This window comes from Candidatus Pristimantibacillus lignocellulolyticus (assembly GCA_023639215.1).
In the GTDB taxonomy this organism is placed as follows: Bacteria; Bacillota; Bacilli; order Paenibacillales; family Paenibacillaceae; genus Pristimantibacillus; species Pristimantibacillus lignocellulolyticus.
On record CP097899.1, the window covers coordinates 2,792,401 to 2,905,000 of the forward strand.

Sequence of the window (112,600 nt, forward strand, 5' to 3'; positions counted from 1 at the left end):
AGGTTACGCTTCGGAAATGAACAGTATTCGAGGAACGTATATCAATGCATTCCATGATGTCATTACAATCCCTTATGGGGAAAAATTACACGCTTTTCCAAGCACACAACAAAAATTAGTGAATGGTATAGATGGTCAAAGTGTGAATATTTTGATTGGTGACCAGCAAGAGACATTTAGCTTATTTAGCGGAAAAGTATTAGATTTTGACCGTCAACTTAAGTTTGATGATGGATATGCTATTCGTTCTATTCATTGGGTTTCACCATTGGGACAAGAATTGAAAATTACCTTTAAGCGCCTAGTATCATTTTATGTACGTGAGTTATTTGCTATTGATATCCAAATTACACCTATTTCTGTTAAAGGTAAAATTACGATCACTTCAAGTATTAATGGAAACGTAGAAAATTATACGGCAGTTAATGATCCGCGCGTTGCATCTGGACATGCCAAGTTGTTACATACGGTAGCAACAGGCAGTGACCAACAATTGGACTATATCGTTAATGAAACTTCAGCTTCTCAGTTGAAAATGAGTTGTTCTACTGCATATACACATTCAACTGCACTTACATCCGAGCATACTGCTTATGAACAAAGCGTTACTTATAAGGCTGATTTTGACTCTAGTAACGATATTTCTTTTACAAAGTGGAATGTTTATACGGATACGTTGCGACATGGAGCAGAGCCACATGCGGTTGGTAAAAATATTATGTCAGAAGTGATGAGCACAACTTTTGAGCAGCAGCTTCAACATCAACGTGATTATATGGATGATTTCTGGAAAAGATCTGATATTGTTATTAGCAATGACGATCGATTACAAGAAGGTATCCGATTTAATGTTTATCAATTACTACAATCTGCAGGACAAGATGAATACAGTAACATTGCTGCAAAAGGATTAACAGGTGAAGGTTATGAGGGGCACTATTTCTGGGATACGGAAATCTATATGTTCCCTGTATTTTTAATGACGCAGCCTCAAATTGCTAAGCGGCTATTAATTTATCGACATCATATTTTGGATTTTGCTAGAGAACGAGCGAAAGAAATGGGCCATCGTAAGGGTGCGCTCTATCCATGGCGGACAATTTCAGGTTCGGAATGTTCTTCTTTCTTCCCTTCTGGAACGGCTCAATATCATATTAGCGCAGACGTTGCCTATAGCTACTCTCAATATTATATGGCAACTGAAGATAATGATTTCTTATGGAAGTACGGAGCAGAAGTATTAATTGAGACAGCTCGTCTTTGGATTGAAGTCGGTCACTATTATAATGGGAAGTTTCATATTGATGAAGTAACTGGACCAGATGAATATACATGTTGTGTTGATAATAACTATTACACAAATGCTATGGCAAAAAGTAATTTATATTGGGCAGCAAAGAGTTGTAAGATTTTATCAACGCTAGATTCCGAGCAATTTGCTACATTAGCACAGCAATTAGATGTGTCTGAACAAGAAATTGCTGCATGGGATGCAGCTGCTGAAGCGATGTTGTTACTTCATGATGAACAATTAAACATCAACCCGCAGGATGACACGTTCTTACGTAAACAAGTGTGGAATTTCGAAGAAACACCTGAAGATAAATACCCATTATTACTACATTATCATCCATTAACGATCTATCGTTATCAAGTATGCAAACAAGCGGATACCGTTCTAGCTCATTTCCTGCTGGAAGATGATCAAAGTATGGAAACGATTCGTAGCTCTTATGATTATTATGAGAAGATAACCACTCATGATTCATCGCTATCCTCTTGTATTTTTAGCATCATGGCATCTAAAGTAGGCTATGCGAATAAAGCATATGATTATTTCTCTGAAACAGCTCGTCTTGATCTAGATAATACACATGGAAATACTAAAGATGGTTTGCATTTGGCTAATATGGGCGGTACGTGGATGGCTATTGTATTTGGCTTTGCAGGCGTACGTATTAAAGAAACGCATTTAGCGCTTGCTCCTATGATTCCTGCAGGCTGGGAACAATACCAATTCAAAATTCAGTACAAAGGAAGAACGATTGATGTTCATATTACTTCCTCTCATGTACAACTAAATGTTATAGATGGCCAAGCATTGCAACTTCGATTGTATGATCAAGACATTTCATTAGAGCCCAATGTTTCTTACAGAGGTAGTTTAAAAAGCGGACTTTGATAACGAATTCATGAATGTAGCATAGTCGACATCGAATACGAAACGAACTTGGGAAGTTTTACAATAATAAATGATCTTGCATACAAAGGAGTGATACACAATGGTTCAAACTGTGAGAGCGGTTATTTTTGATTTGGATGGTGTAATTACTGATACAGCAGAACATCATTATCTTGCTTGGAAAGCTATCGCAGACGAGTTAGGCTTACCTTTTACAAGAGAATTTAATGAAAAGCTTAAAGGTGTTTCGCGTATGGAATCACTTCGTTTACTATTAAGCTTATCAAAAGAACCTCTAAGTTTTACAGATGAGGAGCTTGATAATCTAGCCACTCGTAAAAATGAAATTTATAAACAATTGATCTTGGAAATTAAGCCGGAGGATGTATTGCCTGGTATTCCTGAACTACTAATTGAGCTCAAACAAAATGGAATAAAAACAGCGATAGCTTCTGCTAGCAAAAATGCATTCACAGTCATTGATAATTTACAAATGAATGATCAATTTGATGTGATTGTTGATGCAGCAACTATTATTAATTCTAAACCAGATCCTGAAGTGTTTTTGAGAGCTGCACAATTGCTTGAAGTAGAACCAATACAATGTGTGGGAGTAGAGGATGCAGTTGCAGGGGTAGAAGCTATTAAATCGGCTCATATGGCTGCTATTGCAATTGGTCCAGCTGAGTCATTCCCACATGCTGATCTCGTATTATCTTCGACTAAGTCATTAGAATTGCAGCAAGTAATAAATGCACAAAAATTAAAATCGAAATAATATTAATATAATAAAATCTTAAATAGCCAGTTGCCCGAGAAAATCTCAGGTAGCTGGCTATTTTTTGTCTAAATCGTTAGGAGTCGGAAAATAAGTGGAAAAATCTTCTGTGGATGCAGATATCGTACATGAAAGCTTAAAGTTTGAATATAACGCTTCTAACGAAGAGTTACAGCAAGTTTGAAACGTCTAATATTCAAGTAAGTGTTAGCATATTATATAAGGTTATTTAAAAATAGGTAATTAGGAGTAATTATGAAAAATTATACCAAAGAACTATTGTTACTGGTAAACAATTGATTTAGAGTAGTCCATGATGTGTATTATACTTTTCATTAGGAGTGTGAATTGATTGAAGAAAAAAGCATTTGTAGCTATTATAAGCGTGTCAATGCTTGCTAGCATGGGAACTGGTGCATTAGCAGCAACTAAGCTACAAGAAATTAAAGCATATCTTAATCCTGGGATAAAGGTACAAGTAGATGGAACTTTTGTTGAATTGCGCGATGTTAAAGGCAATGCTATTGCACCGATCAGTTATCAAAATGCCAATTATTTTTCGATTCGTGCGATCTCAGATGCCCTTGATGTAGCAGTTGATTATGATGTGGATACTCAAACCATAATTTTAGGCGAGAAAGTAGAAGGAGTCTCCATTGCTGGAGGATTCAATGATATGTATCATACGAAAGATCCAGCTCAAACAACCTACAAAGGCAAAGATTATAAAGAGGCTTACTTTAACAATTATGAAAATAACCGTAGCGCAAGCTTTATGCTCTATCCAAATAAAGAATATCAAGCACTAAACCTTCAAATTGCAGCTGTTGATGGTGATATTTCAAACTTTGTTATTAAAGACGCTGATAACGATATTATTCTGAAAAAGGTAGACGTCATTAAATCTGCAGAAGGTTTGGTTACTGTCCAAGCTGATATCGGCGGTGTGAAATCATTATACATTTACGGTGATGTCAAGAAAGATACAGCTGTCTTTATACCATTGACGACTTCTTATTATAAATAGTCCTATTAAAAACGCATTCGAGCATAGTAATCGAATGCGTTTTTAAGTTTAAATAAGACTTAGAGATTCAACACTAATTTAACCAAACGGAATCAATGTAAATCGATCCTTTATTTTTCTGATCAAAAACAAAAGATACAGATTCAATATTTGTTAGATCAATGTTTTTAAAATCACTAAGCGGTAGGTTTATGCTTGCAAGTGGCGTACTCCTTGACCAATAAAAGATATCTAGATCTTCTAGAGAGGTACTGTCTATATTCCCAGCACTATAGGTTAGTGCATTTAAATTTGGTGGTAGCGTCAAGGAAGAAGTATTTCCTTTTGTATCTCTAAGTAAAATAGTAAAGCTTTGTGAAGAGTCTTTTGAATTTATTTCGTCTGCTGAGTCAATTACCGAATTTATCGTTAGTCCGGCATATTCACTGAAATCTGAAATGCTTGGAACAAACTTTAATACAGCGTTAGATTGTTCCCATTTAACATTGATGAGCTCTCTCGTCATTAGATCTCCATCTCCAGAAGTAATCGTATCTATGAGTACTTCATCATTTTTATAAAACCATGAGTCAATACTCTGCTTTATTTCCGCGCCTTCGGTAGAATAACCATTGATTTCAGAAGCATCTGCAATGCGTTTTGCTTTCTTTGTCTGATACATAACAGTAACATCAAAATCATACATGGTGTTTGGTTGAGCAACGGATGGTAGTATAAAAGCTTCTTTTTGACCTTTAAGCGATGCATGATAGAAATCAGTAGCAAAGTCCATTAAAAAGCTTTCTTGCTGTTCACGAGATAGTTGATCAACGGAAGTATTTTTAACTAAAGAAAACGAAGCATCATTTCGTGTTACTTTTCTGTTGAAATAGTTATGATTTGCCTTCATTAACTGGGTAACAGAATAATCGTGATTGACTTCTTTACTAAGAGATCTATACGTAATAAACCCATCTAGAGAAATGACATCACCGTCATATTCAGGGACTAGTATGGCAACATCAGCATCTGGCCAATTATGTTCAAAAAAATAAGTAGGGGCTATTGATAATATTGCTTGAATCGATCTACCACGACTTTCTTGATCCTTTGCGATTTCAAAAACAGTTTCTCCACCTCTAGAATGCCCCATAAGTGCAATTTGATTTGGGTCAATTTTACCTTTTAAATCAATGGGAAAACCGCCATTATTTCCTTCATTCGCATTAAGTAACCCCTCAATGTGATCATTTGCCACAGGAATAGATTTTTCTTGATCATCATTGTCACCGTATTTCCATATATAAGGCTTACTCATATCCATAGAGACAGCAATATAACCGTTTTCAGCGAGATGCTGTACTAGGTATTCAAATCCAGTATCGAAGCGTAAGTTCTCCTTCTCATTTTCATGAGAGCCATGACTAATCAAAATTAAAGGGAATGGTCCCTGACCTTCAGGTACTCCGATAATTCCGCGAACTTCATAAGGCATAATCTTATTACTTGTTGACATATATTCCTTTTTCCCTAGATTATATTCCGTAGTGGTAGCTTCATTTGTCCCTTTGGATAAAGGAGGTTTCTCATAAACCGATAGTTCCCTTGTAGTTATGGAAAGTGAGGAGTCATTTGTTCCTTCGGGTGATGTCTTCCCGTTGCAACTAGATAGTAATAATGCTGCAATTATTATAGAGCAAAAATATATATAATTTTTCATAGTATCCTTTCATTGTCCATACATAGTGTATTAATTTTTGATTCTCATTTTATTATTTCATCTTCTCAGTTTATTATCCTCTAACTATACAATTATTGATATAGTTATAAAGTATGTGAACTTGCTGCAACTGGGAAATTTAGTTTACACAGGAGCACTATATGGAGAATGCTCTAATAGCCGACTATGACGATAATAGCGGTTCTGATTGTAACGTATGAGAATCATTTGGAGTAATAAATGAGTTGTTTATGCATCTTCTGAATTTTTATACAGTTTATTTTACAATAAATATTGCCAATTAATAATTATTGTATTATTATTTAGTTGATAATGAATATCATTCTTATTTAGGGGAGAGAGACAAATTGAAAAAGAGAATGTCACTTGTTTTATTTGTAATGCTATCAGTAGTTATGGTTTTGTCAGCTTGTGGTAACGCTGGAAATGGAGCAACTGAACCAGCGAATTCCGGCACTCAAACTGAGCAATCTACTAACCAAAATGGTGGGAATTCTACAGAACAGACTTCTGAAGAGCCTACTAAGAGAGAAATAACTCACGCTCTAGGAACAACAACTATCGAAGGAAAGCCTCAACGTATTGTAACTTTATTCCAAGGTGCAACAGATACATTAGTGCAGTTTGATATAACTCCTGTGGGAGTAGTAGAATCATGGGCACAACAACCGATGTATGATTATCTAAAAGATGATCTGCAGGATGTAACTTATGTTGGACTTGAAACACAGCCTAACCTAGAAGAAATTTCTGCATTAAAACCTGACTTAATTATTGCTACACAAGTACGTCATGAGGAAATTTATGAGCAACTTACTCAAATTGCACCAACTGTAGTAACTTCTATTCTTTATGACTTCCGTGAAACAGCTAATATTATTGGTCAATCAATTGGTGATGAAGATACAGCAAAAACATTAATCGCAGATTGGGATACACGAGTTGCTGACTTTAAGTCAAAAGTGTCTGGTGTGGAAGGATGGCCATTAAGTGCTTCTGTAGTAAACTTCCGTGACGATCATGCTCGAATTTATGTTACAGGTTTTGCGGGTTCTATTCTAACAGAGCTTGGCTTCAACGGTCCGAAGGATTTAACTGGAGATGATCACGAAATTGTACGTCTAATGGACAAAGAAAGTATTCCTAATATGAACGCAGATGTTACATTTGAATTTTTCGAAGATACTGAAATCATTAAGAAAACTCATGCTGAGTGGACAAGTCACCCGCTTTATCAAAACCTAGATTCTGCTAAAAATAATCAGGTGTATAAAGTAGATGATATCACTTGGAACTTTGCTGGTGGATTAAAATCAGCTCATCTAATGCTAGATAGTCTTTACACTCATTTTGGATTTGAACAGTAGATTGGATAAGGGGGACACCTACGCTCCCCCTTTTTCTATGGAAGAAGAGGATACGCTATGCTACAAACATCATTTTCTAGAGCTGTTGGATTAATAGGACTTGTCATTGCAGTCATATTATTAATATATTGCAGTCTAGCTATGGGACAACTATCGATCTCATTTCGCGCGGTATGGCAAGTTGTAACGAATTATGATTCTAGCAACACTGAGCATATTGTCATTGCTACAAGTAGATTATCTAGAGCTATTATTGCTCTAGTCGTTGGAATGACCTTTGCCGTTGCCGGTATATTAGTACAAGCATTAACAAGAAACCCTTTAGCTGCTCCAGATTTAATCGGAGTCAACTCTGGGGCGATTTTTTTTATAGTACTCGCGATTACGTGGCTCAATCTTCAATCCTTAAGCCACTACATGTGGTTTGCTTTCTTGGGTGCAGCGATTTCAGGACTAGCTGTATTCTTCCTTAGCAGTATTGGTCGGGATGGTCTTACTCCTATTAAAATCATAATAGCAGGAACAGCCCTTTCTGCACTTTTCATTTCCTTTACGCAAGGTTTACTTGTTATTGATGAACAATCTATACAAACTGTGTTATTTTGGATCGCTGGCTCCATAGCGGGTAGAGATATAAGCTTGTTACTATCTGTATTGCCTATATTACTAGGTGCTTTATTAGTAAGCTTGTTTATTGGTAAATCTATGAATATATTTAGCTCTGGTGATGATGTAGCCAAGAGTCTTGGACTTAATGTTGGTCTACTTAAAATTGTTATGGGTATATTAATTATTGTATTAGCTGGGGGATCCGTAGCCATTGTGGGTTCCATTGGCTTTGTAGGTCTGATCGTACCTCATATCGCTAAGCGTTTAGTCGGTACCGACTATCGTTGGATATTACCTTATGGTGCTTTAATCGGTTCTTTGCTACTATTAGCAGCTGATATATCTGCTAGGTTTATTATAATTCCTCAAGAGGCACCTATCGGTGTGATGACTGCAATAATTGGTGGTCCATTCTTTATTTATTTAGCCAAAAAAGGGGTGTCTAAACAATGAGGTCTTGGACATTTCGAATGTTTAGCGGCAAAATATCATTTCAAATTTCTATTAAATGGCTACTTATGACATTGAGTTTGTCTTTATTATTAGTATTACTAATTCTGTTAGGTTTATCAGCAGGGAGTAAATGGATTCCATTGCCTGAGGTTGCACAACAGCTAATAGGTCACATCGACACTCATAGTTTTACAATTGAAACCTTACGCTTACCTCGAGTTTTATTAGCGGTACTTGTAGGTGCTAGCTTAGGAGTTGCTGGGCTAATTTTGCAAACGATCGTAAGAAACCCACTTGCCTCTCCTGATATAATAGGCATTACAAGCGGAGCTTCACTTGGAGCCGTTTCCTTCATAACGTTTGGAACTGGTATTATTAGTATGCAATTCTTGCCTTTCGCTGCAATAGCTGGAGGATTAGTTACTTCATTGCTTATATATATCATTTCCTGGAATAAAGGTGTAACACCTATTCGGCTAGTATTAATAGGGATTGGAATATCTGCGATATTAAAGTCCGGTATTACGTTTATGCTAGTATTCAGCAATGCTGTCGTTACAACAAAAGCTTATATATGGCTCACGGGAAGCTTATACGCAGCGAATTGGAGTGACGTTTCCGCAATGTCCTTATGGGTTTTGATTCCATTACCGATTTTACTTATTTGGGGAAGAAGCATGAATGTAACAGAACTTGGTGACGAGGTAGCTATTAATGCTGGGATTCGCGTACAGCTTCAGCGCTTTGTCTTTTTAATGTGTAGCGTAGTGTTAGCCGGAACAGCCGCGGCATATGCTGGAGGTATTGAGTTTGTTGGACTAATGGCCCCTCATATTGCCAGACGACTTGCTACAAGATCTTTTATTGGACTTATTCCTCTTACTGCTCTCATAGGAGCTAGTTTAGTATTAGTAGCAGATATCATTGCTCGAACGATGTTCTTGCCTTTAGATATTCCTGCAGGGGTATTCACCGCAGCCATTGGTGCACCATTCTTTATCTATATGTTGTTTCACAATAGAAATCGCTAGGAGAGATATTCATGAGTGGATTACAAACACAACATTTGACGCTAAATTATGGCGAGCAATCTATTATTCATAATTTAAGCTTCGAAATCCCTCTTCATAAAATAACAGTGCTAGTTGGTGCCAACGGAAGTGGCAAATCTACCTTATTGCGATCAATGGCACGTCTATTAAAACCTGCTTCAGGACATGTATTGCTGGACGATCAGGAGTTGCAAAACGTACCTACCAAAGAGATTGCAAAGCGAATATCTATTCTTCCACAAGGACCAGTAGCTCCAGAAGGTATAACTGTTGAGCAACTAGTAAAGCAAGGTCGTTATCCCTATCAGCGTTGGTATCAACAATGGTCTGAAGAGGATGAGAAGTTAGTTGAACAAGCTCTTGCTGCAACTCAGTTGCTTCAATTCAAAGATAAGCAACTTGATGCACTATCTGGTGGACAAAGACAACGCGCTTGGATTGCAATGACGTTAGCACAAGAAACACCTATTATCCTTTTGGACGAGCCAACAACCTATCTGGATATGTCTCATCAAATTGAGCTACTTGATTTCCTGTTCGACTTGAACAGGGAAAAGAAACGTACCATTGTTATGGTGCTCCATGATTTGAATTTAGCTTGTCGTTATGCTGATAACTTAGTAGCCATTCACAATCAAACCGTTGCTGTTCAAGGAGCACCTGAATCGATTGTTACGAAGGAGATGGTGCAAGAAATCTTTGGCATGGAAGCTATTATTGAAAAAGACCCACTATTTGGTACGCCCTTATGTATTCCAAAAGGAAAGGGAAGACAGATCAAATGACCTTAGACCTTTACGGGATAAGACAAAAGCAGGGGAATGAGGGGATCCCAGTAGCAAATCTATTGGACAAGGACGTTTTGCTCCCCTTAGTAAAAGATTATGGGATTTATCTGGAAACGACATCACTTGCAATAGCAGGATCTCTATTTATAAAGCGTTATGCGGTTATTACTGCGGCGGTTTCTCTCGATTATTTTGGGTTTTTACAGCAGAAAGCAGATTGGTGGTCTAACGCTCACTTTGATGCAAAAACCTTTACAATGCTTATAGATGAAAGTCCTGTCGGTTTGCTTGATGAAAACTGGAAGGATGAGCTTTTCATCAATCATCTTACTCCAATAATTCAAATGATAGCTAAAGAATGTAAAATAAACGAAAGAATTTTATGGGAAAACGTTGCGGTACGATTAAATTCTGTATTTCGTGAATATGAGCATAGTTATTCTTCTGAGCAAATTGATGCTCAGTATAATGATATAACTAGCCCCAATTGCTCTTGGCTTGGTAAAGATACAAATCCTTTGCAGCTATATGTGCATAAGCAGTTTATTGACGCAGAAAATCCTAAACGTAAAACTTGCTGTCGTTATTATGAAGTAAGTAAGGCTGGTGAACTTCCGTACTGCAACGTTTGCCCCTTGAAAAAGAAGGTTTAAGTACCGCATCAGTCACATTAGTTGAGATAAACTAGAATAATACTATTTTGAGTTATTATATAAATTTTAGTAATTTGATATACTTAATCAAGTAACCATGTTGTTATTATAAATAATCCATTTAATAAGAAAACTGACCATGTCTGTGGTTAATAATAAGGTGATGAAAAATGAAAAAAACAATTGTTTGCTTTGGAGATTCCAATACATGGGGCTTTGACGCACAATCAGGTGGTAGATTTGATGAAAAAACGAGATGGACGGGCTTACTAAGCGAGCGATTAGGTGATCAGTTTCGTGTTGTGGAAGAGGGGCTAAGCGGTAGAACAAGTGTATGTGAGGATCCTTTGTTTGAAGGTCTACAAGGTATTTCTTATATTTATCCGTGTCTTATGTCACATTCACCGCTAGAGCTTGTAGTCATCATGCTTGGGACGAATGATACTAAAGAAAGATTTGGTCTGACCTCATATAACATTGCGCAAGGAATTGTTAGATTGGCTCTAAAGGCAAAAGGGTCGGCGGTAGGCGTTGGTGGAAGGACTCCGGAAGTTCTCGTTGTGGCACCACCGCCCATTAGACCAGAATATATTAGTACCGATGTCGGAAAATCAATGGGAAAAATGTGTGACGAGAAAGCAATGGAGCTTTCGGAACACCTTCAACATCTTCTAGCGAATACCGGCATTCATTTCGCCGATGCAAAGCAGCAAATTATGATGAATGAAGTTGATTATATGCACCTTGATGCTGAGGGACATCATAAGATGTCAGACTTTATGTGGAAGAAAATCACTGATATCATTTGACATGAAGTGAATAGATAGCATAGATAAATCCCTGTTCAGAATAAATGAATAGGGATTTTTTTGTTAACAGAGGGTTAAGGAACATTTATCGAATGCTTATACAGCTGCTGATTAGAGTAAGTTTATCTTCTACCTACAACGATCTGTTCAGTAAAAACTTGTACTTGATTTCGACCAGATCTTTTGGCAACGTAAAGTGCTTCATCAGCTTTTTGAATAAGCTGATAGATAGATTCATCCTTATCTTCTGTCGTTACGGATACCCCAAAACTGGAGGTAACCGATACAACTCGTTTATTTTCAACTAGAGGATTTTGTTCAATGCACAATCTAAGGTGATTAGCGAATTTTTCACCTTCAACTAATGTATAGCCGGCTATCGCGAGTACAAATTCTTCACCACCATATCTAGCAAATAGCATATTTTCTCCTAGCTCAGCTTTACATATTTGAGCCACATGCACTAGTATTTGATCTCCAGTTTGATGTCCAAAAGTATCGTTCACTTTTTTGAAAAAATCAATATCAAATAAAATAAGCGTATAAGATGACAAATCATCCTTTACTTTTATTAAACTTTGCTCACTTTGATTGAAAAAGGCACGACGATTGAATATTTGCGTTAGCTCATCATAATAGGCTTGATGCTCTAACTTTTGTTGTAATGTATGTAACTCTGTTATATCCGTAAATATAATTAGTAAGCCAGAGTTATTATTAGATTGCTGAAGATTAGAAATACGTAGCTGATAAATATAATTAGCTTGATGAATCGTAACATTTAAATTATTTGATATTGTATCTAATTCAACGGGGAATGATTGATCCGTTAGCATATACCAAACTTGATCAAATGGCTGCCCTAATGTTGAACGATCCAAAGTAGTAAACATATTTTTACAAGCATGGTTATATTCGATTAATTGATAGCTATTATTTAGCACAATTACACCATCATTCATACTATTAAAAATTGTTTCCTTAGCAATTGGCATAATTGATAACATTCGAGAGTTAGTAATAGACCAGAGGTACAAAACAGAAGAAATCCAAATAACCATTGGTACAGGATCGATACCATCGGGTGTCAATCCTATGAATAATAAAAATGCAGTCACTATTGGAAGCAATTGACCACAAATGAGTGCAAATAATTGAGGTTTATAAGCACGAACGGTTTCCTTCCAGCGTGAAAGTAGCAATAAGAACGCAGCTAACAAACAGCTGAAAATGTAAATATTATGTACAACAAACCATACCCCATACTCAATCTCACTATATGGAGGCCCAAGCACCGAATTTATATCATATATTCTATAGAATATATGATGAGATTCATTAGTTACATTAATGAGAAAGGTGAGACAAGGCATTATTAGTAAAGCAATAATTCTTTTTCTCGTTAATTTGTATCCCAAATATTGCAAAACAAACAATAATCCTAACGGAGGGAAAAATGGTAACCCTACATACTGTACAATATTCCAAAATCTAAGTTGTTCGAATGAAGTGGATGTTAAGCTAAAGGCATAACCAAAGCAATAAATCAAGGAAGATAATGTATTCCACATAAATAATTTGAATATATTTGTATAATGATGCCGCTTCCAATATGTATAGACTAGTATAGACATATTGAATACAACCGAAGTGCAAACTAATGTTATATATGCCTCTAGCGTCGATATCAATAGTTTTACCCTCTTTCAAATATTATGTCTATATCATGTTATCATGATTAACATAAATTGTTAATGAATTCCTTGATCCATGTACAGGATTGGGTCCACATTACATCATCGTAAATAATATAAAAAATCTCTCTCTTATTTGATTGTTAGTCAAATAAAAGAAAGATTTTTTAGTAGTAGTAAACTGTAAATCGTATCTACATTAGAGTTCTTGTCAATTAACCTTATGTAAGATTGATTCTGTTATATTAACTGCTTATACTGTAACAAGCGATATAAAATATCAGCCAACAAAGCTCTTGTTACTGGTTTATTTACACCATTTTCTATATCCTCTTCTTTTATAATCTCTAATTCTGATAGAGTCTGAGTATAGAGATAACTCCAATGTGGATTTTCTCCTGTAATATTAGCCTGCTCTATATTAAAAGCATTTACTAATATTTTCGCAAGCTCACCTAGTGTTAACTGTCCTGATGGATGAAATGAATTTTTATAACCATCTATAACTCCACCTTGCTGTAGGTTTAATATTGCACTATAGCTCGGATGATTAGCCGGCACATCTTCAAAGCTTACAGCTTCCCTTATTGCATCAAATTTTATTAAACGATTAATCAACAATGCAAGATGATGTCTTTGGATAAAGTCATTCGGACCGTATCGACCATTTTCATAACCATGTAATATCCCTTTTTGTGCTAATCTATTTATAATATTTTCAGCCCAATGTCCATCTATATCAGTAAAATATTTTTCTACGGGTGCTTCAGGTTCATTTTCTGATTTAATATCTTCTGTATCTTCTACTTCTTGTTCCACAACTGGTGGCACATATGGCGGCACAAATGGTGGATTATAAAGAGACCACTTAGCAAATAATGTTTTATCTTCTGTTACTATGTCAGTATTGAAATTCCAAGTTGTTGTAAGTTCTTGATCTACATACCAGCCTCCGAATACATAACCTGATTTTGTTGGGGCGACTGGTTCTGTAATCGTCGTATTATAGTTTATATCAGTTAGATCAATCACCTGACTACCACCATTACTATTAAAGGAAATCGTATATGTATTGGGAGTATATTGTGCATATAATGTTGTATTCGCATCTATTGCACTAGTAAAATCCCAAGCTGCTTGCAACAATTCATCGCTATACCAATTTTCAAATGTATATTCTTGTTTTGTTTGAGAAGCAATAACTGACGCATCCAATGATGTTAAGCTACCTTCAAACGTAATCGTATTAAGACTGTTATAAGTAAAAGCGTTTAAACCAATACTTGTGACGCTAGCAGGGATAGTTACATTGCTTAGTTTATTGTAAGAAAACGTATTGTACCCTATCTGAGTTAAGCTATTTGGAAGAGTAATACTAGTTAATTCATTGTTACTAAAAACACTGTTTGCGAGAGATGTTACGCTATTTGGAATCGTTACATTAACTAGTTTATTATTAGAAAAAGCATCTCTTTCAATCGTGGTCACACTATTTGGAATAGTCACATCCACTAGGTTATTAATTGAAAAAGCATTTTCTTCAATAGTAGTTACATTATCAGGAATGGTCACACTTATTAATTCATTACTATGAAAGGCACCATTTCCAATACTTGTAACACTATCAGGAATGACTACATTTGTTAATTTATTACTCATAAATACCGAAGGGCTTAGACTCGTCAAGCTACTAGGTAAAATTATAGTTGTTAAATTATTCATAAAAAAAGCACCAGTACCAATAAACGTAATATTGTTTGAAAGTGTAACATTACTTAAGTTATTTGAGGAGAATGCATAATCTCCTATACTTGTCACACTATTAGGAATAACAAGATCAACTATATTATTCCAAGCAAAAACACGGTCTGAAATAGAAGTGACACTTTCAGGAATTATTACACTTGTTAAAAAGTTACTATGAAATGCGCTACTACCAATTGACAGTACACCTTCGGGAATTATTACACTTGTTAATCTTTTAGAAATAAACGCTTCATTTCCTATGCCAGTTACGGGATACCCATCTATTTCATCAGGGATAATAATATCGCTTGAACTACCCGTATATCCAGTTATTATCGCTGTTGAATTAGACACTGTATAGGTAAATTCACTTGACATATCAGCATACACCTTATTAAAACTGATTGGTAAAACTAACATTGCTATTACTAATATTACTCCTACTATTTTTTTCATAATCATTCTCCTTTTACTTGTTGATATAGTCCGTCTATAATCTGTAACTACTTTCACTACACTGTAACGTCTTTATTCAGAGTTGCTTTCAAAGTGTAGTTTTATTTGCGATGGTTGTGTCTTGTTTCAATCAGTTTTAATATAACATATCCTAAATGATCCGAGTTTAAAGAAATCTTTAAGTTAATAATCTGAAAAAGTCTTGCATTTACAACTGTTTTTAGAATACCTCCCTTTAATTTATATAATGCTACATACCGCTTAAATCAATATTTAGTACATTTGAATCTGATGAAGGAAACTCGGTGAATTCACGTATGGGATTTGTATCGGGCTATACCGAGGCTACATTGAACTCTCTCTATTACAATTCAAATAATTTCCTCATTAAAATTATTTTCCAGCTCGTCAACGTTGTCCGCATAAATGTCCAAGTCCCCTCATAGTATGTATAAGCCAGTTAAAAAACCAAGGTGTGAGGGGATGATTTCATGCGTCGCATGACATGGATCGCGGCAATTATACTAAGTATGGCACTAGTGTTATCTGCTTGCGGGACGAAAGACGCCGAATCCGTGGTAAAGGATTTGGACAAATTCTTGAATAGTATGGAAGGTTACAGTGGCACAGGCACGATGACCTTACATAACGGTCAGCAGCCTCAAGTGTATCAGGTGGAAGTTTCGTATTCGAAGCCAGAGGCTTATCGCATTAAGCTGACAAATGCAGAGAAGGACATTTCTCAAATTGTTCTTCGCAATGATGAAGGTGTGTTTGTACTAACTCCAAAGCAAAATAAAGTGTTCCGTTTCCAAAGCGATTGGCCGCAAAAACAAGGTCAAGTATACTTGTACCAAACATTAATTCAAAGCATTTTACTTGATGGCTCTCGTCAATTTACAACGACAGATGATGCTTATGTATTTGATGTTATGGCAAAATACAATAGTACATCGCTTGCTAGACAGAAAATTTGGCTAAGCCAAGACGACTATAAACCGATGCAAGTAGAAGTTAGCGACACTAACGCAACTGTACTTGTAGACGTTAAATTCGATACATTCGAATTCAATCCATCTTTTGCTGAAAGTTTCTTTGAGACAGAATCCAATATGCAGACGAGTTCTGATAATGTAGATACACTTGCTCCTGGTGATGAGGGCGTAGGTGCTGAGGAAGGCAACGTGGACAGTGACACTAGCACTGATCCAGATGCTGGTACTTCAGTTGAACAACCTACAGCTGGTGAAGAAGGTCAAGAAACTGAACAGATCGAAGAAGACGACGCAACGAGTATCGCTCCAACAACTCCACTAGTATTCACAGCTATGGAAGCTTTACATGTGCCATCAGGAGTTACTTTTAAGGATATGACAGATATTGAATACGCTGGAGATCAAGGTGTTATGACGCGCTATCAAGGTGCTTACAATTACACGTTGATTCAAACGGAAGCGAAAGAACTTGCAACAACATTGGTGCCAGGAGATTTTGTTGATCTAGGTTTCACTATTGCTCAACTTACATCTGGCGATGATGTTCATACATTAACTTGGACATATTATGGTAATCAATTCCGTCTAAGTAGTGCAGATCTACCAGAAGTTGAAATGATTAAAATTGCTCAATCTGTTCTTGCTGAAGTATCCAAATAAGTTAGATATCATCACTTGGTAACAAGTAAGCAATGTTATGAAGTATGATATTGATGTAATAAAGCTAGCTCAATGGTCGAGGTAATCCTTCGATTCAATGAGCTAGCTTTTTGCTATAATTATATGAAGAATAATAGGTTGAGATTAACATTGACACACCACATAACTAGGGGTAACATAACAACTATTAGATATAAAGTAACGGAAATTTTGAGCAAGAATTAAAGTAAAGTTCTAAAAGTGGGCTTTCAGAATCGAGAAGATACTATGAAGCTAAGGAAGTGAAGAGTACAACGTACGTTTGGTACGTGAGCACTTACAATGTTTCTGAAAGAAACATACTTCGAAAGCATCTGTTTACAACTGATGAATGGTATCTTAGATGCCGATTAAGCTTCCCGTATCACTTCGTTATCAAAGTCTGCTTTTTGATCTACTGTTTAGAGGAGCAGGTGGAGCAATTGAGTACATTTTATCGACCAACTTGGGCAGATATTTCATTAGATGCATTGCATCATAATATAGAAGCAGTAAAATCTGGGTTAAAAGAAGGTACACGATTATTAGCATCGGTTAAAGCGAATGCATATGGTCACGGCTTAGTAGAAATTTCAAGAGCAGTAGAACGCTATGGTGTAGATTATTTAGGGGTAGCATTTCTTGATGAAGCATTGCAACTCCGTAAAGAAGGTATTCAATTACCGATTCTTGTTCTTGGTTTTGTAGCACCAGAACATTTGCATATTGCTAGAGAATACGATGTTACGATTGCCTTGTATCGTGAAGATCAATTACAGGCTGCCGCATCTATGGAGGAGACTGCTAACAAGCGTCTTAAGGTCCACGTGAAAATAGATACCGGTATGGGAAGACTAGGGATATTAGGGCACGCGGAAGCTATTGCTTTTATCGAGAAGGCAATGGCTATTCCTGAGCTTTATGTTGAAGGTGTTTTCACTCATTATTCCAAGGCTGATGAAGCAGACAAAACCTATACATCTCTTCAATATGATCGATTCCATGCTATTGAATGCCATATTAGACAAGAAGGCTGGGATATTCCGATCATTCATGCCGCGAATAGTGCGGGTGGAATGGACACTCCACAGTGGTCAGGTGATATGGTTCGTCTAGGAATTGCGATGTACGGCATGTATCCATCAGAAGAAGTGAATAAAGATAATATAGAATTAAAGCCTGTACTAAGCTTGAAGACTAAAGTTGTCCATGTCAAAGAAACCCCTTCAGATTGGGGGATTAGTTATGGTGCAAGATATGTAACGAATGAACCAGAATGGATCGGAACATTACCAATCGGTTATGCGGATGGTTATAGTCGTATGTTGTCTGGTAAAATAGAAGTTTTACTGCAAGGTGAGCGAATTCCTGTGTTAGGTACCATATGCATGGATCAATGCATGGTATCATTAGATAAGCTAAAAAATTATTCGATGGATTCATTACTGGATGAAGAAGTGGTACTGATTGGTCAGCAAGGTGAGCACACGATCACTACTGAACAGATTGCTGGTTTATTAGGCACGATTAATTATGAATTAACTTGTATGATCGCTAGTCGTGTACCTCGTCGTTATATTGAGAATAATCAAATAATTGCAGTCTCTAACGGAATGTAAAATCGCTCCAAGAACAAATTCTGTTCCAATCTGGGGACCGCTCCAAGAACAAATCACTGTTCCAATCGCCGTTGTCCTCGGATTTATTGAAAAGGTAATAGTGGTATAAATCCGAGGACAAAAACGACCGCTATCGCTTTTCCACTAGTGATTAGTTCTCTCCGCTACTAGCATGGAGCATGTATGAAAAAAGTGAATTTTTTCCTTATGCTGCATAGATGATAGATCATTGTAAGCAACTTTTTGCAGTATTATTAAATTTGGATAATTTTATCAGTAATTATTTATAGCTTCTAAGTGCCATTGTGGTGTAATATGATAGTACAATGGGAAAATAAATCAAAAATATATGTAAAGTGGAAGTTTTTACATGTGTTTTTTCATGCAAACATAACATGTTGAGTATTATCGCGATCACATCCATATATCGTTGGATATAGCATACTTGATATATTCATTACATATATATGATCAAGTATAGAAAAGTTATATTTATGTCATAATGTGTAGTAAAGTGTTGGAAAAGTTTTGGAGGTGCGAATTCTGTGGCCAATATTCATAATACGAAGCGAATAATGATCAGTCTGCCCGATCAATTGCTAGAAGAAGTTGATGGAATTGTCGCAACTGAAAAATCAAATCGCAGTGAGTTCATTCGCCAAGCAATGAAGCTGTATTTGATCGAGCGCAAGAAAAGACAAATACGTGAAAAAATGCAGCGTGGCTATATGGAAATGGCAAGAATTAACTTAAATATTGCCTCAGAAGCTTTTCAAGCGGAGGAAGAAGCAGACCATACTTTAGGTCGTCTTGTTAGCGGGGTGTAGGGATTGATCGTAAAACGCGGAGATGTGTTTTTTGCTGATTTATCACCAGTTGTAGGCTCAGAGCAGGGTGGAGTTAGGCCTGTTCTAGTCATACAAAATGATATTGGTAATCGCTTCAGCCCTACAGTTATTGTAGCGGCTATTACTGCACAGATTCAAAAAGCAAAATTGCCTACTCATGTTGAGATGGATGCAGAAAAACATGGGTTCGATCGTGATTCAGTTGTTCTTCTTGAACAAATTCGTACGATTGATAAACAACGTCTAACAGATAAAATTACACATTTGGATGATGAAACGATGCGCAAGGTTGATGATGCACTTTTGATAAGTGTAGGATTAATTGATTTTTAAAATAGACATATTTAGGAAAATTAGCTATAATTAAAATAAAACCTGATAAAATATGTGAAGAACGCATACCGAACTATCGATACCGATAGTGGCATGCGTTCTTTTTTGCTATTTGCAGGTTCATTTTGATCTAACAGGTCAATAAGAAAGGCGTGATGTCCCAATTAGACTAAAGTCGCAAGATGTTAAAGTGTCATGCGAATGAAGGAGGGAAGAGTAATATGTTAAGAAGTAGAAAGATGTTAATTACTTTACTATCAGCTATACTCTCGGCAGTCTTAGTATATGGACTATATCTGATGCAATCAGAGCGCATTCAAGCAGAGGAACAAGTTCAAGTGGTTGTACCAAGTCAATGGATTGAAGCGGGACAAATGATTACGATGGATCAATTGAAGTTGTTGCCCATGCCGAATTCATTAGCTACAGCTGAAATGGTTTTCGACATAGCCGATGTCATTGGGCAAGAATCAGTAGTTCCATTAGGCAGTAATGAACCAATATTACAATGGAAACTTAATCGCTACGCACTTCATCCGAATGAACAAGAAGCGACCTTTCAGATTCCTAGAGATTATATTAAATCTATATCTAATGGTATTCGTGCTGGAGATGCAGTCTGGATCTACAGTTCTGGTGAACAATCTGCACCAACAAAAATATTCCAACAAGATATTATCGTGGCATCAGTGAAAACTGGATCGAATCTTGAAGTTGATGCTCCAGAAGAGGACGGTAAAAATGCAATTGTACGCAGTAACGCAGAGCAAATGTATGCCTCTCGGCGTATTGCTAATGGCATGATCGAGTATATCAATGTCAATCTTACTGAAGAACAATGGTTGTATATTGATAATCTTTGTAGAACAGGTGAGGTTAAGCTCGTTATTGCTTATCATTCTTTACCGAAGTTAGTGAAAGGACAGGTTAATGATGAATAGTGGTAGTACTAATTATCATCCCCACAAGCAGTTATTAACGTTCATAGGAACGACTCCCAACATTGGTACAACAATCTGTGCGATCGCTACAGCATATCGTATTGTTGAAGTTACAGAGTGTAAAGTAGCATTTCTTTGTATGAATTTCAAATCTTCGAAGTTACACCGATACTTCAAAATCCCCGCTGCGCAGGCAACTGTCGACGAACTACTTCCACATTTACGTTCAGGTTCACTTACATCAACGATGTTCATGAACGCGATGACCATATCACCATCACATCCTCAATTACATGTATTGCTTGGCAATCGATATCGAGAAATGGCAGAGTATTTCAGCGATGAAGATATAGAGCAGTTAATTACTATCGCTAGAAATCACTATGATTATGTCATTATCGATTGCAATGCTTATTGGGACAATGCAGGAAGTTTATGTAGTATGCAACAAGCAGATGAAATTGTGGTAGTTACAACCAATGCGCTATCTCATTTCCAAGAAGATGCAAAAAGTTGGTACGGTACGATGTCTCATTCGCTAGGGTTAAATGATAAGAATGTACATGCTCTTATCATCAGACAAAGTAAACATTACTCAGGATTTACGGTACAAGAAATTGAGAAGGAGTTGCAATTGAAGGTCATTGGTGATGTACAGTTTCCTACTTCCTTATTTGCTAGCTTAGATGAGGGTGAACTAGACTATTGGCTAACTGAAACATCTGAAGGGCGTAACTGGTTAATTGGATTGTCGATTAATTTACTTCCTGAGCAATACACGATTAAAAAGCCACGAATATGGAAAAATATGCATGCAATATGGCAACGTAAGGTGAAGCAATCATTAACGAAAGCCGTCGGAGATCACGATAACTAAATGCTTACGATGTAACTTTTTATAAGCAAGAAGCTATATTCTGAGGATAATAAAAAGTTTTAGGAGTTGAACTGTTCAATATGACGGACAAAGAGATTAAACGATTTTCGGCAATTGAATTTATGTCCCGACACAAAGTGAAAAATGATGATATTCAAGCTGATAACGGATCTTTCCTTCAATTTCAGAACCTATGCAATGAGATGCGGAGTTTTTTGAGTACACCGAGAGGTTTGAATGAGGAAGAACGAAAGGAATACAGCGAGTCACTCAATCAAGCGGTTTTGGGTTTCCCAGATGCAAGACAGTATATATTAAATATTATTGCTGACCGATTATTGAAGCTACATATTAATGAGATAGAACAATATGAACATCCCTACGCCTCGCTTGCGGAAGCGATATTTTCTGAAGTAGTCGGCATGCATGTGCTGGAAGTTATCATTCGAGATACGGATGGACTTGAGGAAATTCAAGTAGTTGGAACAAATATATATACGATAATACGCGGCGAAGTAAGTCTCTCTCCTTATCGTTTCGAACAATTGAAAGAGGTAGAACGTATTCAACAAAATTTGGTGTTATTCAATAACGATCAAATTAATATGCGTAAACGTTGGGCGGAAGTTATGCTTCGAGATGGTTCTCGTGTAACCATAACAGGACTTGGATATACTGCACTTCCAACGTTGACGATTCGTTTTTATACACTTCGTAATATTCCTCTCTCACAATTAGCAAATGCCCCTTATAGAATGATGTCTCCCAGTATGCTTACTGTCTTCCATTTGATCCTTCAAAATCGGTATAATCTCGTTCTTATTGGCCCAACAAATACAGGGAAAACAAACCTATTGAAAGCTTGTATAGCTGAGCTACCAGCAGAAGAAAGATTGGTAACCATTGAAGGACGATATGAGATGATGATTAGTAGAGATTATCCTAATCGCAATATTATAGAGTATGAAATTAATGAGGATGATTATTTGCATAGCTCTAACCAAGCATTTAAACTCGCTCTTCGCCAATCACCTCAGCGTATTATTCATGCTGAGATCCGTGATGATGATGCAAACATTTATGTGAGAGCTTGTACACGAGGACATCATGGAAGTATGACGACAGTACATGCCAATCAGCTTGAAGATGTCCCAGAAGCTATCGTAGACATGTGTATGCTTGATGGCAGGGGCATGGATGCTAATCGTCTAGCAAAACGAATAACACAATTTGTGACCGAGATTGGTATTCAGCTTCAGCTTGTAAATGGTCGGCGTATTATTACAAGAATCGGAAGATTACAGTGGGATAATGATGAAGTTCGCGTTACCGATTGGGTTACTTATCATCCGGAAACGGATCAATGGACAATACATTGGCATTATATACGCCAGGAGTTACCTCATATTGAGGAAGGAGTTTCCTAATGATTTTTCAGGTAATGACCTTATTCATTGTTGGTGTATTGTTTCTTGTACTTATGTATATCATTGAGAATTTAATCATTACAGTGTTCACAAGGCAACGACGTAAAAGTCGTCTAACAACAATAGTGACAACTCAAACATTACGTCGGAAGTCATGGATACAAAGGTTTGTGTTGAAGGTAATAACTCATCTAAATCATCTGCTACAAACATTACGATTTTCTGCTAGTGGAGAACGTTTATTTCATTGGTTATTAAGTATTGCGCTTGTAGGTGGAGTGCTAGGATATTACATGTTCGGATCAATGAAGGGGGCTATTCTTTGTTCAGCTATGGTAGCAGGGATACCTTATATTTGTCTCAAAATGCTACTTATCCATCGACAATTAGAAGCGCAGATTGATTTCCTACCTGCAGTTGAACTGTTCTATCAATGCTATCTTATAACTGGCGAACGTCAGATTAAAATCGCTTTAGCAAAGGTTATCGAAGAGAATAGAATAGCAGGGCCAATGAAAGGGATATTTGAGCAACTATATCGTAATTTATGTGTGCGCGATAATGATGATGAAAGCTTAGATATATTCGCAAATTCGCTCGGACATATATGGGCTGACTATTTTGTGCAAATGGTAAAAGTAGCTTTGCATGAGGGGGTTACGATTTCGAGCAGCTTAAAACAATTAATTCATGATATGAGAGCTGCAAGGCGTGCGAATGAGCAGGAAAGACATCAACTATTAGAGATAAGAATTGCTAATTTTACTCCTTTAATATTTCTACTCTTATTTGTTGTTATTAATTTCAAGTACAATCGTGAGCAATCGTTACATTACTACTTCTATGACCAGTCAGGTCGTGAAATGATACTGCATATGATTACGATGATTTTTTTATCTTTCCTTATGGGGATCTATTTATCGCGCAAGAAAATGACCTAATCTACAATCCATAATTTGAACTTTCAAAAATATCTTAATTTGAATCGCGAGAGGTGTATGATGGTTGAATTTCAGTGGTACAACTGGATCTTATTTGGCGCTCAAATTGTATTTGGAACTATCGGGATTGGGGCAATTTTACATAGCATTCCTTCATCATCTCGAAGTCATTCGATCCAGCGTAAGCTATGGGGATGGCGTAAAAGAGAACCCTCTCCAAAGTTGCTTAGATTGTTTGGGATAGAGGCTCAAAACGTACTTCAAAGTAATCATGCCATATTGTGGGCTGGATGTGGCTTCAATGATTCGATTCTAGCTTATATGCTACTGAGACAAGTATTACTATGGGGAGGTTATACAAGTACGATTCTATTAATGCTATTTATACAATTACTTTCGCTTCGATGGAGCATGAATCTAGTAATCATCTTGTCGATTCTTTTAGGTGTAATTACTGCCTTGCATTTGGATCAATACTGGCTTCGAGTCTACCGTCAATTACGAGCGAACTACATCACAAAGGAAATTTACGCTATTAGCGGGCAACTTCTCTATTTTGCAGATTCTAAGCTACATATTCATACGAAGCTGCGTAAATGCATACCTTATAGTCGGTTACTGCGCAAAGACATGGAAATATTGCTTGCTGATTGGTATCATGACCCAACTATAGCACTACAAAGGTTCAAACAAGCAATAGGTACCGAAGAGGGAATTAGTTTTGTAGATACAATTGATGCACTTAGACAGCATGATAATGAGGATTTTTACATATTGCTAAGGACGAGACTCCTAGATTATAAAGACACGATTGAATTAGCGAAGGAAGGAAGAAAAGAAACAGCATCCTACGTTCTATTCGTCATTGCTGGTATTCCCATTCTCTATACATTTCAAGTATTTATCTATCCATGGGTTCAAGAGGTTAATAAACTATTATCGCTCATGAATTAAATCTGAGAAAGGAGGTGATGAGATGAAAAATATATTAATGACGGTAATGATGTTGATTGTTGTCGTTCTTCTGTTCAATAATATTATCTCGAAAGATGGAACAGGAACGAAAGCTCAAATTCAATCACAAGGTGATGCTGCTAATTTGAAGATTAGTACTGTAACACCTTAAAAGTGTTAGGACATCATTCAATGAAACGACAGGCTACTCCGGAATTGCCTCTACCTATCTCCGAACGTTACCCCTTATTCAATAAGAAAAAGAGGGATGTGCATGAAAGAACTTATAGTTACTTGCGCCTTGCTCCTAACAATGGTAATCATTTATTTATCGGTTATTCAAGCTCAGGATGGAGTGAAGGATCAGATTGATATGTCTAACTCGCATCTGACCAATTATGTGAAAGGGATTGACGCATGAAGCAAATATTAGCGTTCATTATGTTCTCAACCATTATTTGCTGGATGATGTTCGCACCTATTTACAAACATGTACTTATTACAAGACAAGCGATTTTACAGCAGGAGGTAGATTATTTATTAGAGATTGGTGCTAGTGGTCAATATGGGTATATTAGCGCTAATATGATCGATCAATCGAAGATCAGACTAGCAAAATTCGGCCTTTCAACTGGAAGGTTACAATACACAGTGTCAAGTACGGAAGGTCAACTAGTTGTCAATGATAGTTACCGAGTAGGTCGAGGTAATGGGATAGCTCTTTCTTTAGCCTATCCATATGAGCGACTAACAGCTATTGATGCGTTAATTGGCATTGAACCAGTGCCCGAAGGTCAATTAATGAGAGTATATGGTGTTCGGATGAGTGAGTATGTCGAATAGAGGTGAGTGCTCATCTATAAAATGCTAATTATTCCATTGATGTTAGTGATCTGGCTCATGATGTATACAGAGCAATTAGATCATGAACTATCAATGAAGGCATATTACAAAGGTAAGCAGGCTGTTAATCGCGGCGCCCATGCAGGAGCATTGCAGCTTGAGGAACAGCAATTGAGTGAAGGTATATTCGCAATTGATCCCGAGATGGCCTATCAAATGGCTACGGAGTACTTGTACGCTAATTTACAATTAGATCAAAGTGGTAATCCTACCTCGCAGTCCTATCTAAGAGAGAGGGTAGAGATACTGCATTTTGAAGTTTTAGATGCCTCTCTGACGTATCCCTTTGAATATAGTCTTAGTGAGTACGGCTACAGTACGACGTTTGATCGACCTGCAGTTGTCATTGTCATTAGAATGAAATATCCACGTATATTTTCGAGTAATAATCCTGTAGAATGGAATATAATTGGGAACTCTCAACTTGTATTCCAATAATAATTTACAGGAGGCAATCGATAGATGAATCGTGAACTTACTCAGAAATTACATAAAGACTACATTAAAGCATCTAAGCTCACAAGCTACATTACTCACGGAATATTTCTATTACTAATCATTGCTGCTTTGATCGTTATTATTATGAACGATTGGACTATGATACCGATTTATATTGCAGGGGCAGTGTGGATACTATCATTCGTAATATTTACGTATATCGTTCCAGCTTATGAATACCGAAGCTTATCATTCGAAGTCTTTAATGAAGAACTTGAAATCCAATCTGGCATATGGTTTCGCTCTAATGTACTCATACCGATGAATCGCGTACAACATGTTGAAGTTGGAAGTGGTCCGATTATGCGGAAATATAAGCTTGCTAGCTTAAAGGTAGTAACGGCGGCAAAGCAACATGAGATTAGCGGCTTACATCAGTCGGATGCAGAGACATTGAAGGTTCAGATTGGGGAATTAGCGAAGGTGGATGAGCTACATGACTAATCCACGTAAACTATCACGCCTAGATATTCTTTTTGGATTTCTGCAGACGCTTAAAGTATTCATTCCAATGATTTTTGTTCTTTCTATTAATATTGGTGAGACGAAGTGGATATTTACGTTATGGGGGCTACTAGGTACTTTCATTATTATAGTTCTTACATTATTGTTTGGATGGATAACATGGAAGAAGTTCAGTTTCAGCTTAGAACTGGACCGTATTGTTATCATACAAGGAGTATTCAATAAGGAAGAAAAAGTTATCTATTATAACAGAATTCATTCTGTAAATGTACAGCAACCACTCCTTCATCGGGTGTTCAGTGTTGCAAAATTGCAGATTGAGACCCCTGGTGGCAAGGCTGGTAAAGCAGAAGGTGAGTTAAGGGTACTACCGATTGCACATGCTATCGAGCTACAACAGCAGTTGAAACATTATGCCACAATCATTCGCGAAGGTGGCGTAATAACTACTATGCCTACCAACGTATACAGTAGTAGTAACACTGAGAAAGAAGTATTGAATACCGCTCAAACGAATAATTCATTGCTTGATGGAAATGAACCGGAAAATGCTACGCATCACCAACAGGTAAATGAAACAGTCGAAGTTCCTTCTTCTAATCAACAATATATGATGGAAGAGCAATTGGACTACGATATGAAGTTATCTGTCGGTCAATTATTCAAAGCTGCACTCACCTCTCTGAATCTGAATTACGCGATCATTTTCATCGTAGGTATTTTCTCCTTTGCCGATGATTTTATTAGATTCGTAGTGCCAGAGTTTAATTACAATCAGTACTTGGATGATTATAATGGTGTGTCTTTTAGTATTATTATCGTTCTTGTCGCAGTAATTATGCTATTCGTGTGGCTGTTGTCTATGGTTTTGTATGTGATAAAATTTGGAGACTATCATATCTCGCGCAGTAAAGAGCAGTTATCGATTAAGTATGGTCTACTAGAGAAGAAAAGTTATGTTTTCAATGAAGCTAAAGTTCAAGCGATTATTATGGATGAAAATCCTATTCGTCAATTATTGGGCTTTACAGAGTTAAAAGTTCAAGTTATTACATCTGATGCAAATAAGGAACAGCTTGTTATTCATCCTTTTCTTCGTAAGAAGGATATGTCTGATATCGTTGAGAGGTTAATTCCTAGTCGCAATATCATAATCCAAGAGAAGATGAAGGGTGTTCCTATTCAAGGACTGATGATATATGCTTTGTTACCAATGTTACTCGTAACTGTCATATGTAGTATCAGTATTTGGTTATGGCAATTCAATGGTTTGTGGATGTTATTGTTGTATCCAGTTATGATGTTGTGGGTTAATAGTTGTAGAGTTTCTGCTGGGTTATGGCTTGAAGGCAATGAATTGGTACTACGTAATAGATTTATTAATCGAAGGACCTATTTCATAGCTAGAAAACATATAGTAACGCTTAAGGTAAAGGATTCACCACGACAAAGGAAATTTGGATTAAGATCCATTAGTACGACCGTACTCGGCAGTATATTCGCTTATTCCGTTCGTAGCTTGCGCCGTGAAGATGTTGAATCGGTATGGGATTGGTATAGTCGAAGTAAGTAAAACATAGTTAAAGACGCACTTCATGAACTATGAAGTGCGTCTTTAACTATGTAGATAGACGGTATACGAACGGTATTGGGATATTATTAGGTTTCGATTCGCTTACTCCAAAAATTGTGATACAAAGAATTGATGAATATGTATATGAGTTAGTGCAATTGTTACGCAATAACCGTTATAATATAAATAGTTAGTCAATTAATAAAAATTAATGACTGTCATGAAGGGACGTGCAGAGGTATGAAATTAATCGTTGAACAACCAGCAGCAAGTTGGTACAAATCACAGATGGAATTACAGCAAGGAGATCATGTTCGTATCTATGTTAGATTGGGCGGCTGTGGTAGCGTTCATCCTGGACTATCATTGGGTGTAATGAAGGATCAACCACGTGAGATTGGTTTAATGGAAGAAGTGGAAGGTGTAAATTTCTACATCGAGCAAGATAATTTATGGTATTTGGAAGAGAAGGATTTGACTGTATCTTTTGATGCACCAACTGAAGAAATTAAGATGAGTGTACAATAATTTTAGCTTAGTATATGCTCTATATAAATAGAAATAAAGCTCTCTCAAACTGTGTAATCAGTTGGAGAGAGCTTTTCTTTGCAAGCGAATGTAATTATACTAATTAAGAATGAGTTTAGTTATTCATAAGTTAGTCACATCATGTAAAATGTTAGGCTAGATTCTATATTATATGTTGACGACAGCAAGGTCTAATGATAAGTTAATATATGAGAATGATTATCAATGAATAAAAAGATCGTTGAACTCGTTGCTACTTATAACGAGTTTTATTATTTCCAACAACTGAGAATGATTCTCTATCTAAGAGAAAAGATTAGAGGGAAGACATGAAAGTATGGCATTTGGTAGTTATTCTAGTGACTTTATCAGTCATATCACTGTTTGTTGGTGTAACTGATATCTCTTTATTCGAACTATTTTCCTTATCCGAGAAGCAACTGGAAGTTATGACGATTACGCGTATCCCTCGGTTAGTTAGTCTTATTATAGCTGGTGTAAGCATGAGTGTGGCAGGGCTAATTATGCAACAGTTGAGCCGCAATAAATTTGTATCCCCTACAACTGCGGGTACAGATGACTCAGCTAAATTAGGTATTATGGTAGCGATGTTAATGTTTTCTTCTGCAACTACGATGGAGAAAATGCTAATTGCCTTTGTATTCGCTCTAGCAGGTACGTTTCTATTTATGAAGTTATTAGAAAAGATTAAGTTTAAGGATGCAATTTTCATCCCACTTGTTGGCTTAATGTTCGGTAATATCATAAATTCTGTTACAACATTTTTTGCTTACAAAAACGATCTAATTCAAAACATCTCATCCTGGTTACAAGGAAGTTTCTCAAGTGTAATGTCAGGGAGATACGAATTAATTTATATTAGTGTTCCATTACTTATTGTCGCTTATCTCTATGCCAACAAATTTACAATTGCAGGTATGGGTGAAGAGTTCTCTGCGAATCTAGGACTTAATCACAAGAGAGTTGTAAATATCGGTTTGATAATTGTAGCTCTTGTATCTGTAGTAGTTATTCTTAGTGTTGGAGCTATTCCGTTTCTAGGTTTAGTTGTACCTAACATAGTGTCCTTGTATATGGGAGATAATTTGAAAAAATCACTAGTTCATACCGCTTTAATGGGTGCAATATTCTTGTTAGCTTGTGATATTATTGGAAGGATTATAATCTACCCATATGAAATTCCAATTGCTTTAACGGTTGGAGTTATCGGTAGTGGCTTGTTCCTTTACTTGCTAATGAGGAGAAGAGTTTATGAAAGCTAAGTTAATGATATTATTTGGTGTGATGGTAGCCATTATTATTGGTTTTATGTTTATTGACCTTCCACATAATTGGGACTACGCATTACCACGTAGATTGAAAAAGGTATTCGCTATTATTATTACAGGTGGAGCAATTGCTTACGCAACATTAATCTTCCAAACGATGACGAATAATAGAATTTTGACGCCAAGTGTTATAGGTCTAGATTCATTGTATTTATTATTTCAAACGTTTATCGTTTTCCTATTTGGTTCTATGAGTTTCCCTGCAGTAAATAAATATATGAACTTTGGTTTATCGACAGTGTTCATGATGTTGTTTGCTGTAGTACTATATCGCTTACTATTCAAAAGAGAAGGTAAAAACTTATTCTTCTTATTGTTAGTCGGACTTGTAATGGGAACGATGTTTGGTAGTATTTCAACGTTCTTGCAAGTGCTCATTGATCCAAATGAATTTCAAATTCTTCAAGGGAAAATGTTTGCAAGCTTTAATAATGTGAATTCCGATCTACTTATCGTAGCAACTGTAATTATTGTGCTAGTTGCCCTGTACTCGATTAGATATAACAAGTATTTAGATGTTATGTCATTAGGGAAAGAACATGCAGTGAATTTAGGTGTTCCTTATGCGAGAACAATACAAGGAATGCTGCTCATCATAGCTATTTTAATCTCAGTAAGTACAGCACTTGTAGGTCCAATAACGTTTCTAGGCTTACTCGTTGTAAATCTTGCTTATCATTTCATGGGAAGCCATCGACATGCGGTATTAATACCAGCGTCGATTTTTATAAGCATCATTGCACTTGTTGGTGGCCAGCTGCTTGTTGAACGAGTGTTCACTTTCAGTACTACCGTAAGTGTACTAATTAATTTTTTAGGTGGTTTGTACTTTATATACTTGTTACTAAAGGAGAGTAAAGCATGATTGAAGTAAGTAATGTTACCAAAATGTATGGTGGCAAGCCTGTCGTAGATAATGTTTCTTTGAATATCCCGCAGCGACAGATAACTTCGTTCATCGGTCCTAATGGTGCAGGTAAAAGCACATTACTATCTATAATAAGTAGGCTTCTCACTAAAGATAGCGGTACAGTTAAAATTGATGGTAAGGATGTGAGTGTTTGGAATACGGGGGAATTAGCGCGCAAAATCTCTATTCTAAAGCAGTCCAACCATATTAGCATGCGCTTAACTGTTCGTGATCTTGTAAGCTTCGGACGGTTTCCTTATTCACAAGGGAAATTAACGAAGGAAGATTGGATTTTCATAGATGAAGCGATTGAGTATATGGACCTTACCGACTTGAAAGATCGATTTCTCGATCAATTAAGTGGTGGACAGAAACAAAGAGCTTATATTGCTATGATTATTGCCCAAAATACAGAAGTAATATTGCTTGACGAGCCACTTAATAATTTGGATATGAAACATTCCGTTCAAATTATGAAGGTCTTAAGAAGACTTGTTGAGGAACTCGGAAAGACAATTGTTATTGTTATTCATGATATTAATTTTGCTTCTTGTTATTCTGATTATATTGTTGCACTCAAGGATGGAAAAATTGTACAAGAAGGTCCAACTGAACAAATTATCGATGAACCTGTATTGGAAAGTATATATGATATGAATATTCCAATAGAAGTTATTGATGGTAATCGTATTGGTGTGTATTTCAAATAATAGAGATAAAGGGTGGAGAAAAGATATGAAAAAGAATTTATCAATGATGATGCTAGTAGTAGTAATGGCTATTGTAATGGCAGCATGTGGCAATAACACGAACAATGCAACAAATAACGGAGCAACGGGTGGAACTACAAATACACCTGAGAATTCGTCAGAACCTTCAGCAACTAGTCTTAAAGTAACTCATCTACTAGGTGAAACAGATGCACCAATCAACCCAGGAAAAGTCGTTGTATTCGATTTTGGTGTACTTGATACATTGGATCGTCTAGGTGTTGAATCTATTGTAGCCGTTCCTCAAGATTCACTGCCAGCATACCTTGAAAAATATGCTAGCGCTGATTATATTAACGCTGGTGGTTTGAAAGAGCCAGACTTCGAAGCAATCGATGGTGCCGAGCCAGATCTAATTATTATTTCTGGTCGTCAATCTGATGCTTATGAAGAATTGAGTAAAATTGCTCCGACAATCTATATGGGCGTTGATAACGCTGATTACTTAAACTCTTTCACTAAAAACGTTAATACACTTGCTACAATTTTCGGTAAAGAAGAGCAAGCTGCTACTGAATTAGCTGCAATTAACGAAGTTATTGAAGGTGTTAAAGCTGATGTGTCTGCTACAGATAAGAAAGGTCTAATTATTCTTGCTAATGAAGGTAAAATTAGTGCATATGGTCCCGGTTCTCGTTTTGGTCTAATTCATGATGTTCTAGGCGTTCCAGCAGTAGACGAAAAGCTTGAAGTTTCTACACATGGTAACGAAATTGGTTTTGAATATATTGCAGAGAAAAACCCTGGTTACCTATTCGTTATTGACCGTACTGCGGCAGTTGGCGGCGAAGGTAATGCAAAAGATACAGTTGAAAATGATCTTGTAAAAAACACTGATGCATTCAAAGAAGGTCATATTACTTACCTTGATCCTCAATACTGGTACCTATCTGGTGGTGGATTAATCTCTGTAGAGAAAATGGTTAAAGATATTGATGCAGCTGTAAAATAATAGAGCAATTCGAACATATCTTGAAGCGATTTAGTTGCTTCGAGATATGTTTTTTTTGCAATTGAGAAAAAGTAATAGTATGATAAATAGTACAAACTTAAGCATGACAAGCTTACTCGGAGATAGACAAGGAGAGAACGTAACATGTCCAAAGGAGAGTTTTTCAAACGATTTATTTTTATTACAATTGGTGCAATATTGATGGGGGTCGCACTTGAAAAATTTCTAGTTCCCTATAATATCATAGACGGCGGAATCGCTGGTATTTCTATTATGGTATCTCATCTTACTTCACTACCACTAAGTATTTTACTATTCGTTCTTAATATTCCATTTCTAATTATAGGATATAAGCAATTAGGTAAAGGTTTTGCATTTTCAACGTTGTATGGTATAGCAATAATGTCACTAACAACGGCAATGTTACACCATTCTACTCCTTTTCCAGATGATAAGTTATTAGCTGTATTATTCGGTGGTATGGTACTTGGTATGGGGGTTGGACTTGTTATCCGCTATGGTGGTTGTTTGGATGGGGTTGAAGTTATCTCGATTCTAATATCCAAAAAGCTAAAAATCTCTGTTGGTAACATTATTATGGTGTTTAACGTAGTTATCTTTGTAATAGCAGGCTTTGTATTCGAATGGAGTTCAGCCATGTACTCCATGGTGACATATTATATAGCAATTAAGGTTATTGATATTGTTGTAGAAGGTTTGAATGAATCGAAGTCTGTAATGATCATTTCTAATAAATATGAAGAAATATCTCAACTAATCGTAGACCGCTTAGGTCGTACAACAACTTTACTACATGCTTCCGGTGGTTATTCAGGACAAGATACGAAAGTTATTTACTGTGTCGTTTCACGTATTGAACTTTCTAAGTTAAAATCAATTGTCCAAGCAGCAGATTCGCAAGCATTTATGGCAGTAGAATCTGTAGCAGATGTTGTAGGTGGTAGCTTCAAAGAAACAGCACATTAATGCAAACTTAAAAGGATGATATCGCAGATTGAACACGCGATATCATCCTTTATTTTATTAAGACAGTTGAATATGTGATGTTAATCTTATTACTACATTAGTTAAGTATTAATAATACTAGGGTCACATAGAAGCATTAAAAGTTGTTCGTTTTGTATGTCCTTGATCCTTCACGCCGAATAGGAAGAATAGAGCAATAATCATGCCGCATGATGCCGCGTAGAATAGATAGGAGTAACCAAGTAAATCTACAATAAGACCCATCAATGGCGGGGAAGACAGTGCTGCTAAAGATGAAGCAATATAATAGATACCAGTTCGAGTACCAATGCTACTCTCTTTACCTAATGCAATTACGAATGGGTAAGAGTTAATGTTAATCATCGCCCAGAATATACCGCCAATCAATAATAAAATTCTTAATGCAAGTAGAGAATCAACAAAAGAAATAGATGAGAAAACGATGATCAGTCCGACTACTCCAAACATAATGGTACCTTTTTTACCGTATTTATGCCCTAAGTATCCAGCTGGAATAGCTGCAACGACAAATGACAAGGAGAAGAAGGCAAGCGAGAAAGATGCTTCCGTATCCGTTAGATTAAGTTCTTTTCTTCCGTATAAGGTGAATAACGCCTCAATACCTTGATAAGAGAAAAACCAGAAATATATAGCGCCAAGTAAGAAGATGGTCGGCAATGTCCATTCTTGTTTGTAAGTAGACATTTCTTTTTTTGCTTGACGAAGTAATATATGAGCTCTTCCCCATACGCGCTCATGGGTTACTGTTTCTTGCTTTTGCGGAGTATGAGGGATATATTCAAGTGCATCACGGCGTTCACGAATGAATACCATCAGAATAACTAAACTCACTAATGTTAGAATAGAAGAAGTTAAGAACGGCAATGCAATATGTTGATCATATAACTTTGAACCTACAGTGAATGCAAATATAGATCCAATACCACCCATTAGATTAATAATCCCATTTGCTTGCGTACGCTTACTAGATTCAGTAATATCTGGCATGAGAGATACTGTTGGAGAACGGTAGAGACTCATCGATAAATTCATAAGAACCATGAATAAAATTAATAATGAAAAGCTAGTACTCATTGGTATTAAAGCACAGAATATAGCGGCGAGTGGCATTCCTATAAGAAGAAATGGCATTCTTTTTCCGATTTTTGTATCCGTCTTATCGCTTTTTCGACCAATAATAGGCTGTAGAAATAATCCGAAATAATTATCAATCGTCATTAAAAATCCGACTAGCATGGCACTTTTTACGACATAGTTGTCTAAAAAAAGTGGGATAAATGCATTATATAGCCCCCAGGTTAAACTAATGCTGAAAAATCCAAAGCCAAGTAGCCAAGTTTTCTTCATAGACTTATTCCTTTCCGTGCAAGATTTGATGTAGGCGATCTGGATAATCGGTAATGATACCTGCTACACCAGCAGCAATAAAACCCTTCATTTCTTGTTCATTGTTCACGGTCCACACATTGTAGATTTTACCTTGTTGCTTTGCTTCTTCTACCCATGCTGGCATTACTGCAAAGCGAGGAGCATGTAATGCATCCGCTTGTAAGGTTGCAGCATAATCCCAAGGTTGATATAACCCTTCCATATAAAGAATACCTGTAGCAATTGCTGGATCGATTTGTTTGCAAAGTGCTAATGAGTAATGATTGAAGTTGGAGATAATAACATCATGCTGTAATTCATATTCGTAGATTTTATCAATGACTTTCTGCTCAATTCCATGATAGATGAAAATACCACTTTTGATCTCAATGTTTAATTTAATATTAGATTGCTTTGCAAGTTGCATCAATTCATCTAACGTAGGGATCTTTTCTGCAGAGAAACTTTCATTGAACCATGAACCAGCGTCTAGTTGCTTGATTTCTGCTAGTGTTACATCTTTAACATACTTATTGACACCTGTTGTTCGCAATAAATTTTCATCATGAATGAGCACAAGCTGACCATCTGATGTCATCTGAACATCTGTTTCAATTCCAGTGGCACCAAGTTCAATCGCTTTAACGAAAGAAGCCATTGTATTTTCTGGGCAATATCCACTTGCTCCACGGTGTGCGTAATTTATTGTCATATGTATAGTCTCCTCAATAATATAGTTGTTAGGTGAATCGTACCATATACAATAGCGCTTTCAAAGTGATTTTTTTGTTAAAATGAGGAGTGAACAACTAGTGTAGCACTTCTTTACAGCCATAAGTTAAACTGTTATAGTTAAGTTAATAATGTACCCTAGGGAGGTATCTTAGATTGGACAAAGAACTAACGAATGAGATTTCAAAAATAGGTGAGAATAATGACAATCATTGTGATGTAAAGTCAGATAGTTGTCATTCTTCAGCTCGAAATAGTCATCATTCTAATGAAGATAAGCGCAAGCTTGTATCAAGATTGAATCGAATCGAAGGTCAAATTCGAGGCATTAAAGCAATGATTGAGAAGGATACGTATTGCGATGATGTGCTGAACCAAATCGCTGCTGCACAATCTGCACTTGGTAGCACAGCAAAGTTGTTATTAGAAGCACATATGAAAAGCTGCATCGTTGATCGAATTGAAGCTGGTGAGCATGAAGTAATTGACGAACTGCTTGTAACAGTATCCAAATTAATGAAGTAAAGAGGAGAGATTATAATGAGTGAAGTAGTCTTGAAAGTTGATGGAATGAGCTGTGGACACTGTGTAAATTCAGTAGAGAAAGCATTACAAGAAATAGGCGCTAACGGAACAGTTGATCTTGCGAGTAAGAAAGTAACTGTTCAGTATGATGAGGCCAAGATCAATACAAAAGCGATCGTTGATGCAATTGAAGAACAAGGCTACGACGTCGTGCAATAATATAAGATTACTAAGGAGACTATTCAATGCCGAATAGTCTCCTTTTACGTACTCATCGTGATCACGATGAGATATTTTGAACTACAACTTTGAATGAATGCCTACTTTTTGAACTACCCTTAAAATGAAGGTTCAAAAAGTGGGCTTTCAGAATCGAGAAGATGAGGCGCTACTTGAGGGAGGAGGAAACGCAAGTGTACGTGGTTGGTACACGCGTACCGGACTTCCCAAGTGCGCTTCATATTCGATGTCGAGTAAGTTACGTTAGCATAAACATCGTTATCAAAGCCCATTTTTAAAACTACCCTTAAAATGAAGGTTAAAAAGTGGGCTTTCAGAATCGAGAAGATGAGGCGCCACTTGAGGGAGGAGGAAACGCAAGTGTACGTGGTTGGTACACGCGTACCGGACTTCCCAAGTTCGCTTCATATTCGATGTCGAGTAAATTACGTTAGCATAATCATCGTTATCAAAGCCCATTTTTTGAACTACCCTTAAGATGAAGGTTCAAAAAGTGGGCTTTCAGAATCGAGAAGATGAAACGCTACTTGAGGGAGGAGGAAACGCAAGTGTACGTGGTTGGTACACGCGTACCGGACTTCCCAAGTTCGCTTCATATTCGATGTCGAGTAAGTTACGTTAGCATAAACATCGTTATCATAGCCCATTTTTTGAACTACCCTTAAGATGAAGGTTCAAAAAGTGGGCTTTCAGAATCGAGAAGATGAGGCGCTACTTGAGGGAGGAGGAAACGCAAGTGTACGTGGTTGGTACACGCGTACCGGACTTCCCAAGTTCGCTTCATATTCGATGTCGATTAAGTTACGTTAGCATAATCATCGTTATCAAAGCCCATTTTTTGAACTTCCTCCCATGTATTTCTTTCTAGTGAATGGCAATACTATTGTGGGGAGGGATCACCATGAATGAAGTATTTGAGCTTACATATCGGACGCTAATAGCTCTAATCGTAATGTTTATCCTTACAAAAATGCTAGGTAAGCGGCAACTTTCAGAGATTTCCTTGTTCGGTTATATCTCAGGTATTAGTATCGGAAATATTGCTGCTTATATTGCTATGGAAGATGACAAGTTGTGGAGTCTGGGCATCATTGCTTTAATTATTTGGGTCGGAGTTACCATGTTATTGGAATATTGGACTCTAAAAAGCAAAAAGGCGCGTAATGTCATTGATAGTAATCGACGGATGCTCATAGCAAATGGTATTGTTCTTAAGGAAGCACTGCACAAAGAGCGATATACGGTAGAAGAGTTACTCCAAAGATTAAGGAACAAAGATGTCTATAAGATATCAGATGTCGAAAGTGCATCAATAGAAGCAAATGGAGATATAAGCGTGTTTTTGAAACAAGACTTTAATCCAATAACGCCTAATATGTTGGGCATGAAGATTGAACCAGAGAAAGAGCCGATAACTCTAATCGTTGATGGTTCAATGGAATTAGACACGATGAGAAATAATGGAATAACAGAGGTATGGCTTAAGAAACAATTAGATACTGTTAATCTGAAATACGAGGATGTATTTATTGCACAGTACACGATAGACCAAACGCTCTCATTATTTACACAAGATAAGCGAGCGATTGAAGTGAATCTACAAAGTGAGCAGCTAACAGAGCAAAAGAAACTAGAAGATATCAAGCGAGGACTATTACAAACTATCGCATATCTCGAACAACAAGCGAAGAAGCAAGGTTAAACCCTTGCTTCTTCACTTTGTTTCATCAAGTTATGGAACATGTCACTATTATATAGAAGAAACTCGAATTATATGGCTATTTATTCCTATAATCATTCAACGAAGTAGGCATAATCATGCCATTAGCAAATTGATGTTGTACGAGAATGTTGAATTGCTTCAAGTATTTATCTACTGGCTCATTAGCCCATGCAACTTGAGCGAATTCATCCATATAGAACATAAAGTTTACATTAGCGGATATATGCACCTCTTCTACTTCAGGAGCAAGCTCTAATACTTTATCAGCGATTGTTTGCTTGAAGGGATCGGTTAGTTGCGTATTATCGTTTACAGAGATGAATTTTTTGAAAGGGTTATTTGTAATCGTATTGGGTGCAATATTAGGTCCGGCCGATGTATCTGGTACAATATAATGATCAGATTTGGCATATCCTCGTCCTGTATTATCAAGAACAACTGCAACATAAGCATTTTTGTCGGTAAGGAACACTCGTGCGTTAGCTACTCCAGCGATGGAATGAAGCCTACTTGATAGCTTACTGCTATATTTTAAGGTATGATTAATATGCTGGTCATCATCAATGTGATTTGTACCGAAAGAGATGATTTTTCCTTTTTGTTCTTGCTTTGCTTGTACGCTCCCATAATCACTTTTATCTAGCTTTTTACTGTAACGTTCGATCTCGCTACTGCATCCTGAGATAAGCAGTATTAGAACGAAACACAATGCGAATAATTGCCTCATATTTGCCATCATAAACTCCTCCAATCGATTAATTGACATACTTCTATTGTTTCATTAAATAACTTCTAAATATTCATTACTTTCACATACATAATTGACCATACTAATTGGAAACGTTAACTATTAGCATACAAAGTAAGAAAAGGATATTACTATCAAGTAATATAATTCCAATTGTTGAAGTTTCGTTAGTATATGACAGCTTTAAGAACAATTTGTGAACTTCCTGTGGAACATTGACAAAAGGTTGTCACAACTTTATATTTAATAAAGTGATTTAGAATGCAATATTTGTGAAACATCTGTGTTATACGCAGCAGACTATTTGCCACATACATAAGGCTGCTGTGAAAACGTCAAAAGTGGGGTTGATTATTAATGAAACGGTGGCAATTTGTAAAACGCCTGGCGCCTCTGATGGCTTTGTTGGTGCTTGTGCTGTCAGCTTGCGGTAGAGAGGATATGTCAGCGCTTAATCCTCAAGGACCTGTTGCTCAAGAACAACTTAATTTGATGAAGATTTCAATTACCATGATGTCATTAGTTGTTATCGTTGTGTTTGCGATTTGTATCTTTGTTTTGATCAAATTCCGTAGACGCAAGGGAGACAATACGATTCCTAAGCAAGTGGAAGGTAGTCATAAACTGGAAGTAATTTGGACAGTTATTCCAATTATTATTCTAGTTATTCTAGCTGTACCAACATTAAAATCAGTATTTAATTTATCAAAAGATTATTCAAAAGACCCAGAAGCTTTACAAGTTATTGTAACTGCACATCAATACTGGTGGGAATTTGAATATCCTGAACTAGGAATTACAACGGCTCAAGAGTTAGTTGTACCGACTGATCGTGTTATTTCTATTCAAGCTGCTACAGCAGACGTATTGCACTCGTTCTGGATTCCTTCATTAGCGGGTAAGATCGATACGAACCCATCTGGAAACGTCAACAAGATGTACTTCTCAGCACCTAAAGCTGGCGTCTACTTAGGTAAATGTGCGGAATTGTGCGGAACATCTCATGGTTTGATGGATTTCAAAGTTAAAGCAGTTGAACCTTCTTCCTTTGAACGTTGGGGAGTTGCGATGACTGGTGCAGTAGAACTTCCAACAGATCCGGATGTTGCAAGTGCATTTGAAAGTAAGTGCTTAACATGTCACGCAATAGGTCAGGATGGCAGCGAAAGCATATATCCTAACTTAACTGGTATTGGTTCACGTGAAAGCGTCGGTGGTATTCTAATAAATGTAGAAGAAGGCGAAAAAGAGTATAAACACGAAGATACTCTATATAACAACTTATACAATTGGATAAAAGACCCTGAAGCTTACAAACCAGGTAACAAAATGACTAATGCATATACGCTTACTGACGAAGAAGCGAAGGGTATTGCAGAATACCTATCTAATCTAACGCTTGACTTTGAATAAATTACAATCATCGGTGTAAAAGGAGGTACCTACCTTGGCTCATGCAAATGCGCATGCGATTAAACGTCGTACTGGTCTAATGGACTGGCTTACAACGGTTGATCATAAAAAAATCGGAATATTGTATTTGATTGCAGGGGGATTTTTCTTCCTAGTTGGTGGACTTGAAGCGATACTAATTCGTATTCAGCTAATGTTTCCACAGAAGGAAGTAGTAACTGCACAGTTTTATAATGAGTTAATTACAATGCATGGTACTACAATGATCTTTTTGGCGGCAATGCCAATAATATTTGCTCTAATGAATGCTATTATTCCATTGCAGCTAGGAGCACGTGATGTTGCGTTTCCATTCCTTAACGCACTAGGCTTCTGGACATTTTTCTTCGGTGGACTTTTACTTAATGTGAGCTTCATTGCTGGTTCTGTACCTGATGCAGGGTGGACAATGTATGCACCACTATCAGGAACTCAGTTCACACAGCATCACGGAACGGATTATTATGTAATCGGACTTCAAATTGCTGGTATCGGTACGCTAATTGGTGGTATTAACTTCCTGGCTACCATTATCAATATGCGTGCTCCTGGTATGACATTTATGCGTATGCCGATGTTTACCTGGGCTTCATTTATTACATCAGCTCTAATTCTGTTCGCTTTCCCAGCTCTTACAGTTGGTCTAGCAGCATTAATGTTTGACCGTTTATTTAGCGGTAATTTCTTCAATCCACAAACCGGCGGTAATGTCGTACTTTGGGAACATATATTCTGGATCTTTGGTCACCCAGAAGTGTACATATTGATATTGCCAGCGTTCGGAATTATTTCCGAGGTAATATCTACATTCTCTCGTAAGCGTCTATTCGGTTACAGCTCAATGGTATTTGCGACAATTTTGATCGGTTTCCTAGGCTTCATGGTTTGGGCCCATCATATGTTCACAACTGGTCTTGGACCGGTAGCAAATGCATTGTTCTCCGTAGCTACGATGTTGATTGCAGTACCAACAGGTATTAAAATCTTCAACTGGCTATTCACAATGTGGGGCGGCTCGATTAGATTCACAGTAGCAAATCTATATGCGATTGGTTTCGTACCAACATTCGTAATGGGTGGTGTTACTGGTGTAATGCTTTCAGCAGCGCCTGCTGACTATCAGTATCATGACTCTTACTTCGTTGTTGCCCATTTCCATTACGTTATCGTTGGTGGTTTGATTATGGGTATCTTCGCGGGTCTACATTACTGGTGGCCAAAAATGTTCGGACGTATGCTTAGCGAAAAACTAGGTAAAGTAACGTTCTGGATATTCTATATTGGATTCCATTTAACATTCTTCGTACAGCATTTCCTTGGACTACTTGGTATGCAACGCCGCGTATGGCAGTACTTAGACGGTATGGGCTTCAATAACATGAACTTCATTAGTACAATCGGTGCATTAATGATGGGTGTAGGTACAATACTGTTCCTTATCAACATTGTTATCACTTTAAGAAAACCTAAAGATTGCTCGAATGATCCGTGGGAAGATGGTCGTACACTTGAGTGGACAATTGCATCTCCAGCACCTGAATATAACTTTGCTCAAACTCCACTTGTTCGTGGATATGATGCATGGTGGCATGAAAAAATGGAAGGCAATACAGCTATGACTCCAGTTGAACCAATTGGACCAATTCATATGCCAAATGCTTCTATTCTTCCATTCGTTATGGGTATCGGCTTGTTCATTACAGGATTTGGATTTATGTACTCTGGCGAGTGGGGTACACTAGGCTTCATTACAGTTGGTCATGCGGTAGGTATCGTTGGCTTGCTAATTACTTTCGGATGTATGGGACTTCGTTCATTGATTGATGATCATGGATTCCATATTGAAGAAGACGAAATTCTAAAAGATCAGGGGGTTAAATCATGAGTTCACATTCACATGTAGAAGATCATCTACCTCATGAGCCAGAAAGAGCTACGCTCGAGGGTCGTAATAAGATTACTGCCTTCTGGTTATTCCTTGGTGGTGAGACAGTACTTTTCGGTACATTATTTGCTGCATATCTAACACTTCGTAACGAAGTAAATGGTGGTATAACAGGCAATGAATTATTCAGTTTCGGCTTAGTAGCTCTTGCAACTGCACTATTACTTACTTCAAGCTTGACCAGTGTTTTTGCACTACAAGCGATGCATGCACATAATAAAAAAGCATTAGTTAATTGGTTAATCGTAACGATGCTTCTAGGACTTGCTTTCCTAGGATTAGAAATTTATGAGTTTGTTCACTATGCACATGAAGGACATACATTCACAGCTAGTGCATTCAGTACATCGTTCTACACTTTGGTTGGTTTCCATGGTGCTCACGTAGCTTTTGGTCTATTATGGGCAGCATCGATTCTATTCCAATTGACAAGACGTGGATTGAATACAACGACAGCACCGAAAGTTTACCTATTCGGTATGTACTGGCACTTTATCGACGTAGTTTGGGTATTCATCTTCACAGTTGTTTACTTAATGGGAAAGGTGGGTTAATAAAATGGCAAGTAGTCCAACGACTTCTAATCATTCAAACGCGAAGCAAACGAGGCCAGAAGGCTCCAAAAAGCATATTATTGCGTTTATCTTTTCCATTCTGTTAACATTCATCTCTTTCGCTCTAGTAATGGCTGGTGAGATCAATACTGATTTCATCTACATCATGCTAGTTGTACTTGCAATACTACAAGTATTCGTTCAGATGGCATTTTGGATGCATATGAAAGATCGTGGTCACACTTTCGCTATAATTGCGATATTAACAGGTGTTATCGTCGTATTTACTTGTATTATTATGGCGTTGTACTGGACTAGATGGTAGAATGGAAGTAATAACTAATTAAGTGAAAGAGGGTCCTTAATTGGACCCTCTTATTTTGTAGCTATCGATGATGTGTTGCATAAGAAAGGAGCTTTAACATGTTCGGCTTACAATATTTTAGTTTTCAAGCAATATGGAGTCCGATGTTTCTATTTGCTACAATCGCAGTCGTTATCGCTTATTTGTACATAATAGGACCATGGCGTGAGAAACATTATCCTATGGAAAAAAAAGTATCAGGTGGACAAATCGCTTTATTTATTTCAGCAGCACTACTGTATTACATAACGAATGGTGGACCATCCAGCTTACTAGGGCATATCATGTTCTCATTCCATATGGTAAATATGTCGATCTCTTATCTGATCGTGCCTCCAATGGTATTAGCATCAGTTCCTTCATTTGTTTGGAAAAAAGTGTTTTCAGCTCCTATGTGGCAAAAGTTTAAATTTCTTATGCATCCGATCGTTACGCTTATTCTTTTCAATATGACATTTTCTGTATATCATATCCCAGTTATTCATGACTATGTTATGACCCATTACACAGTGCATAATATATACTACGTAGTGATGCTGATCATGGCATTTATGATGTGGTGGCATGTTATTACGCCTGTTAAAGAGTGGGCCAAGCTTGCGCATGTGAAAAAGATGGCCTATATTTTCGCTAATGGTGTATTACTTACGCCAGCATGTGCGCTTATTATTTTCACGAATGCTTCATTGTACGCGATCTATAATGATCCTGAAGTATGGGTTCAAGCTATGGGGTATTGCGTACCTGGAGATACTAGCTTCTTACTTGAGCAATTTGAAGGTCCGCAATTTTTCAATATGTTCACTGTCATTGAAGACCAGCAAACAGGTGGAATCATTATGAAGTTAGTACAAGAGGTTACTTACGGCGTACTACTTGGATTTGTATTCCGTGACTGGTTCAACAAAGAACATAAGCAAGAGGATCTTGATGCAAAGCTGTTGAAAGATGCTATGTTAGTGAATCAAAATAAATAAGATAGACTAGGGGAGGTCAATCAATGGATCAGCATCAATTCGAAATATTACCCGCAATTAGCACCTTCTTTATTGCACTTAGTGCGATACTAGTTGCCATTGGCTGGAAATTAATACTGAATAAGAAGCGAGAAGAACATCAAAAAATGATGTTCTGGGCAGCAATAACAGCGATCATCTTCTTTATTATTTATGCTTCACGTACTATTTTTGTAGGTAATACAACTTGGGGTGGACCAGATAGTTTGAAGACGATATATCTAATCTTCTTATTCTTCCACATTGTATTAGCGACGGTAGCAGCAGTCTTTGGGATTACTACATTGACGCTTGGTTATAAGAAAAAGTATTCGAAGCATCGTAAGATTGGTAGAGTAACAGCAGTTATTTGGTTCATAACCGCTATTACTGGTGTGACGGTATATTGCTTACTATACCTATTATATCCAGGTGGGCATACAGAGCCATTTATTGATGCATTGTTCAGACAATAGTTCTCAACAAAGAATGATCCGAGAATATTCCAAAAAGGAATTATTCTCGGATCATTTGCGTTATAAAAGGAAAAATATGAAAAAAATTTTTGTGGAAAGTGTTGACAGTGTTATTTTGTGTGTATATACTGTGTATATAGATATATACAGTATATACACTCTACTTCGCATAAAAGATAGGGAAAGGCAATGAGGGAGGAAGTTTGATGAGTTACTGGCAAGGAGTAAGATATCTCGTTCAACAGGATATAAAAAACGCTAGATGGAAAAATCTAACGTTTATAGTTTTCATTTTGTATGTAGCCCTATTTACTTACACTTCTTTTATTGGTGCTGTTGTAGAAGGGATAGAATTAGACTCTCTAATAACAGAGTACCTTCTGCTCATCGTTTTTTCTGGGATAGGATTAATAGCAACACATCTTTATACAATAGGTGATATGAAGCGAGATTTACTGGCAGAGCGTCTTATCTACTGGAGGACATTACCGATCAAGCAAGATCAACTTGTATGGTCAAGAATTATTGGTGTTACGTTTTACTCTATACTTTCAATCTTAATTTATTATGTGTTAATGATTATGGCGATGGTATTAACCGATGTTTCTTTTGAACCTCTCCCTCTTCTGTTACATGCGTTACAATTACTAGCGATATCTTTAGTGCTGAATTTTGCTTTACTATATTGTGAAATGGTGTTCTCATTGAAAATTTATTCAATCATATGTTGGACTTATCCAATTTTATTTCTAGCATTAGTAGTGCTCTACTATGGTTTAGCTGATTATAGTTTGCTACATGGATTGGACGTATTTGCTAGACAACAACCTTTGATCGTATTAATTGTTAGTATAGTCATTATTATAGCTTCAATTTTTATAGCCCATAAGATGATTACTCCAAAATTCAGAAAAAGAAATATATGATTACTTTCAAAGCAGGTGAATATTAATGCGGCTTCCAATACAAATCAACGAGCAAAGTGCAGAGCCGCTATACTATCAAATTGAGGTACAACTTAGAGCATTGATCATTAGCGGGACATTGGTTGCAGGTACACTACTTCCGTCTATACGAGAATTAGCTTCTCAATTGAAGTGTAGTGTTATTACTATAAAACGTGTTTACAGTGATCTTGAGACTGAAGGGTTACTTCGAACGAAGCAAGGCACAGGCACCTATGTATCATTAGTTGAAGAACAGTCTCGAGAAGATCAGAAACAATCTGTTGTGTTAGAAGCGATTGATCAACTTATGGAAGCAGCGAGGCGTGTGCAATGTTCCAAGGATGAACTAGAGCAATTACTGATGGAACGTATTCAAAAGTATGAGTTATAAAGTTTATGCTTTCGAAGTAACTTTTCATTGCTGAGAAGTTACTCGAAGTAGATATGAAAAGTTTGGTATATGCTTCCGATGTAACTTTTCATTGCTGAGAAGTTACTCGAAGTAGATATGAAAAGTTAGCTATATGCTTTCGAAGCAACTTTTCATTGCTTAGTTACTCGAAGTAGATATGAAAAGTTTTAGGAGGATAGAGATGGAGAAACAAGCGATTGTCGTTGCCGATATGAAAGTGATGAGAGATAGATTTACGCTTGGCCCACTGCAGTTATCTATTCCAGAAGGATATGTCACCGCAATTGTTGGTCCGAATGGATCAGGAAAAAGCACACTATTCAATTGCTTGATGAACTTTATGAAACCTAGCAAAGGGAACATTACGATTTTTGATCATCAGCTAGGACTAGAGAACGATGATGAATTAAAGCAAAGAATTGGTTATGTTCGTGAGCTACCCTCTTCCTATGACGCATATATGCGAGGCTCAGATAAAGCTAAATTTAACTCGAGATGGTATAGAAATTGGAATGAAACAACGTATCAAGGATTATTATCACTGCTCAACACAAGAGATGATATTCCATTGAAAAAGATGTCGAAAGGAACTAGACGTAAGTTTGACCTCTGTCTAGCATTATCGCATCAGCCGGATCTATTAATACTAGATGAACCTTCATCGGGACTTGATCCGATTGCTTGGAAATCAATGATAGAGACTTTACATCAATATATGGAGTCAGGCAATAAGACTATTTTAATGGCTACTCATATTGTAGATGAAGTTAAAAGATTAGCAGATTACATTATATTCCAGTATAATGGTAAAATACTAGGCTTTTATGAAAAAGACGAATTGCTTCGAAGTTGGGCGACGTATTTTGTGGAAAGTAGCGATAAGCAATTAGGTGATATAAGGCATGTTCCTGGCTATGTGTCGCATAAAAATAATAGCGGTCAACATCTTGAAGTAATGATCTCAAAAGCTTGGGAAGCAGAGCAATGGTTTTTGGAAAAAGGGATTAAAGTTCACACGAAGCAGCTTTTAGAGCTTGATGACATACTGCTTCAACATATAAATCAAGTTGGTCATTTTTCAAATTAATGTAGAGGTGGGGAAATTGTGAATCCATTAGTAATTAACAAAGTATACAAACAGTATGCAGACAAAACAGCTGTCAACGGAGTACAATTTGAAGTCGGTCGTGGTGAAATTTATGGTCTATTAGGAGCCAATGGTGCAGGTAAAACAACGACAATGCGTATGATTCTTGGTCTTATCTATCCTGATCAAGGACATATTCAATATAACGGTAAACCATATGACAAATCATTATTGAACAATATTGGTTATTTGCCTGAAGAGCGTGGATTGTATCCAAAGATTAAAGTAAGTGAGCAATTGGTATATCTTGCGCAGTTGAAGGGTATGTCAGCTAAAGATGCTGATCGTAGTTTGAAAGAATGGTTGGAACGTTTCGGTGTTCCTGAAAATTACAATAAACGTGTTGAGGAATTATCGAAAGGTAATCAACAAAAGATTCAATTTATATCCGCTATTATTCATAAACCACAATTTCTTATTATGGACGAAGCATTCAGTGGGCTAGATCCTGTTAACGTAGAATTATTGAAAGCAACAGTGAAAGAGTTACGTGATGAGGGTGCAAGTATCGTATTCTCAACTCACCGCATGGAACATGTTGAGGAGTTATGCCGTAACATTACTATTTTACATCGTTCGAATGAAGTCGTTAAAGGTAATGTGAAAGAGATTAAGAGTAGATTCCCGAAAGAAAAAGTGTTACTTTCCACAGACAAAGAAGTAACAGGTCTTGAACATATTGAAGGTGTGAAAGCAATTCATCGTCATGAGAATGGTCTTGAAATTGAAATAGAACGTGAAGACGTTGCAAAACGCATTTTGAATCATGCATTGGCTCAGTCAGACATTCAACATTTCCAATTAAAGGAACCTACTTTGAACGAAATCTTTATTAGATCGGTTGGTGAAGCACATGAATAATTTCATGACGGTAGTTCGGTTTACATTATTCAATAAATTAAAAGGGAAACCTTTCTTAATCTCTACTATTGTATTTTTGCTTATTATTTCAGCAGTCGTTCATATTCCATTTATTATTGATCAGTTTGATTCAGAAGATAAAGTTAAAACAATTGGTTATTCGCAAAGTACGAATAATGAATTAGCCGCAACGACAGGTAAGCAGCTACAAGAGTACTTTACTGCTAGTGGTAATAGTAGTTTCGAATTCAAAGGGTTTGCTTCTACAGGCGATGCTACTAAAGATGAAGAGCAACTGAAGAAAGCATTGAATGATGGTGAACTATACAGTTATATCGTATTTGGTGAAGTAACGGATAGTGGTTTCCCAGAAATCATTGTGAAGAGTGAGAAGTTAATGGAGTTCTCGATTGCCTCTCAGATCGAAACTGGACTTCAAGTCATTAGACAACAAACGATCCTATCTCAGTCAGGTCTTACTGATGATCAATGGAAACAGCTTCAAGCGCCTATCGTTATTGATTCTGTACAAATTGGCGCAGGTACATCAGGTGAAGCAGAAGGTAAAAATGCATCAGAGCAAGGCGTAAATATGGTTGTAATTAATTTCATTATTATTTTCCTATTCATGGCGGTTATGATCTCTGGTCAGATGATTGCTGCGGAAGTAACAGCTGAGAAGAGTTCGCGTGTCATGGAGGTTCTCATTACAAGTGTGTCTCCACTGACAAGTATGTTTGGTAAAATAACAGGTATGTTCCTACTTGTTCTGTCTCAACTAGCTCTATACATTGGCGTTGGATTAATCAATCTTAATCTACCACATAATAAAAATGTACTTGCAGGATTCGATATTGATCTATCACTAGTTGATCCGATGCTAATCGTATTTGCGGTACTGTATTTCTTAACTGGATTCTTCTTATTCGCAACACTTTATGCGGCTTTAGGTTCTATCGTAAGTAGAACTGAAGATTTAGGTCAAGCGGTAATGCCGATGACATTTATCTCATTAGCTGGTTTCTATATCGCAATATTCAGCATTTCTACACCAGATAGTTTACTAGTGAAAATCTGTAGCTTTATTCCATTGTTCTCACCATTCGTTATGATATTACGTATTGGATTAACTGATACACCAATTTGGGAAGTATTGTTATCACTAGGTATTCTAGTCGTTACAATCTACTTGACGGTATTGCTATCTGCTAAAATCTATCGTACTGGTGTATTGATGTACGGTAAACGCCCAAGCTGGAAAGAGCTTCGTAAAGCAATGAAAGCTTACAAAATCTAATTCATGTACCCATATTTAAATGAAGGACTGCTAGGAGACATGCATACATCAATAAAGAAGGATGGTACAACATGTTAGAACAATTTTTACAAGAGTTGCAAGATTCAAATCCGATATTACAATTCATTGGGGTTATGATTGTGGCAATGATCCCTTTTATCGAAGGATATTTTGCAGTACCTGTTGGGATTGCAATTGGATTCTCTGCAGTGATGACAATAGTAGCTGCAATAGTTGGAAACTGGATTTCAGTTATGGTTGTTATTCTGGCCAGTGATCGTTTTAAGCAGTGGTTACAAGGTAGAAAAACATCTGAACGTAAACAAGAAAAACAAAACAAACGTTTAGAACGAGGACAGAAACTATTCCATAAGTTTGGTGTTCCCGGAGTGTCACTCCTTGGTCCGTTGTTGATCGGGGATCATCTAGCTGCTTTAATATGTATTGCGTCAGGTGCATCCAAAAGATACGTGATTATTTGGCAAACGATTGCTATTGTAGTATGGGCTGTTGGAATGGGAATTTTAGTGCTGTTAGGAATTAATATTGTAAAGTATTAACGCTAATTTTGGTCAATACTACTGTTTAAGAAAATATTTGAATGTTTAATAAACCCCTTGATTCTTATGGAAGAATCAAGGGGTTTTCGTATAGTAAGATTCATGTGGAGGGTACGGAGAGAGAGTGCCGTTAGCTGGAAACCCCTATAGCTTTCATAACCAAATTTGGTGAGAATATGATAACTATGTAATTCTTAAGTGGTTTAATATTACCATTTTTTTGAATTATATTTAATTAGTATAGGCAAATCTTTAATTAATTCAATGTTATGTAAGCGTTTACTTTATATAATCTACATAGAAAGGAGGCACAATTAGAAGCTCACAGAATATGAAACAAATAAGTAATCTACTTCAAGAGAAACAACTTACAGCTGGTAGGTAGGTAGTATCAAATCTAAGTATTATAGGAGGATGATTATGTTTAAGTTCAAAAAGACATTCTTGAGTTTAGCGATTGTAGCTTCAATGAGTTTTGGTTTGATTGGTGCATCTTCAAGTGCAGCGACAGATTACTATCAGAATTGGACTGACGGTGGTGGAACAGTAAATGCAACAAACGGAGCTGGTGGTAACTACAGTGTAAACTGGAGTAATACCGGTAATTTTGTTGTTGGTAAAGGATGGAATGTTGGATCACCAACTCGGACAGTCTATTATAATGCAGGAGTTTGGGCTCCATCAGGCAATGGATATCTGACTCTTTACGGGTGGACAAGAAACTCACTTATTGAATATTACGTTGTCGATAGTTGGGGTACTTATCGACCTACTGGAACGTATAAAGGTAGCGTGAACAGTGATGGTGGCACCTATGATATATATACTACGACTCGCTATAATGCACCTTCCATTGACGGTACACAAACTTTCACTCAGTACTGGAGTGTACGACAGTCCAAAAGACCGACAGGTAGCAATGTTGCTATAACTTTTGGAAACCATGTTAACGCGTGGAAAAATGTTGGTATGCATCTTGGGTATAGTTGGTCTTACCAGGTTATGGCGACAGAAGGTTATCAAAGTAGTGGTAGTTCTAACGTAACGGTTTGGTAAACGGTAAAGCGATAGTAATTGAGAGCACTTGACGAACTTAATTGTATAGAATAAGTTTTCATTTGTATTGCTAAGGTCTGCCGGTCTCACACCCGGCGACCTTTCTATTTTACACACAATAACGCTTCCTCTTATTTAAAGGAGATATTTCAATGAGAAAATTGTTCGTTTTTCTTATCATTTCTATTATCGTAGTTACTAGCGCTTGTTCAAAAGGAACGGATACAAACAATGCTGCAAAGAATGAAAAGCCTGTAATACAAGATAACTTTGTGCTCGTCAAAGGCGGGACGTTCTTGAATACAAAGTCTAATTTCTATGAGAAAGAAGTAACGTTATCTGACTTTTATATAAGCAAACATGAAGTGACTCAAAAAGAGTGGATGGATATAATGGGAAGTAATCCCTCAGAATTCATAGGCGAAAGTTTACCTGTTGAGATGGTAAGCTGGTATGACGTTATTGAGTACTGTAATAAAAGAAGCACACAAGAGGGGTTAAAGCCTTATTACAATATAAACAAGAAGAAAAAAGATCCGAAAAATAAAAGTGAATACGATAATATGAAATGGAATGTAACGATTAATGAGGGAGCCAATGGATATCGTTTGCCGACCGAAGCAGAGTGGGAATATGCTTCAAGTGGGGGTCAAATGAGTGATGGATACACATACAGTGGAAGTGATGAAGCAGATGAAGTAGCATGGTATTGGAAAAATGCAGGAGATAACTACTTAAATGGAGATTGGAATTGGCCTATTATAGAAAGCAATAATAATCAAACAAAATCGGTAGGTTTAAAGGAACCTAACGAGCTTGGACTTTATGACATGTCAGGTAATGTAAGAGAATGGGTATGGGATTGGTATGAAGATGAAAATATTCAAAGCGGTTTATACAGAGTTGTGAAGGGCGGCGGCTGGATAGGAGATATTAGCAACAATGCGGTATCTTTTCGAGGTAAGTTCGAGTCGAATGGATTTGGGCCTGATCAAGGTTTTCGTGTGAGTCGAAGTGATTAATAATCATAATAATTATTATAGGCTAAGTCAACGTTTGGAAAACTCAATATGTGATAGGAGAGTAAGATGTGACTCCTTCAACGAGAAACGAGTCTTAGATACGAATCTAAGGCTCGTTTCTATTGCATCGATAGAATAACAAAATAAATGTAATTAACAATAAAAGTATTAAAAGTAATCTACTGTATGTCGATATTATCTATAATCAATAATTTATAACCAATTATAAGTGTTTTTGGTTCGTGATGGGAGTGTTCCTAATAAAAAATTTACACTTAAATATTGCTGCTATAGTTATAGGTTTAATCAGTTTTTGCTTTGTAATGATGTATCAATTAACAAGCACAGGGGCGTTTTGGACGGAAGTCAGGCCTATTGAAGCAGCTCTATTTCTGACATTAGCAATATTAATACCTATCGTTTATTTAATACTAGTTAAATATGTATTTAAATTACCTATATTCATAAAAACAATTATTTTAATTATAAGTTTCTTTTTTCCTTATTTAATTATGATTGCACAATATAATGGGTATTTACCTTATATATAGAAGTGAGAGTAGAAAGTGAAAATGATATTTTAGCTGTATACATTTCAATAAGAGAGTGAAACTAACTATGAATTCATTCTTAAATGGTGTTGCCATGATTATAGGTTTTGTCTGTTTTTGGTTAGTATTGATGTATAAATTTACAAGCACAGGGGCGTTTTGGTCGGAAGTCAAACCTATTGAAGCAGGTATATATCTGACATTAGCAATATTAATACCAATTGTTTATTTAATACTAGTTAAATGCGTATTCAAATTACCAGTATTACTAAAAACAATATTTATTATTGTATTTTTTTCTGTTCCTACATTTTCACTTTTTGTCGCATATTACATTTGAGAGGGAATTATCTATTATTTTGTGTTAATGATAATTAACTTCTCTTGGTAAAGATAACACTAGTTTTTATTCATGAACATCATTTGTAATTGTACACGCGCTTGGTTAAATTTCCTCTGTACAGTCCTTTTCTCTTACCCGTCGTTAAGATCAACAATCGTCACAACAATGACACCCTTAACCTTTTTAACCTCTTTCCAGTTGAAAAATAATTTCCAAAGAATTATTAGGAGAAGTAACAATAAATGAGGGTTTAATAATGAATATATAGGGGTATTCTATATGAAATCATACTGTAAGGGGGTATATAACTCGGAGTTTGAATGAGCTTAATTCTGAGATTCGTACATAATGATGGACGCCAAAAAGTTTTAAAATAAAATATAGGGGTGTTATTACAATGAAAAAAATATTTGTAATTTTAAGTGTAGCAATGATGATTGCTCTTAGTATAAGTGCTTGTGGGAACAATACAGCTGTTAATTCCTCGCACCATGGCAATATGGACATGGGCGATATGGATCATTCTGGATCAGGAATAGTACCAACAGGATTGAAAGAAGCAAAAAATCCAACTTATAAAGTGGGAGAACAAGTTACGTTACAAACAGACCATATGAAAGGTATGGACGGGGCTAAAGCAACGATTGTCGGAGCATATGATACAACAGTGTATGAAGTATCATATACTCCTACAACAGGTGGTCAGGAAGTGAAAAATCATAAATGGGTAATCCAAGAAGAAATTAAAGATCACAAGGCAGAACCGTATAAACCAGGTGATCAAGTTATCTTAGAAACGGATCATATGAAAGGTATGAACGGAGCGACAGCTACTATTGATACTGCTACGCAAACAACAGTTTATATGGTTGATTATACGCCCACAAGTGGCGGAGAGATCGTTAAAAATCATCAATGGGTAACTGAAAGTGAAATAACAAAGTAATATGAAAAAGTGACTCAACGTCATGTTGTAGTCATTAGTTACAACTCAGTAAAGTGAAACTTAAAATTGAGCCGTCCTAAATGGGGTATTCCCTCTAAATGGACGGCTTTATGTCATTAATATGAGATTCTTGTTAGATGTTAAAGCAGGATGCGGTATAAAACTTAATCGTATAAGAAAAAATATATAAGAATACTACTTGACTAAATATACTCTATGGGGGTATATTTAGTTCGAGGGAAATAATGAGAAAAAGGAGATATGAAGAATGAAAAATATACAATTAGTTGTAAAAGGAATGTCTTGTGGACACTGTGTTAATTCGATTGAAGATGCATTACAAGAGCTAGGAGTTAAAGGGAAAGTAGACCTTGCAAACGAGAAAGTTGCAGTAGAGTTTGATGAAAATATATTCTCGATTGATAAGATTAAAGAAGTCATTGAAGAACAAGGATATGACGTCTAAGAGAGAGGTTGCTTACGATGGAAACCAATAACGTAGAGAAACAAACGTCATTGCAACTTACGGGGATGACCTGTGCAGCATGCGCTAACCGCATCGAAAAGGGTTTAAACAAGCTCGAAGGTGTATCAGAAGCGAACGTAAACTTTGCATTGGAACGAGCATCAGTATCTTTTGATCCAGCGATAACTAGTATTGCAAAAATGGAAGAAAGCATTCATAAGCTTGGGTATGGAGTGTCGAAAGAAGAAGTAGAGTTAGAATTGGTTGGAATGACATGTGCAGCATGTGCCTTGAAAATCGAAAAGACATTAAATAAGTTACCTGGTATTAGTCATGCTACTGTGAACTTTGCGATAGAAAGTGCCCACGTTGAATATAATCCGTTAGAAATATCGGTAACTGATATGCAGAAACGTGTAGAGAAACTCGGATATAAAGCAGTTCCAAAGCAAGAGCAAGGTGATCCAGCAGAGCGTCGTCAGCAAGAAATCAACAGGCAAAAAAGAACACTCATTGTCTCTGCTATGCTGTCTCTTCCATTACTTTGGGCGATGGTAAGTCACTTTTCATTCACTTCTTGGATCTGGCTTCCGGATCTCTTTATGAATCCTTGGTTCCAATTGGCATTATCGACACCTGTTCAATTTTATATCGGAAGACAATTTTATATTGGAGCGTATAAAGCATTGCGAAATGGTAGTGCTAACATGGACGTTCTAGTAGCACTTGGAACATCGGCAGCGTATTTCTATAGCTTATACTTGACGATTAAATGGGCTATTGCAGGAGGTAGTGCTCACCACGGACCGGAGATGTATTATGAAACAAGTGCTGTACTAATTACACTAGTTCTTATGGGTAAATTATTTGAATCATTAGCTAAAGGTCGTACCTCAGAAGCGATTAAATCTTTGATGGGGCTTCAAGCGAAGACTGCGCTCGTTGTCCGTGATGGTCAAGAATTAAACATCCCAGTTGATGAAGTCATTACTGGAGATATCGTCCTTGTTCGTCCAGGGGATAAAGTGCCAGTTGATGGTGAAGTAATAGAAGGTGTGTCTTCCATAGATGAATCAATGTTGACTGGGGAGAGCTTACCAGTAGAAAAAAAATCTGGTGACGCAGTCATCGGAGCAACCATTAATAAAAACGGTATGTTACGTATTAGAGCAACAAAAGTTGGTAAAGAGACGGCGCTTGCTCAAATTATAAAAGTTGTAGAAGAAGCGCAAGGTTCGAAAGCTCCTATCCAGAGGGTAGCCGATGTTATCTCAGGAATCTTTGTTCCAATTGTAGTCGGCATTGCAGTTGTAGCTTTCTTAGTATGGTACTTCTTGGTCACACCTGGTGACTTTGCCGGTTCTTTAGAAAAAGCAATCGCGATACTGGTAATTGCTTGTCCATGTGCGCTCGGCCTTGCTACACCGACTTCTATTATGGCTGGATCTGGACGTGCAGCAGAACTGGGTATATTGTTCAAAGGCGGAGAGCATTTAGAACAAACCCATAAAATTGATGCAATCATTCTTGATAAAACAGGTACGGTAACGAAAGGAAAGCCTGAACTTACTGATGTGCTTGTAGAAGGCGATGAATTACAATTCCTTAGACTTGTAGGAGCAGCTGAGAAAAACTCAGAGCATCCACTTGCAGAAGCGATTGTTGCTGGTATTAAAGATAGAAATATCGAACTACCAAGTACGGAATCATTTGAAGCGATTCCTGGTTATGGAATTAAAGCTGTCGTTGAAGGGAAAGAGCTATTAATTGGCACAAGACGTTTGATGGATAAGTTCGGAGTCGATGCAACACAATCTTATAACAAGATGTCAAAGCTCGAGGAATCAGGGAAAACGGCAATGCTTGTCGCAATCAATAATGAGTTTGTAGGTATGGTTGCCGTAGCCGATACGATTAAAGAAACCTCTGCAGCTGCAGTAAGTAGACTGAAAGAAATGGGCATCGAAGTTATTATGATTACTGGTGATAATGAACGAACAGCGAAGGCGATTGCTACTCAAGTTGGCATTGATCATGTACTTGCTGAAGTTTTACCAGAAGGTAAGGCAGCAGAAGTGAAGAAGCTTCAAGCACAAGGGAAGAAAGTAGCTATGGTCGGGGATGGTATTAATGATGCTCCGGCATTAGCGACAGCAGATATTGGGATGGCGATTGGAACAGGAACTGACGTAGCTATGGAAGCTGCTGATGTAACGTTGATGCGTGGTGATCTTTCAAGTATCCCAGATGCAATCTATATGAGTCGCAAAACGATGTCTAATATTAAACAAAATCTATTCTGGGCACTCGGTTATAACACACTTGGTATTCCGATTGCGGCAATTGGTCTATTAGCACCATGGGTAGCAGGATTAGCTATGGCATTGAGCTCAGTTTCTGTTGTGTTGAATGCTCTTCGTCTGCAACGTGTGAAGATACGTCACTAATATAAGGAAGCTGTTAATTTTCAAGGTTAGTGGTAACTTCATTTTCAAATAGATAGATGGAGATGGTTTGATGGATGACAAGATAAAGATTGCAGTTACCCCTCCGATTCAATTAGGAGGGAGTATATTTACACCAGAACAACTCGTAACGATCGGTAATGTTGCTAGTATGGATAGTACAATTGAGATGACGAACTTCCAGCAACTTTATATGGAAGTTCCTTTACAGCGACGCGATGAAATTAAGGATCAACTAGAGCGTTCGGGCTTGGAAGTATATCCTACAGGCTTTGTATCTAAAAGTTTAATTGTTTGTAATTTCTGTAGAGGGGCGGAAGATAGTGGACTGGCAACAGCTCAATTGTTGAATCAGGCTATTGCAGGTATCGACACACCGACTCCGCTTAAAATTGGATATGCAGGTTGTGCTTTAGGGACAAGTGAACCTTTGTTGAAAGATATAGCCGTAATAAAAATGCGAGATACTTTCGATATATATGTTGGAGGAGAACCGAAAGGACTTAAAACTTTAATTGCTCAACAACTAGTCGTTGGACTAAAGGAAGAACAATTAGTACCTATTATTAATGCAATTATTCATTTTTATAAAGCAAATGCTAAAGGGAAAGAGAAGTTTAGTAAATTTGTTCATCGCATGACCATTGAGCAGCTTCAGCAACTAGCTGGGTAATAGCTCTAATAATATGACGAGCCGTGGAATCAATAAAGTGACCTTATAATGGGTACATTTTACGATTCTGCGGCTCGTTTTATTATGGAAATATAGATGAGTATTTTTGTTAATTATTGACAAATTAATCTGCGTTTGCTAAGTTTAACTTTGTTAATGATATTAAGATTAATGATTTATTTTGAAAAATAGTATTTATAAAATGAAGGTGGCTCAATATGAAAAAAACGATAGCTTTTTTGTTAGTTATATTGTTACTTTCTGGCTGTGCTGTTCAACCAGCAAAAGAGCAAGTTACGTTGAAAGTGTTATATCATTCAACCGATGAATTTATGAATAAGTATGGAAAGGTATATCTTGCAAGTACTGAAAACATTGATTTCGAGATCATACCTGTAGAGGGTGGTTTAACTATAGAACAGTACTTAGAAATTGTTGAAACTGAAAAACCTGATATATTATCTAATTTCGATTATTATGAATATTTTGTAGATGAAGGAAAATTATTAAATCTTGACACCTATATCGAAAAATCGAAGGATTTCCGTATGGATCAAATAAATTCTAATCTATTAGATTACTTACGACAAGAAGGCAACGGTAGTATCTATGCATTATCTCCAACATTTACAGGCAAGGCTATGTACTACAATAAAACAATCCTGGATCAACTGGGAGTTGAATATCCTATTGATGGAATGAATTGGAATGAACTTTTAGAATTATCTAGTAGAATATCCCGAGCTGATGACACTATTGATAATGAGATAATCAGTTTTTATTACGATAGAACTTTATTTGATTTAGCCATGAATATAGCAGATACAATGAAAGTACAATATGCCAATGAATCTGGGGATGTTACTTTCAACACAGAGGGTTGGAATAATATAATGAATGTGGTAATTGAAAATGCAAGAAATGGAGCGGTATTTACAAGAGACAATTACCCAGAGTTAACTCCATTCGACAATTCAAAATTTTCAAATGGCATTGTGGCTTTAACGGTGGACTATTCAGATTTAATTAATGATTTGCGTAATGTAGATTTTGAATGGGGAGTTGTTACAGTACCAACTGATTCTTCACTAGAGAGTGTTGATGCTATGCAACCTAATGAACTATTTGGTGTTAATCGAGATTCAAGCCATATCGAAGAGAGCGTTGATTTTATTACATATATAAATGGTGAAAAATTTGCACAGTTGGAACAAAAGAGCAGTACATTTTCTTCATTACCTGCAAGGGAAGAGTTTTCTAAACAAATTGTAAATGTGGATTTACACGCTTTTTATCATGTAGCACCTCTTAATTTCACTAGATTGGATCCTTTTATTAGCCGGGAACAGAGCAATCAATTTTATGAAGCTACAGATGAGATAATGCAAGATGCTATCACTAATGAAACTAGTACAGCAGAAGTAATAAAATTATTACAAGATACTACAGAGGTTATAGTTATGAATGAATGATGATTAGATGGCTTTCCTATGTCTGCTTGAATTAATCTGCAGTACGAATCTTCAATTAGAAGAAGCTGCTCCGCTAGCGAATTTCGCTTCGGATGGTTTCTTCTTTTTTTAACGTATATCCTAATATTTCAATATTGTACAAGTTTGTTCATAATTAATAAGTTCTAAATGAATAAGTTATGTGTGAGAACGTGTGAATTATCACTTACAAAAAGTAAGTGTATGCGTTAGAATGACATCATCGTACAAAAATAACTTAATACACATCATACTGGAGGAGAAATACATATGACACCATTTGAAGAGTTAGTTAAAGAAAGACGTTCAGCGAGCAATTTCCTGCCTGATCATCCGATCACGAATCAACAATTAGATGAAATATTTGAATTAGTTAAGTTCGCTCCAACAGCATTTAACTTACAACATCCACACTATACGGTCATTACCAATTCAGCGGTGAAAGAAAAGCTACAAGCTGCAGCTAATAATCAATATAAAGTATCCTCATCCTCAGCAGTTATTATTGTTTCAGGTGATAAATTAGCATTTAAAGATGCTGCGAGAATATATGAAGGACTGTTAATGCTAGGAATAGTTAATAAACAAGAGTATGATTACCAAGTCTCAGATACGACGACATTTTATGAGCAAGGCGGAGACCTTTTCCAGCGTGATGAAGCGATTCGTAATGGTTCACTTTCTGCAATGATGTTTATGTTAGCTGCCAAAGATAAAGGTTGGGATACTTGTCCAATGATTGGATTTGATGCAGCTGCTGTTAAAGATATTTTGCAAATTGAAGATCAATATGAAGTCGTGATGATGATTACAATAGGCAAAGAAAAAGTATCCAGTAGAAGACCTAGAGGTTATCGTAAACCTGTCAACGAATTTGTATCCTACGTGGAATAATAGATTGCATTATCGAATGTGGCTTCTTATCCTGAGGAATTATATGATGAAAGCATCTCCCGTTGTTAGACAATACTAACATTCGGAGATGCTTTTATTATGCTTTTGTAATTTATGAGAGTAGATGAAATATATATTCGGAATCTATCAATTATTGATTAACTACTGCACACATTATATACTTAAACATATACTAAGTATACAATGTTGTGTTTACTCATACGCATCATTAATTACAACGAGTTTATTTTATATAAAGGAGCACTTATCTACGCGATAAGCGGGAAGTGGATAACTATGAATTACTCTCAAGTGTCGAAAGAAATAAAAGTATTTTCGCCCGATATATTTATCCGTTTTGATGAGCGATTGGCTAATCATACGTTTATTCAAACAGGGGGAATTGCAGATATTTATATTATGCCAGCAACTGTAGAAGAAGTTCGGCATATAACTAGATTTGCTTTCACGAAAAAAATACCGTTGACGATTCTTGGCTATGGTACAAATATAATTATTCGTGACAGACGAATTCGTGGAATTGTCATGAACTTAAGCAATCTGAATAAAATAGAAGTTATGAAAAATGTAATTAAAGCTTATAGCGGTTCTAGTATTATTGATGTTTCTAAGGCTGCGCTCGAACACAACTTATCAGGATTAGAATTTGCCTGTGGTATTCCTGGAAGTGTTGGAGGAGCGGTATTAATGAACGCAGGGGCTTATGGTGGTGAAATTTCATTTGTTCTTACTTCTGTAAAAGTTCTCTCTATGTCTGGAGACATTCATATACTAGATAAGTCAGAATTGCAGTTCGGCTATCGATCGAGTATTATTCAAAGGGAGAAATATATTGTTCTAGAAGCGACTTTCCAACTTGAAAATGGGGATCAAGATCATATTCAAAGTATAATGAGAAAGAATACGATAGCTAGAGAAACAAAACAACCGCTAGAATATCCATCTTGTGGAAGCGTCTTTAAGCGACCATTTAATCAGTTTGCAGGTAAGTTAATATCTGAATGTGGATTACAAGGATATCGAGTGGGTGGAGCTCAAGTTTCAGTTAAACACGCAGGATTTATTGTAAATGTAGATAAGGCCACTTCAACGGATTATTTAATATTGATCCGACATATACAAAAAACTGTGAAGAAGAAATTCAATATTGATCTTGAAACTGAAGTTGTCATTATTTGATTTAATAGACATACAAAAACTCGTTTCTCATCATTGAGAAACGAGTTTTTGTTAATCACATTTTTTACGAGTGCCTTTAAATGTAGCAGTTCTGAAGCTAGCTCCACAACCACAAGTAGCTTTGGCATTTGGATTATCGATTGTAAAGCCGCCTGTCATCCCTTGATTTATATAATCAATGGATACACCTTCTAAATACTCTTCTGTTCGAGTGTCCCAAACCACTTTGAAATTATCATTTTGAATGAATTTGTCAAACTCTGATAATGAATTATCTAGTTTGATATTATATGATAATCCACTGCATCCACCGTCGTCTATTCCAACTCTTAAAAATAAGTTTGTGTCGCCATTTTCGGAAATCATTTGATCTATGATAGAGCTAGCCTTGTCACTTACTTCAATCATATTGTCTTCACCTCTATTTCATTAATTAATGATTACTATAAAATACCCTTGCACTTTTAATGTAATGCAAACGTTTTGAAATCATTGCATCCGTAGCGTTAGGAATAGATTATTACTGAATGGCTGTTTCGTAATTGTTGTTAACTTTATTCCAGTCAACCACATTCCAAAATGCAGCGATGTAGTCAGGGCGTTTATTTTGATAGTTCAGGTAATAAGCATGCTCCCAAACGTCTAAACCAAGAAGAGGAGTTTTACCATCCATAATTGGACTATCTTGGTTTGGTAAGCTATATACTTCGATATTACCATTAGCTACAGCTAGGAATGCCCAACCGCTGCCGAAGCGAGTAGTTGCTGCTTTAGCAAATTCTGCTTTGAAGTTTTCAAAGCTACCAAATTTGCTATCGATTGCAGCTGCAAGTGCACCAGTTGGCACGCCACCAGCATTCGGAGCGATCGTTTGCCAGAACAAGCTGTGATTGGCATGACCACCACCGTTGTTACGAACAGCGGTACGGATAGATTCAGGAACGCCATCTAGGTTAGCGATCAGCTCTTCAACTGATTTGGATTGAAGCTCAGGAGCAGATTCCAAAGCAGCATTAAGATTAGTTACGTAAGTATTATGATGACGATCATGATGAATTTCCATAGTTAAAGCATCGATATGTGGCTCAAGAGCGTTATTAGCATAGGGTAATGCAGGTAATTTATGTGACATAATAATTCCTCCAGTAGATAAGTAGTTTGTTTACAAATCAAACATACCTCATTTCACATACATAATCAACATAAATGTATAATAAGTATAATAACGATTGACAAACGGTTAAAATTCTCTTCATAATGAAAGGCAACAGAGGTCAACTAATCAATACAGAGGAAGGGTTACAATAGAATATATTGAAGTTTCATTAAAGCCACTAGAAGATTCAAAAGCTGTAACTTATTAGATTTCTCAGCTGATTTATATGGGGAAAAAGTTAAGTTGGTATTTCATCGTTATCTTCGTCAAGAGCTTCCATCATCGGAGCTTAGTCAGTTGATGGAACAGAAGAAACTGGATGCTCAATCATATTTTGAAACGAGTAATAGCATTAGAGAGGGATGGGAAATATGAAGTTGATCGGATTATCAGGAGCATTGGCAGGTTCTAAGACGGCTAATGCCCTTAAAGATAAGGTAACTGGAGTAGTCACTTTGGGAGGATCGGATAAACATTTTCTTGTAGGGGAACATCAGTTAAAACCTATACTAACTTTTTTGAAAGCTGTTGTACCTGTTGGAAATGTTTTTGTGCATAACGATTTATTTGATGAAAATAATAATATCTCTAATGAAGATTACTATCGTAGAATGCATAAACTAGCAGATGAGATGATATTTCTTCAGAATGCATTAGCTAATCGATAAATAAAAAAGTGCTAATGAGAAACAATTTGTTTTTCATTAGCACTTTTATTTTTTTATTGTAATGTCCATGATTTTGTATTTCTTAAATTTAACTTAACCAATGCCATTGAATAATTGTACACTTAGTATATATAATAATATATAAATGATTGAATGTATATTTGGTAACACAACACACTATGAAAATGATATGATTACACTATTAAATATTAGATTAACCAATAGAATGGGTTGTTCAGGACGGTGATTATAGATGGAAATGTTAGATCATGCTCAGCTTTCGACAAGAGAGTATATTCTCCAGATTCTTAAAACTAAAGGTGCTTTAAGTACGAAAGAGCTTACTGATGAACTTGGCATAACTGTTATGGCAGTTAGACGCCATATTCAAACATTAGAAAGAGATAATCTTATTACCGCAAAAACAATGAGACAATCAATAGGGAGACCGACAGCAGTATACACATTAACCCAGCAAGCGGAAAGTTTCTTCCCGCGAAAGTACCATACTTTAACATTAGAATTATTAGGTGAATTAGAGGATCATTTTGGTGAAGATGCAGTTGAAACGCTCTTTGAAGGTCGCAAAAATAAAATGATTAATAAATACGATGCAAGCATGAGAGGTAAAGATCTTTCTGATCAAGTAGCACTTCTTGCTAATATTCAAAATGAGAACGGGTATATGGTCGATTGGGAGCAGATTAATGAAGAAGAGTATGTAATTAAAGAGCATAATTGCCCGATTGAACAAGTTGCCATGAAATATCAGCATGCTTGTCAATGTGAATTACAGTTGTTTGAATCATTGTTAGATAATGCTGAGGTTTCGAGAACTGACTGCCTGGCTAAAGGTGGACAAAGATGTACCTATTCCATCAAAAAAAGAAAAGAACAAAAATAGCGAGACGTCAACGACGTTTCGCTATTTTTGTATAACATCTTAATAATGAATATTGTGTCAATAGTAACTAGTGAGCCTGATGGGGAACCTTCTTAGTTTTCTTTTTTACGGAAGCACCTTTTTGAGCTTTCTGCTCAGCTACTTCTTGCGCATTTAGCTCGGCAAGCAACTTATCGCCTTCGACGTCTAGGTTAGGAAGCAAACGATCGAGCCACTTTGGCAACGACCAAGCTTTGTCGCCGAAAATCGCCATTACCGCTGGAACAAGCGCCATGCGGACGAAGAAAGCGTCAATTAAAATACCGATTGCAAGTGCAAAGCCGATCTGTTTGATCATAATATCATGAGCAAAGATAAAGCCCGCGAAAACAGAAACCATTATAATTGCTGCAGCTACGACAACACGGCTTGCTTGATCATACCCGTGAATGACGCTCTCTTTTCCATGATGACCATGTACGTAAGATTCACGCATGGAGCTGACAAGGAACACTTGGTAGTCCATCGCGAGACCATACAGAATACCAGTAACCATAATCGGCATAAAGCTGAGAAGCGGGCCACCTGTATCGAAACCGAATAGATCATGCACCCATCCCCATTGGAAGACTGCAGTCGTAATACCAAAAGTAGCGAGTATGCTGAGTAGGAAACCAAGCGTCGCTTTGATAGGTACGATAATCGAACGGAATACAAGAAGCAAAATAATAATTGAGAGAATTACGATAATGCCAACGTATAGCGGGAACACCTCGGCTAGCTTCGAGGACATATCGATGTTAATCGCAGTAAATCCTGTAACGCCTAACTTCACATCATGCGTTTGTGCCATACTGGAATCTGTGGCACGAAGCTCTTGCACTAAATCTTTTGTCTCTTTGTCCGTTGGACCTGTTTTCGGAATAAGGCTAATAATAGCCATGTCACCGGTTTGATTGACACCCATCGGAGTTACGACCGAAACGTTGTCATGCATTTGAAGTTGCTGGACTAGTCCGCCTAACATCTCCATTGTAATGGAGTCTGCGTCACCTTGCGGTTCTGCTACTAGTAGCAACGGACCGTTGAAGCCTTCACCAAAACCATTAGAAATGGCATCGTAGCTTTGTCTTGCTGTTGTATCCAAGTTAGCTGTAGCGCCAGAGGGAATACCCATTTCCATCTTAGCCGCTGGTATTGCAGCTACGCCAAGAATAACGATGACAACTAATACAATTGCCCAGCGGCCTTTCACGACTGCTGTTACCCAACGATGAGCAAAACCATTCGGATTTTTATTCGTCTGGCTGCTACTATTAGCTCTTGCTTTCGCTGAGCAGATGCGTTCTCCTACTAGACCAAGCAAGGCAGGAAGTAGAGTCAACGCAACGAGCACATTGATCAGAACGGCTACTGCGGCAACAAGCGCCATTGCAGATAAGAAGCCGATTCCGATAATAACCATGCCGCACAACGCAATAATAACAGTCAAGCCTGCGAAGAATACCGCACTTCCGGCAGTACCAACTGCTCTACTTAAAGCTTCTCGTGCGCTTAGTCCCTGCTCAAGAATGATGCGACGCTGACGATTTACGATAAACAGTGAGTAATCGATGCCGACCGCAAGTCCGACCATCAATGCTAGTACAGGCGTAAGATCGGTCATATGGAACATTTTCGAAAAGGCGTAAGCACCACCTACACTAATTCCTACTCCCATTAGAGCTGTAAGAAGTGGCAAGCCTGCTGCAACAACAGAGCCTAATGTCATGAATAGCACAACTGCAGCGACCAGAAGTCCAATTGCTTCCGTAGAGCCGATCGCTGGTTTTGTAGAAAGTGAATCACTTGGTAGTGCGGAAATCCCTGTCTGTTCAACAGCCATAGCAGCATCCATAACTAAGTCTGGAACTGATTCAGGCAGTGACATTTGCTGAACGGTGAATTGAAATTGGAACAATGCAATACTGCCATCATTAGCCATCAAGACGCCGGGAACTGGTACACCATCGATCATCATAGGCCCGTACGGAGGTAATTCTAAGGCAAATCCTTGATTGGCCTCCGCTGCATTACCTTGTTGCGCTGCTTGATCCGTTTGAGCTGCATCATTCATTGAAGCCCCTTGTTGCGCCGCTTGAGCTGCATCGTTCATCGAAGCTCCAGCTTGAGCAGCTTGTGCTGCCAATTCGATCGGATTAATAACATATTCTAGATTGTATACTTTATTGACAGCTTCGCTAATTGAGCTTAATCGCTCTGCTGTGTCCAGACGTTCACCTGTAGGAGCAGTAAACACGATGCTGGCTTGACCGCCTGATGCTTCAGGTAACTCTTGGGTTAGTTGATCTAGCACCTTCTGAGATTCCGTGCCTTCGATTTTCATATCAGAAGTGACATGAATGCCGTTAACTCCTAGTATGGCAAGCACAATTGCTAGTATTAATATCCAGCTAACAATAAAATGCCATGGTTTAGAATAGGCGGTCTTACCGAGTTTATACAAGAAAGTTGACATAATTTAGCCGTACTCCTTTACTTAGAGAAATATGTTGGTGTTATCATTTAAAACCCTTTGCGTAAGTAACTGAACATTGTATCTAAATAATACTCGAATGTAATGGTGTTCGGAGTTTCCTCTGCCGATTCACCAGCAAACAAGACTTTCATACTACCGTCAAGTAATGGAAGAATGGCTCCGTAAACGGCACCAACGAGTAGGTGGGTGTATCCTTCCGGATAACGTCCCAGTGATTGCTCACTTATAAATTGTTGTGCTGCTATTTGTAAACTACGAAGTGCACTTAAAATGTATGGTTCAAGTGTTGGCGTCTGCTGTGAAAGCATCACGAGCTGACGCAATTTCATGAAATGCTCTCCTGTCTGTTGCAGATTCATTAGCTGGTAAAGGATATCGAGCGGCGTCATGGCCTCGTTCAAATTTTCTATCCAATTCGCTACTTCGTCTGCTCCTTTGAAGATAACAGCTGCCATAGCTACTGCTTCTTCCTTGCAGGAATAGTAATTTGCGAACGTTCTTCTGGAGAAACCAGCACGCTGTACGACGTCCTCAACGATAAATCCGTCTAATCCTTTTTCCAGCGCTAGATCAAATGCCGCCTCGGCAAGAGCATTAGCTGTAGCTTCCTTTTTCATATCGCGCAAATTTTGTTTTATCATTATCCAACCGCTTAAGCGTTCTCCTCTTTTCATATAGAATGGTAGTTTACTCAATTTAATACATTGTTATTATTGCACAATGGGCAAACATGCACAATGTGCAATAATAGTGATTTGTTACAGTATTGTGGCGGTACAAAATGTTTATAATATTTTTATTAGTTAGTGTGGCAACAGAATGGAATTAGATATTGTTTCTATTTTCCTAATGCTTATGCAGACGATAAAAAGCCTTGATAGCATTTCAGAAGATATGCTATCAAGGCTTTTTTAGTTATTAAAAATAAAGTTTATTTAAGATCAAAACGATCTGCATTGACTACTTTTACCCAAGCAGCAACAAAGTCACGGACAAATTTTTCTTTGTTATCGTCTTGTGCATAAACTTCTGCAATGGAACGCAGGACTGAGTTTGAGCCGAATACGAGGTCAACTCTAGTTGCTGTACGCACGACTTCACTAGTCATACGATCTCTTCCTTCAAATACGCCGCCATCTATAGGTTTCCAAGCTACATTCATGTCAAGTAAGTTAACGAAGAAGTCGTTCGTCAATTGACCAACATGATCTGTGAATACGCCGTGCTCAGTATTACCATAGTTTGTACCTAGAACACGCATACCACCAACAAGTACGGTCATCTCCGGAGCAGTAAGATTAAGCAACTGTGCCTTATCAACAAGAAGTTCCTCTGCACTAACATGATATTGTTGCTTCTCATAGTTACGGAAACCATCAGCGATAGGCTCTAATACAGCAAAGCTTTCTACATCAGTTTGCTCTTCGGTAGCATCACCGCGTCCCGGAGTGAAAGGAACGGTTACTTGATAGCCTGCATCTTGCGCGGCTTTTTCTACAGCTGCACTTCCACCTAACACGATTAGATCAGCTAGGCTCACTTTTTTGTCAAAATCATCTTGAATGCCTTCGAGTATAGTAAGTACTTTTGCAAGCTGCTTTGGCTGATTTACTTCCCAGTCCTTTTGCGGAGCGAGACGAATTCGCGAACCATTGGCGCCACCGCGCATGTCTGAGCCACGGAAAGTGCTAGCTGAAGCCCAAGCAGTCGTTACTAACTCGCTAATTGTAAGACCTGAATCTAGTATTTTTGTTTTTAAATCTTCTATATCAGCATCTGTTAACTCATAATCTACAGACGGAATTGGATCTTGCCATATAAGAATTTCGTCTGGAACTTCTGGTCCAAGATATCTAGCACGAGGCCCCATGTCGCGATGCGTAAGCTTAAACCATGCACGAGCAAATACGTCTGCAAATTCCTCAGGATCTTGATGGAAACGGCGAGAAATTTTTTCGTAAGCTGGATCGATACGCAATGCCATATCTGCAGTAGTCATCATCGTCGGAACACGAACGGAGGAATCTTCTGCATCTGGTGCAAGATGCTCATCGGCTACATTAATGGCAACCCATTGGTGTGCGCCTGCTGGGCTTTTCGTAAGTTCCCATTCATATCCAAATAATAGATCAAAAAAGCCGTTATCCCATTGTGTAGGATTCGCCGTCCATGCGCCTTCTACGCCACTAGTAATCGTGTCACGACCTTTGCCAGTACCATGCGAACTTAACCAACCTAAGCCTTGAGCTTCAATAGCAGCAGCTTCAGGATCATGACCGACAAGAGAAGCATCTCCTGCACCATGTGCTTTACCAAATGTATGACCACCTGCAACTAATGCAACGGTTTCTTCATCGTTCATTCCCATTCTTGCGAACGTTTCGCGTATGTCACGACCACTTGCAAGCGGATCAGGATTTCCATTAGGACCTTCTGGGTTCACATAGATTAGACCCATTTGCACTGCGGCAAGTGGATTTTCTAGCTCTCGATCGCCACTGTAACGTTTATCGTCAAGCCATACTTTTTCATTACCCCAATAAATATCTTCTTCTGGATGCCAAACGTCTAGTCGTCCACCACCAAAGCCAAATGTCTTACCACCCATAGATTCAATTGCCACATTACCAGTTAAAATGAACAAGTCTGCCCATGAAATCTTGTTGCCGTACTTTTGCTTAATCGGCCATAGCAGACGACGAGATTTATCGAGGTTACCGTTGTCTGGCCAGCTATTAAGCGGAGCAAAACGCTGTGATCCACTACCAGCACCACCACGACCATCGCCTGTACGATACGTACCAGCGGAGTGCCAAGCCATTCGAATAAAGAACGGACCATAATGACCGTAGTCGGCTGGCCACCATGATTGACTATCTGTCATAAGCGTATGAAGATCTTGCTTAAGGGCAGTGTAGTCTAGCGTATTAAATTGTTCTACGTAATTAAAATCTTCTTCCATAGGATTAGACTTTCTGTCATGCTGATGCAAAATGTTCAAGTTCAATTGGTTCGGCCACCAATCTCTATTGGAGGTACCGCTAGATTTGTGACTAGTAGCACTGCCGTGCATTACAGGGCATTTGCCTGTGTTAGCATTAACTTTTGTGTCCATTTGATCATCTCCTATTCAATTAAAAGAAGTAGTAAGTAAGAATGGTTCTAATTCTTTTTATATAGCTATTTCCGGAATTAATCAATGATAAATTTCACTATTCATGTAATCTTCACATGGGTTGATAAAAGGCACTTTAAGGAATAATTCCCCCTTTGTAAAATTCCGATATAGGTTTATGCTTATAGTATTAAAGATTTGGTAGTTTTGACTAACTCTACTTTCAACGTCTTGTAGATGGTAAAATGGTAATAACTCAAAAAAACTTGTATTTATTTGAATATCTTTAGAGAAAAGGAAACGATTATTATGTTCCGATTGAAATCTAAAAGTTTGTTTTCCTTGATTGTATTAGTTGTCTTTATTCTGACCTCTTGTGACAAAACAATAGAAGATCGCAGTATAGGATTACAACATCAATACAGTAATAACGAAAACAATGAAAACCGTGAACAAAAACTGCATTTATTTATTACTGAAAAGTTAATGGGCTCCCAAGGAGTATTTACTAACCTGAAGGATACTGATCAAAATGATTCCTTTGCCACTGGTCATGAGATATTGAGCGAATCTATGGGATTGTTAATGAGGTACTATGCATTAACAGATCAGCAGGATAAGTTTGATGATAGTTTTAGGCTTTCGCAAGAGGTTTTTTTGACGGAAAGTGGCTTTAGCTACAGATATAGCCCAAAACATAATAAGTTATATACGGTGAATGCAGCTGTTGATGATCTTAGAATCATTAGAGCACTATATGAAGCAGCAGAAATATTTGAAAATGATAGTTATTATAAGCAAGCTAATCAATATGCGGAAAGATTTATGAAATATAATACTCAAAACGGTAATTTGTTTGATTTTTATGATGAATATTATAGGGTTCAGAATAATTTCATAACGCTGTGTTATATTGATTTACGTACATTAAGCTATATTCCGAATCATCTTGATCAACAGATACATATAGATCAAATGAGCAGTATTATGCAAAATGGTTATTTATCCGACGAGTTTCCCTTTTATGAAACGAGATACTCGTATGAAACAAAGGACTATCAGGCGGAAGATATTAATACAATTGAATCAATGCTGACGATTTTATCGCTTGCGGAAGTTGGCATGCAACGACTTGAAAGTATTGAGTATATTAAGAAGAATGTGCAGCATGGAACTTTGTACGGAAAATATGCTAAAGATGGTACTCCTAAAACTGATATTCAATCTACTGCAATCTATGCGATTGCTGCAATGATTGGCTCAGAGATTGGAGACGAAGAGTTATACAAGCAAAGTATTAATCAGATGGAGCGGTTTCAGGTACTTAAAGAAGGCAGTGAATTATATGGGGCATACGGTGATTTAGGGTCAATGCAAGCCTATTCTTTTGATAATTTGCAAGCACTATTAGCTTACGCCTATTAAATATAAGTGAAAAGGCTGGATTAACTATGAAGTTAAGAGAATATCTATATGAGGCAGAAGAGCGATATTATATTACACCGGCATCGGTCGCAGCTATTGGTGTATTTATTATTGCCATAATTACACTTTTCGTGCCTCCTTATATTGGAATGGCTGATAACGGAGACTACTTTCGAATTTTGTATAGCAACGGTTTGTTTTTTAATGATCCTAACTATGACAGTAAATACTTAGGTTATTTCATTAAAAATTATGGGATTTTTCAATATTTCAACGAAAATGGATCATCTATTTTTTCATCGCAATCCATATTTATCAAACTGTCACTCCTTATTAATCAATGGTTTTACAGTTCAGAAATATTTGATATCAGGATACAAGCCGCAATCTATTTGGTTTTATATGTAATTGGAATCTATTTGTTAGTTGAGGCGTTGACTTGGAAGCTTAGAAATATAAAAGCCTATATTATTAGTCTTCTTACAATATTTATTTTTGCAGATACTGCATATACAGCTTTCTTTAATTCGTTTTTTAGTGAGAGTGTCGTACTTATTTCATTAATATACATGGTTGCATCTCTACTGCTCATAAGAGTGGGTAGATATAATGTTTATGTTTTATTAATCGTATTTACAGCTGCCAGCTTGCTTCTAACAACGAGTAAGCAACAAAATGCTCCAGTTGGTGTCATCATTGCATTCATGGGGATCTTATTAATATTTGTAAAGAGAAATAAAATTTATCGAATCATAACAGCAATTTCACTTTCCACAATTTTATTTGCAGGAATTGGCTCTTATATATTAATTAGTGATGAATTTCAAAACATCAATATGTTTCATGCAATGAATAGGGGGATACTATTAAATTCCTCTGATCCTGAGGCAGCCTTAGAATCCTTCGGTATCGATCGGCAATATGCCGTACTAAGTGGGGACATTTATTATTTACCTTACTCAACAGTCGATGTTAATTCTAATATGCTTCTAGAAAATTATTATAATAAATATGGGTCTTTTTCAATCTTGGCATACTATATTATGCATCCGAACAAAGCCGCAGAAATGATGGATTTAGCAGCGAAAACTGGTTTTGCTATACGTCCTGCAGCAATGGGGAATTATGAAATATCTGTAGGGAAAGAGTTTGGTGCCCAAACTTCCTTTTTCTCCTTATACAGTGATATGAAGCAAGCTTCTGCTCCTAAAACATTCGGCTTTATCGTCATTTGGTCTGGTGTAATTATTGGATACTTTGCCCCAACAATTATTTCGGCAATTCGGAAAAAGGATAGGGAAGCGATGATTACATTCCCTTTAATGCTTACGTTAATCGCTATAGCTATCTCTGCTATGCTTGTTTCAATTGTTGGTGCAGGAGATGCAGATTTGGCTAAACACCAATTTCTATTCACAGCATGTTTTGATGTGATAACATATTTGTTTATCTCAAGTTGGCTAGGTCGCAAACTATGATGGAAGGACGTAGAAATGAGGCTAATAGTATGAAACATTTAGTATTACGAATTGTTATTTTAGTAATAGGACTTTCCGTCCTCTGGACTAGTCAGGCTGTAAATGCTGAACAAAATAGACAAAATGTTTTGTTAGTGTACGATAGTTATGCAACCGGCACTTCAAAAGAGGGAAATGTTGACTCACTTAAGCGTCTCTTAGGTGGCTTAGGAGTAAATGTGACAGTCTTGGATTCTGAAAATTATGAGCAAGGTGACGTAGATGATTTTACTTACGTTATCATTTTAAGAAATCAGGTGGCACAAACTGCTGGAGTAGATGTACTTATGCGAGATATCGAACAGTATCAAGGAAAATATTTGCATATAGGTATAAACCCCTCAAAGCAATTAGTAAACGGATTACAATTGACAGTTCAATCTAAGCAATCAACAACCGTTAATATAACAATTGATGGATTCAACGACTCTTTACTATTAAGTAAAAATGATGTTATTATTCAGTCTTTTTCTGAAAATGCTCACACATATGGAACACTTGAATCTGAGCTTGATGGTATCCATGCACCATATGGACTGAACAATGATAAGTATGCTTACCTTTCTTTTTACAATGAATCAGATGTAAGTGAGTGGAGTGCAGCCTATATATTGAAAGATTGGTTAAATATATCTGATCAAGGGAAACTACATGTAATGTTAACAGATGTTTATCCATTTTCAGATTTTGATAAGTTGCGAGAGATTAGTGACACGTTGTATGAAGCGGGTATTCCATTTTTAGTTAGCTCCAAACCTATCTTTAATAATTTTGATTATCCTGCCGCAAAACGATACGCTGAAACATTGAAATATATACAATCACGAAATGGTACGATTATTGTAGATACTCCTGCTGTATATTCTGCAAATAGTGGGGACTTAACGATATTAAGGAAAAACATAGTATCATATATTGATTTCTTGGTAAGTCATGAAGTGGCTCCGCTAGGAGCAACGGCGGAAATGTATTGGTTTCAAGACAAGTATTATATGTCAGAAGGATTAGCCTTTTATGATTCCACAATTATGCTTCCAAATATCAAAGTAATGAGTAATCAACCAACGAATACCGTCAATACTTTCGATTCCTCGTTATATAGCATCTCCTTGGATAAATGGAAAGGGTATGCTTTGCCTAGTCAATTAATAAGCGATCTCCCCTTGAATATCGTACTAACACTAGATATAGACGAACTTGAAGGAATTGATGATCAATTGAGATGGTTATCGGGAGCTTGGTATCAGTTTCATGATTTTAAATCATCTGCACATCGAGTTACTACTGAAAAAAATGTGATTACTTCAAGCCAAGGTATTTTACAAATTAACGACGCTGTCGTTGCTATGCATCGAAACTATACGGATATAACCTCAGATTATACTTATGTTGAAGAGCAGGATGCAAGCTTTGAGACGTTCTTTACTTTTCAAAATAAGATATTCATAATTCTTATCATTATTATTCTGATTATCTTTATGTTTTTATTATTTATTGGTTATCGAATGTATAGGAAAAAATATGTTAGGGAAGGAGAATGAGAATGACCATCGCAGACTTTTTAATGCTGTTCTCGGTTATTAGTATTTGGTCATTGTTGCTAGTTAATGTTGTATTAATTATATCCGGATATTTATATTACATTAAAAATGACAAAAGAAAAATCCCTATCATTGAAGGAGAAGCACCGTTTGTCTCCATCATGGTACCTGCTCATAATGAAGCTAAAGTCATCATACAGACTGTACGATCATTACTAGCATTAGATTATCCACACGATCGCTATGAAATTATTGTTATCAACGATAATTCTTCTGATAATAGCAAAGACTTACTTCAACATTTAAAGGAGCAACACGCTCTCAGAAACTTAGTCATTATCAATACGGATGCTGAAACAGGTGGTAAGGGTAAATCCAATGCATTAAATATTGGGTTTCAGACAAGTAAAGGGGAAATTATTGCAATCTATGATGCAGATAATACTCCAGAAAAGAACGCTCTGAAATACTTAGTTGCTGAACTTATGAACGATGATACATTAGGAGCAGTTATTGGAAAATTTAGAACAAGAAATCGAAATGTAAATCTGTTGACACGTTTTATTAATATTGAAACATTATCTTTTCAATGGATGGCACAAGCGGGAAGATGGAATTTGTTTCAGCTTTGTACGATACCAGGTACAAACTTTATACTCCGAAGAACGATTATTGATCAAATTGGCGGGTGGGATACGAAGGCGATAGCTGAAGATACAGAAATTAGTTTTCAAATCTATCGTTTAGGTTATCGAATCAAATTTCAACCTAAGTCTGTAACATGGGAACAAGAACCGCAAAATTTAAAGGTGTGGTTCAAGCAAAGAACGAGATGGGCAAAGGGAAATATATATGTCATTGTTAAAAATATTCCTTTACTATTTGATCGTTCTGCCAAAAAAGTTAGGTTTGATATTTTGTATTTTTTATCTATATATTTTTTGCTATTGACCTCTTTAATAGTATCTGATGCCATTTTAGTTTTGCATGCTTTAGGATATGTTCAAACAACGATTGCTAGTCTTAGTTCTTTTTTATGGTTATTAGCGGTTATATTGTTTATCGTAGGAACATTTATTACACTTGTGACAGAGAAAGGAGAAATGCGACTATCTAATGTATGGATTATTATGCTTATGTATATTACCTACTGTCAACTATGGATGGTTGTAGCTGCCTACGGATTTTATCATTATATAAAAGATGTAATATATAAACGTGAAGTGAAATGGTATAAAACAGAACGTTTCTAGAGATTGCAAGTTTTGAAACTAGAGAGAAAGATATTTCAGTTACACATAATTATTGACACAGTCAGAAAGCGAGGGATTAAGTATGGATAAAAAACAGTTTGTGTTAGCATTTATTTTCACTTTCTGTATACTCTTTTCTATCAATCAGAATGTAGATGCGAAGGAGTTAGGAAGTACAGAGTTGAATAAAGCTAAAGCTTCAACGCAGCTATATGAATATCAACTCAATAGTGCATCAATTTCAGGCTATCAATCTACTAATTATCAATACTTTACGGTAGAAGATTACTGGGATGTGAAGGATGTGCAGTTAAAGCTTAATTATGATTCATCGACTCTTGTTAACGAACATACATCTAGCTTGACAATATATTTGAATGGAACTCCGTTTCATTCTTTCCGACCAGTTGTTGCTCAAAATCAAGAAGTGTTAATTGATATACCTGCAGAGTTAATTATTTCTGGTACGAATACACTAATGATCGAAGGAAATCGGAAGACTGATAGTAATGAGGATATGTATAATGTATGTGTGGTTGAAGACTATTCTGATAATTGGTTAACAATCAAGGACTCATCTATCATCAAATTAGGTTTTGACCGACAACCAATTGAAGATAGTATAAGCCAGTTTATTAAATTGTTTAATGGAATGGATACGTTATCCGCTGAAACCAATACCGTTGTAGTAAATGAGAATGCATCAGCTACAGAATTAGAGGCAGCGATTTATAGTCTTTCAGGTCTATCTAAATCTAAAGTAGATGGGGATAAACAGATCCCACTTTTAATGAAAAGTGATACAGAAGTTGAGCAAAAAGAATTTCTATTGTTAGTAAGCAAATATAATAATTTACCTGCCGATGTGGCTCAAAAGGTTGGGAAATTAGAAGTTGAAGATAAGGCGATCTTAAAACTCATTCAAATTGGTCAGCAACATATTCTAGTCGTTACATCTAATAACGATGAGCTTTTAGCAAAGGCTGGTAGATATGTAGCTAATCAAGAGTTAATATCACAAACTACTGCTTCTGAAAAGTGGATTGATGTAAGTACTGAGGTTTTGACTCCTGTAGTAGCGAAAAGCCAGTATATTAAATTAACTGAAGCTGGCGATAAGTTAACAGGTCCAATGCATAACGAAAAAAGCTACTTTGTATCCTTACCTGCTAATCAAACGATAGCAGAAGCTAGTAAAATTCGGATTGATCTTCGCTACTCACAAAATCTGAATTTTAATCGTTCATTAGTGACTGTACTAATTAATGATCAGCCTATCGGGAGTAAGAAGTTATCAGAAGTTATGGCAAATCAAGATGTGTTAGAGTTAACAATTCCTCAAAATCTTAACGTGAATGGGAATTTTACCGTAACGGTTGCTTTTGATTTGGAGATTGAAGGTCTATTATGTGTAAATAATCAAGACCAAACTCCTTGGGCTTACATTGATAACACGTCCATCATGCAATTGAATACGACTGATTTGAACGATTTACTGTTTAACTATTATCCAGCTAGTTTTTTAAGAGACGGTGGGTATAATTCTGTAGCAGTTGTTCTGCCGGAACAAACAGATAGCGCGGATTATCTTTCACTCTCAAATGTTTTCAATTTGTTAGGTCAGTATGCACAAACAAATCACGGGGAAGTAAAGGTGTACTTTAATTCAGTTGATTCCACTTTATTAGAAAACAAACAGATTATCGCGATCGGTTCGTACAAAAACAATCAATTTATTAGAGAAAATAATGAGCGATTGTACTTTAAGTATGACCAAAATGGTGAAGGTTTTATTTCAAATGAAAAGAAGAGCATAGAATCGGAATATGGCAAGCGAATTGGATCATTACAATTAATCCAATCACCTGTTAGTGAAGGTTTCGGTCTAATGGTCATTACTGGTGCACAACCACAATACTACGTTCAAGCAGCTCAATTAATATCTGCTGAAAATGCATTGTGGAAATTGTATGGTGATGGTGTAATTACAGATACGGATGGTAATTTATCAATTTATCGCTTTAAGGAAGATTTGCCAACGCGCTCAACAGTATCAAATATTTTAGAGCGTAAGGATGTGCAGAATTTCGTGATTTCGGCCATGCTTACAATGACAGTTGCAATAGTATCATTACTGTTATTAACTCGCAAATACTGGCGTAAGCGGAGGAAAAATGATGAAACGATTTCAAAACAGCTTTCTATCTGATGTAGCATTTTTATCATTTATAGTTGTCTGTATTGTTATGACAATATTTGTTTCAAGTGATCCAAATGCATACGTAGTAAATGTTATTTTGTTAAACGCTGCATTTTTAATTGCTATTATCACTTACTTCTCAACAATGATGACAGGATTAATACTGAATTTGTTATTTATTTTTGGGTATGGCTCTTTTACAATATATCAAGCGGTAACCTTAGGAGAACTTGTAGGTACTTCTAATTATTTCTGGCTTGTTATGACGCCAATTGTGACGATATTGGCATGGTTATTAACTCAAACGAATAGAAAATTACAAGAGGAAAATGATCACCTTCAGCGACAATCTTTAACGCTTGTTATGCTTGATGAGAAAACAAGATTAAAGAATACACTTTCGTATCAGCAAGACATCACAACTTTTATGGCTTTATCAGAAAGGTATAAAATCCCACTTACCTTGCTTGTCATTAATGTGAAGTATTGGGACGAAATAAAAAGAATTATGACCGCTGAAAAGTTTTCTAGTGCATTGCTAGAAGTTTCTGATATTAGTCAATCGCTAGTTCGAACGAATGATTCATTATATTTATTAAACAATGAAAACCCTACATGGGGTATTGTATTGTTTACGGATATTGAAGGCGCAAGTATTGTTATTAAACGGTTTAAGGATAAAATTAATGAATTGAATGAATATGAATTTAAAGAGAAGTATGCCGTTGAACTACAATTAAGAATAGGTACAGCGCAGTATGATCCCCAAAATCCAGTATCTCCGCTAGAATTAATATCAGTAGCTAAGCGGACAATGGAATATGATGTTTGAAAAGTGACATTCAAGTGGGTAATATCATCTAAAACTAAAAGGCAGCACGCTCCTCGTTGTGAAGGGCGGGCTGCTTTTACTATTTTGGTTTCACAATTTGATTTACTAGTAGAACCGCTTTATCTCCGCTTACGTTCTATTAATATAGTCAAGCTGACCAGCGTAACAAATATCGTTGCTCCCATGTCAGATAGTATCGCAATCCATAACGTAAGCCAACCTGGAATCGTTAGCAATAGAGCTATGATCTTTAATCCGAGCGATACCGCTATATTGAATTTGATAACACGATTGACATGCTTAGCGACAGAAATTGCCTCTGGCAGCTTACCTAAGTGATCTTGCATCAATACGATATCGGCAGTCTCAATCGCACTGTCCGTTCCTTTACCCATCGCAATCCCTAGTTGTGCTGAAGCAAGAGCAGGAGCGTCATTAATACCATCACCTATCATAGCGACTGTACCAGTAGTTGACAACTCATTCACACGGTTCACTTTATCTTCAGGTAAAAGGCCACCGTAATACTGTGAAACTCCAACGGCAGAAGCAACTTTCTCGGCGGTCTTCTGGTGATCTCCAGTTAGCATGACGGTACGCTTAATCCCTAACTTATGCAAAGCAGTAATTACCTCTCGACTTTCTTCGCGAATCTTATCTGCAATACCGAACATGCCTAGTACTTGCTGTTCATCTGCAACTAATACCAGTGTTAAGCCTTCTTCTTTCAGCTCATTAATCCGTTGCTGTATAGTTGGCGGCATAACAATATGCGATATACTTTGTTCGTTACCTAGCCAATAAAGTTGACCATTTATCATTGCTTTAATGCCTCGGCCATTTATCGTCTCGATTTCATCTGGATCGGGGCTAATAATATTTCTACGATCTATTTCTTTCATGATCGCTTTCGCTAATGGATGTGAAGACGACTTTTCGATTGATCCTGCGACCTTGAACAAACGTGCTTCATCATATACTTCTAACTCGGAGACATGAGGTTCACCTTTCGTCAATGTTCCTGTCTTATCAAAGGCAAGCGTATCAATCTTACCAAGCTGCTCTAGAAAAACTCCACCTTTTACGAGAATTCCGTTCCTGGCAGTACGCGTAATGCCAGACACAATGGCAATTGGCGAAGAAAGTATTAACGCACAGGGGCAACCAACAATTAATACGGATAGCCCTTGATATAGCCATGTTTTCCAATCCCCTTGCAAGAGCAGGGGAGGTACAAGTATAACGAGCGCTGCAACAATCATAATAAGTGGTGTGTAGTACTTTGCGAATTTATTAATAAAAAGTTCAGTAGGCGTCTTTGTTTCTTGTGCTTCTTGCACGAGGTGAAGAATTTTTGCTAAAGAAGAATCTTTGTACGCTTTTTGAATGCGAACGATAAGTAATCCTTCATTATTAATGCTACCTCCAAAAACAGACTCTCCAGTTTCTTTTTCAACAGGTAGTGGTTCGCCTGTAATCGCAGCTTCATTGACAGAACTTTTTCCTTCGGAGACGATACCATCAGATGGGATTTTCTCACCAGGTTTTATTTTGACTAGGTCACCGATTTGTAACGAAGCGATAGGTACAATGGTTTCTTGACCATCCTTTAATTTTAATGCTTCCTTCGGTGCAACTTGAAGCAACGTTTCCATTGAACGTCGAGCTTTTTCCATTCCATACCCTTCAAGCAATTCATTAACACCGAACAATATTGCGACAAGTGTAGCTTCTTTCCATTCACCGATAGCAACAGCTCCGATTAAAGCGATTGTCATTAAAGTATCGATATTGAATTTGAGAGTTATTAGATTTTTTAAGCCGCGGAAAAAGGTTGTGTATCCACTAATGATCGTAGCAGCTAAAAATAGAAGGATGATTGCTTGTTGTTCAATTACTCCTTCCAGCAGTAATGCTGCAACATAGAGTATACCGGAAGTTATCAATAATGTGAGTATTTTATTATTGCTATCCGCATGGCTATGGTCGTGCCCGTGATCCCCATGACTATGGTCATGTCCATGATGTCCGTCCGCGCCATGAGCATCATTATCTGCATGGTTGTGTTCATCATTTAATTGGAGTGCAATGTAGGCACCATCCGACTTTAATATTTTATTAACCTTAGTCATCGAGATTTGGGGACTAATCGTAAGTTTGCCAGAGTTATAATTTAGAGTTGAGTCTTTTCCATGCTCCAATTGTTTAAGTTCATCTTCAATGCGCTGTGCACAACCGCCACAGGATAGTCCTTTCACTCGATATTCATTCATTGACTGTCCTTCTTTCAAATTAATATATGAATACTTACTCATATGATATGCTGAATGAGAAAATATGTCAACGATCTTTCATTCATTGTTGAAGCTATATTAATGAGTATGAGTACTCCACCACTAGAGATGATGACTGACTTATCCGTAATCTTTCTGATATAATAAATAAAATGAATGAAAAGGCGGTATAAAAGATGGTTCGTATAGTGGAAGAGAATTGCGACGATACTTGTTTGGGCACCGAGACTAATCTCAATCATTTGAGTGATAATAAACTTGATGAGAAAACTGCACTTGATTTGGCCGACACATTTAAAGCGTTAGGTGATCCAACACGAGTGAAGTTAATTCATGCTCTACTTAATAATGAATTATGCGTACATGATCTATGTGTAGTATTAGGCATGACGCAATCTGCCGTGTCTCATCAGCTCCGGTATTTACGGGATGTAAGGATGGTAAAGCGACGTAAAGAAGGCAAGACCGTATACTATTCAATAGACGACGATCATGTGAAAGAGATTTATATCCAAACGTTGAATCATTTACAGCACACTTCAACTCATGATTAGCTATATGACAACACTCAGTCGTACATAGAAGAAGAGTGGCGATCAATTTTCGGTAATTAACTGGAAAGTGGTCGCTTATTTTTGTAAATGTTACTTTGCACTAGCTTGTGAAATACTATAAGTGATTATGTACCATAATAATAAAAACGCACACAATTCAATGAGTACATGTCAGAAAATTTATTTGAACAATGTTCATATTTGCTGAAAAACATAGGTTACATTAAAGTACCTACTTACAATAAGTAAGCAAGTATGGAATAATGATCATGTAAGACTTAGATTAGGTACTCAAATTCATCTAGAAGGAATGATATACATTGCTTAAACAACTTCAACCTGAAATGCTGGAAATATTACAAGATAAAATACAAATGATTGAAGCAAACAAAGGAGCAATTTATTTAGTTGGTCCGATTAAGTTGCCTGTTAATTTGGAAGGTGAAACTTATGTATTTCAATGGTATTGCTGGTTAAGTAAATGCCAAGCAACAGATAATTACGAGGAAGTTATTAAGCAATTATCTTCTGCAAATTTGGCAGAATATCAACAATCAAGCGTATTGGTCTATGGCGACTTTGCTAACGCCGAAGATGCACTTATCCGAATGCATTCAATTTGCCATACTGGCGATATATTTGGTAGTAAGCGATGTGATTGCGGTTATCAGTTAAAACAATCGATGAAAAATATCGTCGATAATGGGACAGGTGCACTGTTCTATTTGGCTAATCACGAAGGACGAGGCATTGGTTTATTTAGTAAAGCTATGGCATATGTGTTGCAAGAGAATGGTTACGACACGGTAGATGCTAATGAGAGTCTTGGGTTTGTTGATGATTCTCGAAATTACGATGATGCGATAAAAGTGCTTAAAACGTTAAGAACGAAACCAGTTACACTAATGACTAATAATCCGAAGAAAATCGCTGCGATGAAAAATGCTGGACTCACGCTATCTGGAAGAGAAGCAATATGGGGAGATAACTCTGAGTTTAACGCGAATTATTTACAAACCAAAATTAAGCGTTCTGGACATTTGAAAGATGATGGAGTGTGTTCTAATGAGTAACGATCAATTTTATATGCGATTAGCATTAGACAATGCACGTGCCATGAAAGGTCAGACTGAGCCGAATCCGTTAGTAGGCTCGGTTATCGTTAACAATAATAGAATCGTCGGTATCGGTACTCATCTAAAGGCTGGAGAACCACATGCTGAAATTCATGCTATACGCATGGCTGGGGAACAGGCGAGAAATGGTACGATTTATGTCACGCTAGAACCATGCTCTCATTACGGACGAACCGGACCATGTGCGCTAGCTATCGTTGAGGCAGGAATCAAAAAAGTTATTATCGCCACTCTTGATCCGAATCCCGTAGTTGCTGGGAATGGCGTTAAAATATTACAAGATGCTGGTATTGAAGTTGTTGTAGGTGTTATGGGAGAGGAATCTCGGCAGATGAATGAAGTATTCAATAAATTCATTGTGGAGAAGAAGCCTTACATAACGATGAAGGCTGGAAGTACACTAGATGGGAAAATTGCTACTCATACGTTGGACAGCAAGTGGATTACTTCTGATGAAGCAAGACATGATGCTCATGTACTGCGTAATGAACATATGGCTATATTAGTCGGGGTCAATACAGTTATAGAAGATAATCCCGAGTTGACAACAAGAATTGTTAATGGGAGAAATCCGATTCGAATCGTACTAGACTCGACACTTCGAATTCCATTGGATGCAAAACTTTTAACGGATCAACAAGCACCAACTTGGATTTTTACAGCACAAAACTACGATCAACAGAAAAAATCCAAACTAGAAGAGTTAGGTATTACTGTATTTCCAACAACAGGAACTAAGCATGTCGATCTGCAGGATGTTGTACGTATACTTGGCGAAAAGCTTGTCTCATCTGTTCTAATTGAAGGTGGTGGGACGATTCATGCTGCTTTTCTTGAGAATAAACTCATAGACAAAGTCATTATATATATCGCTCCCAAATTAGTCGGCGGTAGCGAGGCCCCAACCTTCCTTGAGGGCACAGGAGTCACGCTAATGAAGGATGCTGTAGATTTAGCAGATCTAACAATTACTCCAGTAGGAAAAGATTTTAAGTTTACGGGATACCCTCAATATAGTTAATTAGTTAAGGTACGTAAGTATTTTTAGCAATCATAATAATGTTCATCAACAAGGACAGTTTCGGTAAAAGGAGAGACACAACATGAAAATTGGAATATTAGATCAAGGTCCTGTTACAAAAGGACATACTCCGCAGCAGGCACTTCAATTTATTGAGGAGTTAGCGATATTAGCAGATTCACTTGGTTATTCTCGCATGTGGATGGCGGAACATCATAATACACAATGGTATGTTAGTACAGCTCCGGAAATACTTGCAGCACATCTAGCTGCGAAGACAAAGCAAATTCGTATTGGTACGGGTGGCATTATGATGATGCACTATTCGCCATTTAAGATGGCGGAAGTGTTCAAAACGCTCGCAGGTCTTAATCCAGGACGAATTGATTTTGGTGTTGGGCGTGCTCCAGGAGGAGACCCCGTAGCAACCCGTGCATTGGCAGAAGGTCGTTCGCAAATGGGAATGGATATGTATGAGAAGTTATCAACAACGCTTCGCTTAATGAGCGACCGCAAGCCGAATTCGACTATATATGATTCAGTTATTGCTTCTCCGACGAATATTAATCTTCCACACGCATTTTTACTTGGCTCAACAGGCAATAGTGCAATTCAAGCAGGGAAGATGGGCGTTGGTTATGCGTTTGCTCATTTCTTCTCAGGTGAGATGCACAAAGAAGTATTTGAAGCGTATCGATCATATTTTGAACCATCTTACTTTATGGAAAAGCCGCTTATTAATGTTACCTATTCTGCAACGGTTGCACCGACGATTGATGAGGCAGAATTTTATGCCAAACCACTCGATATATGGCGCCTGAATTTCTTAAAGGGGCAGATTGGGCAAATATTATCTCCAGAAGAAGCAGCAGAGGTGAAGTTCACTGAGATGGATAAAATGACAGTGAAACAAAATCGTAATATTCACTTGGTTGGGACAGCTGTCCAAGTAGCCGACCGCCTTCGTGCAGATCAAGAATACTTCGGCTTTGAAGAAGTAATGTTCAATTTGAATCAACATGGGCAAGCATCCCGTTTGCAATGTGTACAATTGTTAGCTAAAGAATTACTGTAATGAAAGATGATGTGACCCACAGAGAAAAAGCCTATAGAATAGTGTTTGCTATTCTATAGGCTATTTTTTATTAATCTTCTGATAGAAGATCATTCTGCTATTACTTGAGCACGTTTTTTGAACCATCTAATTAGCACATATATAATTAATAATAACATGCCTATTTCAATCGCATGGTCTGCTATATTAAGAACCCCTCCGCCACGGATAATAAAGTCAGTCACTTGACCATATAGTAGTCGATCTATACCGTTTCCGATCGCTCCTCCGACAAGAAAGCCCAAGCTACTATCGATTAGTGCTCCCTTCATATTATCTGTCTTTCGAAAATATAGAACGCCTACTACGAATAATACCGCTATTATTCCGAACAGTCGTGCATTACCTGAAAATAAACCTCCAGCCATACCACTATTTTCGATATGTGTGAGTGAAATTCCCCATAAAGTAAAGGCTTGGTCAATATCTACATAGGCGCGAATGATATATTTAGTATACTGATCGATGAAAATTACAACAATTGCAACAATATAAAATAAGATAATGATCCCTACTTTCGTATAGAGGATATGAGGATGGTATGACAGTATAATAGTTTGTCTAATGATATACGATGGTGGAAGGTTTCTTGTTCCATCATTATGATAGAACCGTTCTGTTTCTTTTTGTTCACTAATAGGAATAGCATATATTAATGTAATCTGTTAAATTACTATTATATGGAAATTGTAGGTGAGTTAACTTTGTTAAGAGGAGGATACAATGTTCAGATGGATAGTAAGTTTAATCATAATCATTATTGTACTTATAGGATGTGACAACGTGTCGAAAACTAATGAAATCCCTCCAGTTATACAGAATCATAAATTCAATATGACATCTATAGATGCTACCACCGCAGGAATATTAGAAATTTCTCCATCCACATTTACACTAGACACTTCATACTCCAAGCCTCATCAATTTGTCATTTATTATGGAGAATTACAATACAGCGGTATTACAGATTATTCGATATATGATTTCATGATTGTATCCGACACAAACGTGGAAAGTGTCACAAAAGTAAAAGAGCAAGGTACAAAGGTTTTTCAATACATACCTTTTGGATCAAAATTTGAAGATTCAGATCAATACATACAAGCAGTACAAGAAACAATAAAGTCGCTTAATGATCAAGACATTGCAGATGGCATTTTCCTTGATGAATGTGATATCGCTTATTGGGATGTTGCGTACCAAGAAGATACTGCCAAGCAACTGATTTTTCACTCTAGACTTAAAGAGATCACACAATACATTAACTCATTAGGGATGGAAAGTGTTGTGAATGGTACAAGATCATTTGCTGAACTAGGTGATTATTACTTATGGGAAAGTTACGTAAGTTATTGGAATTCTAATCAACTGGTATGGGATGGTTCGACCTCACTAGATCGAACATTATCTCCTAACGGAGAAGTAACTTATGGTAGAAGATTTGCCGATTGGAGCTTTGAAGGGACGACTTATGAAGAGAACGGAAAAGTAGTTGGTGGACAGAAAGGTGCAATGGAAATCGTACTAGATATGGATAGCATCTTACATGCTGAAGATATTAAAGAACAATATGATTGGATATATCCACAATGGAAAGGAGATGGAGGCAGTAAGGATACAGTCTCTGTAAAAGCTTGGATTGGTGATAACTTACCGTTTGATACGAATACATGGACAGAAGTTCCTGAACTGTGGACAGGTGAAGCTGATAGCTGGATTGGAATAGACAAGCGATCTAAATATTTGAAATTACGATTTGAATTTAACGGTGCAAATGAGTTGAGCATGGATCAAATGATATTGAAGTTCAATTATAATTTCCCATATTGGGATATGGATAGTCCGAACGGTGAAGCAGACACGAATACCTACATGTGGAACTTTAATAATAGTCAGCTTGATTATTTAGAGCAAAAAAACGTAGACACTAATTCATCTATTAGAACATTGACCCAAAGTTATGGAGAGTTAGTTGATCAAGAACGCATCAAATATACGTTTTTAAGCAATGCTATTAATGATTTGTACGGCTGGAGTTATGCTCATCCGTTAATGCAATCTGTACAATACTTCGACATTCAGAGTGAACCTCTAGGTATGTTATTGCGTCAAGAGAAAAGCGGGAATATTTCGACAGGTTACTTTACAGGCAGTACTGCAACGATCGATTCATCATCTCACACCGCGAAATTGGAGATAGCCAAACCTGAATATTACTACAACAATGCGATTACAATAGATGGGGATATGACTGATTGGAGTAACAGCGATTATATTTATACAAATTCCAGATCTGGATATACTGCAAGCTCGTACTATTGGGGTGCGACGGAATCAACTTTTACAGAAGGAACTTTTGACAATATTCAAGTAACGACAAGAAATGGGCAAACGTCACTTGAACTGATCAAAGATGGAACGGGAAGTTGGATTAGTGGAGTAGTAGGAGAAGACTCATTCCACAGTAGAAAAAATATGACTGAGCTAAGTTGGCTAGGTAGCGAAAGTGGTACAGTTAACTATTACATTCAATATCAATATGAAGATGACACGTGGTCAGATTGGTTATTACAATTACCTGGTACTACTCAACCATCTGAAGACTTCTATAGCTTTAGAGTAAAAGTAGAGTTGAATGGCCAAAAATATAATGAGCCTATTGTTTCCACAAGCGAAGAAACACTAAAGTCAGATGCTGTTTCGTTTTCCTCTTCATCACATATGTGGAAAACCTATTTAGCTGAAGATGCGCATGTAACGAACTTATCTATGACGGATGATCGTCATTATCTATACATCAAATTAAAAGTTGCAGGTCATATTAACTTTAATACTGATGATAATGGAATCCCATATTATTATTACAATATATATATTGATTCGAACGGAGACTTATCGCAAGGCTTCAAAGGTTCGTGGTGGAATTCTGCTGCTGTAGCTGCAACCTATAGAGTATCTAATGATGCGATGTATCAGTGGAATAGTAAGTTTACAGATCAAAATAGCAATGAAGGTTGGGAATGGTTAGGTACTAAAGGTGTAGATTATATGATCAATTCATCTGGTGATGAAATAGAATATCGTATTGCTAAAAACTCCATAGGAAATCTAACAACAGAAAACGTTAATTTTTATGTAACAGTAGATGATGTCGCAACGATGCAAGGGCAATTTATTCAACCTGATTATTTGAACGGCACTGAATTTACTGGACAGCTGACGTATGATCAAAAGATATTTCAACCTTATGTCCCGCATGGATATATTCGATCAGAAGTTATCGAAGCAGTCAAAGGAAATAACGCGACATTAACTTGGAATGAATCGATTCTCGAGCAGACAGATGTTAAAGCATGGATTAGAACAAGATCAATTGGTAGTGATTCATGGAATACTTGGAGAGGGATTGACAATGGTGAAGCAATTGAAGGGGAGTTTGATCGAATTCAATATAGCTTGGGCCTATATACGGAACTGGGAGAAAATAGTCCCGAAGTATACGATATCCTATTGAGTTATGAAGAAACAACCATAGACTAATGCACTCTTTAAATGCTAAGCGATAATGGAAAATATGCCCACTGTCCAATTCAGATCAGGGGCATATTTCCGTTTTTCTTGTTAATATGACGAGAATGTATGGAAGCTAACCATACATGTTCAGTTAATAATTATTTCGCTACAACGCCGCCATCAACTGGAAGTTCGACACCAGTAATATGATTCGCTTCATCAGAAGCAAGGAATAGAACTGCTGCAGCAACTTCTTCAGCTTGTCCAAGCTCTGGTAGAGCGATTTGATTTAAGAAATATTCTTTGTATTGTTCCATATGTGGTGCACTCATTGGGGTTACGATATATCCTGGGTAGACGGAGTTAACACGAATATTCTTTTTACCGAAATCGACAGCAGCTGCTTTTGAGATTGAACGAACAGCACCTTTAGACGCTGTGTAAGCACCTGCACCAGCCATACCTGTTAACGCAGAAATGGATGCAATGTTAACGATTGATCCACCTTTATTTTGCTCCATAAGAGGAACAGCTTGTTGCATACCATACATTACACTATTCACATTAATTGCATAAGTACGCGCCCATTCTTCTTCAGTTTGATCCTCGAATTTTGTTGCTAACGAGATACCAGCATTGTTAACTAGAATATCAAGTTTGCCATATGTTTCAATTGTTACACTATATACATGAGTCCAATCTTCTTTGGACGCTACGTTATGTTTAATTGCAATGGCTTCGCCACCTGCTTCAACGATTTGAGCTGCAACAGCCTCAACAGCTTGTAAATTAATATCAGTCAAAACAACTTTAGCGCCTTCTTTTGCAAATAAAATGGCTTCAGATGCACCCATTCCACTACCTGCACCAGTGATTACCGCAACTTTTTGATCTAATCTCATCTGATTCACCTCATAAATAAAATTTGATAGTTAAACTATCATGTTTTTTATTCTAGACCTTTTGTGATAACATTGCAAATAAAAGATAGTAACTAATTAAAGGAGGGGACAACTTTGACTGAAGGGCTTCGAGAAAAGAATAAAAATGCTCGTTATCAAAGTATCGTATCAACAGCAGAGCAATTATTTGTGGAACGTGGGTTTGATAGTGTCCAGATGCAAGACATAGCTGATGCTGAAAAAATAGGGATTGCTACACTATTTCGTTATTTCACCAAAAAAGATAGTTTAATCGTTGCAGTAGCAATTCAAAATCTAGAAAGAAAAATACCAGTATTTCAACAGATTGCAAGTTCTCCTAAAACGGCATATGAACGATTGGAAGATGTACTAGATTATGTACTTGGAAATCAAACGCAATCTAACTTGAAGTCAACGAGGTTTCGAGAAGCATTTGAAAGTTATGCTTCCTTTTCAAAGGAACCACTTCCTAATATCCAAGATTACATTGAATCTCAGCGACAAGTATCTGTGATGCTAGATCCAATTATTGAGGATGGGCAACGAGATGGTTCCCTGCGCCAAGACATTCCGATTAGAGAATCTATTATGACGGTTATTAATGCATATGGAATATTTGGCAACAACATAGCGCTGAAGTCTGCAATTTCTTACCTTGATAATATTCAACCCAACATTCAGCAGAAATTATTAAAAGAGATGCTGCTATCTTATGTTCGAGCAACGTAATTTACTGTTCGTGGTGAAGCTTGAAGATTATTAATCTATTAAAGAATGTTTACATATTTCTCTCCTAATAGTAGTATTATTGGATATAACTAATTATTTCCAATAGGTATAGGAGGGTAATAGATTAATGCAGAAAATTAAAAGTGTAAAAAAATTAATTGCTTTCATTTTGATTTGTAGCATGATTGTGTTAGCTGGTTGTCAAGCCATTGGGGGAGTAGATCTTAATGAAGCTCTGAAAAGGTCACTAAAGGTTACTTCTACTGAAGGCAAATCATCTATGGAGTTTAAGTTACATCTTAATGAAAAGGCATTGCTTGAAGATGAGTATTTTGCTAGTGACGAGGAACTTGTTGCTATGTTACGTCTTTTATCTAATGTAAAAGTATCTCTTACTGAAATGAAAATGCAAGACGAACAAAATATGTCCTTTAAAGGCAATTTAACGTTAGGCGACCTTTCACAAATAAACTTTGACGTGAAAATGTCAGAAACATTACTTATCATTTCGTTAGATGGTGCTACTCGCACATTCAGTTTCGATCTAACAGGTGAAACAACTGATAAATTGTTTAACGAATTTATGTACGATGAATATGGTATGACATTTGAAGAAGATGAGTTTGAAAGTGAATATGTAATTGATGATGAGAAAATGCTTGCTACTATCCAAAGTGCAACGAATCTAGTAAATGACTTCACTATTGAAAAATTACCTAATATCGAAAGAGTATCTGCAACTCCTGTAACAGAAGATATCAATGGTCAATCAACGGGTTTGATGAAGATCCATGGTGAATTAAAAGGTATGGAGTTATGGAATTGGGGTAAAAAATTAACAGATGCACTACTTGAAGATCGTGTAGGGATTGAGAATGTATTAGGTGAAGTAATGAATTTATTGTTGGCAGATCCTAATGTGGTTGAATATCTTGGTATCTATGATCCAGAAGATTACAAGGATGGAATCATTACAGAGGCCGATAAGAAAGCTCTTATTGATGAAGTAGTTGAATCTATTATTACTTCTCTTGAAGATATGAAAATTTCAATGGTAGAAGTTGAAACTAAAGAAAAAGAAATGCTGGAAATGGTTTTAAATGATTCTTTAGAGATCAAATTCGATCTATATGTAGACTCAAAACTAGATATTCGTAAACAAGCTTTCTCAATAAACTATAAAATTAGTAAAGAGATGAAGGAAGAGCTAGGTACATCAGTCTTTGATGGTTTTAGCCTTACTTCTGAGAGCGAAAGTTGGAATGTTAACGGAAAAGTTACACCGAGGGTACCAGTAGCATCAGGTCTAGAAGTGAAAATCGAATCTTTAGAGTATTTGCAAGGTTTTGAGGTTCTTAATTATTTCGATGAAGAGTCTACTATTTATGATCTCTTGAAAAACAAACTGCATATCACAGAGCAGAGCTATTGGAATTATATTGAGGACGGATCTTATAATACAGCTTTTGTTAATAAAGATAAATTCGGTATGATTCCTGTTCGAGAGCTTATTGAAGAGTTCGGCGGAACTGTGAAGTTTGACAAAGCAACAAATCAAGTTGTTGTATTTGATAAAGCAACAAATACAACAATTAAGCTTCAAATAGGCAGTGATATTGCGATCATTAACGGTGAGACAGTAAAATGGCCAACGCCAGTTATAACGCATAAGGGAGCTACTTTTGCTCCAGCAAGAGCATTGGCAACTGCACTAGGAGCAGAAATTGAGTGGAATAGTGAATATGAAGAGGTTTATATTACAAGAGAACCATAATTGTAACCATAAATAAGACCAACTTAATCATTAACACAACTGCATGAAATAGTATAGGCATTATTATCAAATTCTCCGATCTAGGAACAATTTGATGATAATGCCTTTTTTATCGTGAAGTAATAATATTTTTTTGAGAAAGTGTTTACAAATGATGGTCTGCTTAATATATTAGTACATCAAGATGTTTTCAGCATGATGTGAAAGAGGTGACATGAATTCATGTACAATAGAAAATGGATTCGCTTAATTTCCCTTGCTGCCGCCCTTATTACTTTTGCAATTGTCTATCTTATTATTCGCTGATTACAACAAACCAGGCTCTATACGGTATACTGCATACACATACGTTGAACATCAACGGAATAATTAGTTTCAATCATTATAAAAACCCATTAAAATCTATAGATTTTAATGGGTTTTTATAATGATTAGTAATTGAACTGCTAAAACATACCTAATGTTTCCATAGTATCCTGTGTTGTTGACTCGTCACTACTTATAATCTAAGTGGGAAATGAAACTTTCCTAATTTAATACTATGGAGGTATTGATGATGTGGAAGAAATCGATCAAGTTAATGTGTATGTCGTTTCTTTGTTTGACACTGCTTTCTGTTCATGGATGGCAACCTAAGGAAGTTAAGGCGGCTCCAAGCTTTGCTAAGGGGGCAGATATTAGCTGGGTACCAGGCATGGAAGCTCAAGGGTATAAGTGGAAGGACAAAAATGGTGTACAACGTGACATTTTGGAAATACTCAAAAATGACTATCAGATGAATTCCGTTCGCATTCGCGTATGGGTAAATCCTTCTAGTAATTACGGTAATGGCTATTTAACAGTCGATCGTGCGGCAACTTTAGCTAAGCGAGCAAAGGATATAGGTATGAGTGTTATGTTGACATTGCATTATAGTGATTCATGGGCGGATCCAGGCCAACAAACGAAGCCGGCAGCATGGGCTAACTACACATTCCAGCAGTTAATGGATGCTGTTTACAATTGGTCAAGATATGTAATGACTTCTATGCAAGCGAAAGGGGTAACGCCTGATTGGGTACAAATCGGAAATGAAACGAATAACGGAATGCTTTGGAATGATGGTAAAGCATCGGTTAGTATGCAAAACTACGCTTGGCTTGTGAATAGTGGACATAATGGAGTGAAGTCTGTTAGTTCGAACACGAAGACAATCGTACACTTAGCAAATGGTTACGATAATTCTTTGTTCGTGTGGAATATTGGCGGACTAATTAATAATGGTGCTAATTTTGATATTATTGGTATGTCTCTCTATCCTACCTCGTCTGATTGGTCAACAAAGGTGAATCAGACGATAAGTAATGCCAATAGCATGATATCGTTGTATGGAAAACCAATTATGATTACAGAAATTGGGATGGACTATAATCAACCAACAGCGGCTAAAAACTTTATTGCTGATATAAAAACGAAAGTACGCAATATATCTGGAAGTAAAGGGCTAGGAGTTTTCTATTGGGAGCCTCAAGCAACTCCTGGTTACAATAGTGGCTATAATAAAGGAGCATGGCAGTCTAACATGCAGCCGACAATTGCACTTGATGGATTTTTGAACTAACTTGAATGAATAGAGTCAATCTATTTTGTGAATTTTATAGAAGTTTGTCTCTTGACTAATAGGGAGCAATTTATTATAATTCATAACAATATGAAAAGGCTAAGATAAGGATATGAATACTGAAGGACGATTTTCAGAGAGGGAGACGATGGTGAGAGTCTTCTAATGCAGTCAAAGTATTTACCACCTTGGAGCAGTATAAGTGAATGTAAAGTAACTTATACCGTAGACGCTGCGATAAAGCGATCATGAGTCGATACAAGCTAATTAATCTGTATCGAGAATATGGGTGGAACCACGAGTCTAACACACGCTCGTCCCTTTTATTAGGGATGCGTGTGTTTTTTATTTGGATATTTTTAAGGCTAAGAAAAGGATACGAATACTTAAGGACGATTTTCAGAGAGGAAGACGATGGTGAGAGTCTTCTAATGCAGTCAAAGTATTTACCACCTTGGAGCAGTATAAGTGAATGTAAAGTAACTTATACCGTAGCGCTGCGATAAAGCGATCATAAGTCAATATACGGGAAAAGTGTATTGAGAATATGGGTGGAACCACGGGTCTAACACACGCTCGTCCCTGCTAGTAGGGATGCGTGTGTTTTTTTGTTTCACGATAATAAGATGCTTACGATCTACTTTTATAGTTTCCAAAAGTACATTGATCGTCATCGAAAATTAAGGAGTCGAGGTTAATGGAACACCACCCAATTTCAATTATTTTCCCGAATGGTCGGGAGCAACAGTATGAGAAGGGCATTACTGCAATGCAAGTCGCACAGTCTGTATCTTCAACTGTGAAGAAAAACTCTGTCGTAGCAAAGGTGAATGATGAGTTAGTTGATATGAATATGCCTATTGAACAATCATCTACTATTAGATTCTTTGATATCCATTCACTTGAAGGACTTCAAGTGATGCGTCATTCAGCTGCTCATGTGTTAGCTCAAGCAGTGAAGAATCTATATAACAATGTCAATTTTGGCGTAGGTCCAGTTATTGAACATGGTTTTTATTATGATATTGATGTGTCCGAACCTATTTCTGTAGATCATTTGGAACATATCGAAAAAGAAATGAAACGAATTATTAATTCAAATTATGTTATTAAAAGAGAAGAAATTTCGTATGAGTTGGCTTTAGAACTATTTGCAGAGGATCCACTGAAGTTAGAATTGCTACGAGATATTCCAAGCGAGGAGGTCATTTCGGTCTACCGTCAAGATGATTATATTGATCTTTGTCGAGGGCCACATTTACCTTCAACAGGCTATATTAAATCGTTCAAGTTAACTTCAGTATCAGGAGCATACTGGCGTGGAAATAGTGACAATCAAATGTTACAACGAATATACGGTGTTGCTTTTGAATCCAATCAGAAAATGAAAGACTATTTTCATCAGATGGAGGAGGCACATAAGCGTAATCATCGCAAACTAGGACAAGAATTAGAACTGTTTATGTTTTCTGAGGAAGCACCAGGAATGCCTTTTTATTTGGCAAATGGTCAAATCATTCGTAATGAGTTAGAAGCATTTCTACGTCAGCTACAACATTTATATGACTATCAAGAAGTAAGAACACCTTTAATGATGAATAAGCGACTATGGGAACGTTCCGGACATTGGGATCATTATAAAGATAATATGTATTTTACTGAAGTAGATCAGCAAGAATTTGCGCTAAAACCAATGAATTGCCCAGGGCATATGTTGATTTTCAAAGAGAAGCTTCGTTCTTATCGAGATTTACCAATACGAATGGCTGAATTTGGTCAAGTTCATCGTCACGAATTTAGCGGTGCTTTGAACGGATTGTTAAGAGTAAGAACATTCTGCCAAGATGATGCACATATATTCGTTAGAAAAGATCAAATCGAGCAAGAGATCGCTTTAACACTGAAACTGATTAAGCATATGTATGATGTATTTGGCTTCGAATTTACAATCGAGGTTTCGACTCGACCTGATAAATATATGGGTAGCGATGAGGTATGGGATTATGCAGAAAGTGCTTTAATGAATGTATTAGATGACTTGAATTTCGCATATTCAATAAATGCTGGAGATGGAGCGTTTTATGGACCCAAAATAGATATTCATATTAAGGATGCCATTGCTCGCAGTCATCAATGCGCTACAGTACAACTAGATTTCCAAATGCCAGAGAAATTTGAACTGAGTTACGTGGATGAACATAATGACAAACAACGACCTGTTGTTATTCATCGTGCTGTATTTGGTTCCATCGATCGATTTTTAGGTATTCTAATCGAACATTACGGCGGAGTATTTCCATTATGGTTAGCACCAGTACAAGTGAAAATAGTCGCGGTCTCAAATAGTATTCATATGGCTTATGCAGATAAAGTATATGATCAGTTTAGACAGGCAGGAATTAGAATTGAGCTTGATACTCGTGAAGAGAAGTTAGGATATAAGATACGTGATGCTCAGTTAAAGAAAATCCCTTATATTATCGTTGTTGGTGATGAGGAAATGCTACAGAAGTCAGTAAACGTTCGTCAGTATGGCGGTAAAAAGTCGTCTTCCTATAGCGTCGAATCGTTCCTGCAAATGCTCCAATCTGAAATAGTAAGTAAAGCATTGAATCCGCAAATAGATTAAAATTAGATATATGTATGTGAATAACTGCTCTTTAAGGTGTCTACCTTGAAGGGCAGTTCTCATATATTCCGTTTATACACATGAAGTACACATGAACTCCTTATAATAACGATATGAAGCAAAATCGAGGTGGTTCAATGTGGATGTAAATATTACAACATATACAATACTCTTATATACGTAGAAGATATGACTTGGAGTGAAAGTCGATGAGACGAAAATTATTACTGGTCGAAGACGATATTCATATGCGAGAGATTGTTGCGGATTATTTTATTGCTGAGAATTGGGATGTCATTGAAGCAGAGAATGGACTAATCGCACTTGAAAAATTCGAAGAGTATACGATTGATCTTATTATTCTTGATATTATGATGCCAAAGCTTGATGGTTTCGGAGTATGTCGCAGCATTCGGCGAAATTCTGATGTACCAATTATTATGATTACAGCAAAGTCAGAGGATGATGATCAAGTGCTTGGATACGAGCTAGGTGCAGATGAATATGTAACGAAGCCATTCAGTCCACGCGTCCTAGTTGCTAGAGCTAATGCATTATTGAAACGAACAGAGGGTACGGTAGGCAGTGAGGGTGAAATACTCATATTTGGAGAACTAACTATACATCGGAATTCTCATGAGGTGAAATTGAAAAATGAGATTGTTAATCTGTCGCCTAAGGAGTACGAGCTATTACTGCTATTGACGAAACATAGTGGGAAAGTGTTATCTCGCGATTATATTTTGAATACAGTCTGGGGCTATCATTATGAAGGTGATGATCGAGCAGTTGATACTCACATTAAGAAATTAAGAGCCAAACTAGGAGCAGAAGGACGATTCATCGTAACCGTCATTCGATCTGGCTATAAATTCGATCCACAGTTATGAGGAGACATTCGGTAGTATTCAAATTATTTATGATTACTTCTATTATGATCATTCTGTTATTTGCAGTTGTAATGATTATAGAGAGTATTTTTTTTGAAAAGTTTTATCGCAATATGAAGCTTACTGAATTGCAAAGTCACACATCAGCTTTTACAGAAGGTTATGAGAAAGTCTCTACCAATCATAATGAAGTGTCACATTTGTTAGGCAGGTATATGAATGAATACGATGCCAGTATTGCGGTGTTAGACAGTCAGTTTCAATTGCGTGAATACAACCCTTATTATATTGTGATGCAAATTAAACAGAGAACAATAACGATAATACTTCCTATGGAGGGAATGACTATAGACCAACTTCCAATTGGGCTTCACATAGGTAGTACGATAACGGTAGATGGGATTTACATGGATGAACAAGATAGCATTTTGCATCCTGTACAATTGCAATCAGATGGCGGTTCTCTTGAACAGGGACTAGTACGAGAACAAGGGATTATTATTGATATGCAAATACCAGAGCAACGATCTTACAATCCATTGTATCAAGATCTATTAGTAAAACAGGCACTACAAGACTGGATGCTATCAGAAGAATGGACTACTATTCAATGGACAGATCGATTTCAAGTGACGACAGTGTGGAATGATCCGTGGAGTGGAGTTGAATATGTGATTGCATTGCAGAAGGTAGTAGACAAGCAGCAATACGTAATGCTTATGACATCGCTTCAACCGGTTGATGAAGCAGTGGAAATGATGAAAAAATATGTGCTATATATATTCCCAATTATCATTATGGTTATATTCGTGTTAGCGCTTGTCTACTCGAAGTATATTACCAAACCACTTGTAAGGATAAACAGGTTCGCAGGTCAACTAGCTCATCTGCAATTCTCTGCAAAATCCCCACTTAGTAGCAAAGATGAATTTGGGCAGTTAGCCGCGCGCTTAGTAGAGCTGTCTACAAATCTTGAAGCTACATTAACTCAATTATCTGAACGGAATGAGCAATTACAAGTGGAAATGAAGGAAAAACAACGCTCTGAACAACTAAGAAAAGAGTTAGTGGCGAATATATCACATGAATTGAAAACACCACTTGCTATTGTTAAAGCATATGCGGAAGGCTTGCAAGATGGCGTAGCCAAAGATAAGAGTGAAAGGTATCTAACCCAAATTGTTAATGAGAGCGATCGAATGAATGAATTGATTATCGATATGTTGGAGTTATCAAAGTACGAAGTGCAAGCCATTCAATTAGAAATTAGTAACTTCAATATCGTTGAACTGATCCGTCAAGTAAGTCAATCATTCTCTAAACTCATCGAAGAAAAAAACATATGTCTAGTGTTCAAGCCTTCGGAGAAAAATCGTTATTTTGTGAAAGCTGATTATAAGCGGATTACGCAAGTACTTATTAATCTGATGAGTAATGCTGTGCGACATGCACCTGTAGGAAGTCAGTTAACAATCACTTTGGAACGTCAAGATGATGATCATGTCGTGGTCAGTATTCATAACGAAGGCGAACATATTGCCGAGGAACAATTAATCAATATTTGGGAAAAGTTTTATCGACTGGAGCAAGCACGAGATCGCAATTCGGGTGGCACTGGATTAGGTCTAGCGATAGTAAGTCATATTTTACAGTTACATCAAAGTCAATATGGGGTAAGAAATACGAAGCAAGGAGTTGTATTTCACTTCTCATTAACAGAAAGCGAGTGAATTGAATGAAGATTAGATATATTGTAATGACGGTGGCTATTGTTGCGTTATTAAGTGGATGTGGTGAACAGGGCGGTAATAAGGTGAATCAGAGTAATAATAACGTGAATGCTCCAGCAGCGACAGAAATCACTGGCAATGAAGGGGCGACTAATGAGGGAACTACACCTTCAACATCAGAGAAGCCAGATGCTACGAATTATAATCAATTAGAACCTACTGAACCAACTACTACAGAATCTAGTAGTGATCAGATATTAATTATTATTGATCAGACAGAGAAACCAATCGAAGGCAATAGTTTTGATTTTTCCGTACAAAAGCGACCAGAAGGGTATATGTTATCTTCCATGAAATGGAGTTCATCTTCATCCGAAGTAGTTAATACACTGCAAGAAGCAATTGAGCACGGTGGCAATGGGGAAGATGGATTCTACATTAGTGGTAATGGTCAATTTATGGGGTTCTTCTATGATGATTCTTTGAAGGGTGAAAAGGGGACAGTTTCCTTCACGTTTACAAATGATGCTGGTAAGACATTAACATGGGAAAAAGTAATTACTCTAAACTAAGATGAATAATTAATAAAGCATAATGAGAAGGATACTATTGGTTAGTTTGAAGCTAGCCTTTACTATCCTTCTCTATTTAATATAAAGGAGCTTGTCATGATGGAACTAGAAATACTCCCACAATCTTTTTACAGTCAGAGTACTTTAGAATTAGCAGAAAACCTGCTAGGTCAGCTTCTAGTGAAGGAAACAGCTGAAGGTGTAACTGCTGGCTATATCGTTGAAACCGAAGGTTATCTTGGACCAAAGGATCAAGCTGCACATGGCTTTAAGAACCGAAAAACCGCACGAACGGTAATCTTGTTCGCTGAAGCGGGACATGTATATACTCATACGATGCATCGACATTGCTTAGTGAATGTTGTTAGTGGGGATATTGGTATTCCGGAGTCAGTGCTTATCCGAGCTGTAGAACCTGTTCTAGGTATTTCGTTGATGAGGCAACGACGTGGTGAAGACAAGAGAGATCGTGATCTAACGAATGGTCCTGGAAAGCTATGCCAAGCTCTTGGTATTACAATGGACGATTACGGCAAACAGATTACACAATCTCCTATATATATCGCAAAAGGAATTACGTATGAGCAAACCTCATCTAGCCCACGAATTGGAATAGAAAATAGTGGAGAAGCGAAGGATTATCCTTGGCGTTTTTTTGTGAATGGCAATGAGTACGTCTCTAAGCGCTAGGCAAGATAAAGTTGGCTTCTTATATTAAAAGTGATAAAGTAAAACTAACTAAACTTGATATGAGGTGTATGTAAATTGACTTATAATTTTGATGAATTAATTGACCGACGCAATACTCGCTCTTATAAATGGGATCAAGTTGGACCTTTGTTCGGTGATACTTCTATTCTTCCATTATGGGTAGCTGATATGGACTTTTATAGTCCTCCTGCAGTTCGAAAAGTGCTTCAGCAACGTACTGATATCGGCATCTATGGTTACTCCATTAAAAACAAACAATATTTCGAAGCGATTACGAGTTGGTTTGAGCGCAGACATCATTGGACTATACAACCAAGTTGGATTGTAGATGTTCCAAGTGTTGTAACTACGCTTAGCTTATCTGTAGATCTGTATACAAAACCTGGAGATGGGGTAGTATTGCAATCCCCAGTCTATTATCCGTTCTATGATGTCATTGAGGGGAATAATCGTAAAGTAGTTCGTAATCCTTTACGTATTGAAGACGGTCGCTATGAGATGGACTTTGAACATTTAGAACAATTGTTCAAAGACGGTGCCAAATTAATGCTGTTATGTAATCCACATAACCCAGGTGGTCGTGTATGGGAACGCTCCGAGTTAGAAAAATTAGCTAAGTTAGCTATTCAATATGATGTAATCGTTGTTTCCGATGAAATTCATTGTGATCTAACATTTGAAGGTCATCCGCATACGCCATTTGCTTCTCTATCTGAAGAAGCGGCGAATATTACAATTACGGCACTTGCTGCTACAAAAACATTTAATATTCCAGGGTTACATACTTCATTTGCAGTAATCTCTAATCCGGAACTACGTGAAATTTTTGATAAGCGTGTAAAAATATTAAGTATTCATATGGCTAATCATTTTGCTCAGGATGCTGTTCAGGCAGCTTATAACGAAGGCGAGCAATGGTTAGATGAATTGATTGTCTATGTGAAAGCTAATCTAGACTATGCGGTTGAATATCTCGCAGAACATGCACCGATTATTAAACCTTTGGAATCACAAGGTACTTATCTGCTATGGTTAGATTGTAGAGCGATTAGTGAGGATCCTGCCGTGCTGAAAGAACTTATGTATAAGAAAGCTAAAGTAGCCTTTAATGAAGGTTCTACGTATGGTGTAGAAGGTTCTGGATGGTTACGTGTAAACCTAGCTTGTCCGCGTTCGATTCTTGAACAAGCATTGAAACAATTCGTAGACGCGATCAATAACTAAAGCTAGTCAAACAAATAGCGACTCCTCATCTTGGGATGGAGAGTCGCTATTTGTTTTTGTGAAAACTACGTAACAAAAAAGACTGACTAGAAAATAGATTAATCTATTTTCTAGTCAGTCAATACGATACGATTACTAGTAATTAATGTCCTGACTCTTCATAATCGTTTGATGCTTTCAATACATCAAACAGTTTGAATAGCAAGCTTAGTACGATTGCTACTACAGTAGCAAGTGACATGCCAGTAAGTGAAGAGCTTCCTATAGGTACCGCTACGCCACTTAATCCAACAACTAATACTACAGTTGTCAAAAATAGATTTGTTGGTTTACTATAATCTACTTTAGATTCAACAAGCATTCTGAATCCCGAAGCTGCAATAACACCGAATAGTAGTAATGATACACCGCCCATAACAGCAGGAGGGATATTAGAAATTAACCAAGAGAATTTACCTAAGAAGGACAGTGCAATAGCAATTACTGCAGCAAGCCCAATAACGAAAGTTGAATATACACGTGTAATTGCCAATACGCCGATATTTTCACCATACGTTGTGTTTGGTGTAGATCCGAAGAAGCCAGAAAGAATTGTGGAAACACCATTACCAAGCATTGAACGGTGTAGTCCAGGATCTTTGGAAAGATCTTTTCCAACAATGTTACTTGTAACAACCAGGTGACCAATGTGCTCTGCAATAACAACTAGTGCTGCAAATGCAATTGGAATAATAGAAGCTAAGTGGAATTGAGGGAACGTTAATGTCGGACCTTTAAAGAATGAAACATCAGCTATACCTGCGAAACTCGTCATTTTCATAATGATTGCAAGTACGTAACCGAATATAATACCGAAAAGAATTGGGATAATACGCATAAAGCCACGGAATAGAACAGAACCGAGCACTGTAACTAATAATGTAGCTGTTGACAATAATACTGTTTTACCATCCATTGTCCAGCCTTCTGAACCATCACCGATCCAGCCTGCCATACCAGCAGCTACAGGGATTAATTCAAGACCGATGATAGCAATAATAGCCCCCATTGCTGCTGGAGGGAAAACAACATCAATCCATGATGTACCAGCTGCTTGAATGATGAATGCTACGATTGTGAAAATAACACCTACTACGATAAAACCACCAAGAGCTGTAGCATAGCTACCACCATTGATTTCATTAATTACCGCAGTTACTGGAGCGAGAAACGCAAAGCTTGAACCAAGATAAGCTGGGATTTTTCCTTTTGTGATCAATATGTACAATAGTGTACCAATACCATTCATTAGCAAGCAGATTGCAGGATCTACTTGTAAAATCGTTGGTACCAATACTGTTGAACCAAACATAGCAAATAGATGTTGAAGACCAAGCATGAGTGACATCGCTACGGGTGGTCGTTCGTGAACACCGATTGATTTGCGCATGATTATTGCTCCTTTAATATATAGTAATTGCTTTGTAGATTTTATACGAATTCGACTAATTCTGACAAGGGGCATGTAAGCTATTATTTACAAAATTATTATATTAATGTACGTGTTCCAGCTTTATTGTTAGTAGAATGAGACAGATAAGTATAACTAAGCACTGATATAATTTATCAATTGTATGAATTTGTATTATTCCACATCATCGTGAACTAATTTGCGTGACGATATTTCAATCGTATACAATAGAGAGGTGATCGAAGTTACACTTTATAGTTATTAATGCGAAGTGAAGCCAAGCGGCACAAGTGAGGAGAAAATAGATGAACAACTATCAGCTGATCTCTAATCAAGTAGAACAATTTAAAAAAATGCGCGATGAGGTTACACGAGTAATGATGATGTACCAATTCGCCCTGACAGAATTAGAAACTAAAATTGAAATATTGAAAGAAGAATATCAACTTCTGCATGATTATAATCCAATTGAGCATACAAAATCTCGCGTCAAATCATTTGAAAGTATTATTGGAAAAATCCAAAGGAAAAATCTTCAATTTTCAATTGATAGCATTCGCAACGAAATTAAGGATGTTGCTGGAATTCGTATTACTTGTTCTTTCATCTCTGACATTTACCGTGTGCAAGAGATGTTACAGAAGCATTTTGATGTGGAAATATTTGAAATGAAAGATTATATATCAAATCCAAAGCCTAATGGATACCGTAGTCTTCATCTTATCGCGGGTGTTCCTGTCGTTATGACTACTGGACGAGAAATCGTATGCGTTGAAATTCAGATTCGTACCATTGCGATGGATTTTTGGGCAAGTCTAGAACATAAGATTTTCTATAAATACGATCAAGCAGTCCCTTCCAAACTTACGTTGGAATTAAAGCAAGCTGCTGATGCTGCTAATAATTTAGATGAACAGATGGAGCGATTACATCACGAAATTACGATTATTAAAGAAAATCAAGATAACGATGATAATGATGAATTTACAAGACTTTTGCTTAATCAAGTGAGCAAGTCGCAATTAAAACTTCCTAATATATTTGAGCAGGCATTGATAGAATTACCTGGTACTTTAGAAATGTCTGATGAAAGGATTGAAGAGAAAAAAGGCGAATAATGTATATATTTCTCGTTTGTTAGCGAAATTCTATGTAACTTTCATAGACAGATTGCTGAAAATTTAGTAGGATAATAGGCATATCACATAGCATCTCATGTGCTAATCATAGGGGTTGAAGATATGTTGCCACTTGGATCTAAAGTCGTATTTATAGAGGATCAATTTGAACAGAAGCTTCCTATAGGTGAGTATGGGTACATCATTGCATATGATCGTAATGCCGATAACGTGTTTGATTATGTCGTTCGTGTACCTGCACTTAATCGCAATTTTGCTGTTCCTGATGAAGATATTGAGCTTGAAGAAGAGCTTCTTAAGCAGGAAGCAGAGGAAATTGAGAAGGAAGCTTTAATTGATTATGCACTTGCTACACATAACGAGCAATTATTTTATAATATTATGAATGGCGTAGCTGAGGAAGTTGAAGAAGAAAGTGAACCTAAGATTGTATCGGGTGAAGACTTTATTCGGCAAATTAATCTAAAGGCGTGGATCTAAAGAGAGTGAGACATGTGAATGAGAATTCGCGATGTCTCTTTTTTCTGTTGTCATTGCTATAATTGTGTCAGGCAGGATATAATAATATGAATGATTAACAGGAAGCTGAATCTAATCGCTACAAAAAGTTTAAGCTTAGCTTCCGTTGTACTTTTCGTTTACTGAGAGGTTACACACGAGGGCTTAGAAAAGTTTAAGGAGAGTATTGTTATGAGTATAACGTTAAAAGATGTTGACCATGTAGCTAACCTTGCACGCTTGGAGCTATCTGATGCTGAAAAAACTCAGTTTACGGATCAGCTTAATGCTATTTTGAAGTATGCTGAAAAACTTAATGAGTTGGACACTGAAAATGTGGAGCCTACAAGCCATGTGTTTGAACTTGTAAATGTTATGCGTGAAGATGTACAGAAGGATTCCTTATCAATTGAAAAGGTACTTCTTAATGCACCTGACGAAGAAGATGATCAAATTAAAGTGCCTGCGGTACTTGAATAATTTAGAGAGATTGAAGGGAGGAACTACTGTTGTCACCATTTGAATTAAGCATCCAAGAAGTTGGAGCAAAGCTAAGAAATAAAGAGCTTTCTGTTACAGAATTAGTCGATGCATCGTACCATCGAATTGCTGAAACAGATGAGAGCATTAAAGCATTTATTACATTGAATGAGGAAGCTGCTCGTAAGCAAGCCTCTCAATTAGAAGTAAAGCTAGCAAATGGACAAGCAGAAGGCGCTTTGTTCGGTTTGCCTGCAGGTATTAAAGATAATATCGTTACTGAAGGATTGCTAACTACATGTGCTAGTCAATTTTTAAGTAATTACAATCCAATTTATGACGCTACTGTAACACGTAAGCTACGTGATGCAGGTACTGTTACTATTGGTAAATTAAACATGGACGAATTTGCTATGGGTGGTTCCAATGAGAACTCTAGCTATTTCCCAACACGTAACCCTTGGAATACTGATTATGTTCCTGGTGGTTCAAGTGGTGGTTCTGCAGCTGCTGTTGCAGCAGGACAAGTATACTTCTCACTAGGTTCTGATACAGGTGGATCGATTCGTCAACCAGCTGCATATTGCGGTATTGTTGGTTTGAAACCTACTTATGGTCTAGTATCTCGCTTTGGACTAGTAGCATTCGCATCATCTCTTGATCAAATCGGACCACTTACGAAAAATGTTGAGGACGCAGCTCATGTGCTTCAAGCTATCGCAGGTCACGATCCGAAAGAATCTACATCTGCTAATGTAACGATTCCGAATTATGCCGATGCACTTACAGGTGGTGTTAAAGGTCTACGTATTGCTGTTCCTAAAGAATATTTAGGAGAAGGTATTGATCCTCGTGTGAAAGAAGCAGTTATGAATGCTTTGAAAACATATGAATCACTTGGTGCTACTTGGGAAGAAGTATCATTGCCACATACAGAATATGCGATTGCAACTTATTACTTACTTGCTTCATCTGAAGCGTCTTCTAACCTTGCGCGTTTTGACGGAGTTCGTTATGGTGTTCGTGCGGAAAATCCTGAAAACCTAATTGATCTATATCGTAAATCTCGTAGTCAAGGATTTGGTTCTGAAGTTAAGCGTCGTATTATGCTAGGTACGTATGCATTAAGTTCTGGTTACTATGATGCGTATTATTTGAAAGCACAAAAAGTACGTACATTGATTAAACAAGACTTTGATCAAGTATTTGAAAAATATGATCTTGTTGTCGGACCTACTGCTCCTACTCCTGCATTCCGCATTGGTGAGCAAGTTGGTGATCCATTAACAATGTATCTTAACGATATTTGTACAATTCCAGTTTCTCTAGCTGGTGTTCCGGCAATTAGTGTACCATGTGGTCAAGTAGATGGTATGCCTATCGGTTTGCAAATTATCGGTAAAGCATTTGATGAATCCACAGTATTACGTGCAGCTCATGCATTTGAGGCTAATACTGAATTCCATAAGCAGCGCCCACAGCTATAATATGTGCGTGATTACGAAAGGAAGATTATGATGACTACCAATAAATACGAGACGGTCGTAGGTTTGGAAGTACACGTTGAGCTGCATACGAATAGTAAAATTTTCTGTGGCTGTTCAACTGCTTTCGGCGCACCGGCTAACTCTCATACATGTCCTGTTTGCTTAGGTCACCCAGGGGTTCTTCCTGTGTTGAACCATCAAGCTGTAGAATACGCAATGAAAGCGTCCATGGCATTGAACTGCCAAATCGCTGATATTAGTAAATTCGATCGTAAAAACTATTTCTATCCAGATTCACCAAAGGCATATCAGATTTCACAATTTGATCAACCTATTGGAGAACATGGATATATTGATATTGAAGTCAATGGTGAGACGAAACGAATTGGTATTACTCGTGTTCATCTTGAGGAAGATGCAGGTAAACTAACTCATATTGATGGTGGTTATGCATCTCTAGTTGATTTCAACCGTGTAGGTACACCGCTTATCGAGATCGTATCAGAACCAGATATTCGTTCACCAGAAGAAGCAAAAGCATACCTTGAAAAAATTCGCACGATCATGCAATATTGCGATGTTTCTGATGTGAAGATGGAAGAGGGAAGTTTGCGTTGTGACGCTAATATTAGCTTACGCCCTTATGGTCAAGCAGAGTTTGGTACTCGTGCAGAATTGAAAAACATGAACTCATTCCGTGGTGTTCAACGTGGATTGGAATACGAGCAAATTCGTCAAGCTGAAATTCTTGATGAAGGTGGCGTTGTTATTCAAGAAACTCGTCGTTTTGATGATGCCGCAGGCAAATCATTCTCTATGCGTGGTAAAGAAGAAGCTCATGATTATCGTTACTTCCCAGATCCAGATCTTGTGAAGCTTAACATTAGTCAAGAATGGAAAGATGCGATTCGTGCAACGATTCCTGAACTTCCAGATGCACGTAAAGCTCGCTATACTTCGCAATTTGAACTTTCTGAATACGATGCTGAAGTTATTACTTCATCTAAAAAGATTGCTGATCTATTTGAAGAAAGTCTTTCATATACATCGGATGCTAAAGGTGCAGCAAACTGGATTATGGGTGATCTTTTAGGTTATCTGAATAGTAATAATAAAGAATTATCGGATATTGCTCTTACAGGTCAAGGTCTAGGGGAAATGCTAGGTCTACTTGAAAAAGGAACGATAAACGGTAAAATCGCTAAAACGGTATTTAAAACAATGATCGAGACTGGTAAGCTTCCAGCACAGATTGTTGAAGAACAAGGTCTTGTTCAAATTAGCGATGAAGGTGCATTGCTTGCTATTGTTGATGCTGTGCTTGAACGTAATCCTCAATCTATTGAAGACTATCGTGCAGGTAAAGAGAAAGCGATTGGTTTCTTAGTTGGTCAACTAATGAAAGAAACTAAAGGTAAAGCAAACCCTGCATTAGTTAACAAGTTACTTATCGAGAGATTGAAATCTCAGTAAAACTATTATTAAACTTGCATATAATATCTATACATTACTGCGTGGTTTCAAGTTATGAAATCACGCAGTATCTCTTTATAGTCATTTTTACTCATTCATAAAGGAAGTGCATATATGCTGTTAGCTGCAGTTGAAAGTCCTTGGTATATTGACGAAGTTGAAATATTAATTCGTCTCGCCATTGCTTTAGTACTAGGCGGAATTATCGGCTTTGAGCGTGAACAATCTAATCATGCTGCTGGTTTTCGAACTAATATTTTAGTTTGTGTAGGGGCATGTTTGTTAATGCTATTATCTATTTATGGATTTTCTGATTTCGTTAATGAAATTAATGTACGTGTGGATCCAGCGCGACTTGCTGCTGCGGTTATTACGGGTGTAGGTTTCCTTGGAGCTGGAACGATTCTTTATACAGGAAAGAAAATATCGGGACTAACGACTGCAGCTTCATTGTGGGTTGTCGCAGCAATCGGGTTAGCTGTAGGAGCAGGATTCTATTTTGCTTCAATTGCAGTTATGATTTTAGTTGTTTTAACACTTTGGTTATTCAACAAATTAGAAGCTCGTTTCATCCGTAACAAACAAGAGTATTTAGTTAATATGACATGTAGTGATCAAGCTATATTATTATTGCATACGCAACAGACATTAGATGAGCATCATGCTACTCTCAATAAAATGACCATTGAAGATATGGCTACATTTGATACACATACTGGAGAAAGAATTAATGAAGAGCGACGGATTAAAGTTACACTTCATATTCACATATCTCGAAAGCGTAAAGAAAACATTGTGTCTCTCATTAATGATTTGAAGCAAGTGGAGGGTGTTCGTTGGATCGGTTACGAGTAGACAATAGAAATAGCTGGATTATAGCGGGCCTGGCAATATTGTTGCCGGGCTTAGGTCATTATTATCGAGGTATATTCGACAAGGCATTATTTATTGTGAGTAGCTTTCTATTTCATATCGCACTAGCATATACATTGTTACATGTGTTTGTTATTGAACAACCATTAACGATCGCGTTTTTAATACTCAGTTTGCCATATCATTATTTTTATGCGATCTTCAACGGTTTACAAACGTTGGATGATGATTATTATTATCGAAAATCTTGGATTAAGATCGTTCTTTCAATACTACTACTAGTGCTAACCGTTGTTTTATTGTTACCGTTAAGTAATACGTATGCATTCAAATTACAAATTATCTATCACTATCCGATGTTTGTCTTATTAAGTATTGTAATGTATGTAGCTACCCATCTGAAACGGAGAAGAAGTGCTTACATTCTCGTTGGAAGAATTACTGTAGCTGCTTTATTAACATTGCTAGCAGTTTTACTATGGTTACAATCGGTTGCGCCGATCCAATGGGTGCAATGGGGGTATATTACACCTATCGTATTTCTGTTAGAGCTGATCGCTTTAGCGATATATCTTTATTGGTTTAATAGAACAACGACATTTAGACCGGATTATTGGGGTGTGTTCGTTCTTATAATATTGAGCAGTTCAACTTATTTCGTCATGCAATATAGTGATTATCCATCAAAAATATTGCAGAGTTTTCATGCTCCTGCTGCTAATAAAGAACAGTTGGATGTATCGGATGGGTTTCGCTATGAATTAGCACCGATTAAACTACCCGGAGATGCATCAGGGAAAATTCAATTTAGAAGTCTAAATGGTTACGTTGAGATTATACGTGATGATGTAGAGGAATTGACGCTCTATCCAATTCTTTATGTGAATACCGAAGATGAAGAGCAAGCTCTGGAAGTGAAGCAGCAAAGCTATATCGATGTTAATTTTGATAATGGAATATTGATGCAATCCCAACTCCCCTTATATAATCTGAATCGTTATCCCCGTATGGATGTAAAAATCGTTATCCCTAATGATTATGAGCTAACTGAAGGTATGAGTATTAAGTTAGAACATGGTGCATTACATATTGATGGAATAGCGGTATTGGATAAACTTAATATTGAGAGTAATAGTGCAGCGATTAACGCCTATGATATAACTGGAGATGTAGAAGTAAGTAGTAAACAAGGTAATATATTTATGAAAAATATTAATGGTAGTGTTGCTGTACAAAGTAAGAAAGGGATTGTTACACTGATTAATCCACTTGATGACGTACAAGCAACAGCATTAAATGGTTCTTTACATGTTATTACTAATAAAGTAGCCGGGGATTGGACCTTAACGGCAACGGTGGGAAATATCGTTGTGAAATTGCCTGAGAAAGCTCATTATTTGTTGGGGGCTAAGGTATCTTTTGGGAAAATATCGAGTGATTCAATCGTTGAAGAAAATACGAAACATTACGAAACTACGGTAGGTAGTGCGATTTATACGATATATATGTATGCTTCCAACTATATTCTTATAGAGTAAAGGGAGCTTAGAATATGCCGTTTCATTGACAAATCTCAAAATATAAACGTACAATGGTAGTAATGAAATTATAAGGGAAGGCGTGAGGGGAATGATTACTAACGTGCAATTAGCTTTAGAGCAATTGAAAACTAATGGCGTTCGAATGACCCCGCAGCGACACGCGATATTAAGTTTTCTGATGGATACGCATTCGCATCCTACTGCTGATGATATATACAAGGCTTTATCACCTACTTATCCTAGCATGAGCGTTGCAACTATTTATAACAACTTACGTCTATTCGTAGAAGCGGGGTTAATACGCGAATTAACCTATGGCGATGATTCTAGTCGCTTCGATGCGGATTTATCAGATCACTATCATGCAATTTGCAAATGTTGCGGGTCAATCGTAGATTTTGTTCATCCTCCATTACTTGATGTGGAGCGTGTAGCTTCTGCAAGTACAGGATTTATTGTTCAAGGACATCGAATGGAAATATATGGTATTTGTCAAAAATGCAGCAGTACTCAACTTAAGTATTAAATTCATCTGACGTGCAGATCAGCGATTCATCGCTCTTGTGCACGTTTTTAATTTGGGGGAGTTCAAAAAAACGGGATTTGATAACGATGTGTTGGTATGTAGCAGATTCGACATCGAATATGAAATACAGCTTTTTGAACTTTTATTATAAGTTGTAGCAATTAAACAGAAAAGTTTGTTTTATGCTTTCGTAGTGCTTTTCATATAAATGATAGCAAGACTGAGTGAACGAAAAGCTTTAAGTAAAATGAAAAGTTTTAGGAGCGATAAAAATTGGAACCTAGACAATTTAATTATGTAAATAAGCGAAGAGGTTTTCGTTTTAATAGTGTTATATGGCTGTTTTTCGTTATTGCATTAGTTGCAACATGTTGGATTGGTTATGTAAAGCTTGTTCCTTCGTTTGAACAAAACAATACTTCTTATGAGTTTGAACACCCGATCTATTATGAAGGGGATCTCCAAGCTTCTGGTGCAGTTATTGTAGATGAACATGTAAAACTTCCATTACCTTTACTAGAATCTATATTAGTAGACTCTCCAATATACTATGAAGAAGAAAGTAATACTTTAGTATTAACAACTGTTGATAAAGTATTGCGATTTGAAACAGAATCACTTAATGCACTATTGAATGAGAAATCTTATGAATTAACTTTAACGGCAGATGTCGTTGACGATACAGTGTATATTCCATCAGAAATTATTGAACAATTATATGATCTTCATATCGAATATTCAAAATTAACAGGCATTGTTATGGCCTATAAAGGTAATACCTCTGTAGATACAGTTACTGTTTCCAATGAGAAAGGTAGTCATCTACGGGAATCAGCTACGATTAAAAGCCCTTATTACAAAGTAATAGAAACAGGACAACAACTTATGGTGTGGGAGCAACTAGAAGGTTGGCTTCGCGTCCAAACATTAGATGGTGTTGAGGGATATATTAAAACATCTCATACTACTAGTAATGAGGCGATTGTATACCAAAGTAATTTAGATGAGTATAAAGGGATAGACCATGATTTATCAGGACAAAAGATTAATTTGACGTGGGAAGCGATATACAATAAGCAACCCAATTATGTAGATATGCCGGCAATGGAAGGAGTGAATGTAGTAAGTCCGACCTGGTTTGAACTTGTTGATGATACTGGAAAAATCAAAGGTAAAGCTACTCATGAATATATAGAGTGGGCCCACTCTCGAGGGTATCAAATTTGGGCCTTGTTCAGTAATGGATTTGAGCCTGATCAGACGAGTGAAGTGCTTGCTAGTGCTGAAAAGAGATTTTTCATGATTCAGCAATTACTTGCATTTGCCGAACTATATCAACTTGAAGGTATTAATATCGATTTTGAAAATGTCTATACGAAAGACAAAGAAAATCTTGTGCAATTCGTTAAAGAATTAACTCCAATCATGCATGAACAAGGGCTAGTTGTCTCAATAGATGTTACGCCCAAGTCTTCAAGTGATATGTGGTCAGTATTTCTAGATCGCGAAGCACTAGGTAAAATCGTTGATTATATGATTGTTATGGCATATGACGAACATTGGGCAGCAAGTCCAAAGTCTGGCTCAGTGGCTTCTCTTCCTTGGGTTGAGAGTTCGATTACTCGGATTCTCGAAGAAGATGGCGTTCCTCCTGAGAAGTTAATTTTAGCTATGCCATTATATACTCGATTATGGTCTGAGGTGAATCAGGAAGATGGTTCTGTGAAAGTGAGTTCTAAAGCAATTGGGATGAAGCGTTCCGATGAGATTATTGCTGAACAGTCATTAGAGCCAAAGTTAGATGAAGTTAGTGGTCAAAATTATGTTGAGTATGTTGAAGAAGGTATTAAGCAACGTATATGGCTAGAGGATGAACTTTCGATTGCTAGTCGAGTTAATCTTGTGCACAAATATAATCTTGCTGGTGTAGCAACTTGGGCGAGGTCGTTCCAGAAGCCGTCTATTTGGCCAGTAATCAAAGAAACATTATTCAAATAGGAAGTTCAAAAAGCGGGCGTTGATAACGATGAATGGCTTCGTCGATTAATCGACATCGAATATGAAGCGAACTTGGAAAGTCCGGTACGCGTGTACCAAACATGTACACTTGCGTTTCCTCCTTCCGCAAGTAGCGCGTCATCTTCTCGGTTCTGAACGCCCACTTTTTGAACTATTATTTAAAATAGGAAGTTCAAAAAGCGGGCGTTGATTACG

At 37.0% G+C, this 112,600-nt stretch carries 100 protein-coding genes and 2 other annotated features (1 of these 102 cut by a window edge); of the genes, 85 read left to right on the plus strand and 15 right to left on the minus strand.

Annotation, left to right across the window (positions count from 1 at the left end; all coding sequences use genetic code 11):
* From NAG76_11640 to NAG76_11650, 3 genes are all read left to right on the plus strand, one after another.
* Window positions 1-2,182, plus strand: the 3' portion of a protein-coding gene (locus NAG76_11640; protein ID URN92553.1) for a family 65 glycosyl hydrolase. It extends 110 nt beyond the left edge of the window; the window shows 2,182 of its 2,292 coding nt (coding positions 111-2,292); the start codon falls outside the window, past its left edge; the stop codon is at window positions 2,180-2,182.
* Window positions 2,183-2,282: 100 nt separating this feature from the next.
* The gene (gene pgmB / locus NAG76_11645) at window positions 2,283-2,960 is read left to right on the plus strand and encodes a beta-phosphoglucomutase (GenBank protein ID URN92554.1); all 678 of its coding nucleotides are present in this window, start codon (window positions 2,283-2,285) and stop codon (window positions 2,958-2,960) included.
* Between the two features lie 352 nt (window positions 2,961-3,312).
* Window positions 3,313-3,987, plus strand: coding sequence for a hypothetical protein (locus NAG76_11650; GenBank protein URN92555.1), 675 nt, complete (start codon window positions 3,313-3,315; stop codon window positions 3,985-3,987).
* Window positions 3,988-4,060: 73 nt separating this feature from the next.
* On the opposite strand, the gene NAG76_11655 is transcribed toward NAG76_11650, so the two are convergent.
* Window positions 4,061-5,686, minus strand: coding sequence for a hypothetical protein (locus NAG76_11655; GenBank protein ID URN92556.1), 1,626 nt, complete (start codon window positions 5,684-5,686; stop codon window positions 4,061-4,063).
* 368 nt (window positions 5,687-6,054) lie between these two features.
* Here NAG76_11655 and NAG76_11660 point away from each other — a divergent pair, with 368 nt between their 5' ends.
* The 6 genes from NAG76_11660 (at window position 6,055) to NAG76_11685 (ending at window position 11,438) form a co-directional block, all read left to right on the plus strand.
* The gene (locus NAG76_11660; GenBank protein ID URN92557.1) at window positions 6,055-7,074 is read left to right on the plus strand and encodes an iron-siderophore ABC transporter substrate-binding protein; all 1,020 of its coding nucleotides are present in this window, start codon (window positions 6,055-6,057) and stop codon (window positions 7,072-7,074) included.
* A 57-nt stretch (window positions 7,075-7,131) separates the two neighbouring features.
* Window positions 7,132-8,136 carry an iron ABC transporter permease gene (locus NAG76_11665; protein ID URN92558.1) on the plus strand — a complete coding sequence of 335 codons (1,005 nt, stop codon included), beginning with the start codon at window positions 7,132-7,134 and terminating at the stop codon, window positions 8,134-8,136.
* The gene (locus NAG76_11670) at window positions 8,133-9,167 is read left to right on the plus strand and encodes an iron ABC transporter permease (GenBank protein ID URN92559.1); all 1,035 of its coding nucleotides are present in this window, start codon (window positions 8,133-8,135) and stop codon (window positions 9,165-9,167) included. The genes NAG76_11665 and NAG76_11670 overlap by 4 nt, the downstream gene beginning before the upstream one ends.
* An 11-nt stretch (window positions 9,168-9,178) precedes the next feature.
* Complete coding sequence (locus NAG76_11675) at window positions 9,179-9,973, plus strand: ABC transporter ATP-binding protein (protein ID URN92560.1); 795 nt, start codon at window positions 9,179-9,181, stop codon at window positions 9,971-9,973.
* The gene (locus NAG76_11680; protein ID URN92561.1) at window positions 9,970-10,629 is read left to right on the plus strand and encodes a hypothetical protein; all 660 of its coding nucleotides are present in this window, start codon (window positions 9,970-9,972) and stop codon (window positions 10,627-10,629) included. Before NAG76_11675 ends, NAG76_11680 begins: the two co-directional genes overlap by 4 nt.
* 170 nt (window positions 10,630-10,799) lie before the next feature.
* Window positions 10,800-11,438 (plus strand): GDSL-type esterase/lipase family protein, encoded by a 639-nt coding sequence (locus NAG76_11685; protein ID URN92562.1) that lies wholly within the window; start codon window positions 10,800-10,802, stop codon window positions 11,436-11,438.
* 122 nt (window positions 11,439-11,560) lie between these two features.
* On the opposite strand, the gene NAG76_11690 is transcribed toward NAG76_11685, so the two are convergent.
* Window positions 11,561-13,072, minus strand: a complete 1,512-nt coding sequence (locus tag NAG76_11690; protein ID URN92563.1) for a diguanylate cyclase — start codon at window positions 13,070-13,072, stop codon at window positions 11,561-11,563.
* 300 nt (window positions 13,073-13,372) lie between these two features.
* On the minus strand, window positions 13,373-15,334 hold the full coding sequence (locus tag NAG76_11695; GenBank protein URN92564.1) for a leucine-rich repeat protein: 1,962 nt from the start codon (window positions 15,332-15,334) through the stop codon (window positions 13,373-13,375).
* A gap of 491 nt (window positions 15,335-15,825) precedes the next feature.
* Between NAG76_11695 and NAG76_11700 the strand changes: the two genes are divergently transcribed.
* The 21 genes from NAG76_11700 to NAG76_11800 all read left to right on the plus strand — a co-directional run bounded on the left by NAG76_11700 (window position 15,826) and on the right by NAG76_11800 (window position 33,882).
* Window positions 15,826-16,989 (plus strand): outer membrane lipoprotein carrier protein LolA, encoded by a 1,164-nt coding sequence (locus NAG76_11700; protein URN92565.1) that lies wholly within the window; start codon window positions 15,826-15,828, stop codon window positions 16,987-16,989.
* A gap of 461 nt (window positions 16,990-17,450) precedes the next feature.
* A complete protein-coding gene (gene alr / locus NAG76_11705) occupies window positions 17,451-18,626 on the plus strand; it encodes an alanine racemase (GenBank protein URN92566.1) in 1,176 nt (391 codons plus the stop codon).
* Window positions 18,627-19,171: 545 nt separating this feature from the next.
* The gene (locus tag NAG76_11710; protein ID URN92567.1) at window positions 19,172-19,453 is read left to right on the plus strand and encodes a CopG family ribbon-helix-helix protein; all 282 of its coding nucleotides are present in this window, start codon (window positions 19,172-19,174) and stop codon (window positions 19,451-19,453) included.
* A 3-nt stretch (window positions 19,454-19,456) separates the two neighbouring features.
* On the plus strand, window positions 19,457-19,807 hold the full coding sequence (locus tag NAG76_11715; protein URN92568.1) for a type II toxin-antitoxin system PemK/MazF family toxin: 351 nt from the start codon (window positions 19,457-19,459) through the stop codon (window positions 19,805-19,807).
* A 221-nt stretch (window positions 19,808-20,028) separates the two neighbouring features.
* On the plus strand, window positions 20,029-20,748 hold the full coding sequence (locus tag NAG76_11720) for a flagellar biosynthesis protein FlgA (GenBank protein ID URN92569.1): 720 nt from the start codon (window positions 20,029-20,031) through the stop codon (window positions 20,746-20,748).
* Window positions 20,741-21,625, plus strand: coding sequence for a hypothetical protein (locus NAG76_11725; GenBank protein ID URN92570.1), 885 nt, complete (start codon window positions 20,741-20,743; stop codon window positions 21,623-21,625). The genes NAG76_11720 and NAG76_11725 overlap by 8 nt, the downstream gene beginning before the upstream one ends.
* A gap of 215 nt (window positions 21,626-21,840) precedes the next feature.
* A complete protein-coding gene (tadA, locus tag NAG76_11730; GenBank protein URN92571.1) occupies window positions 21,841-23,052 on the plus strand; it encodes a Flp pilus assembly complex ATPase component TadA in 1,212 nt (403 codons plus the stop codon).
* Entirely contained in the window at window positions 23,052-23,993 is a 942-nt protein-coding gene (locus NAG76_11735; protein ID URN92572.1) for a hypothetical protein, read from the plus strand. Before tadA ends, NAG76_11735 begins: the two co-directional genes overlap by 1 nt.
* Before the next feature lie 60 nt (window positions 23,994-24,053).
* Window positions 24,054-24,947 carry a hypothetical protein gene (locus NAG76_11740; GenBank protein URN92573.1) on the plus strand — a complete coding sequence of 298 codons (894 nt, stop codon included), beginning with the start codon at window positions 24,054-24,056 and terminating at the stop codon, window positions 24,945-24,947.
* A gap of 22 nt (window positions 24,948-24,969) precedes the next feature.
* Complete coding sequence (locus tag NAG76_11745; protein URN92574.1) at window positions 24,970-25,119, plus strand: hypothetical protein; 150 nt, start codon at window positions 24,970-24,972, stop codon at window positions 25,117-25,119.
* 102 nt (window positions 25,120-25,221) lie between these two features.
* Entirely contained in the window at window positions 25,222-25,368 is a 147-nt protein-coding gene (locus tag NAG76_11750) for a hypothetical protein (GenBank protein ID URN92575.1), read from the plus strand.
* On the plus strand, window positions 25,365-25,790 hold the full coding sequence (locus tag NAG76_11755; GenBank protein URN92576.1) for a hypothetical protein: 426 nt from the start codon (window positions 25,365-25,367) through the stop codon (window positions 25,788-25,790). Before NAG76_11750 ends, NAG76_11755 begins: the two co-directional genes overlap by 4 nt.
* A gap of 6 nt (window positions 25,791-25,796) precedes the next feature.
* Complete coding sequence (locus NAG76_11760) at window positions 25,797-26,288, plus strand: hypothetical protein (protein URN92577.1); 492 nt, start codon at window positions 25,797-25,799, stop codon at window positions 26,286-26,288.
* Between the two features lie 24 nt (window positions 26,289-26,312).
* Window positions 26,313-26,792: a PH domain-containing protein gene (locus NAG76_11765; protein URN92578.1), complete on the plus strand. Its 480-nt coding sequence runs from the start codon at window positions 26,313-26,315 to the stop codon at window positions 26,790-26,792.
* Window positions 26,785-28,386 (plus strand): PH domain-containing protein, encoded by a 1,602-nt coding sequence (locus tag NAG76_11770; protein ID URN92579.1) that lies wholly within the window; start codon window positions 26,785-26,787, stop codon window positions 28,384-28,386. Before NAG76_11765 ends, NAG76_11770 begins: the two co-directional genes overlap by 8 nt.
* Before the next feature lie 240 nt (window positions 28,387-28,626).
* Window positions 28,627-28,914, plus strand: coding sequence for a HesB/YadR/YfhF family protein (locus NAG76_11775; GenBank protein ID URN92580.1), 288 nt, complete (start codon window positions 28,627-28,629; stop codon window positions 28,912-28,914).
* A gap of 329 nt (window positions 28,915-29,243) precedes the next feature.
* Window positions 29,244-30,197 carry an ABC transporter permease gene (locus NAG76_11780; protein ID URN92581.1) on the plus strand — a complete coding sequence of 318 codons (954 nt, stop codon included), beginning with the start codon at window positions 29,244-29,246 and terminating at the stop codon, window positions 30,195-30,197.
* The gene (locus NAG76_11785; GenBank protein ID URN92582.1) at window positions 30,187-31,128 is read left to right on the plus strand and encodes an iron chelate uptake ABC transporter family permease subunit; all 942 of its coding nucleotides are present in this window, start codon (window positions 30,187-30,189) and stop codon (window positions 31,126-31,128) included. The genes NAG76_11780 and NAG76_11785 overlap by 11 nt, the downstream gene beginning before the upstream one ends.
* Complete coding sequence (locus tag NAG76_11790; GenBank protein ID URN92583.1) at window positions 31,125-31,883, plus strand: ABC transporter ATP-binding protein; 759 nt, start codon at window positions 31,125-31,127, stop codon at window positions 31,881-31,883. Before NAG76_11785 ends, NAG76_11790 begins: the two co-directional genes overlap by 4 nt.
* Before the next feature lie 25 nt (window positions 31,884-31,908).
* Window positions 31,909-32,895: a siderophore ABC transporter substrate-binding protein gene (locus NAG76_11795; GenBank protein URN92584.1), complete on the plus strand. Its 987-nt coding sequence runs from the start codon at window positions 31,909-31,911 to the stop codon at window positions 32,893-32,895.
* A gap of 144 nt (window positions 32,896-33,039) precedes the next feature.
* Entirely contained in the window at window positions 33,040-33,882 is an 843-nt protein-coding gene (locus NAG76_11800; protein ID URN92585.1) for a YitT family protein, read from the plus strand.
* A gap of 123 nt (window positions 33,883-34,005) precedes the next feature.
* On the opposite strand, the gene NAG76_11805 is transcribed toward NAG76_11800, so the two are convergent.
* Window positions 34,006-35,271, minus strand: a complete 1,266-nt coding sequence (locus NAG76_11805) for an SLC45 family MFS transporter (protein ID URN92586.1) — start codon at window positions 35,269-35,271, stop codon at window positions 34,006-34,008.
* A 4-nt stretch (window positions 35,272-35,275) separates the two neighbouring features.
* Complete coding sequence (locus tag NAG76_11810) at window positions 35,276-36,010, minus strand: glycerophosphodiester phosphodiesterase (protein URN96818.1); 735 nt, start codon at window positions 36,008-36,010, stop codon at window positions 35,276-35,278.
* A gap of 203 nt (window positions 36,011-36,213) precedes the next feature.
* Here NAG76_11810 and NAG76_11815 point away from each other — a divergent pair, with 203 nt between their 5' ends.
* From NAG76_11815 to NAG76_11825, 3 genes are all read left to right on the plus strand, one after another.
* Entirely contained in the window at window positions 36,214-36,549 is a 336-nt protein-coding gene (locus NAG76_11815) for a metal-sensitive transcriptional regulator (protein URN96819.1), read from the plus strand.
* Window positions 36,550-36,564: 15 nt separating this feature from the next.
* Window positions 36,565-36,768, plus strand: a complete 204-nt coding sequence (locus tag NAG76_11820) for a cation transporter (GenBank protein URN92587.1) — start codon at window positions 36,565-36,567, stop codon at window positions 36,766-36,768.
* 922 nt (window positions 36,769-37,690) lie between these two features.
* Entirely contained in the window at window positions 37,691-38,491 is an 801-nt protein-coding gene (locus NAG76_11825) for a DUF421 domain-containing protein (protein ID URN92588.1), read from the plus strand.
* A 76-nt stretch (window positions 38,492-38,567) separates the two neighbouring features.
* Here NAG76_11825 and NAG76_11830 read toward each other — a convergent pair whose 3' ends face one another.
* On the minus strand, window positions 38,568-39,248 hold the full coding sequence (locus tag NAG76_11830) for a YhcN/YlaJ family sporulation lipoprotein (protein URN92589.1): 681 nt from the start codon (window positions 39,246-39,248) through the stop codon (window positions 38,568-38,570).
* Between the two features lie 369 nt (window positions 39,249-39,617).
* Between NAG76_11830 and coxB the strand changes: the two genes are divergently transcribed.
* From coxB to murB, 21 genes are all read left to right on the plus strand, one after another.
* The gene (gene coxB, locus NAG76_11835; protein ID URN92590.1) at window positions 39,618-40,673 is read left to right on the plus strand and encodes a cytochrome c oxidase subunit II; all 1,056 of its coding nucleotides are present in this window, start codon (window positions 39,618-39,620) and stop codon (window positions 40,671-40,673) included.
* 79 nt (window positions 40,674-40,752) lie between these two features.
* Window positions 40,753-42,597: a cytochrome c oxidase subunit I gene (gene ctaD, locus NAG76_11840; GenBank protein ID URN96820.1), complete on the plus strand. Its 1,845-nt coding sequence runs from the start codon at window positions 40,753-40,755 to the stop codon at window positions 42,595-42,597.
* Entirely contained in the window at window positions 42,594-43,211 is a 618-nt protein-coding gene (locus tag NAG76_11845; protein ID URN92591.1) for a cytochrome c oxidase subunit 3, read from the plus strand. Before ctaD ends, NAG76_11845 begins: the two co-directional genes overlap by 4 nt.
* A 4-nt stretch (window positions 43,212-43,215) precedes the next feature.
* Window positions 43,216-43,536 carry a cytochrome C oxidase subunit IV family protein gene (locus tag NAG76_11850; GenBank protein ID URN92592.1) on the plus strand — a complete coding sequence of 107 codons (321 nt, stop codon included), beginning with the start codon at window positions 43,216-43,218 and terminating at the stop codon, window positions 43,534-43,536.
* 98 nt (window positions 43,537-43,634) lie between these two features.
* Window positions 43,635-44,552 carry a cytochrome c oxidase assembly factor CtaG gene (gene ctaG / locus NAG76_11855; protein ID URN92593.1) on the plus strand — a complete coding sequence of 306 codons (918 nt, stop codon included), beginning with the start codon at window positions 43,635-43,637 and terminating at the stop codon, window positions 44,550-44,552.
* A gap of 23 nt (window positions 44,553-44,575) precedes the next feature.
* Entirely contained in the window at window positions 44,576-45,046 is a 471-nt protein-coding gene (locus tag NAG76_11860) for a DUF420 domain-containing protein (GenBank protein ID URN92594.1), read from the plus strand.
* Window positions 45,047-45,252: 206 nt separating this feature from the next.
* Entirely contained in the window at window positions 45,253-45,972 is a 720-nt protein-coding gene (locus tag NAG76_11865; GenBank protein ID URN92595.1) for a hypothetical protein, read from the plus strand.
* A gap of 25 nt (window positions 45,973-45,997) precedes the next feature.
* Window positions 45,998-46,384: a GntR family transcriptional regulator gene (locus NAG76_11870; protein ID URN92596.1), complete on the plus strand. Its 387-nt coding sequence runs from the start codon at window positions 45,998-46,000 to the stop codon at window positions 46,382-46,384.
* A 202-nt stretch (window positions 46,385-46,586) separates the two neighbouring features.
* Window positions 46,587-47,492, plus strand: a complete 906-nt coding sequence (locus NAG76_11875) for an ABC transporter ATP-binding protein (protein ID URN92597.1) — start codon at window positions 46,587-46,589, stop codon at window positions 47,490-47,492.
* A gap of 18 nt (window positions 47,493-47,510) precedes the next feature.
* On the plus strand, window positions 47,511-48,413 hold the full coding sequence (locus NAG76_11880; protein URN92598.1) for an ABC transporter ATP-binding protein: 903 nt from the start codon (window positions 47,511-47,513) through the stop codon (window positions 48,411-48,413).
* Entirely contained in the window at window positions 48,406-49,710 is a 1,305-nt protein-coding gene (locus NAG76_11885) for an ABC transporter permease (protein URN92599.1), read from the plus strand. Before NAG76_11880 ends, NAG76_11885 begins: the two co-directional genes overlap by 8 nt.
* Before the next feature lie 71 nt (window positions 49,711-49,781).
* Window positions 49,782-50,270: a small multi-drug export protein gene (locus tag NAG76_11890; protein URN92600.1), complete on the plus strand. Its 489-nt coding sequence runs from the start codon at window positions 49,782-49,784 to the stop codon at window positions 50,268-50,270.
* A gap of 420 nt (window positions 50,271-50,690) precedes the next feature.
* Window positions 50,691-51,326, plus strand: a complete 636-nt coding sequence (locus NAG76_11895; GenBank protein ID URN92601.1) for a glycoside hydrolase family 11 protein — start codon at window positions 50,691-50,693, stop codon at window positions 51,324-51,326.
* A 152-nt stretch (window positions 51,327-51,478) separates the two neighbouring features.
* Complete coding sequence (locus NAG76_11900; GenBank protein ID URN92602.1) at window positions 51,479-52,348, plus strand: formylglycine-generating enzyme family protein; 870 nt, start codon at window positions 51,479-51,481, stop codon at window positions 52,346-52,348.
* A 1,291-nt stretch (window positions 52,349-53,639) separates the two neighbouring features.
* Complete coding sequence (locus tag NAG76_11905) at window positions 53,640-54,188, plus strand: YdhK family protein (GenBank protein ID URN92603.1); 549 nt, start codon at window positions 53,640-53,642, stop codon at window positions 54,186-54,188.
* 268 nt (window positions 54,189-54,456) lie between these two features.
* Window positions 54,457-54,654 carry a cation transporter gene (locus tag NAG76_11910; GenBank protein URN92604.1) on the plus strand — a complete coding sequence of 66 codons (198 nt, stop codon included), beginning with the start codon at window positions 54,457-54,459 and terminating at the stop codon, window positions 54,652-54,654.
* 17 nt (window positions 54,655-54,671) lie between these two features.
* On the plus strand, window positions 54,672-57,101 hold the full coding sequence (locus NAG76_11915; protein URN92605.1) for a heavy metal translocating P-type ATPase: 2,430 nt from the start codon (window positions 54,672-54,674) through the stop codon (window positions 57,099-57,101).
* A 70-nt stretch (window positions 57,102-57,171) separates the two neighbouring features.
* Window positions 57,172-57,792 carry a nitrite reductase gene (locus tag NAG76_11920; protein ID URN92606.1) on the plus strand — a complete coding sequence of 207 codons (621 nt, stop codon included), beginning with the start codon at window positions 57,172-57,174 and terminating at the stop codon, window positions 57,790-57,792.
* Window positions 57,793-58,010: 218 nt separating this feature from the next.
* The gene (locus NAG76_11925) at window positions 58,011-59,264 is read left to right on the plus strand and encodes an ABC transporter substrate-binding protein (GenBank protein URN92607.1); all 1,254 of its coding nucleotides are present in this window, start codon (window positions 58,011-58,013) and stop codon (window positions 59,262-59,264) included.
* A gap of 288 nt (window positions 59,265-59,552) precedes the next feature.
* Complete coding sequence (locus NAG76_11930) at window positions 59,553-60,176, plus strand: nitroreductase family protein (protein ID URN92608.1); 624 nt, start codon at window positions 59,553-59,555, stop codon at window positions 60,174-60,176.
* Between the two features lie 297 nt (window positions 60,177-60,473).
* Entirely contained in the window at window positions 60,474-61,376 is a 903-nt protein-coding gene (murB, locus tag NAG76_11935; GenBank protein URN92609.1) for a UDP-N-acetylmuramate dehydrogenase, read from the plus strand.
* Window positions 61,377-61,427: 51 nt separating this feature from the next.
* On the opposite strand, the gene NAG76_11940 is transcribed toward murB, so the two are convergent.
* Window positions 61,428-61,784, minus strand: coding sequence for an iron-sulfur cluster assembly accessory protein (locus tag NAG76_11940; protein ID URN92610.1), 357 nt, complete (start codon window positions 61,782-61,784; stop codon window positions 61,428-61,430).
* Window positions 61,785-61,896: 112 nt separating this feature from the next.
* Window positions 61,897-62,508, minus strand: coding sequence for a superoxide dismutase (locus NAG76_11945; protein URN92611.1), 612 nt, complete (start codon window positions 62,506-62,508; stop codon window positions 61,897-61,899).
* 395 nt (window positions 62,509-62,903) lie between these two features.
* Between NAG76_11945 and NAG76_11950 the strand changes: the two genes are divergently transcribed.
* Both NAG76_11950 and NAG76_11955 read left to right on the plus strand, forming a co-directional pair.
* Entirely contained in the window at window positions 62,904-63,200 is a 297-nt protein-coding gene (locus NAG76_11950; protein ID URN92612.1) for a hypothetical protein, read from the plus strand.
* Window positions 63,201-63,459: 259 nt separating this feature from the next.
* Window positions 63,460-64,104: an HTH domain-containing protein gene (locus NAG76_11955; protein ID URN96821.1), complete on the plus strand. Its 645-nt coding sequence runs from the start codon at window positions 63,460-63,462 to the stop codon at window positions 64,102-64,104.
* A 67-nt stretch (window positions 64,105-64,171) separates the two neighbouring features.
* On the opposite strand, the gene NAG76_11960 is transcribed toward NAG76_11955, so the two are convergent.
* The 3 genes from NAG76_11960 to katG all read right to left on the minus strand — a co-directional run bounded on the left by NAG76_11960 (window position 64,172) and on the right by katG (window position 69,695).
* A complete protein-coding gene (locus tag NAG76_11960) occupies window positions 64,172-66,601 on the minus strand; it encodes an MMPL family transporter (GenBank protein URN92613.1) in 2,430 nt (809 codons plus the stop codon).
* A 47-nt stretch (window positions 66,602-66,648) separates the two neighbouring features.
* Window positions 66,649-67,263, minus strand: coding sequence for a TetR/AcrR family transcriptional regulator (locus NAG76_11965; protein ID URN92614.1), 615 nt, complete (start codon window positions 67,261-67,263; stop codon window positions 66,649-66,651).
* Window positions 67,264-67,553: 290 nt separating this feature from the next.
* Entirely contained in the window at window positions 67,554-69,695 is a 2,142-nt protein-coding gene (gene katG, locus NAG76_11970; GenBank protein URN96822.1) for a catalase/peroxidase HPI, read from the minus strand.
* Between the two features lie 351 nt (window positions 69,696-70,046).
* Between katG and NAG76_11975 the strand changes: the two genes are divergently transcribed.
* The 6 genes from NAG76_11975 (at window position 70,047) to NAG76_12000 (ending at window position 78,505) form a co-directional block, all read left to right on the plus strand.
* A complete protein-coding gene (locus NAG76_11975; GenBank protein ID URN92615.1) occupies window positions 70,047-71,162 on the plus strand; it encodes a hypothetical protein in 1,116 nt (371 codons plus the stop codon).
* A gap of 26 nt (window positions 71,163-71,188) precedes the next feature.
* Complete coding sequence (locus tag NAG76_11980) at window positions 71,189-72,640, plus strand: hypothetical protein (GenBank protein URN92616.1); 1,452 nt, start codon at window positions 71,189-71,191, stop codon at window positions 72,638-72,640.
* Between the two features lie 29 nt (window positions 72,641-72,669).
* The gene (locus NAG76_11985; protein URN92617.1) at window positions 72,670-74,220 is read left to right on the plus strand and encodes a DUF2334 domain-containing protein; all 1,551 of its coding nucleotides are present in this window, start codon (window positions 72,670-72,672) and stop codon (window positions 74,218-74,220) included.
* 2 nt (window positions 74,221-74,222) lie between these two features.
* Window positions 74,223-75,473, plus strand: a complete 1,251-nt coding sequence (locus NAG76_11990) for a glycosyltransferase (protein ID URN92618.1) — start codon at window positions 74,223-74,225, stop codon at window positions 75,471-75,473.
* 82 nt (window positions 75,474-75,555) lie between these two features.
* Window positions 75,556-77,682: a cellulose biosynthesis cyclic di-GMP-binding regulatory protein BcsB gene (locus NAG76_11995; protein ID URN92619.1), complete on the plus strand. Its 2,127-nt coding sequence runs from the start codon at window positions 75,556-75,558 to the stop codon at window positions 77,680-77,682.
* Window positions 77,651-78,505 (plus strand): diguanylate cyclase, encoded by an 855-nt coding sequence (locus tag NAG76_12000; GenBank protein URN92620.1) that lies wholly within the window; start codon window positions 77,651-77,653, stop codon window positions 78,503-78,505. The genes NAG76_11995 and NAG76_12000 overlap by 32 nt, the downstream gene beginning before the upstream one ends.
* 119 nt (window positions 78,506-78,624) lie before the next feature.
* Here the strand turns inward: NAG76_12000 and cadA are convergent, their stop codons facing one another.
* On the minus strand, window positions 78,625-80,778 hold the full coding sequence (gene cadA / locus NAG76_12005) for a cadmium-translocating P-type ATPase (GenBank protein URN92621.1): 2,154 nt from the start codon (window positions 80,776-80,778) through the stop codon (window positions 78,625-78,627).
* Window positions 80,779-80,975: 197 nt separating this feature from the next.
* On the opposite strand from cadA, the gene NAG76_12010 reads away from it, so the two are divergent.
* The 4 genes from NAG76_12010 to NAG76_12025 all read left to right on the plus strand — a co-directional run bounded on the left by NAG76_12010 (window position 80,976) and on the right by NAG76_12025 (window position 84,585).
* Window positions 80,976-81,353, plus strand: coding sequence for a metalloregulator ArsR/SmtB family transcription factor (locus NAG76_12010; GenBank protein ID URN92622.1), 378 nt, complete (start codon window positions 80,976-80,978; stop codon window positions 81,351-81,353).
* Between the two features lie 344 nt (window positions 81,354-81,697).
* Window positions 81,698-82,426: a GTP cyclohydrolase II gene (locus tag NAG76_12015; protein URN96823.1), complete on the plus strand. Its 729-nt coding sequence runs from the start codon at window positions 81,698-81,700 to the stop codon at window positions 82,424-82,426.
* The gene (gene ribD / locus NAG76_12020) at window positions 82,419-83,510 is read left to right on the plus strand and encodes a bifunctional diaminohydroxyphosphoribosylaminopyrimidine deaminase/5-amino-6-(5-phosphoribosylamino)uracil reductase RibD (GenBank protein ID URN92623.1); all 1,092 of its coding nucleotides are present in this window, start codon (window positions 82,419-82,421) and stop codon (window positions 83,508-83,510) included. The genes NAG76_12015 and ribD overlap by 8 nt, the downstream gene beginning before the upstream one ends.
* 82 nt (window positions 83,511-83,592) lie before the next feature.
* A complete protein-coding gene (locus tag NAG76_12025; GenBank protein URN92624.1) occupies window positions 83,593-84,585 on the plus strand; it encodes an LLM class flavin-dependent oxidoreductase in 993 nt (330 codons plus the stop codon).
* A gap of 89 nt (window positions 84,586-84,674) precedes the next feature.
* Here the strand turns inward: NAG76_12025 and NAG76_12030 are convergent, their stop codons facing one another.
* A complete protein-coding gene (locus NAG76_12030; GenBank protein URN96824.1) occupies window positions 84,675-85,067 on the minus strand; it encodes a signal peptidase II in 393 nt (130 codons plus the stop codon).
* 340 nt (window positions 85,068-85,407) lie between these two features.
* Between NAG76_12030 and NAG76_12035 the strand changes: the two genes are divergently transcribed.
* Window positions 85,408-88,164, plus strand: coding sequence for a hypothetical protein (locus NAG76_12035; protein ID URN92625.1), 2,757 nt, complete (start codon window positions 85,408-85,410; stop codon window positions 88,162-88,164).
* Between the two features lie 131 nt (window positions 88,165-88,295).
* Here NAG76_12035 and NAG76_12040 read toward each other — a convergent pair whose 3' ends face one another.
* Complete coding sequence (locus NAG76_12040) at window positions 88,296-89,039, minus strand: SDR family oxidoreductase (protein ID URN92626.1); 744 nt, start codon at window positions 89,037-89,039, stop codon at window positions 88,296-88,298.
* Window positions 89,040-89,153: 114 nt separating this feature from the next.
* On the opposite strand from NAG76_12040, the gene NAG76_12045 reads away from it, so the two are divergent.
* The 9 genes from NAG76_12045 (at window position 89,154) to NAG76_12085 (ending at window position 100,919) form a co-directional block, all read left to right on the plus strand.
* Window positions 89,154-89,789, plus strand: coding sequence for a TetR/AcrR family transcriptional regulator (locus NAG76_12045; protein URN92627.1), 636 nt, complete (start codon window positions 89,154-89,156; stop codon window positions 89,787-89,789).
* Window positions 89,790-89,916: 127 nt separating this feature from the next.
* Window positions 89,917-91,563 carry a copper amine oxidase N-terminal domain-containing protein gene (locus NAG76_12050; GenBank protein URN92628.1) on the plus strand — a complete coding sequence of 549 codons (1,647 nt, stop codon included), beginning with the start codon at window positions 89,917-89,919 and terminating at the stop codon, window positions 91,561-91,563.
* A 586-nt stretch (window positions 91,564-92,149) separates the two neighbouring features.
* Window positions 92,150-93,163 carry an arabinogalactan endo-1,4-beta-galactosidase gene (locus tag NAG76_12055; protein ID URN96825.1) on the plus strand — a complete coding sequence of 338 codons (1,014 nt, stop codon included), beginning with the start codon at window positions 92,150-92,152 and terminating at the stop codon, window positions 93,161-93,163.
* 92 nt (window positions 93,164-93,255) lie between these two features.
* Window positions 93,256-93,488: a binding site (T-box leader), on the plus strand.
* A 33-nt stretch (window positions 93,489-93,521) separates the two neighbouring features.
* Window positions 93,522-93,750 (plus strand) — a binding site (T-box leader).
* A gap of 110 nt (window positions 93,751-93,860) precedes the next feature.
* Window positions 93,861-95,792, plus strand: coding sequence for a threonine--tRNA ligase (gene thrS / locus NAG76_12060; protein ID URN92629.1), 1,932 nt, complete (start codon window positions 93,861-93,863; stop codon window positions 95,790-95,792).
* A gap of 209 nt (window positions 95,793-96,001) precedes the next feature.
* The gene (locus NAG76_12065) at window positions 96,002-96,682 is read left to right on the plus strand and encodes a response regulator transcription factor (GenBank protein ID URN92630.1); all 681 of its coding nucleotides are present in this window, start codon (window positions 96,002-96,004) and stop codon (window positions 96,680-96,682) included.
* 29 nt (window positions 96,683-96,711) lie between these two features.
* Window positions 96,712-98,412 (plus strand): ATP-binding protein, encoded by a 1,701-nt coding sequence (locus NAG76_12070; protein URN92631.1) that lies wholly within the window; start codon window positions 96,712-96,714, stop codon window positions 98,410-98,412.
* Window positions 98,413-98,417: 5 nt separating this feature from the next.
* Window positions 98,418-98,984, plus strand: coding sequence for a hypothetical protein (locus tag NAG76_12075; GenBank protein URN92632.1), 567 nt, complete (start codon window positions 98,418-98,420; stop codon window positions 98,982-98,984).
* Window positions 98,985-99,083: 99 nt separating this feature from the next.
* On the plus strand, window positions 99,084-99,674 hold the full coding sequence (locus tag NAG76_12080) for a DNA-3-methyladenine glycosylase (GenBank protein URN92633.1): 591 nt from the start codon (window positions 99,084-99,086) through the stop codon (window positions 99,672-99,674).
* Between the two features lie 75 nt (window positions 99,675-99,749).
* Window positions 99,750-100,919, plus strand: coding sequence for a pyridoxal phosphate-dependent aminotransferase (locus NAG76_12085; GenBank protein URN92634.1), 1,170 nt, complete (start codon window positions 99,750-99,752; stop codon window positions 100,917-100,919).
* Window positions 100,920-101,061: 142 nt separating this feature from the next.
* Here NAG76_12085 and uraA read toward each other — a convergent pair whose 3' ends face one another.
* Window positions 101,062-102,348, minus strand: coding sequence for a uracil permease (uraA, locus tag NAG76_12090; GenBank protein ID URN92635.1), 1,287 nt, complete (start codon window positions 102,346-102,348; stop codon window positions 101,062-101,064).
* Window positions 102,349-102,674: 326 nt separating this feature from the next.
* On the opposite strand from uraA, the gene NAG76_12095 reads away from it, so the two are divergent.
* From NAG76_12095 to NAG76_12135, 9 genes are all read left to right on the plus strand, one after another.
* Window positions 102,675-103,487 (plus strand): GTP pyrophosphokinase family protein, encoded by an 813-nt coding sequence (locus NAG76_12095; GenBank protein URN92636.1) that lies wholly within the window; start codon window positions 102,675-102,677, stop codon window positions 103,485-103,487.
* 123 nt (window positions 103,488-103,610) lie between these two features.
* Window positions 103,611-103,988 carry an ATPase gene (locus NAG76_12100; protein URN92637.1) on the plus strand — a complete coding sequence of 126 codons (378 nt, stop codon included), beginning with the start codon at window positions 103,611-103,613 and terminating at the stop codon, window positions 103,986-103,988.
* Window positions 103,989-104,198: 210 nt separating this feature from the next.
* A complete protein-coding gene (gatC, locus tag NAG76_12105) occupies window positions 104,199-104,486 on the plus strand; it encodes an Asp-tRNA(Asn)/Glu-tRNA(Gln) amidotransferase subunit GatC (protein URN92638.1) in 288 nt (95 codons plus the stop codon).
* 29 nt (window positions 104,487-104,515) lie between these two features.
* The gene (gatA, locus tag NAG76_12110) at window positions 104,516-105,973 is read left to right on the plus strand and encodes an Asp-tRNA(Asn)/Glu-tRNA(Gln) amidotransferase subunit GatA (GenBank protein URN92639.1); all 1,458 of its coding nucleotides are present in this window, start codon (window positions 104,516-104,518) and stop codon (window positions 105,971-105,973) included.
* Window positions 105,974-106,003: 30 nt separating this feature from the next.
* Window positions 106,004-107,446, plus strand: a complete 1,443-nt coding sequence (gene gatB / locus NAG76_12115) for an Asp-tRNA(Asn)/Glu-tRNA(Gln) amidotransferase subunit GatB (protein ID URN92640.1) — start codon at window positions 106,004-106,006, stop codon at window positions 107,444-107,446.
* Window positions 107,447-107,560: 114 nt separating this feature from the next.
* Complete coding sequence (locus tag NAG76_12120; protein ID URN92641.1) at window positions 107,561-108,301, plus strand: MgtC/SapB family protein; 741 nt, start codon at window positions 107,561-107,563, stop codon at window positions 108,299-108,301.
* Window positions 108,283-109,857 (plus strand): DUF4097 domain-containing protein, encoded by a 1,575-nt coding sequence (locus NAG76_12125; protein URN92642.1) that lies wholly within the window; start codon window positions 108,283-108,285, stop codon window positions 109,855-109,857. Before NAG76_12120 ends, NAG76_12125 begins: the two co-directional genes overlap by 19 nt.
* A 91-nt stretch (window positions 109,858-109,948) precedes the next feature.
* A complete protein-coding gene (locus tag NAG76_12130; GenBank protein ID URN92643.1) occupies window positions 109,949-110,386 on the plus strand; it encodes a transcriptional repressor in 438 nt (145 codons plus the stop codon).
* Between the two features lie 273 nt (window positions 110,387-110,659).
* A complete protein-coding gene (locus tag NAG76_12135; protein URN92644.1) occupies window positions 110,660-112,384 on the plus strand; it encodes a glycosyl hydrolase family 18 protein in 1,725 nt (574 codons plus the stop codon).
* Window positions 112,385-112,600: the final 216 nt, after the last annotated feature.

What these genes read in the sequence shown, in the direction of transcription:
- NAG76_12120 (URN92641.1), top strand. Translation starts at nt 107,561, where the DNA reads ATGCTGTTAGCTGCAGTTGAAAGTCCTTGGTATATTGACGAAGTTGAA.
- NAG76_11945 (URN92611.1), bottom strand. Translation starts at nt 62,508, where the DNA reads ATGTCACATAAATTACCTGCATTACCCTATGCTAATAACGCTCTTGAG.
- NAG76_11775 (URN92580.1), top strand. Translation starts at nt 28,627, where the DNA reads ATGAAATTAATCGTTGAACAACCAGCAGCAAGTTGGTACAAATCACAG.
- uraA (URN92635.1), bottom strand. Translation starts at nt 102,348, where the DNA reads ATGCGCAAATCAATCGGTGTTCACGAACGACCACCCGTAGCGATGTCA.
- NAG76_12010 (URN92622.1), top strand. Translation starts at nt 80,976, where the DNA reads ATGGTTCGTATAGTGGAAGAGAATTGCGACGATACTTGTTTGGGCACC.
- NAG76_11960 (URN92613.1), bottom strand. Translation starts at nt 66,601, where the DNA reads ATGTCAACTTTCTTGTATAAACTCGGTAAGACCGCCTATTCTAAACCA.
- NAG76_11685 (URN92562.1), top strand. Translation starts at nt 10,800, where the DNA reads ATGAAAAAAACAATTGTTTGCTTTGGAGATTCCAATACATGGGGCTTT.
- NAG76_11655 (URN92556.1), bottom strand. Translation starts at nt 5,686, where the DNA reads ATGAAAAATTATATATATTTTTGCTCTATAATAATTGCAGCATTATTA.
- NAG76_11920 (URN92606.1), top strand. Translation starts at nt 57,172, where the DNA reads ATGGATGACAAGATAAAGATTGCAGTTACCCCTCCGATTCAATTAGGA.
- cadA (URN92621.1), bottom strand. Translation starts at nt 80,778, where the DNA reads ATGAATGAATATCGAGTGAAAGGACTATCCTGTGGCGGTTGTGCACAG.
- NAG76_11915 (URN92605.1), top strand. Translation starts at nt 54,672, where the DNA reads ATGGAAACCAATAACGTAGAGAAACAAACGTCATTGCAACTTACGGGG.
- NAG76_11725 (URN92570.1), top strand. Translation starts at nt 20,741, where the DNA reads ATGAATAGTGGTAGTACTAATTATCATCCCCACAAGCAGTTATTAACG.
- NAG76_11990 (URN92618.1), top strand. Translation starts at nt 74,223, where the DNA reads ATGACCATCGCAGACTTTTTAATGCTGTTCTCGGTTATTAGTATTTGG.
- NAG76_11795 (URN92584.1), top strand. Translation starts at nt 31,909, where the DNA reads ATGAAAAAGAATTTATCAATGATGATGCTAGTAGTAGTAATGGCTATT.
- pgmB (URN92554.1), top strand. Translation starts at nt 2,283, where the DNA reads ATGGTTCAAACTGTGAGAGCGGTTATTTTTGATTTGGATGGTGTAATT.
- NAG76_11830 (URN92589.1), bottom strand. Translation starts at nt 39,248, where the DNA reads ATGGCAAATATGAGGCAATTATTCGCATTGTGTTTCGTTCTAATACTG.
- NAG76_11750 (URN92575.1), top strand. Translation starts at nt 25,222, where the DNA reads ATGAAAGAACTTATAGTTACTTGCGCCTTGCTCCTAACAATGGTAATC.
- NAG76_11695 (URN92564.1), bottom strand. Translation starts at nt 15,334, where the DNA reads ATGAAAAAAATAGTAGGAGTAATATTAGTAATAGCAATGTTAGTTTTA.
- NAG76_11665 (URN92558.1), top strand. Translation starts at nt 7,132, where the DNA reads ATGCTACAAACATCATTTTCTAGAGCTGTTGGATTAATAGGACTTGTC.
- thrS (URN92629.1), top strand. Translation starts at nt 93,861, where the DNA reads ATGGAACACCACCCAATTTCAATTATTTTCCCGAATGGTCGGGAGCAA.
- gatC (URN92638.1), top strand. Translation starts at nt 104,199, where the DNA reads ATGAGTATAACGTTAAAAGATGTTGACCATGTAGCTAACCTTGCACGC.
- ribD (URN92623.1), top strand. Translation starts at nt 82,419, where the DNA reads ATGAGTAACGATCAATTTTATATGCGATTAGCATTAGACAATGCACGT.
- NAG76_11745 (URN92574.1), top strand. Translation starts at nt 24,970, where the DNA reads ATGAAAAATATATTAATGACGGTAATGATGTTGATTGTTGTCGTTCTT.
- NAG76_11995 (URN92619.1), top strand. Translation starts at nt 75,556, where the DNA reads ATGGATAAAAAACAGTTTGTGTTAGCATTTATTTTCACTTTCTGTATA.
- NAG76_12075 (URN92632.1), top strand. Translation starts at nt 98,418, where the DNA reads ATGAAGATTAGATATATTGTAATGACGGTGGCTATTGTTGCGTTATTA.
- NAG76_11900 (URN92602.1), top strand. Translation starts at nt 51,479, where the DNA reads ATGAGAAAATTGTTCGTTTTTCTTATCATTTCTATTATCGTAGTTACT.
- NAG76_11965 (URN92614.1), bottom strand. Translation starts at nt 67,263, where the DNA reads ATGATAAAACAAAATTTGCGCGATATGAAAAAGGAAGCTACAGCTAAT.
- NAG76_11740 (URN92573.1), top strand. Translation starts at nt 24,054, where the DNA reads ATGGTTGAATTTCAGTGGTACAACTGGATCTTATTTGGCGCTCAAATT.
- NAG76_11790 (URN92583.1), top strand. Translation starts at nt 31,125, where the DNA reads ATGATTGAAGTAAGTAATGTTACCAAAATGTATGGTGGCAAGCCTGTC.
- NAG76_11825 (URN92588.1), top strand. Translation starts at nt 37,691, where the DNA reads ATGAATGAAGTATTTGAGCTTACATATCGGACGCTAATAGCTCTAATC.
- NAG76_12040 (URN92626.1), bottom strand. Translation starts at nt 89,039, where the DNA reads ATGAGATTAGATCAAAAAGTTGCGGTAATCACTGGTGCAGGTAGTGGA.
- NAG76_11940 (URN92610.1), bottom strand. Translation starts at nt 61,784, where the DNA reads ATGATTGAAGTAAGTGACAAGGCTAGCTCTATCATAGATCAAATGATT.
- NAG76_12095 (URN92636.1), top strand. Translation starts at nt 102,675, where the DNA reads ATGAACAACTATCAGCTGATCTCTAATCAAGTAGAACAATTTAAAAAA.
- NAG76_11780 (URN92581.1), top strand. Translation starts at nt 29,244, where the DNA reads ATGAAAGTATGGCATTTGGTAGTTATTCTAGTGACTTTATCAGTCATA.
- NAG76_11735 (URN92572.1), top strand. Translation starts at nt 23,052, where the DNA reads ATGATTTTTCAGGTAATGACCTTATTCATTGTTGGTGTATTGTTTCTT.
- NAG76_11800 (URN92585.1), top strand. Translation starts at nt 33,040, where the DNA reads ATGTCCAAAGGAGAGTTTTTCAAACGATTTATTTTTATTACAATTGGT.
- NAG76_11980 (URN92616.1), top strand. Translation starts at nt 71,189, where the DNA reads ATGAAGTTAAGAGAATATCTATATGAGGCAGAAGAGCGATATTATATT.
- NAG76_11755 (URN92576.1), top strand. Translation starts at nt 25,365, where the DNA reads ATGAAGCAAATATTAGCGTTCATTATGTTCTCAACCATTATTTGCTGG.
- NAG76_12000 (URN92620.1), top strand. Translation starts at nt 77,651, where the DNA reads ATGAAACGATTTCAAAACAGCTTTCTATCTGATGTAGCATTTTTATCA.
- NAG76_11910 (URN92604.1), top strand. Translation starts at nt 54,457, where the DNA reads ATGAAAAATATACAATTAGTTGTAAAAGGAATGTCTTGTGGACACTGT.
- NAG76_11785 (URN92582.1), top strand. Translation starts at nt 30,187, where the DNA reads ATGAAAGCTAAGTTAATGATATTATTTGGTGTGATGGTAGCCATTATT.
- NAG76_12130 (URN92643.1), top strand. Translation starts at nt 109,949, where the DNA reads ATGATTACTAACGTGCAATTAGCTTTAGAGCAATTGAAAACTAATGGC.
- NAG76_12055 (URN96825.1), top strand. Translation starts at nt 92,150, where the DNA reads ATGTCGTTTCTTTGTTTGACACTGCTTTCTGTTCATGGATGGCAACCT.
- ctaG (URN92593.1), top strand. Translation starts at nt 43,635, where the DNA reads ATGTTCGGCTTACAATATTTTAGTTTTCAAGCAATATGGAGTCCGATG.
- NAG76_11865 (URN92595.1), top strand. Translation starts at nt 45,253, where the DNA reads ATGAGTTACTGGCAAGGAGTAAGATATCTCGTTCAACAGGATATAAAA.
- NAG76_11955 (URN96821.1), top strand. Translation starts at nt 63,460, where the DNA reads ATGTTAGATCATGCTCAGCTTTCGACAAGAGAGTATATTCTCCAGATT.
- ctaD (URN96820.1), top strand. Translation starts at nt 40,753, where the DNA reads ATGGACTGGCTTACAACGGTTGATCATAAAAAAATCGGAATATTGTAT.
- NAG76_12050 (URN92628.1), top strand. Translation starts at nt 89,917, where the DNA reads ATGCAGAAAATTAAAAGTGTAAAAAAATTAATTGCTTTCATTTTGATT.
- NAG76_12015 (URN96823.1), top strand. Translation starts at nt 81,698, where the DNA reads ATGCTGGAAATATTACAAGATAAAATACAAATGATTGAAGCAAACAAA.
- NAG76_11905 (URN92603.1), top strand. Translation starts at nt 53,640, where the DNA reads ATGAAAAAAATATTTGTAATTTTAAGTGTAGCAATGATGATTGCTCTT.
- NAG76_11770 (URN92579.1), top strand. Translation starts at nt 26,785, where the DNA reads ATGACTAATCCACGTAAACTATCACGCCTAGATATTCTTTTTGGATTT.
- NAG76_11925 (URN92607.1), top strand. Translation starts at nt 58,011, where the DNA reads ATGAAAAAAACGATAGCTTTTTTGTTAGTTATATTGTTACTTTCTGGC.
- NAG76_11895 (URN92601.1), top strand. Translation starts at nt 50,691, where the DNA reads ATGTTTAAGTTCAAAAAGACATTCTTGAGTTTAGCGATTGTAGCTTCA.
- NAG76_11950 (URN92612.1), top strand. Translation starts at nt 62,904, where the DNA reads ATGAAGTTGATCGGATTATCAGGAGCATTGGCAGGTTCTAAGACGGCT.
- coxB (URN92590.1), top strand. Translation starts at nt 39,618, where the DNA reads ATGAAACGGTGGCAATTTGTAAAACGCCTGGCGCCTCTGATGGCTTTG.
- NAG76_11700 (URN92565.1), top strand. Translation starts at nt 15,826, where the DNA reads ATGCGTCGCATGACATGGATCGCGGCAATTATACTAAGTATGGCACTA.
- NAG76_11690 (URN92563.1), bottom strand. Translation starts at nt 13,072, where the DNA reads ATGTCTATACTAGTCTATACATATTGGAAGCGGCATCATTATACAAAT.
- NAG76_11845 (URN92591.1), top strand. Translation starts at nt 42,594, where the DNA reads ATGAGTTCACATTCACATGTAGAAGATCATCTACCTCATGAGCCAGAA.
- NAG76_11670 (URN92559.1), top strand. Translation starts at nt 8,133, where the DNA reads ATGAGGTCTTGGACATTTCGAATGTTTAGCGGCAAAATATCATTTCAA.
- NAG76_11860 (URN92594.1), top strand. Translation starts at nt 44,576, where the DNA reads ATGGATCAGCATCAATTCGAAATATTACCCGCAATTAGCACCTTCTTT.
- NAG76_11985 (URN92617.1), top strand. Translation starts at nt 72,670, where the DNA reads ATGAAACATTTAGTATTACGAATTGTTATTTTAGTAATAGGACTTTCC.
- NAG76_11675 (URN92560.1), top strand. Translation starts at nt 9,179, where the DNA reads ATGAGTGGATTACAAACACAACATTTGACGCTAAATTATGGCGAGCAA.
- NAG76_11820 (URN92587.1), top strand. Translation starts at nt 36,565, where the DNA reads ATGAGTGAAGTAGTCTTGAAAGTTGATGGAATGAGCTGTGGACACTGT.
- NAG76_11720 (URN92569.1), top strand. Translation starts at nt 20,029, where the DNA reads ATGTTAAGAAGTAGAAAGATGTTAATTACTTTACTATCAGCTATACTC.
- NAG76_11680 (URN92561.1), top strand. Translation starts at nt 9,970, where the DNA reads ATGACCTTAGACCTTTACGGGATAAGACAAAAGCAGGGGAATGAGGGG.
- NAG76_12025 (URN92624.1), top strand. Translation starts at nt 83,593, where the DNA reads ATGAAAATTGGAATATTAGATCAAGGTCCTGTTACAAAAGGACATACT.
- NAG76_11850 (URN92592.1), top strand. Translation starts at nt 43,216, where the DNA reads ATGGCAAGTAGTCCAACGACTTCTAATCATTCAAACGCGAAGCAAACG.
- NAG76_11870 (URN92596.1), top strand. Translation starts at nt 45,998, where the DNA reads ATGCGGCTTCCAATACAAATCAACGAGCAAAGTGCAGAGCCGCTATAC.
- katG (URN96822.1), bottom strand. Translation starts at nt 69,695, where the DNA reads ATGCACGGCAGTGCTACTAGTCACAAATCTAGCGGTACCTCCAATAGA.
- NAG76_12065 (URN92630.1), top strand. Translation starts at nt 96,002, where the DNA reads ATGAGACGAAAATTATTACTGGTCGAAGACGATATTCATATGCGAGAG.
- NAG76_11875 (URN92597.1), top strand. Translation starts at nt 46,587, where the DNA reads ATGGAGAAACAAGCGATTGTCGTTGCCGATATGAAAGTGATGAGAGAT.
- NAG76_12100 (URN92637.1), top strand. Translation starts at nt 103,611, where the DNA reads ATGTTGCCACTTGGATCTAAAGTCGTATTTATAGAGGATCAATTTGAA.
- NAG76_12070 (URN92631.1), top strand. Translation starts at nt 96,712, where the DNA reads ATGATTACTTCTATTATGATCATTCTGTTATTTGCAGTTGTAATGATT.
- NAG76_11765 (URN92578.1), top strand. Translation starts at nt 26,313, where the DNA reads ATGAATCGTGAACTTACTCAGAAATTACATAAAGACTACATTAAAGCA.
- murB (URN92609.1), top strand. Translation starts at nt 60,474, where the DNA reads ATGAATTACTCTCAAGTGTCGAAAGAAATAAAAGTATTTTCGCCCGAT.
- gatB (URN92640.1), top strand. Translation starts at nt 106,004, where the DNA reads ATGACTACCAATAAATACGAGACGGTCGTAGGTTTGGAAGTACACGTT.
- NAG76_11890 (URN92600.1), top strand. Translation starts at nt 49,782, where the DNA reads ATGTTAGAACAATTTTTACAAGAGTTGCAAGATTCAAATCCGATATTA.
- NAG76_11975 (URN92615.1), top strand. Translation starts at nt 70,047, where the DNA reads ATGTTCCGATTGAAATCTAAAAGTTTGTTTTCCTTGATTGTATTAGTT.
- NAG76_12080 (URN92633.1), top strand. Translation starts at nt 99,084, where the DNA reads ATGGAACTAGAAATACTCCCACAATCTTTTTACAGTCAGAGTACTTTA.
- NAG76_11885 (URN92599.1), top strand. Translation starts at nt 48,406, where the DNA reads ATGAATAATTTCATGACGGTAGTTCGGTTTACATTATTCAATAAATTA.
- NAG76_11930 (URN92608.1), top strand. Translation starts at nt 59,553, where the DNA reads ATGACACCATTTGAAGAGTTAGTTAAAGAAAGACGTTCAGCGAGCAAT.
- NAG76_11805 (URN92586.1), bottom strand. Translation starts at nt 35,271, where the DNA reads ATGAAGAAAACTTGGCTACTTGGCTTTGGATTTTTCAGCATTAGTTTA.